The sequence below is a fragment of the Koromonas soli genome, from assembly GCF_059726265.1.
Window position 1 is genome coordinate 57,672 of the sequence record NZ_AP040872.1, and the last position, 115,343, is coordinate 173,014.

At 55.6% G+C, this 115,343-nt stretch carries 102 protein-coding genes (2 of these 102 cut by a window edge); 51 read left to right on the plus strand and 51 right to left on the minus strand.

Annotation, left to right across the window (positions count from 1 at the left end):
- On the plus strand, positions 1-983 hold the 3' portion of the coding sequence (locus tag AC6IY8_RS00235) for an RNB domain-containing ribonuclease (RefSeq protein WP_497776554.1). The gene continues 484 nt to the left of window position 1, outside the view; only the last 983 of its 1,467 coding nucleotides appear in the window; its start codon lies beyond the left edge, outside the window; the stop codon is at positions 981-983.
- 218 nt (positions 984-1,201) lie between these two features.
- Here AC6IY8_RS00235 and AC6IY8_RS00240 read toward each other — a convergent pair whose 3' ends face one another.
- Complete coding sequence (locus tag AC6IY8_RS00240; protein WP_497776555.1) at positions 1,202-1,570, minus strand: VOC family protein; 369 nt, start codon at positions 1,568-1,570, stop codon at positions 1,202-1,204.
- Positions 1,571-1,879: 309 nt separating this feature from the next.
- On the opposite strand from AC6IY8_RS00240, the gene AC6IY8_RS00245 reads away from it, so the two are divergent.
- From AC6IY8_RS00245 to AC6IY8_RS00265, 5 genes are all read left to right on the plus strand, one after another.
- The gene (locus tag AC6IY8_RS00245) at positions 1,880-2,044 is read left to right on the plus strand and encodes a hypothetical protein (RefSeq protein WP_497776556.1); all 165 of its coding nucleotides are present in this window, start codon (positions 1,880-1,882) and stop codon (positions 2,042-2,044) included.
- 181 nt (positions 2,045-2,225) lie between these two features.
- The gene (locus tag AC6IY8_RS00250; protein WP_497776557.1) at positions 2,226-2,612 is read left to right on the plus strand and encodes a hypothetical protein; all 387 of its coding nucleotides are present in this window, start codon (positions 2,226-2,228) and stop codon (positions 2,610-2,612) included.
- Between the two features lie 254 nt (positions 2,613-2,866).
- On the plus strand, positions 2,867-3,181 hold the full coding sequence (locus AC6IY8_RS00255) for a YbjQ family protein (RefSeq protein ID WP_497776558.1): 315 nt from the start codon (positions 2,867-2,869) through the stop codon (positions 3,179-3,181).
- 779 nt (positions 3,182-3,960) lie between these two features.
- On the plus strand, positions 3,961-4,302 hold the full coding sequence (locus tag AC6IY8_RS00260; RefSeq protein WP_497778651.1) for a protein kinase domain-containing protein: 342 nt from the start codon (positions 3,961-3,963) through the stop codon (positions 4,300-4,302).
- Positions 4,205-4,687: an IS110 family RNA-guided transposase gene (locus tag AC6IY8_RS00265; protein WP_497778652.1), complete on the plus strand. Its 483-nt coding sequence runs from the start codon at positions 4,205-4,207 to the stop codon at positions 4,685-4,687. The genes AC6IY8_RS00260 and AC6IY8_RS00265 overlap by 98 nt, the downstream gene beginning before the upstream one ends.
- A 410-nt stretch (positions 4,688-5,097) precedes the next feature.
- Here AC6IY8_RS00265 and AC6IY8_RS00270 read toward each other — a convergent pair whose 3' ends face one another.
- Both AC6IY8_RS00270 and AC6IY8_RS00275 read right to left on the minus strand, forming a co-directional pair.
- Positions 5,098-5,313, minus strand: a complete 216-nt coding sequence (locus AC6IY8_RS00270) for an EthD domain-containing protein (RefSeq protein WP_497776559.1) — start codon at positions 5,311-5,313, stop codon at positions 5,098-5,100.
- Positions 5,314-5,836: 523 nt separating this feature from the next.
- Positions 5,837-6,427 (minus strand): cupin domain-containing protein, encoded by a 591-nt coding sequence (locus tag AC6IY8_RS00275; protein ID WP_497776560.1) that lies wholly within the window; start codon positions 6,425-6,427, stop codon positions 5,837-5,839.
- A 397-nt stretch (positions 6,428-6,824) separates the two neighbouring features.
- On the opposite strand from AC6IY8_RS00275, the gene AC6IY8_RS00280 reads away from it, so the two are divergent.
- Positions 6,825-7,088 carry a c-type cytochrome gene (locus tag AC6IY8_RS00280; protein WP_497776561.1) on the plus strand — a complete coding sequence of 88 codons (264 nt, stop codon included), beginning with the start codon at positions 6,825-6,827 and terminating at the stop codon, positions 7,086-7,088.
- Between the two features lie 131 nt (positions 7,089-7,219).
- On the opposite strand, the gene AC6IY8_RS00285 is transcribed toward AC6IY8_RS00280, so the two are convergent.
- From AC6IY8_RS00285 to AC6IY8_RS00295, 3 genes are read right to left on the minus strand one after another with little or no spacing between them, the layout of a single operon-like run.
- Positions 7,220-8,839 carry a DHA2 family efflux MFS transporter permease subunit gene (locus AC6IY8_RS00285; RefSeq protein ID WP_497776562.1) on the minus strand — a complete coding sequence of 540 codons (1,620 nt, stop codon included), beginning with the start codon at positions 8,837-8,839 and terminating at the stop codon, positions 7,220-7,222.
- 30 nt (positions 8,840-8,869) lie between these two features.
- The gene (locus tag AC6IY8_RS00290) at positions 8,870-10,099 is read right to left on the minus strand and encodes an HlyD family secretion protein (RefSeq protein WP_497776564.1); all 1,230 of its coding nucleotides are present in this window, start codon (positions 10,097-10,099) and stop codon (positions 8,870-8,872) included.
- A 35-nt stretch (positions 10,100-10,134) separates the two neighbouring features.
- Positions 10,135-11,622 (minus strand): TolC family protein, encoded by a 1,488-nt coding sequence (locus AC6IY8_RS00295; protein ID WP_497776565.1) that lies wholly within the window; start codon positions 11,620-11,622, stop codon positions 10,135-10,137.
- A gap of 138 nt (positions 11,623-11,760) precedes the next feature.
- Here AC6IY8_RS00295 and AC6IY8_RS00300 point away from each other — a divergent pair, with 138 nt between their 5' ends.
- Entirely contained in the window at positions 11,761-12,357 is a 597-nt protein-coding gene (locus AC6IY8_RS00300) for a TetR/AcrR family transcriptional regulator (RefSeq protein ID WP_497776566.1), read from the plus strand.
- 128 nt (positions 12,358-12,485) lie between these two features.
- Here AC6IY8_RS00300 and AC6IY8_RS00305 read toward each other — a convergent pair whose 3' ends face one another.
- The 4 genes from AC6IY8_RS00305 to AC6IY8_RS00320 form a co-directional block, all read right to left on the minus strand.
- Positions 12,486-14,390 (minus strand): methyl-accepting chemotaxis protein, encoded by a 1,905-nt coding sequence (locus AC6IY8_RS00305; RefSeq protein ID WP_497776567.1) that lies wholly within the window; start codon positions 14,388-14,390, stop codon positions 12,486-12,488.
- Positions 14,391-14,401: 11 nt separating this feature from the next.
- Positions 14,402-15,037 (minus strand): TOL_0243 family YfiR-like periplasmic protein, encoded by a 636-nt coding sequence (locus AC6IY8_RS00310; protein WP_497778653.1) that lies wholly within the window; start codon positions 15,035-15,037, stop codon positions 14,402-14,404.
- Complete coding sequence (locus AC6IY8_RS00315) at positions 15,037-17,019, minus strand: TonB-dependent receptor plug domain-containing protein (RefSeq protein ID WP_497776568.1); 1,983 nt, start codon at positions 17,017-17,019, stop codon at positions 15,037-15,039. Before AC6IY8_RS00315 ends, AC6IY8_RS00310 begins: the two co-directional genes overlap by 1 nt.
- Before the next feature lie 770 nt (positions 17,020-17,789).
- Positions 17,790-19,907 carry a protein kinase domain-containing protein gene (locus AC6IY8_RS00320; RefSeq protein WP_497778654.1) on the minus strand — a complete coding sequence of 706 codons (2,118 nt, stop codon included), beginning with the start codon at positions 19,905-19,907 and terminating at the stop codon, positions 17,790-17,792.
- Positions 19,908-20,431: 524 nt separating this feature from the next.
- Between AC6IY8_RS00320 and AC6IY8_RS00325 the strand changes: the two genes are divergently transcribed.
- Complete coding sequence (locus tag AC6IY8_RS00325) at positions 20,432-21,001, plus strand: TetR/AcrR family transcriptional regulator (RefSeq protein ID WP_497776569.1); 570 nt, start codon at positions 20,432-20,434, stop codon at positions 20,999-21,001.
- A 134-nt stretch (positions 21,002-21,135) separates the two neighbouring features.
- On the opposite strand, the gene AC6IY8_RS00330 is transcribed toward AC6IY8_RS00325, so the two are convergent.
- From AC6IY8_RS00330 to AC6IY8_RS00340, 3 genes are all read right to left on the minus strand, one after another.
- Positions 21,136-22,089, minus strand: coding sequence for an SLAC1 anion channel family protein (locus tag AC6IY8_RS00330; protein WP_497776570.1), 954 nt, complete (start codon positions 22,087-22,089; stop codon positions 21,136-21,138).
- Between the two features lie 85 nt (positions 22,090-22,174).
- A complete protein-coding gene (locus AC6IY8_RS00335; RefSeq protein WP_497776571.1) occupies positions 22,175-23,224 on the minus strand; it encodes a DUF4331 family protein in 1,050 nt (349 codons plus the stop codon).
- A gap of 143 nt (positions 23,225-23,367) precedes the next feature.
- Positions 23,368-23,799 (minus strand): DUF4437 domain-containing protein, encoded by a 432-nt coding sequence (locus AC6IY8_RS00340; protein ID WP_497776572.1) that lies wholly within the window; start codon positions 23,797-23,799, stop codon positions 23,368-23,370.
- Between the two features lie 1,032 nt (positions 23,800-24,831).
- Between AC6IY8_RS00340 and AC6IY8_RS00345 the strand changes: the two genes are divergently transcribed.
- The 5 genes from AC6IY8_RS00345 to kdpC all read left to right on the plus strand — a co-directional run bounded on the left by AC6IY8_RS00345 (position 24,832) and on the right by kdpC (position 29,830).
- Complete coding sequence (locus AC6IY8_RS00345; RefSeq protein ID WP_497776573.1) at positions 24,832-24,987, plus strand: hypothetical protein; 156 nt, start codon at positions 24,832-24,834, stop codon at positions 24,985-24,987.
- A 253-nt stretch (positions 24,988-25,240) separates the two neighbouring features.
- Positions 25,241-25,330, plus strand: a complete 90-nt coding sequence (kdpF, locus tag AC6IY8_RS00350; RefSeq protein ID WP_497776575.1) for a K(+)-transporting ATPase subunit F — start codon at positions 25,241-25,243, stop codon at positions 25,328-25,330.
- A 1-nt stretch (position 25,331) separates the two neighbouring features.
- Positions 25,332-27,128 (plus strand): potassium-transporting ATPase subunit KdpA, encoded by a 1,797-nt coding sequence (kdpA, locus tag AC6IY8_RS00355; protein ID WP_497776576.1) that lies wholly within the window; start codon positions 25,332-25,334, stop codon positions 27,126-27,128.
- 8 nt (positions 27,129-27,136) lie between these two features.
- Complete coding sequence (kdpB, locus tag AC6IY8_RS00360) at positions 27,137-29,239, plus strand: potassium-transporting ATPase subunit KdpB (RefSeq protein ID WP_497776577.1); 2,103 nt, start codon at positions 27,137-27,139, stop codon at positions 29,237-29,239.
- Between the two features lie 12 nt (positions 29,240-29,251).
- Complete coding sequence (gene kdpC / locus AC6IY8_RS00365; RefSeq protein ID WP_497776579.1) at positions 29,252-29,830, plus strand: potassium-transporting ATPase subunit KdpC; 579 nt, start codon at positions 29,252-29,254, stop codon at positions 29,828-29,830.
- A 169-nt stretch (positions 29,831-29,999) separates the two neighbouring features.
- Here kdpC and AC6IY8_RS00370 read toward each other — a convergent pair whose 3' ends face one another.
- The gene (locus AC6IY8_RS00370) at positions 30,000-30,722 is read right to left on the minus strand and encodes a response regulator transcription factor (protein WP_497776580.1); all 723 of its coding nucleotides are present in this window, start codon (positions 30,720-30,722) and stop codon (positions 30,000-30,002) included.
- Positions 30,719-31,840 carry a histidine kinase gene (locus tag AC6IY8_RS00375; RefSeq protein ID WP_497776581.1) on the minus strand — a complete coding sequence of 374 codons (1,122 nt, stop codon included), beginning with the start codon at positions 31,838-31,840 and terminating at the stop codon, positions 30,719-30,721. The genes AC6IY8_RS00370 and AC6IY8_RS00375 overlap by 4 nt, the downstream gene beginning before the upstream one ends.
- A gap of 70 nt (positions 31,841-31,910) precedes the next feature.
- On the opposite strand from AC6IY8_RS00375, the gene AC6IY8_RS00380 reads away from it, so the two are divergent.
- From AC6IY8_RS00380 to AC6IY8_RS00405, 6 genes are all read left to right on the plus strand, one after another.
- Positions 31,911-33,368 (plus strand): sensor histidine kinase, encoded by a 1,458-nt coding sequence (locus AC6IY8_RS00380; RefSeq protein WP_497776582.1) that lies wholly within the window; start codon positions 31,911-31,913, stop codon positions 33,366-33,368.
- Between the two features lie 726 nt (positions 33,369-34,094).
- Positions 34,095-34,652 carry a hypothetical protein gene (locus AC6IY8_RS00385; protein WP_497776583.1) on the plus strand — a complete coding sequence of 186 codons (558 nt, stop codon included), beginning with the start codon at positions 34,095-34,097 and terminating at the stop codon, positions 34,650-34,652.
- Positions 34,653-34,718: 66 nt separating this feature from the next.
- Positions 34,719-35,759 (plus strand): glycosyltransferase family 4 protein, encoded by a 1,041-nt coding sequence (locus tag AC6IY8_RS00390; protein ID WP_497776584.1) that lies wholly within the window; start codon positions 34,719-34,721, stop codon positions 35,757-35,759.
- A 174-nt stretch (positions 35,760-35,933) separates the two neighbouring features.
- Positions 35,934-38,267 carry a glycoside hydrolase family 65 protein gene (locus AC6IY8_RS00395; RefSeq protein ID WP_497776585.1) on the plus strand — a complete coding sequence of 778 codons (2,334 nt, stop codon included), beginning with the start codon at positions 35,934-35,936 and terminating at the stop codon, positions 38,265-38,267.
- Between the two features lie 55 nt (positions 38,268-38,322).
- Positions 38,323-39,228, plus strand: a complete 906-nt coding sequence (locus AC6IY8_RS00400) for a universal stress protein (protein WP_497776586.1) — start codon at positions 38,323-38,325, stop codon at positions 39,226-39,228.
- A gap of 12 nt (positions 39,229-39,240) precedes the next feature.
- Positions 39,241-40,023: an HAD family hydrolase gene (locus AC6IY8_RS00405; RefSeq protein WP_497778655.1), complete on the plus strand. Its 783-nt coding sequence runs from the start codon at positions 39,241-39,243 to the stop codon at positions 40,021-40,023.
- Positions 40,024-40,098: 75 nt separating this feature from the next.
- On the opposite strand, the gene AC6IY8_RS00410 is transcribed toward AC6IY8_RS00405, so the two are convergent.
- The gene (locus AC6IY8_RS00410) at positions 40,099-41,733 is read right to left on the minus strand and encodes a hypothetical protein (RefSeq protein WP_497776587.1); all 1,635 of its coding nucleotides are present in this window, start codon (positions 41,731-41,733) and stop codon (positions 40,099-40,101) included.
- 167 nt (positions 41,734-41,900) lie between these two features.
- Between AC6IY8_RS00410 and AC6IY8_RS00415 the strand changes: the two genes are divergently transcribed.
- From AC6IY8_RS00415 to AC6IY8_RS00430, 4 genes are read left to right on the plus strand one after another with little or no spacing between them, the layout of a single operon-like run.
- Positions 41,901-42,353: a MarR family winged helix-turn-helix transcriptional regulator gene (locus AC6IY8_RS00415; RefSeq protein WP_497776589.1), complete on the plus strand. Its 453-nt coding sequence runs from the start codon at positions 41,901-41,903 to the stop codon at positions 42,351-42,353.
- Between the two features lie 57 nt (positions 42,354-42,410).
- Positions 42,411-42,980 (plus strand): cysteine hydrolase family protein, encoded by a 570-nt coding sequence (locus tag AC6IY8_RS00420; protein ID WP_497776590.1) that lies wholly within the window; start codon positions 42,411-42,413, stop codon positions 42,978-42,980.
- Complete coding sequence (locus AC6IY8_RS00425; protein WP_497776591.1) at positions 42,977-43,306, plus strand: hypothetical protein; 330 nt, start codon at positions 42,977-42,979, stop codon at positions 43,304-43,306. Before AC6IY8_RS00420 ends, AC6IY8_RS00425 begins: the two co-directional genes overlap by 4 nt.
- A complete protein-coding gene (locus AC6IY8_RS00430) occupies positions 43,303-44,574 on the plus strand; it encodes an MFS transporter (RefSeq protein ID WP_497776592.1) in 1,272 nt (423 codons plus the stop codon). Before AC6IY8_RS00425 ends, AC6IY8_RS00430 begins: the two co-directional genes overlap by 4 nt.
- 82 nt (positions 44,575-44,656) lie before the next feature.
- On the opposite strand, the gene katG is transcribed toward AC6IY8_RS00430, so the two are convergent.
- Complete coding sequence (gene katG, locus AC6IY8_RS00435) at positions 44,657-46,858, minus strand: catalase/peroxidase HPI (protein ID WP_497776594.1); 2,202 nt, start codon at positions 46,856-46,858, stop codon at positions 44,657-44,659.
- 132 nt (positions 46,859-46,990) lie between these two features.
- Here katG and AC6IY8_RS00440 point away from each other — a divergent pair, with 132 nt between their 5' ends.
- Positions 46,991-47,866 carry a LysR family transcriptional regulator gene (locus AC6IY8_RS00440; RefSeq protein WP_497776595.1) on the plus strand — a complete coding sequence of 292 codons (876 nt, stop codon included), beginning with the start codon at positions 46,991-46,993 and terminating at the stop codon, positions 47,864-47,866.
- Positions 47,867-47,953: 87 nt separating this feature from the next.
- Here AC6IY8_RS00440 and AC6IY8_RS00445 read toward each other — a convergent pair whose 3' ends face one another.
- Positions 47,954-48,403: a group II truncated hemoglobin gene (locus AC6IY8_RS00445; RefSeq protein WP_497776597.1), complete on the minus strand. Its 450-nt coding sequence runs from the start codon at positions 48,401-48,403 to the stop codon at positions 47,954-47,956.
- Positions 48,404-48,679: 276 nt separating this feature from the next.
- On the opposite strand from AC6IY8_RS00445, the gene AC6IY8_RS00450 reads away from it, so the two are divergent.
- Positions 48,680-49,600, plus strand: coding sequence for an alpha/beta fold hydrolase (locus AC6IY8_RS00450; RefSeq protein WP_497776599.1), 921 nt, complete (start codon positions 48,680-48,682; stop codon positions 49,598-49,600).
- A 65-nt stretch (positions 49,601-49,665) separates the two neighbouring features.
- On the opposite strand, the gene AC6IY8_RS00455 is transcribed toward AC6IY8_RS00450, so the two are convergent.
- Positions 49,666-50,190: a DUF8737 domain-containing protein gene (locus tag AC6IY8_RS00455; RefSeq protein WP_497776602.1), complete on the minus strand. Its 525-nt coding sequence runs from the start codon at positions 50,188-50,190 to the stop codon at positions 49,666-49,668.
- Positions 50,191-50,312: 122 nt separating this feature from the next.
- Between AC6IY8_RS00455 and AC6IY8_RS00460 the strand changes: the two genes are divergently transcribed.
- Entirely contained in the window at positions 50,313-50,900 is a 588-nt protein-coding gene (locus AC6IY8_RS00460; protein ID WP_497776603.1) for a TetR/AcrR family transcriptional regulator, read from the plus strand.
- A 73-nt stretch (positions 50,901-50,973) separates the two neighbouring features.
- On the opposite strand, the gene AC6IY8_RS00465 is transcribed toward AC6IY8_RS00460, so the two are convergent.
- Together AC6IY8_RS00465 and AC6IY8_RS00470 are read right to left on the minus strand one after the other, a co-directional pair.
- Complete coding sequence (locus AC6IY8_RS00465) at positions 50,974-51,567, minus strand: hypothetical protein (protein ID WP_497776604.1); 594 nt, start codon at positions 51,565-51,567, stop codon at positions 50,974-50,976.
- A 296-nt stretch (positions 51,568-51,863) separates the two neighbouring features.
- A complete protein-coding gene (locus AC6IY8_RS00470; RefSeq protein ID WP_497776605.1) occupies positions 51,864-52,562 on the minus strand; it encodes a lipid-binding SYLF domain-containing protein in 699 nt (232 codons plus the stop codon).
- A gap of 287 nt (positions 52,563-52,849) precedes the next feature.
- Between AC6IY8_RS00470 and AC6IY8_RS00475 the strand changes: the two genes are divergently transcribed.
- The 6 genes from AC6IY8_RS00475 (at position 52,850) to AC6IY8_RS00500 (ending at position 56,652) form a co-directional block, all read left to right on the plus strand.
- Positions 52,850-53,590 (plus strand): Crp/Fnr family transcriptional regulator, encoded by a 741-nt coding sequence (locus AC6IY8_RS00475; protein ID WP_497776606.1) that lies wholly within the window; start codon positions 52,850-52,852, stop codon positions 53,588-53,590.
- Between the two features lie 173 nt (positions 53,591-53,763).
- Positions 53,764-54,396: a response regulator gene (locus AC6IY8_RS00480; RefSeq protein WP_497776608.1), complete on the plus strand. Its 633-nt coding sequence runs from the start codon at positions 53,764-53,766 to the stop codon at positions 54,394-54,396.
- Between the two features lie 176 nt (positions 54,397-54,572).
- Entirely contained in the window at positions 54,573-55,214 is a 642-nt protein-coding gene (locus AC6IY8_RS00485) for a Crp/Fnr family transcriptional regulator (protein WP_497776610.1), read from the plus strand.
- A 281-nt stretch (positions 55,215-55,495) separates the two neighbouring features.
- Complete coding sequence (locus AC6IY8_RS00490) at positions 55,496-55,765, plus strand: helix-turn-helix domain-containing protein (protein WP_497776611.1); 270 nt, start codon at positions 55,496-55,498, stop codon at positions 55,763-55,765.
- Positions 55,766-55,857: 92 nt separating this feature from the next.
- Positions 55,858-56,193 (plus strand): RNA-binding regulator, encoded by a 336-nt coding sequence (gene rbp, locus AC6IY8_RS00495; protein ID WP_497776613.1) that lies wholly within the window; start codon positions 55,858-55,860, stop codon positions 56,191-56,193.
- 36 nt (positions 56,194-56,229) lie between these two features.
- Complete coding sequence (locus AC6IY8_RS00500) at positions 56,230-56,652, plus strand: hypothetical protein (RefSeq protein WP_497776614.1); 423 nt, start codon at positions 56,230-56,232, stop codon at positions 56,650-56,652.
- A 65-nt stretch (positions 56,653-56,717) separates the two neighbouring features.
- On the opposite strand, the gene AC6IY8_RS00505 is transcribed toward AC6IY8_RS00500, so the two are convergent.
- Positions 56,718-56,927 (minus strand): dodecin family protein, encoded by a 210-nt coding sequence (locus AC6IY8_RS00505; RefSeq protein WP_497776615.1) that lies wholly within the window; start codon positions 56,925-56,927, stop codon positions 56,718-56,720.
- A 576-nt stretch (positions 56,928-57,503) separates the two neighbouring features.
- Between AC6IY8_RS00505 and AC6IY8_RS00510 the strand changes: the two genes are divergently transcribed.
- Both AC6IY8_RS00510 and AC6IY8_RS00515 read left to right on the plus strand, forming a co-directional pair.
- A complete protein-coding gene (locus AC6IY8_RS00510; RefSeq protein WP_497776617.1) occupies positions 57,504-59,462 on the plus strand; it encodes a methyl-accepting chemotaxis protein in 1,959 nt (652 codons plus the stop codon).
- Positions 59,463-59,805: 343 nt separating this feature from the next.
- Positions 59,806-60,402, plus strand: a complete 597-nt coding sequence (locus tag AC6IY8_RS00515; protein ID WP_497776618.1) for a DNA-3-methyladenine glycosylase I — start codon at positions 59,806-59,808, stop codon at positions 60,400-60,402.
- Between the two features lie 44 nt (positions 60,403-60,446).
- On the opposite strand, the gene AC6IY8_RS00520 is transcribed toward AC6IY8_RS00515, so the two are convergent.
- From AC6IY8_RS00520 to AC6IY8_RS00530, 3 genes are all read right to left on the minus strand, one after another.
- Positions 60,447-62,804 (minus strand): GH92 family glycosyl hydrolase, encoded by a 2,358-nt coding sequence (locus AC6IY8_RS00520; RefSeq protein WP_497776619.1) that lies wholly within the window; start codon positions 62,802-62,804, stop codon positions 60,447-60,449.
- A gap of 78 nt (positions 62,805-62,882) precedes the next feature.
- A complete protein-coding gene (locus AC6IY8_RS00525) occupies positions 62,883-63,500 on the minus strand; it encodes a response regulator (RefSeq protein WP_497776620.1) in 618 nt (205 codons plus the stop codon).
- A gap of 193 nt (positions 63,501-63,693) precedes the next feature.
- Entirely contained in the window at positions 63,694-64,590 is an 897-nt protein-coding gene (locus AC6IY8_RS00530; RefSeq protein ID WP_497776622.1) for an HpcH/HpaI aldolase/citrate lyase family protein, read from the minus strand.
- Positions 64,591-64,762: 172 nt separating this feature from the next.
- Here AC6IY8_RS00530 and AC6IY8_RS00535 point away from each other — a divergent pair, with 172 nt between their 5' ends.
- From AC6IY8_RS00535 to AC6IY8_RS00550, 4 genes are all read left to right on the plus strand, one after another.
- Positions 64,763-67,339: a cache domain-containing protein gene (locus AC6IY8_RS00535; protein WP_497776624.1), complete on the plus strand. Its 2,577-nt coding sequence runs from the start codon at positions 64,763-64,765 to the stop codon at positions 67,337-67,339.
- Positions 67,336-68,046, plus strand: coding sequence for a two-component system response regulator BtsR (gene btsR / locus AC6IY8_RS00540; RefSeq protein ID WP_497776625.1), 711 nt, complete (start codon positions 67,336-67,338; stop codon positions 68,044-68,046). The genes AC6IY8_RS00535 and btsR overlap by 4 nt, the downstream gene beginning before the upstream one ends.
- A gap of 279 nt (positions 68,047-68,325) precedes the next feature.
- On the plus strand, positions 68,326-69,648 hold the full coding sequence (locus AC6IY8_RS00545; protein WP_497776626.1) for a malic enzyme-like NAD(P)-binding protein: 1,323 nt from the start codon (positions 68,326-68,328) through the stop codon (positions 69,646-69,648).
- Between the two features lie 44 nt (positions 69,649-69,692).
- Complete coding sequence (locus AC6IY8_RS00550) at positions 69,693-71,090, plus strand: MFS transporter (RefSeq protein WP_497776628.1); 1,398 nt, start codon at positions 69,693-69,695, stop codon at positions 71,088-71,090.
- A gap of 90 nt (positions 71,091-71,180) precedes the next feature.
- Here the strand turns inward: AC6IY8_RS00550 and AC6IY8_RS00555 are convergent, their stop codons facing one another.
- On the minus strand, positions 71,181-71,678 hold the full coding sequence (locus AC6IY8_RS00555) for an ester cyclase (protein WP_497776629.1): 498 nt from the start codon (positions 71,676-71,678) through the stop codon (positions 71,181-71,183).
- A gap of 179 nt (positions 71,679-71,857) precedes the next feature.
- Between AC6IY8_RS00555 and AC6IY8_RS00560 the strand changes: the two genes are divergently transcribed.
- The gene (locus AC6IY8_RS00560) at positions 71,858-72,253 is read left to right on the plus strand and encodes a YybH family protein (RefSeq protein WP_497776631.1); all 396 of its coding nucleotides are present in this window, start codon (positions 71,858-71,860) and stop codon (positions 72,251-72,253) included.
- Positions 72,254-72,437: 184 nt separating this feature from the next.
- Here the strand turns inward: AC6IY8_RS00560 and AC6IY8_RS00565 are convergent, their stop codons facing one another.
- From AC6IY8_RS00565 to AC6IY8_RS00640, 16 genes are all read right to left on the minus strand, one after another.
- Positions 72,438-72,863: a TOBE domain-containing protein gene (locus AC6IY8_RS00565; protein ID WP_497776632.1), complete on the minus strand. Its 426-nt coding sequence runs from the start codon at positions 72,861-72,863 to the stop codon at positions 72,438-72,440.
- Entirely contained in the window at positions 72,860-74,086 is a 1,227-nt protein-coding gene (locus AC6IY8_RS00570; protein WP_497776634.1) for a molybdopterin molybdotransferase MoeA, read from the minus strand. Before AC6IY8_RS00570 ends, AC6IY8_RS00565 begins: the two co-directional genes overlap by 4 nt.
- Positions 74,073-74,792, minus strand: a complete 720-nt coding sequence (locus tag AC6IY8_RS00575) for an energy-coupling factor ABC transporter ATP-binding protein (protein ID WP_497776635.1) — start codon at positions 74,790-74,792, stop codon at positions 74,073-74,075. Before AC6IY8_RS00575 ends, AC6IY8_RS00570 begins: the two co-directional genes overlap by 14 nt.
- A complete protein-coding gene (locus tag AC6IY8_RS00580; protein ID WP_497776637.1) occupies positions 74,789-75,487 on the minus strand; it encodes an ABC transporter permease in 699 nt (232 codons plus the stop codon). The genes AC6IY8_RS00575 and AC6IY8_RS00580 overlap by 4 nt, the downstream gene beginning before the upstream one ends.
- A 3-nt stretch (positions 75,488-75,490) precedes the next feature.
- A complete protein-coding gene (locus AC6IY8_RS00585; RefSeq protein ID WP_497776639.1) occupies positions 75,491-76,363 on the minus strand; it encodes an ABC transporter substrate-binding protein in 873 nt (290 codons plus the stop codon).
- A 26-nt stretch (positions 76,364-76,389) separates the two neighbouring features.
- Positions 76,390-77,415, minus strand: coding sequence for a ThiF family adenylyltransferase (locus tag AC6IY8_RS00590; RefSeq protein ID WP_497776640.1), 1,026 nt, complete (start codon positions 77,413-77,415; stop codon positions 76,390-76,392).
- Positions 77,416-77,441: 26 nt separating this feature from the next.
- Entirely contained in the window at positions 77,442-78,518 is a 1,077-nt protein-coding gene (locus tag AC6IY8_RS00595) for a hydrogenase large subunit (RefSeq protein WP_497776641.1), read from the minus strand.
- Positions 78,515-78,922, minus strand: coding sequence for an NADH-quinone oxidoreductase subunit C (locus AC6IY8_RS00600; protein ID WP_497776642.1), 408 nt, complete (start codon positions 78,920-78,922; stop codon positions 78,515-78,517). Before AC6IY8_RS00600 ends, AC6IY8_RS00595 begins: the two co-directional genes overlap by 4 nt.
- Positions 78,922-79,443 (minus strand): 4Fe-4S dicluster domain-containing protein, encoded by a 522-nt coding sequence (locus AC6IY8_RS00605; protein WP_497776643.1) that lies wholly within the window; start codon positions 79,441-79,443, stop codon positions 78,922-78,924. The genes AC6IY8_RS00600 and AC6IY8_RS00605 overlap by 1 nt, the downstream gene beginning before the upstream one ends.
- A 1-nt stretch (position 79,444) precedes the next feature.
- Positions 79,445-80,365, minus strand: coding sequence for a respiratory chain complex I subunit 1 family protein (locus tag AC6IY8_RS00610; protein ID WP_497776645.1), 921 nt, complete (start codon positions 80,363-80,365; stop codon positions 79,445-79,447).
- Positions 80,362-80,838 (minus strand): NADH-quinone oxidoreductase subunit B family protein, encoded by a 477-nt coding sequence (locus tag AC6IY8_RS00615; RefSeq protein ID WP_497776647.1) that lies wholly within the window; start codon positions 80,836-80,838, stop codon positions 80,362-80,364. Before AC6IY8_RS00615 ends, AC6IY8_RS00610 begins: the two co-directional genes overlap by 4 nt.
- The gene (locus AC6IY8_RS00620; RefSeq protein WP_497776649.1) at positions 80,835-83,834 is read right to left on the minus strand and encodes a proton-conducting transporter transmembrane domain-containing protein; all 3,000 of its coding nucleotides are present in this window, start codon (positions 83,832-83,834) and stop codon (positions 80,835-80,837) included. Before AC6IY8_RS00620 ends, AC6IY8_RS00615 begins: the two co-directional genes overlap by 4 nt.
- Positions 83,835-83,861: 27 nt before the next feature.
- Positions 83,862-84,134, minus strand: coding sequence for a MoaD family protein (locus AC6IY8_RS00625; RefSeq protein WP_497776650.1), 273 nt, complete (start codon positions 84,132-84,134; stop codon positions 83,862-83,864).
- A gap of 17 nt (positions 84,135-84,151) precedes the next feature.
- A complete protein-coding gene (locus tag AC6IY8_RS00630; protein ID WP_497776651.1) occupies positions 84,152-85,945 on the minus strand; it encodes an aldehyde ferredoxin oxidoreductase family protein in 1,794 nt (597 codons plus the stop codon).
- 14 nt (positions 85,946-85,959) lie between these two features.
- On the minus strand, positions 85,960-86,436 hold the full coding sequence (locus tag AC6IY8_RS00635) for a 4Fe-4S dicluster domain-containing protein (RefSeq protein WP_497776652.1): 477 nt from the start codon (positions 86,434-86,436) through the stop codon (positions 85,960-85,962).
- A gap of 136 nt (positions 86,437-86,572) precedes the next feature.
- Positions 86,573-87,514, minus strand: a complete 942-nt coding sequence (locus AC6IY8_RS00640; protein WP_497776654.1) for a hypothetical protein — start codon at positions 87,512-87,514, stop codon at positions 86,573-86,575.
- A 541-nt stretch (positions 87,515-88,055) separates the two neighbouring features.
- On the opposite strand from AC6IY8_RS00640, the gene moaA reads away from it, so the two are divergent.
- From moaA to AC6IY8_RS00660, 4 genes are read left to right on the plus strand one after another with little or no spacing between them, the layout of a single operon-like run.
- Positions 88,056-89,033, plus strand: coding sequence for a GTP 3',8-cyclase MoaA (gene moaA, locus AC6IY8_RS00645; protein ID WP_497776656.1), 978 nt, complete (start codon positions 88,056-88,058; stop codon positions 89,031-89,033).
- A 28-nt stretch (positions 89,034-89,061) separates the two neighbouring features.
- Positions 89,062-90,279, plus strand: coding sequence for a molybdopterin-binding protein (locus AC6IY8_RS00650; protein ID WP_497776658.1), 1,218 nt, complete (start codon positions 89,062-89,064; stop codon positions 90,277-90,279).
- On the plus strand, positions 90,276-92,249 hold the full coding sequence (locus tag AC6IY8_RS00655) for a molybdopterin biosynthesis protein (protein WP_497776659.1): 1,974 nt from the start codon (positions 90,276-90,278) through the stop codon (positions 92,247-92,249). The genes AC6IY8_RS00650 and AC6IY8_RS00655 overlap by 4 nt, the downstream gene beginning before the upstream one ends.
- Positions 92,246-92,674 carry a hypothetical protein gene (locus AC6IY8_RS00660; RefSeq protein ID WP_497776661.1) on the plus strand — a complete coding sequence of 143 codons (429 nt, stop codon included), beginning with the start codon at positions 92,246-92,248 and terminating at the stop codon, positions 92,672-92,674. Before AC6IY8_RS00655 ends, AC6IY8_RS00660 begins: the two co-directional genes overlap by 4 nt.
- Before the next feature lie 8 nt (positions 92,675-92,682).
- Here the strand turns inward: AC6IY8_RS00660 and AC6IY8_RS00665 are convergent, their stop codons facing one another.
- Positions 92,683-94,674 (minus strand): sigma-54-dependent Fis family transcriptional regulator, encoded by a 1,992-nt coding sequence (locus AC6IY8_RS00665; RefSeq protein ID WP_497776663.1) that lies wholly within the window; start codon positions 94,672-94,674, stop codon positions 92,683-92,685.
- A 468-nt stretch (positions 94,675-95,142) separates the two neighbouring features.
- Between AC6IY8_RS00665 and AC6IY8_RS00670 the strand changes: the two genes are divergently transcribed.
- The 3 genes from AC6IY8_RS00670 to AC6IY8_RS00680 all read left to right on the plus strand — a co-directional run bounded on the left by AC6IY8_RS00670 (position 95,143) and on the right by AC6IY8_RS00680 (position 99,901).
- Entirely contained in the window at positions 95,143-97,698 is a 2,556-nt protein-coding gene (locus AC6IY8_RS00670) for a TonB-dependent receptor domain-containing protein (protein ID WP_497776664.1), read from the plus strand.
- Between the two features lie 122 nt (positions 97,699-97,820).
- Entirely contained in the window at positions 97,821-98,891 is a 1,071-nt protein-coding gene (locus tag AC6IY8_RS00675; protein WP_497776665.1) for an extracellular solute-binding protein, read from the plus strand.
- A 92-nt stretch (positions 98,892-98,983) separates the two neighbouring features.
- Positions 98,984-99,901, plus strand: coding sequence for a hypothetical protein (locus AC6IY8_RS00680; protein WP_497776666.1), 918 nt, complete (start codon positions 98,984-98,986; stop codon positions 99,899-99,901).
- A gap of 554 nt (positions 99,902-100,455) precedes the next feature.
- Here the strand turns inward: AC6IY8_RS00680 and AC6IY8_RS00685 are convergent.
- The 8 genes from AC6IY8_RS00685 to AC6IY8_RS00720 form a co-directional block, all read right to left on the minus strand.
- Positions 100,456-101,481, minus strand: a complete 1,026-nt coding sequence (locus tag AC6IY8_RS00685; RefSeq protein ID WP_497776668.1) for a protein-glutamate methylesterase/protein-glutamine glutaminase — start codon at positions 101,479-101,481, stop codon at positions 100,456-100,458.
- Between the two features lie 17 nt (positions 101,482-101,498).
- Positions 101,499-102,383, minus strand: a complete 885-nt coding sequence (locus AC6IY8_RS00690) for a CheR family methyltransferase (RefSeq protein WP_497776669.1) — start codon at positions 102,381-102,383, stop codon at positions 101,499-101,501.
- The gene (locus AC6IY8_RS00695; protein WP_497776670.1) at positions 102,380-102,922 is read right to left on the minus strand and encodes a chemotaxis protein CheW; all 543 of its coding nucleotides are present in this window, start codon (positions 102,920-102,922) and stop codon (positions 102,380-102,382) included. The genes AC6IY8_RS00690 and AC6IY8_RS00695 overlap by 4 nt, the downstream gene beginning before the upstream one ends.
- An 11-nt stretch (positions 102,923-102,933) precedes the next feature.
- Complete coding sequence (locus tag AC6IY8_RS00700; RefSeq protein ID WP_497776671.1) at positions 102,934-104,598, minus strand: methyl-accepting chemotaxis protein; 1,665 nt, start codon at positions 104,596-104,598, stop codon at positions 102,934-102,936.
- 7 nt (positions 104,599-104,605) lie between these two features.
- A complete protein-coding gene (locus AC6IY8_RS00705; RefSeq protein ID WP_497776673.1) occupies positions 104,606-106,276 on the minus strand; it encodes a chemotaxis protein CheA in 1,671 nt (556 codons plus the stop codon).
- Positions 106,266-106,703 carry a chemotaxis protein CheD gene (locus AC6IY8_RS00710; protein ID WP_497776675.1) on the minus strand — a complete coding sequence of 146 codons (438 nt, stop codon included), beginning with the start codon at positions 106,701-106,703 and terminating at the stop codon, positions 106,266-106,268. The genes AC6IY8_RS00705 and AC6IY8_RS00710 overlap by 11 nt, the downstream gene beginning before the upstream one ends.
- Positions 106,704-106,919: 216 nt before the next feature.
- Positions 106,920-107,291: a response regulator gene (locus AC6IY8_RS00715; RefSeq protein WP_497776677.1), complete on the minus strand. Its 372-nt coding sequence runs from the start codon at positions 107,289-107,291 to the stop codon at positions 106,920-106,922.
- A gap of 254 nt (positions 107,292-107,545) precedes the next feature.
- Positions 107,546-109,963, minus strand: a complete 2,418-nt coding sequence (locus AC6IY8_RS00720; RefSeq protein WP_497776679.1) for a PAS domain S-box protein — start codon at positions 109,961-109,963, stop codon at positions 107,546-107,548.
- Between the two features lie 470 nt (positions 109,964-110,433).
- Between AC6IY8_RS00720 and AC6IY8_RS00725 the strand changes: the two genes are divergently transcribed.
- The 4 genes from AC6IY8_RS00725 to AC6IY8_RS00740 form a co-directional block, all read left to right on the plus strand.
- Positions 110,434-111,237 (plus strand): IclR family transcriptional regulator, encoded by an 804-nt coding sequence (locus tag AC6IY8_RS00725; protein ID WP_497776680.1) that lies wholly within the window; start codon positions 110,434-110,436, stop codon positions 111,235-111,237.
- 299 nt (positions 111,238-111,536) lie between these two features.
- Positions 111,537-112,997 carry a hypothetical protein gene (locus AC6IY8_RS00730; protein WP_497776682.1) on the plus strand — a complete coding sequence of 487 codons (1,461 nt, stop codon included), beginning with the start codon at positions 111,537-111,539 and terminating at the stop codon, positions 112,995-112,997.
- Positions 112,998-113,009: 12 nt separating this feature from the next.
- The gene (gene gabD, locus AC6IY8_RS00735; protein WP_497776683.1) at positions 113,010-114,494 is read left to right on the plus strand and encodes an NADP-dependent succinate-semialdehyde dehydrogenase; all 1,485 of its coding nucleotides are present in this window, start codon (positions 113,010-113,012) and stop codon (positions 114,492-114,494) included.
- Positions 114,495-114,547: 53 nt separating this feature from the next.
- Positions 114,548-115,343 carry the 5' portion of a zinc-dependent alcohol dehydrogenase family protein gene (locus AC6IY8_RS00740; protein WP_497776684.1) on the plus strand. Its footprint extends 329 nt past the window's final position, so 796 of the gene's 1,125 nt are visible here — the first part of the coding sequence; its start codon is at positions 114,548-114,550; the stop codon falls past the right edge of the window.

The following is a 115,343-nucleotide window of genomic DNA, read 5'->3' on the forward strand; positions in this document are numbered from 1 at the left end:
TATACCGCGCAGTAGTCAGCAATAAGGCACAACTCGCCTACGACGCCGTTGGCGCTTGGCTCGAGGGTAATGGTGACGCTCCAGAGAAGGTTGCAAAGTCAACTGAACTGCAATCACAACTTCGACTGCAGGATGAGATCGCTCAGGTTCTAAGGAAAGAGCGGTATCGGCACGGCGCGCTGAACATCGAGACCACTGAGGTTCGTCCGGTAATACTCAATAAGCAGGTTGTGGGCGTGTCGAAGCAGCAGAAGAACCGCGCCACAGAACTTATCGAAGACTTCATGATTGCGGCGAACGAGGTGGTCGCCCGTATGTTACTGCAGGTTTCTTCCATCCGCCGTGTGGTGAGAACACCCGAACGCTGGAGCCGAATCGTGGAGCTTGCAAGCCAACAAGGCGAGCAACTGCCGGCCCAGCCTGATTCTAAGGCACTGAATGACTTTCTGATGAAGCGCAAGGCTGCTGATCCGGACCACTTCGCCGATCTTTCATTGGCGGTGATCAAGCTGATGGGGCCCGGCGAATATGTTCTCGAGCGTCCCGGGGATCCCGAGCAAGGGCACTTCGGCCTCGCCGTTCAGGACTACACACACTCCACGGCTCCCAACCGGCGCTTCGCTGATCTCGTTACCCAGCGGCTGATCAAAGCTGTGCTTGCGAATCAATCGGCCCCTTACTCAGACGATGACTTGGCCGCAATTGCCGCCCACTGTACTTCGAAAGAAGATGCGGCGCGGAAGGTGGAGCGAACAATGTCGAAGCGCATCGCAGCAGTCGCGATGTCCAGCAGAATTGGCGAACTCTTTGATGCGATCGTTACGGGAGTGACCCCAAAGGGAACCTTTGTTCGCGTGTTGCAGCCGCATGTGGAGGGATTATTGACGCGCGGTCAACAGGGAGTGGATGTGGGGGACAAACTGCGAGTGAAATTGGTGAGCACCGACCCCCAGCGTGGATATATAGACTTCGAGAGAGCATGAGAACAACTGCCGTCCAAAAGGGAGCTTTATCGCACTTTGGAGCATGGGCCGAATAGGCGAGTTTTGGGGATTGTGTCTTTCTGAGGCGCTGGAAAGCCTGCGAGTTGAATGCAGGTACCCCTTTCCCGGCTATTCGGCAGACTCTTCCTTCGATACTAAAATGCTTCACCCGGGCGTGGTCATCGACTACGCCCGGTTTCGCACTTCCGGCCATGGCGTTACATCGTCTTCGTCTGCCAAAGTCCCAGAATCGCTCCTGTGGGGTCGCGTATGAAGCTGAACCATCCCATGCCCTGTACCTCGGTCACGTCCACCATGACTTGACCTCCCAGTGACAGTGCCTTCTTTGTGGAAGCATGAACATCATCTACTGCAACGTAGGCCAGCCATCCCGCAGGGCCGCCCGGAACCTGCTTCATAATTCCGCCGCCTGTCCCTTCTCCCACCTTAATCAGCGTGTATGAGTTATCAGGCACAGCGGAATTGGGCATTTCTTCCAATTTCCAGTCAAACAGCTTCGAATAGAAGTCCTTCGCCTTTACCGGGTCGGGGCTGTTGAGTTCCACATGCACAAATGGATTTCCCATGGGGTTCCTCGAGTATAGAGATACCAGAACTGATGCACTGAATCTCTCAGGTGATGGACCGGCTACATGTCGCTCTGACGAGCAGGGTTTTAATAGGCTTTGCAAAAAGAAACAAGACGCCGTCCTTCCGGCGAGTTAAGACTCTGGGTTCAGAGACAACGGTGCGGGCTCCGACGATAACGTCGTCCCGCTGACGAGGGCATGTACCTGGGAGGTCTTGGAAGCGAGACTTCGCAGATGTCTTGCCATTTGAAGAGCCGACAGGAGACCGGCGAAATTGGAGCGCGGTAAGCTCTCGAAAACGTATAAATGTCGGTATGCCAAGGCAAGATAGGCCCGGCCATTGCTGGCAAGGACGTGACCGCTGTTCTGACCAATGGCGGCAAGAGCAAAGCACCCCACACCGCGAGGTTTGCGGGATACAGCGACGCCCAAATCAAGACAGTTGCAGCATATGTGAAGGGCTTGAAGTAAATCTCATTGCTGTCGCGAGAGATACAGAGGCGTTCTATGTTCGGGACGCCCTTTTTGATTGCAGTAAGTCGCATCGCCAGTACATCTGTTTCAGCTTCTATGACCGTGTAAAGAACCGTATCGTCAGAGAACTTCCTGTGGGGTGCGTGTTTCTATCATTACAGCGTTGAGGGCTGGCGACATGATGAAGAAAGTGGCACTAGCGTTATTCGGTCTGGTAGTTGCATTTGCTCTGGGTGCACCACAAAAGGCCAACGCACAGGTGAGCGTCGGAATCGGTGTAGGCCTTCCCGGATACGGCTACGCCGTAGTCGAGCATCGCCCCTACTATTCCGCCCCAGCGTACTACGGAGACTACGCGTACGCTGCCCCAGTCTATGGTGGCGGATGGTATGGTGACCGCGGTGGATATCGTCATGAAGGCTGGCGCAATGACCGCCGCTATGACCGCTACCGCTATGAAGGTCGATATGAAGACCGCCGACATGACGGCTACAGAGATGAGGCACGCCGTGGAGGCGACCGTGGTGACCGTCATGACAACGGATGGCGCGACGGGCGTAGGTAGCTCCCATCAGTCATTTCATCCCCTTCGACCACAAGGTTGAGGGGGTTTTCTTTGCAGTGATAAGCGGAATAGAACTCCTCGTGCTCTGCACTGCTCACCAGACTGGGCGGAGACTCGCATCAGATTGCTCCCCCGCCTCAGATGAATAGCAGTTACATCTGGACATTGCGAGAACCTGCGACGTAGCATGCCGAGAGATACTCAAAAGGTTCCGCTAGTGCAGGACTGAAGGTGGCAAGCGGAATGGAGGCAAAATGCTAGTCACGACGGGCAACGACGTTACTGGCCGCACGATTTCGAAATACATCGGTGTAGTACGGGGAATTGTCGTTCGCTCTCCCAACCTCGCTCAAGGAGTGATGGGTGGATTCAAGCAAATGGTGGGCGGCAACATTGAGCCTTATGCCAATGTTTGCGAGAAGGCACGGGAGGAAGCCTTCGAGCGAATGGTCAAGCACGCAGAGGATGCGAATGCCGATGCAGTTATTGCGTTCAGATATGACGCCGCTGATTTTGCGCCCGGCGTAACGGAAGTGTTGGCCTACGGTACGGCAGTCAAATTAGGCTAGCGCCTTGGGCAGCTAGCCTTTGAATTCAAGTGAGGGTGTGTTGAATCCGACCATCTAAACAGAGGTTAATCGCGCTGCGTGGCTCCGTTTATTCGCACAGCCGCTTGGTCTGAGGTGTCACGTCTCTGGGCAAGAACCCTCTTGGGGTGGGGCTTTAGTTGCTTCCACTCTTCGCGCTTTCCAGAATCCTTACTTCACGTTGCCCGCTCCCAAGTCCTGAAGCATGGCAGTCGCTATCAATGTGCACGCCTTGTTCTCAGTTCGTGTGCGCGCTTTGCAACCGAGCGAATCGTAGCGGAAGCCCCTAGCTCCGTCTTCGCTTGCAGGAAACATTGTGTATCGCGGGATGTTTCTGAATTTGTGTTACTGGTTATAGATTTTGCATGTTGGTTCATGCCATCGCGCCAGAGTTGCAGGGTTTGGGCTTTCATAGTGATGGAACTAGGTTCAATATCCTTCTTGTTCTCCGGCATGCATTCTGCGATTGTTATGGGAGTTGCAGAACTTGCTTGATTATCGGAGCTAATTCGAGTAGATGCTATTGTACCTGTAAAGAGATGTAAATTGTTTTTTATTCAACCTTTCGAACAGACTTCGAGATTAATAACGCCCAGTACGCGGATGTTGCTTCGTCCCCAGAGAGCAGTGCATGCCTTAGCGCCGGCAAACAGAGGAATTGAGTCTGTTTGAACATCGCGTGAACGCGATATAGATGCAATCGCCATTTGGAGACGCTCTTGAGCGTCTCTTGTGCTGCAGCCAGTCAAAAACCGCTCGCGATGGGCATCATTGGTTATATGTCTCCTGAGCAGGTACTAGGCAGGGATCTGGACGCGCGCACGGACATTTTCTCATTCGGCATTGTTCTCTATGAAATGGCGGCTGGAGTTCCGCCGTTCCGCGGCGCATCCTGCGGCGCCGTGTTCGATGCTATCCTGCACGCTTCCCCCACTCCGGTGTTGATTGTCAATTCTGAAACTCCCGTGGCCTTGCAGGAAATCCTCCGAAAAGCGCTCGAAAAGGATCGGCAATTCGAGGCGCAGGCGCATGCTGCTCGACCGGCTCTGGGTAGAGTGGCGCCAACTCGATTACGACATCGCAACCGCCAGCGAAGACATTGAGCGCATCACCAGCGAGGACGAAGCATGCAAATGGTTGCGCCAGATCCCCGGCGTCGGCCCACTGGTTTCGACTGCCACTGTGGCCGCGATCGGCAACGGAGCCGCGTTCCGCAAAGGACGTACGTTCGCAGCCTTTCTCGTCCTGGTGCCGCGACAACACTCGACTGGCGGCAAGGCGACGTTGCGCGGCATTAGCAAGCGAGGCAGTCGCTATCTCAGGCTGTTTTACATTCACGGCGCTAGAGCAGTGCTGATGCGGGCGAGGTGCGATAACGGCAGCTTCGGGCAGTGGGTGCGCCAGTTGGAAGCGCGAGCGCCGCGCAACAAGGTGATTGTTGCTGTCGCGAACAAGCTGGCTCGGGTCGCCTGGGCCGTGCTGTTTTAAAGAAGCAGCTTACGGCTACGAGGCGGTTTGCGCGCAACCGTAACCCGGTCGTGGAAAAGACGTTGCGCTTGGAAAGCGCAACTAACGCGCTTCCCACTTTCCCCCCGCCGTGACGGCAGGCTTAAAGAACTCACCAAGTCTGCTAAGGAGAGAAACGGACGAAAGAACAGTCAAACGGCGCGCCAAACAACCTTGGGATACTTGAGCGTCATCATTGACCGTAGGGCTAATCAGGATCAGCACGCGCGAATCATCATCGTGAGCCCGGAGAAAGCTGAGTCGTGTGGGTTTTGCTCGGCTCTATCCAAAGATAGCGTGCTCTTCGGACACCAAGTACGCAACGTGGCTGTGGTCGATGAAGTTCGCCTCATCTTCAGTGGACAATTTCCATTCAGGCGATTGGCGAGCCGCTAACAAGCCTCCACATCGTCAAACCAAAGCTCCGCCACGCCGTCGAAATCGGGCAAACGTCTGTCTGTAGGGAGGTTCAGGCTGTGACTCTGTACTAACCTGCGAAGTTTCGGAATCCGAGCGCCGATAGGGCCGTGGACATTCCTCCAATAATGAAAGAATTCTTCATCGGTCAACCCCGCCTTCTTAGTAATGCAATAAATCACTTTTACCATAATCGTCTCCTAGTGCAATCATCGCGTCCCGCCGAATAGAACGACTCTGCGATTCTCGAATGTTCCGTACTCAAGGTAAACGATGTTCGGAGGATGCGGGGACGCCGCCGCGTACGCTTTCTGCCAGGCAAGGGAGGCCGCAACCGCAGGTCAGTTATCAGTTCATGAATCGAGTTCGCTGACCTGCACAGCGCCGATATTGGCTAACCGAGTGATGGATTTGCAGTTGTAAGCGCAATGAGGCGTTCTCGGCATGACTTAACCACGTACTCATCAACAAACAGCAGAGCAGGCATGAAATGGCGGGATGCAGTAGGGTAATAGGATGTTCACTCCACTTTCGTAGTGCTCGTAGTACTCAGGTCAGTGCTGCGGCACTTGCTATTGGGGCACCGAGTCCCATGAGCCACAGCGTCCGGGTTGCGTTCACGCTCCGGGCTGGAACAACTCTTCGCGTCGTCACCCACTGGCTCCAGTTGCGCTCTCCAAATAAGTGGTCTCGCGGTGGCCGACGTGGCTGTCACTATGCTGCGCAGCCAAAGCTCTCGTCAGTGATGGGGTACTTTCGTTCCCCTGTGCGCATGAGTCCGTAATGTTCGCGCAGTGAAGCCATCTTTTTCGACATTGCCGTCATGTCCACGCAGGGCTTTGCAGAAGAAGAGGCGACAGGGACGGCTACAGAAAGGAAGTAGTTTTCCAGACCAGCAGGGGTAAAGATATTTAACAATCGCCCACGTCCGATGCCGACGTTTGTCCAGCGATGTGGCACGTTGCGGGGGCCGTACGCATAGGTTCCCGGACCGCCTGTTAGGGTTTTGTCACTAACTGAGATTTCGAACTCACCGTCGATGACATAGAAGCTCTCGTCCTCTTTCAGATGCTTGTGAAACGGAACACCTTCCCTCGGTGCATTCTCTACAAGCATCCACATGCAGGTTCCTCCGGTGTCTTTCCCTGTTGCTTTGATGGCCAGTGAGTGCCCCGGATACCAGTACCATTGCTCCTGCTGTGACGGGTTTGCTGCCGCCGCAAGCGTTGGGTTGAACCAATCGACAGCTAGTACAGGACTCGCAACCATCCCCATTTTCAGCACCGCTCGACGCGACGAGTTCAAGAGCATACCTCCTGACCATTTCCGAACCGCTAACAATTGCCGGAGAACTCTACTCCATCGTTCTCGTCTCAGGCAATGTGTGCCGAACTATTCTGCGAACTCAATGGCGGCGACGCATCAGCAGGGAGATTCCGAGAACTCCGATGACACGGTCTCGCACTCTTGGGGCAACTCCACCTCGCCCAGAGTCTCAACTTGTAAGTAGAAAACGCATGTAAATCGAATTTCCGTACTCTGCGGCTGTAGAATAGTTAGGATTTCCATCTGCCCCCACCGCTCAGAAAACTTGTAGTGCACATCATCGAAGCGTTCAGCTCAGAAAGAACTGTTCTAATCCCGCAACTCTCGTTTGGCGCCAGTGTTTATGTTGTACGTACGGCAGGAGAGGAGCTCAAATATGAAACGCATTATGACGATTTTCGCAATGCTGGCGTTGAGCACGGGAATGATGATGGCTGAAGACGGTGAGACCCTGTTCAACAAGTGCACCACGTGCCACGGTGCCACGGGGCAAGGTAAGATGGCTCCGGCAATCAAGGGCAAGGACGTGACGAACGTTCTGATGAACGGTGGAAAGAAATCGCCCCACATTGCCAAGTATGCCGGGCTGAACGATGAGCAAATCAAGGCGGTCGCAGCATATGTGAAGGGACTCAAGTAAGCATTCACAATTAGCGCAGGCCACAAAGGGCGTCCTCTTCAATGGACGCCTTTCCTGATTACACGCATCGCGCCGATTTCTGGATCCGCCGAGGTCTTACCTGGAACGTTCTCTCCGCCGAGCCGGAGGGCCTAATGACCCGTAGGAGTTTCTCCCCCGACCTTGAACTTGCGCAGGATGAGGACTAACGGGATCATGGCCAACGTGAGCCATCCGATCACACGAAAACAATCCATGAAAGCCAGGAAAGTACTCTGCCTGATCAGTTGCTGGTGCAACAGTTGGAGCGCGGCAGGTCCGGCATCGGCAGAGGTGAATCCATGTTCCACCAGTCGTCCCATCATAGATTGAGCACTCTGCTGAAGACCTTGTGAACTGGAACCGAGGTGGGAGCCGAGGTTCATCTGATGGAGATTTTCGCGCCGCTCGACTGCCGTCGTGATGAACGCAATCCCGAAACTTCCTCCCCAGTTGCGGAAGAGATTGGTCAGGCTCGAAGCCTTGTTATTCTGGTCCGGACGCAACTGTGAATAGGCGATGATGTTAACCGGAACGAGGAACAGACCGTATCCCACACCTTGGAGCGCGCGCTCCCATGCATAGTGGCCGCCATTGGTGTCGAGGTTCATATTGCTGTACACGAACATGGATAAGCCAATAAACGAGAGACTTAGTAGGATCAACACCTTCGCAGAGACGAGGTGCCTTTGCAATAGTTGAGCAGACACCGGCGCGAGCAACGTGATGACCAGCGCGCCTGGTCCCAGGACAAGGCCCGCATCGATGGCCCGATAGCCATAGAGCGTTTGCAGCATCTGCGGAATCAGTGTTGTGGTGCCGAAGAGACCGATTCCAAATACGAAGAACAATACGCTGGCGATTGCGAAGTTACGATTGCTCAAGAGGCGGAAATCAATGATCGGCTCCCGAACATGGAGCTCCCACAGCACGGTACCGATCCACCCAACTACGGCAACGACGAACATCACCACGATGAAATTGCTGGCAAACCAATCTTCGATCTGACCGCGGTCGAGCGAGACTTCAAGGGTGGCAGAAGCAAGAGTTATCAGCACGACTCCAGCGCCATCGACAGACATTCTCCCCTGCTTGTGAGCAAGTTTGCGCTCAACGGTGAATGCGTGTGGATCGTGGATCAGTTTGTTCGATAAGTAGAAAGCGAGCAGACCAACCGGGACATTGATAAAGAAGATCCAACGCCAGCTGTAATTGTCCGTTATCCAACCGCCTAGCACTGGACCGATGGCGGGTGCTGTAACGATGACTACGGTAAAGAGTGCAAAAGCGGCGGCACGCTTCGCAGGAGGGAACGTATCGACCAAGATTGCCTGGGCAACTGGTGCGAGTCCTCCTCCGCCGATTCCCTGCAGGACACGAAAGAGCAGCATGAGTCCGAGCGAAGGCGCCAGCCCACATAAGAACGACGACACGGAAAAGAGCATTACGCATAGCAGGTAGTAAGTTTTGCGTCCCATAAGCCGACTAAGCCAGGCGGTCATCGGCAGCACGACAGCATTGGCTACCAGATAGGTCGTAAGTATCCATGTGACTTCATCGTAACTGCGCCCCAGTCCGCCCCCAATGTGTGGTAACGCAACGTTTGCAATGGAAGTGTCGAGCAGTTCCATGAAGGCGGCAATCGTCACCGTGATAGCAATGAACCACGGATTAACTCGAGGCGTTGCGCCAGATGGGATTAGAGTTAGGTTTGATGGCATCTGCTCGGACATATTCTGCTCCTCCATCTGAATCGACCAGCCTTAGCGCACGCGAACCGTGGCTTCCACTGACATGCCTGGACGGAGTTGATGCCCGGGATCTTGATTGCTATCGATCCGAATCCGAACCGGGAATCGCTGCACGATCTTTACGTAATTGCCGCTCGCGTTTTCAGGGGGAAACAAGCTGAAGAGGGGGCCGGCCGCTCCGGCCATGTCTTCTACCGTTCCCTGGTAGTCGCGGCCAAAGGTATCGACGTGAAGTGTGACCGATTGCCCTGGGTGCATCAGCCGCAATTGTGTTTCCTTGAAGTTTGCTGTTACCCAGATGTCATCTACCGGTACCACGGTCAGCAAAGATTGCCCTGGTTGCACGCGGTGTCCAACTTCAACTGTCTTATGACCCATAACTCCGCTTACGGGCGCGAAGATCTTTGTATAGCTGAGGTTGAGTTCAGCCGTGTGCATATCGGCTTGTGCCTGAGCCAATTCACCTTGTGTCGAGGATGCCTGCGCCCGTGCATTGAGCGCCTGCTGGGGCGCAGTGCGAGCGGCGGCAATCTGCGCCTCCCTCTGCCGCACCAAGCTGCGCATCTGCGCGACCTTCTGCTCTGCCGCCACCAAGGCCGACTGATCGGCTTCAAGTGTCTGGAGGCTTGCTGCCGCCTCAGTTTCTCGCGCGTCGTAGAAGGACCGCGAAATTTCCCTTTTTTCTACGAGCGTTTGGTAGCGCACGCGATCACGCTCGGCGCGAGACGCCACGAATTGGTCAAGTTGCACACGATGCTGCGCGGAACTCAGCTCGGCTTGCGTTGCGGCGAGGCTTTCAATTGCTTCCTGTCGGGCTGCTTCAGCAAGATGCAGTTGACTGTAGGCAGACGCATCTGTAATAGATATCTGCAACCGAGAAACACGAACTGCGGCCTTCTTGGACTCCAGTGTCGCCCTCGCGTGCTCTAGCGCCGCCTCATAGTCGCGTGGATCGAGTTCAAGCAGTAGCGTGCCTGCGGCCACGCTATGGTTGTTCTCCACAGCGGGATTTACATACGTAACAGTGCCGTCGATCCGCGTACTGAGAGCGGCGAAATGCCCATCGACCTGCGCGTCATCCGTAGTTTCAAAGTGACGAGCGTGTAACCAATAAAGCAAGCCTCCAGCTATGCTGAGAGCGAGAAGACCTGCAAGTATGAGCTTTCTTGAGCTCTTCTTGCTGGCGGAGACGTCAGGGGACAGCGTGTCGTGACGTTCATCTATGTTCGTGGCAGTAGCCATAAAACTCCTTTGTTTTCTGGGTTGCTTGTTGCTGGTTACCGAACGCCGAAGAGTGTTGAAATGCGCGTCTCCGCGGAACCTAGTGCGCGGGAAAGCGAAATCTTCGCCACGTTGAACGAGAACAGGCTGGCAATGTAGTTCTCGTTAGCCACGACAACTGCTTCCTGTGCCTGTACAACTTCCAGGTAGTTTGTAACTCCATTGCTGTAGCGATCCTGAGATTGCTTCAGTGCCCGTTGGGCGAGCCTGTTGTTTTCGGCAGCCACTTTCACAGAGGACGCTGAGGCCTCTGCGTCCAATCTCGCAACGCGTATGTCATAGGCAACTCTGCCTCCAAGGTCGCGGTATTCGGCACGATGCTGCACCAACGCAGCCTCAGCCGAGTGAACCTCTGAACGGATGCGGCCACTGGTAAAGATGGGAATTGAGACCGCGCCGGTTACTGAGTACACCTGGTTGTAATTTGCCGGGTTGAGTCCGGCGCCGCCGTAGTCCGCCGCCAGGGATATCGAGGGCAGCCTCTGGGCTCGGGCTGCCTTTACGTCGAGTTCGGCAGCGGCGACGGTCTGTTTCAAACTGGCCACGTCGGCGCGCGTCTCAAGCGCGTGTGCAGCTTCATCGTTCACATCTGGCAGCGGTGTGTAATCGTAGTTGCCGGACGGCACCCAAGCTTGTTCCAGCGGGATGCCCGTGATGCGATCAAGCGTCAGCTTGTCCTTTTCGAGATTGTTGGCCGCATCAGCCACCCGCTGCTCGGCAGTGTGTAACTCTACCCGTGCCCGCAGCGCGTCTATCTCAGGTGCTAATTCAGATTTGTACTGATTGGCGATCTGTGCCTCAAGTTCGCGTGCTGAGGCGAGCACAGCATTGGCTGTCTCAAGGCGCGCCTGACTTGCGACAACTTGGAAATAAGCAGCTCCGACCGCGAAGACTACCACGTCTCGGGCGTCTTTCTCGCTCAAAGCCGAGGCCAATTCAACCGCCTTTTGCGATCTGTATTTGTTGAGGAGTTCAACGTTGAGCACGGCAGAGTGCGCGACAATACGCACATCGGAGTACCCGAATCCGCCGCTCGTTGGGGGCAGCCGCAATCCACTCTGGGGCGGGAGTTTAATGCCCAATTCCTTGAAGCTCAGCTGCTGATAGACCTGGCGCGTATCGGCCGAGACCTGCGGCAGAAGGGCAGCTAGAGCTCTGTCGCGCTGCGCGCGCACAGTCGCATTCGTTTGGTGAGTTTCGATCAACCCAAGGTTGAACCGGAGCCCCCGAGTCAGCACATCCTCGAGACTTAGCTTGAGTTCACCCTCTACGACGGAATTGTCCGGGACGCTTCCGAGATAGGGATTCAGTGTTTGAGTCGCGCGAGCACTGGGATTAGTGGTGCCAGTCGCCGGATTGATGGGGCGAGGGGTTGTGATGGAGGCGGGTGCAATGTTCGTTTCCATCGACTGGGACGCAGCGGAGAGGGAGAAGAGCCCCGACAGCAGTACCAGAACCGAGATTCGAATAGTGAACTTCCCCATAGCGGGATCTCCTGGAGAACCGGTTGCCGAAACGCGGCCTGCTCGGTTGTATTGAGTTAAGATGATAGGCGTCATGAATAAGATTCGAAATCATGTCGATGATCATCTAAAAATATGTATGCACCCAGGAGGCTTGTCGTGAAAGTGAGCAAAGAGAAGATGGCGGAGCATCGGGAGGCAATCATTTCTTCCGCTGCAAAGCGCTTTCGGGAGCGCGGCTTTGAAGGGATCAGCGTGGCGGACCTGATGAAAGAGGCAGAGCTGACGCATGGCGGCTTCTACGGCCACTTCGAATCCAAAGACGAATTGATTGCGCTCGCTGCGGAGCGAGCGCAACGCGACTCAATCGCAAAATGGGAGCAGATTATGGAAGGTGCGAAGAGCAATCCTCTACAAGCACTCGGCCATACCTATCTATCTCAGCGACACTGCGATAATCCAGGGACGGGTTGCCTCTTCCCCGCGCTCGGGAGCGAAATAGCACGTCAGCCAGAGTCCGTGCGGAATGTTGTCACTCAAGGTCTACAGCGATTTATCGGATTACTCGGACGAACCATTAAGGGCAAGTCGCCCGTTATTCGCCGACGGAAAGCGATCACAGCGTGTGCATCAATGGTTGGAGGCATGCTGCTTGCGCGCAGCACAGCTGATCCCGCGTTGCGCAGGGAGATATTGCAGGCGGTATTGGAGTCACTGCCGTCTGACTCGCCGTCTCCCAGCCTTGCGCCGAAATGAGCGCGGATTCTGGATTTGCACCTGGGACGGCGTCTATGACGCAGCGGTCAAGTTTCTGAGTAGCGTCATGAGTTGCAGAGGCGGCGAGCCGTTTACCTTGTTCGACGACCCCCTAATGGTTTAGCAAGTTAATCAGCGATATGGGAGCTTTGGTGAAGCGCTCCGGCCAATGCGAATTGCGATTCGCCAAGACGTCGTGGTTCTCCGGCATGATCGTCGAGGGTAAAGCGGTCCATTGACTCTAGTAGCTGTCTAGCCATCTTGGACATCTGTTCGGCAGAGGCGGCCAGCTCAGTGTAACTTGAAGCGGACTGTTGCACCATTTCCCGCATGCGTTCCATCGCGCGGTCAACCGCCTGTGCTCCGCCGGCTTGCTCTTCCACAGAAGACGTGATCTCGTGAGTGATCTCGTTGAGACGCACTGTGGCCTTTGCAATCTGCGTAGAGCCATGCGACTGCTGATTCGTGGCTGCGCCGATCTCCTGGGAGAATTTGAACACTTCGCTAACGACATTGGAGATCTTGCGCAGGGCAACACTCAGGTCGTTGCCCAGAACCAGACCTTCGTTGACAATTAGCGTACTCTTCTCCATGTTGTCCACGGCCTTGCGCGCCTCGTGCTGAATGCCGCTGATCAGTTCGCTGATCTCATGGGTGGAGGCGGCGGATTTCTCCGCGAGTTTGCGGACTTCATCAGCCACTACGGCGAATCCGAGACCATGTTCACCCGCGCGTGCAGCTTCAATCGCGGCATTGAGCGCTAGCAGATTCGTTTGCTCGGAGATGTCGTCGATCACTTCAACGATCTTGCCGATGTTTACTACGCGCTCGCCGAGACTGCTGATGATAGTGGCAGAAGATCCGATGGAGCCGTTAATGCGGTTAAGCCCTTCAGTGGTTTTCTGCATCGTGGAGATACCACTCTGTACCTCGTCTCGTGAACGGCTTGAGATGTCCAGCAGCACTTTAGCTGTATCAGCAACTCGCCTAATACTCACCACCATTTCGTCGATAGAGGCCGAGGTCTCACTCACGCTCGAAGCCTGCACGCGCGTGTTCTTCACCATGTTCTGCACGTTGATGCTAATCTCGTGCATTGTGCTGGTGACTTCATCAATGGCCGAAGATGTATGTATGCTGAGCTTCGCGGAACCCTCGGATGCATCCGCAACCTGATTGGATCCGGCTGCGACCTGAGTTGCACTGTCTCGCACGTTGCGAACCAAGACCCCTAAACCGTCCTTCATCCGAGCAAAAGCGTGGCCCAGTACATCGCGCTCGGAACGCGGAGCGACATCGCAAGAAAGATCGCCACCAGCGATGTCTTCAGAAACAGCCGCCATCTCTTTTAGATAGCCGATCATGTTATTAAAGGAACGCGCCAAGTCTCCGAGTTCGTCCTTGCGCTCTATATCTATCTGATGCTCTAAGTCTCCACAATCACTGATCGCCCTTGCTACCGTAATCAGTTCGTTCAGTGGGTCGGTGATCGTCCTCCGCATACGGGACACAGCCAAGAAAGCCGCAAGCCAGGACAACATCATGACGACTGTCACGATGACGGCATAACTCCGATATCGTTGTGTTGCCTCAGTCGTGTCGGACTCAATACAGACGGAACCAATCTCTTCGCCGCCGACCCCCATCGGCATATATTGCACCAGGCGATTAGGTTCGGAGTAAGTCCCCGTTCTTCTGAATGGTGGCACATATGAAGAGCTGGCGTCTTTGCGCACGTATGAAGCGAAGGGCTTCCCCTGCTTGTCGTAGATACAAGCGGCGGTGATGTGAGGCTCCGCCTTAAGCGTGGCGAGCACCTCGCCGGCAGCCGCCTGATCGGAAAAGCTTAGGGCGGCCTTGCCGTTATCAGCGATGATCTGAACCAGATTCGAAAGGTGTTCGACGGTGGCTCTCTTCGATGTGATGACGTCATATCCTAATAGCACGGCGCACACCAGCAGAAGCGCCGCGCTGCTTGCCGCCATCATCATAACCATCAGCTTACGGCCCACAGACCAGTTGCTAAACATCATGGCGACCTTCCTTAATTGCCATCCGACACGATCGTTGCCATTGAGAGCAGCCTAGAACTTATCTGCAAATGCGCTCGCTCAGCGGCATGGGGATTCACCTCGAATCGGATCCGGCCTTCTTGGAGCAACAAATTGACCATTCCTCCACGCTGCCCGAATCCGTCGGACTCTCCAACCGTGAGCACATTGGTGCCGCGAAGGCGCTCCAGCACTGACGCGGTGTTCTTGCGCTCGGCAGCACCCACAAAGATGATCTGGCACGACTTGAGATCGCCATCGTGGCTTAACCGGCGAACGACGATTCCCCGGCCTTCAACAGATTTCCCGGCGGCCAACCGTTGTAACGCATCGCCGGTCGCATCGGCCCCGATAACACCGACCACCAGATTGCGTGGACCGGCATCGCTCGGCCACTTGATAAAGTTCACAAGCTTGAGGACGAAAGCAGCTTTGACATCGTGCTCTTCCAGAGACTGGGCTTGCACGACAGTACCGGCCCCAATCGCCGAGATCAAAGCTATAACAACCAAACCTGCAAGCAATCCGCCGATGCAGGCGGCCGCCCGCTCTTTCCACCTCGCGCGCGTGTTCGAGAAGGTGACTCTATTCAATTGCTTCCCTGAGAATGTGTCGCCTCGCATGATCATCACCGGTCACCTGCCTGATGCGGGCCATCCTTATCCTTACTCTTGCCGCTGGATTCGCCGGAGGTCCAAGTCAGCTTTAGCCGGAAGGTTCGCCGGTCGTCGGGCAACAACGAAGTCGAGTCCACGATGTGGGTCTGCTCAAAATATCCGATCGTCCTGGGGCTCATGCTTCGGCCGACCAAGTTGTAGGCGCCTCCGGAAACAGAGAAGCCTCCCCAGAGCGGACGGCTTGATACGCTGGCATTCACCAGAACAGGTGGTGCCGAATTGCCAATCGACGGCCATATTGTTGAGCTTCTGCTCATAAATTGAGCCTCAACCGCGGGGGTCAGTCTGGCACGGAGCAGAGGAGCCGCAATATGTAGTTTCAACAAATGCTTAGGGGAGTCGGGCAATGAAGCGCCTGATAGCTCGTTACGGGCATCCTGATATGTGTAGCTCAGGCTGCCCTCGATCTCCGACGGCAGCCTGCCTTTAAGTTCCAACTCAGCCCCCTTGGCGGTCGCTTTGGAATTTACGTATGTGGTCTGGTCCATGTTATGGACCAGCACGATTTGCTGCTCTATGTAGCTCCCAATGTTGTTGTAGAACCCGGTTGCGCTGAGGGTAACGCGTTTGCCAATTTGCTGTTCCCAATTGCCCTCGAAGGTGCGAGTGTTCTCCGGATGCAATTGAGGAGCAGGAACGCTCGCCATTCCCTGATAGTAAAGTTCCGAGAAACTGGGTGCGCGAAATGCAGTTCCATACAATAACTTCAAAGTAGTGGTTTTTCGCGGGCTGTAGATGAGTGCGGCGCGTGGACTGGTCTTGCTTCCAAACAGGTAGTTATAACGGTCATTGCGCACGCCTGCATTGAGGATGAGTTTGGGGTGAAGGTGAATCTCGCCTGCCGCATACAATCCCCAGATAGCCGAGGTTCGGTCGTAGTTCACGAATGTTCTGGATGTGGGGGGAATGTTGTAGATTATGTGATTATTCTGCGCCTGACGGAAGTTGTCGCGATATTCAGCGCCGACCGTAATGCGGTGCTTGTCCAGAAATACCCTGCTCAGCTTTAGTTCCCCGCCAACCCGGTCACCGTGCGCGGAATCGTAGTCGTAAAGCGAGCCGTGGCACTTCGCCTCGCTGCAATTGCGAAGGTCGTTGATTGAAGAATGGGACTCGTAGGTGTCGTAGTAGGCGCGCGCCGTCAGTTGCGTGCTTTTAAAGACACGGTGCTCGTACTGCAGATCGGCATATCCGTGTAAATTGGTCGTGTGAGTATCGGTTTGATGGCAACTGCCGCACCACTGCGCCGAGGAAGGCACCTTCTCCACCGCGCTCGACACGGCAGACTGTAGGGTGAATCCGTGGCTTGAAATCAGAGCGAAGGCCCGACGAGTCTGGTCATGGCTGCTGTTCGGTCCTATCGGATCTTGTATGGTGTCCATGTGACCGGGTGCGGCTGTTTCCCAGTAGCTCGCCGAGAAGAGGGCTTGCGTGCCGTTCCGGTCAAGGCCATAACTGGCTGTTGTTTTGTATGTACCCAGGCTACCCGCTTCGGCGGATATCTGCTCTCCCTTGTTCTTTCCTGTCCGAGTGATGACATTCACGACACCCATAAAGGCGTCTGCGCCATACAGCGACGAACTTGGGCCGCGCACGACCTCGATTCGCTCGACCAGATCCATATCCAGAGGGAAGTTATTCTTGAGGGGAGCTGAATCGTCGACATTGTTGTTGATAGCGTGACCGTTCACCAGAACGAGAATGCGGCCGTTTGAATCTCCCGGCGGCGCGAAACCGCGCGCTCCAAGGGTGCCGTAGCTGCCGTGATTCTTTGTGTAGAGACCTGTCACACTGCTCAAGGCTTCTTGCAAGGTTCGATAGCCCCACTTCCGAATATCGTCCGCAGTGATCACACTGATCGAGGAGGGGGCTTCCGCCTCCTTCTGCTGGTATTTTGAGGCGCTGTAGACCTTCACATTCAGCAGATCTTCCATGCTTAGTGCTTCAGGATCAGCAGATGCTTGAGCGAAAAGGGGGCATGTGGTTGTGAGGATGATTAGTAACACAGCCAAAAGAGACCAAAAAGGTCGAGACGCAATGTCACAGCTGGAGCAGCGCATCGATTTCGCCTGTTCCGACCGGCCTTGGGGAGACCAGAGAAATGGAATTTGGAATTGAAAGCGCATCCAGAGTACGTTTCACGAAATGCAACTGACAAGTTATTTCTTTGAGTCTCTGGAAACTTTGGACTAAGCACAAAAGACAATTGTCTGGACAGAGAAAGCTAAGATGTGAATTTCAACCCACATTCAGCAGCAACCACTCAGTTGCATCAATGCCGGAAATATTCGTCATTTTCTGTCCGGGCAGGACGGTGCCGCCGACAGAACTCTAATGTGAGTCTCTTCTCGACTCACAATATTGGAGTGTCCTGCCATGTGAGGATTGGACAACGTGTGTGGCGAGAATGAGTAAATTACAGCAATCAATCTCGATCGGTTCGATTCCGAAACCACGTTTGCCAGGAACACGAGCGCCTGGCTTTGCCGCGGCTTAACTGGCGACCCGCCAAACTCCGGCAGTTACTGGTCGGCTCGAACATGGGCCAACCCTGCTTCCCGAGTATGAAATCTACAGCCATTTGCGAATGGAGGCGTGTGGTGTCGAACACGGGCATAGCGAAATCCCGCTGTTTGATGATGAGGGGAAATTCAGTACAGGCCAAGACTCTCCAATGCTGTGCGTTCACTCATGAGTGCGAATGTCAGCGAGGCTGGAGACCAACGCGTTTAAGCAGTTCAGTGAACCGTGGCTCCGACCGCACGCTATCCCAAAGGGGCTCGACGTTTAGCTCGACAATCCAAAGAGCTCGATCGTTTGCCGCTGTCTCTAGTGACTGAAGTGCGCGATTCGTGTCACCAAGACCAACGTAGATCCTTGCGATGTTGGTTGCGGGCACATATCGCGTCCTCCCAATTGAGAGGATGCGATCCAAAATCACATTAGCGGCGCGGCGATTGCCGCTCCTTCCGTAGGTGAAGCCAACAGTGCACTCAGCCTCGGTTGTAAACTCCCCGGCTTGCTTCAGTTCGCGCTCCGCCTCTGCATAACGTCCCTCGATGGCGTAAGTCTTGCCGAGGAACAAATGAGCGATCCAGAGATTAGGCGTTGATTGCAAGATCGATTGAAGCTGCTTCTCAGCGGAATCCAGTTTCCTGGCCTGGTAGTACACCTTTGCCAGTACGAAGTTTGCGGGGGGAAGGAGAGGATCCAACGCGACTGCCCTTTGGGCCTGTTGAATTGCTTCAGCGTGGCGACCCATCTGGGAAAGGAACATGGCGTAGAAATAGTGCGCAGGCGCGTAGTTAGGGTTCAACTGGATGGCACGCCCAAACTCGGCCTCCGCCGCGGCGTAGTTCCATTCATAGGTCGATTCGACTTCCGCAAGCGCGGTATGTGCTTCCGCCAGATCGTTGTCAATCTCGAGGGCCTTGAGGGCAGCCGCCTTTGCTTTTGGCTTTACGAAGCTTGGCTGCCCATCCCCATTGGGCTCCAGTACGGTAAAAGCGTCAGCAAGTCCTGCGTACGCCAGCCCGTAGCTCGGGTCCATATCGATCGCCTGTTGAAAATAGATGATGGCCTGTTGCAGCGCATCCGGTGTTCGCTTGTTCCAGTAGTAGCGTCCCTTGAGATAGAGTTGATAAGCCTCAGTGTTTTCGGTGGAGAGGAGGGCAAGGCGGCGCTGCTCTTCTCCGCTAAGCCGGACCCCAAGTTTCCGCAAGACCTCGCGTGAGATGTCCTGATTTACGCGGACAAGATTATCCATGGTGGTGTTGTACTGCTCACCCCAAACATGATTATCGTTGCGTGCATCTACCAGTTCCATGTTGATTACCAGGTCATTGCCGTGCTTCATAAGAGTTCCCATCAGCACGGCTTGCACTCCCAACTCGCGGGCGAGCAATTTGGGATCAACTTGCTTGCCCTTGTAGCGGAAAACAGAACTGTGCGATTTCACGGATAGCTTGGGAAGTTGTGACAGGCGATCGATGAGAGTGTCGGTAAGTCCGTCGCTTAGATATTCGATATCGCGATCAGAGCTGGCATTCACAAACGGCAGAACGGCCAATGAGCTAATGCCAAATGGTCGACGAGTGAGCACCAGCAGCAATGTCACAGCAATGAGAATCACGGCAGTGGCTGCAATAAAGGACTTCCGGCCTATGAGAGATGGCCTGTGAGGGGCGGGAGACGAGTCCTGAATAATGGGAGTGGTACCCATCGCGACGTCGACCGACAAGCGCTTGAGGTCGGCCGCCATTTGCTCGGCTGATTGATAACGCGAGGCAGGTTCTTTCTCAAGTGCCTTGTAGACTATGGCTTGTAGGGCCGGAGAAATATGAGGATTGCTGTGATGGATCGGCAGCGGTGTGCCATGTAGTATCCCATCAAACACTAGTGCGGAGGTGGCGCCGGAAAATGCGCTCTGCCCTGTCGCCATTTCGTAGAGCACTGCTCCGAATGAAAAGAGGTCGCTACGGGGATCGATGGGGTCCCCACGAGCCTGTTCGGGAGACATGTAGGCAAATGAACCGATCGCCTGATCCGGCATTGTTAGAGCAGTTGCATTTTGGTCTGAAGCCTTGGTTTCGCCCTCAGCACACATAAGCTTGGCCACGCCAAAATCCAACAGCTTCGCATGGCCATCCTGGGTGAGGAAGATGTTTGCAGGTTTTACGTCGCGGTGGACGATGCCATGGGCGTGCGCAGCGGCAAGTGCTTCAGCGATCTCGAGTCCGATCTTCCAACAGAGTTCATCGGGCAATGGTCCACGTGCGAGCCGACGGTCGAGAGGTTCGCCATGGAGTAGCTCCATCGCGATGAATGGCCTGCCATCTGATTGATTTCTTTCCTATTTCGTAAATTGTGCAGATGTTGGGATGGTTCAGCGCCGAGGCAGATCGGGCTTCCAGGCGAAATCGTTCAACTGAAGGAGAACAAAAAGAGAGTTGCTCTGGCAAGAATTTCAGCGCTACGTGTCGTCCGAGTTCGAGATCCTCTGCCTCATAAACGACGCCCATGCCACCAACACCTAGCCTCTTCACAATTCGGTAGTGGGTGATGGTTGTGCCGAGCATGGGATGATCCGCAAGAGACTCTATTGTACGCAGGTCGAGGGTTGCTGATTGGGGGGATTGCTCGCAGTAGTCCAGGTATGACCCTGGTGACACAGCTGCCCCAAGTCCGCCACAAATGTCTAGTTCAGTAACGACCAAAGTGCACTGAACTTTGCACCCTTTCACAGCAGCTTTCCAGAAGTCTGATCAGACATCATGCATCTCAAACGGAGATACGCTATCGTAAGTAATATGATCCAGACTCATAACGTACGAAAGGGAAGGTGACATGCCGCCGGCTTTGGATGCAAAGGAGAAAGCCGAAATCGTCGACCGCCTCTTTGTTGTGTTTCGAGACCGGGGATATGAGGGTGCATCCCTCTTCGACCTGTCCCGCGCAACCGGACTGGGAAAATCCAGCCTTTATCACCACTTCCCCGGTGGCAAAGAGCAGATGGCCGAGGCGGTACTGGAAAAAGGTAAGGCTTTCATCCAGAGCGCTGTTGCTGATGTAGCAAGGTCATCTGAACCACTCAAAGGGCGCATTCGCAAGATTATTGCGGCTCTCGATGAACTCTATGCAAGTGGTCGAAATCCATGTTTACTGGGCGGCCTCGCGACGTCTCAGATTGGTCCCGGCGGCCGACAACTGGTGCGCGAAATATTCGCGATCTGGACCGAAGGGATCGCTGCACTTGCTCGCGAAAGTGGTATGTCCCCGATTAGGTCGCGTCATTTCGCCGAAGACTGGATCGCTCAGATACAAGGATCCCTCATTTTGTACGCTTCGAATGGTGACTGCGGTCCTTTTGAGCGAGCCATGATTCCGCTCCTAGACCTTGCGAAGGAGAAGCCCTAATCGATGAGCTCGGACTAAGAACCCATCGGTAAGTGGCCGCTGCACTCTGACATACAGCGCAAGGAGGTCAATACCAGCTGCCCGGTCCCGCGGTGTAGCTTAGGATCCACTAGATCGTCGAAATTGAGTTTGCGTCAGGTGCTCAGGGTCCGCAGTTCTCCTTTGCCTATTCCGAACAAGGTCCGAACGAGCAGCGCCGCAATGATCAACGTCGACAAAGCGAGCAGGATAATGGCGATTGTGTCCGTGATGATGCCGGGTCTGGCCGCGGCAAAGCGAAGAGCGGTAACACTGCACGCCGCGAGCGGAAAGCTCAACGCCCACCATGCGACACGGAATGGACAGCAACGCGGAAGATTACGTAATTGACCAAGCAACACGGCGAGTACGAACAGGGTCAACGCGTACAGCGCGTCCGCGAAAAGGTCGGTCTGCCCAGCCGTGACGGTGTAAGTGGAATATCCCACTGCAAAGGGTGCAACAAGGATCAGCAACGACGGTTTAAGCGCATCCGGCAATGGCGGCTCAAAAAGCAAGCGCGAGAAAATTAGGGTAAAGAGCGGCACGGCAAAGAACAGGCCGATCGCGAGCGCGGCAACCATCAATCCGTGCATGGGTGGGAGACCGAGAGCAGGTAACGCAAGCGGCACGTTCAGCAATCCTACGACGGGTATGATCCAAGCGGGCGTGGCATAGGTTACCTGCTGCCGGTCTGTCATCCAGCGGCTGACGATGAGCCAGGCAAAAGAAACCATACCAGCAGCGCCGACGCCCCACATGATTCGAGCGACGGGAAGCGCAAAGGGCGCCAGCACGATGGGCAACTGCAGAATGCTGATCAGGATCGTGCCGAACAGGTTGCCGGCTATAGCATGGTGAAACTCTTGCCTGACGGCGCCGAACGCGGTCACTAGCTTAATGCTATAGCCTGCCACCATCAGAACGAAGGCGACCAGGGCTACAGCGGCGAGCGCGAGCGCGATCCCCTCTGGAGCCCCATAACGCACGTGTGCCAGCCGCCAGGCCACAGACAGACCCGTCACACCCATCACAGAGCCGAACATGCCGACTGGCAGATAGTCGAGCATAGGACGTCCTGGCGCAACGAGAGCGAGCGTCTCGCTCAACGCGGCTGGAGAAGGTGTGGTCAAAGCGTTAGCAGTGGAGGACTCGTTATTCATTGTGTTTGCTGTGGCTGAGGGCCGGTTGATTCGGGCGTGCCGCGAAAGCAGTATGAGGCGGCCCAAGATACGGAAATTCGACGAGCAGATCTTCGTGATGCGCCAGCCCGTGCGTCGTAACCTTTCCATTGGTGATGATCGCCAGGAATGGACTCATAATGTCGTCAGTGAGCGTGCGCCCATTGCGAGGATGTGAAGCCGCCTGGGTGGGATCGAAGCGCATAACGTCCGGCAGCAAGGTTGTGGCAATCCGCTTCGCCTCTTCGTGTCCATAGCCGCCGAGGTGCTCCAACGAGTGCGCAAAGACAGGGATGAAACTGGCGTCGTCAACAGGCTCGCTTATCAAGTAGGCATCCCTTTGATCGTTCGTCAGAAACACGGATTGGGCCGCTAAGGCGCCTCGATCCGCCTGCACCCAGCTGCCGCTCGCTTTATATGCCGTCCGTGCCCAGAGAGCGACCTTGCCGGAGCCAAGAACAGAATTTGGAATTTCTAGAACGATGCTGCACACGTCCTTGTCAGCGAAGAAATCCTTGCTAGCGCTGAAGTCGAACCCGTTGAAGGCGCTGGGAGGGTCGAAGAAAAATGGATCGCTCCTCCAGCCGACGAAGAGGCGATGGCCTGTGCCTTCCGAGACCGATGGCTTGGTATCCAGAGAGACCACGGCCCCCTCAATCAACACCCCTTCGTCGTCCGAAATTTTGGCGAGTGGCCCCTCGATTAGGCGAAGGGTTGCTGTCTGGCCTTCTGAGGTGAAGGGCGAGAAAACCACGCGGTAAGTCACATCCTCCACGTTGTCTCCATTGGTGTCGATCTTCAACTCGTAAATCGCGTCGGATGCAAAGGGGACCGAAGTCGTGAGTTCGGTTGGGGCTGCGTTGGGCGAGCGATCCACGCTCACGCTGGATGACGGGTGCACGTTGATGACCAGGATCGACTTGCTGGGGTCGTCCGGCTTGGTGAACGCGTAGAGATCGCAGAAATCGAGTCGGGGGTCACCGCAAGGAAAGCCGAGCTGGGGTCCTGAATAGTGGTGCGACATGTGATCTACTCCTTGATTAAAAGATGTACGTCAGGCACGTTGGACAGCGTACCTTCTACTCATCGTCGGTGCGCGCTTCTCTGGTGTAGACGAGCATTAACTTGACTGGAGGAAGGATTATCTCGTCGGTTGGGGACACGGCTTTACTTCTTGTCGTCGTCCTCAATGAGGTAATCAAATTTTCCAGGCTGAACAATGAAGAAGAGACAATCTGTCTCTGAAAGACACTCAGTGACGTGCGCTTCTTCACCACGTTGATACCAGTACGACCCAGTTGGCAGCGGTACTGCTTCACCATCGACAGGGTGGTTCGACCCAACTCCTTCAACAACGACGGCGAAGTAGTCCTCAGTGTGGGTGTGTACTAGGCTCTTGAATCCTGCCGGCATACGTACGAACGTTCCATGGCGGCCATTCTGAAAATCGCCATAGGCGGCACCCGCGCGTAGCTCACCCTTCTCGGTTTTCACGCCCGTGTCAATGAACTTGATTTCGCTGGCTGGAGTGCTGACGGAGGAACTCTCGTGCATAATCTGCTTGTTTGGGGATACTGACGTCGATTCTGGCTTACTCATTTTGCTCCTCCTGGTGACTGCTATTTTGAGATCGGCGGAGGTTCGCCGGCGCTTATCGGCCCTAGCAGCTCTATTCGGCTCCCACGCCTATCTGTTGTGGATAGATTACCGAACGTTCGGTACAGATTCAGCTTTTACATCCCAACATTTCATTTCGGGTTTTGGCAGTACCGCACATCTTAACTGTCACTCGTTTCGACGTAAGCCTCGGCGGATTCCTGCTCAGCCGAAACTTGACCCAAAATGCGGAATGGCTGTGCAATGTCGGTTTCATAGGAATTGTCTCCTTGGTAATTTGTCTCTTTGGGGGAAATGCAAGCTATCTTTCTACTTCGTCGACCGTCATCACGGAGTCCTCTTTTCTTAAGATGTAGGCACTCTCTCGCGAGAAGCGTACTGGGAATGCTCCTCGCTGCCGTGCTCGATGTTGTTGCCGTAGGTATCCTCGCCATCGTCTGAGTCGGGACCTAGCGAATAAGACCCAGGGCAAACATTGCCATAGCCAGAAAAAATGTGCCCACGGGTGTGGTTCCGAGTGCCCGCTTTGCTATCCGGAGCTGAACTTGAATATGACCAGTCGGTGCAGACCCGCAGTATGAAAGTGCTGCACGTCTTTCAATAAATTCGCACAAGAAACTCGCACCGGCAGGTCGTTTGGTGAACTACATAGACCTTGCTCGTTATTGCTTGGCCACCGGGAGAATGTTGCCGTGAAGTGGGATGACAAGTGGCGCAAGGCGTGGCGTCGTGCCATGTCGGACAAAAAGTGAATCGAACGTCGAATCCTTGCGGTTCGCCCTGCCTGCGAGCTCGGGTTACGGGCGTTAGTCCCCCGTGCCTTCCGCCATTGCATTTTATCCTCTGAACAAAAGCGCCGACGACAAGTAAGGTGAACGGCGCGTGGACGGGACATTCCGCTCGTTAATGGACCTTTTACGAACCGTTACGACGATCTCAAGGCGCTTGATTCTCTAATCGGGTGTGACGGAGCGCGACACGAGGTTCGCGTCGGCAGCTTCGAGGAGGGTCGTTATGACGGCACGTACTCTGTTTCTGATGATCTGTGGCTCCGGCGTCACATTCCTGCTGGTGTTCCTGATCGCCCTATGCCGTGAATGCGGACGCAAAACGTCCGGCGTAATCGTCACCACCGTTGACGTTTGCGCAACCGACAGTAAGCACCGATGAATCAACGCCACAACTGCTGGGTGTACAAAAGTCCTTCGTATTGCTTAGCTCATGGCGTGCGACGTTAACGGACTTTTTATGATTCGTTTAGGCGGGCTTAAGTCCGTTCTTTATCAAATGTAATTGAGTGGCGAGATTGGACGCCGTCTAGAAGGTGATGCTATGGACGCTATTTATATCGGAGTTACCTTACTGTTCTTCGTCCTGTCTTTTGGCTATGTCCATTTCTGTGATCACTTGCAGTGAGGAACGTATGAATTCCGAATCCTTCATCATGCTGGCTGTAACTGTACTGACCATAGGCTACCTGTTTTACGCCTTGCTGCGTCCGGAGAAATTCTGAAATGACCGCGAATGGCTGGCTTCAAATCGCGCTGTTCTTGCTGCTGATTCTTGCCGTGACCAAGCCGCTAGGCGTCTTCATGGCTCGCGTGTTCAGCCGCGAGCGTACATCCCTTGATCCGGTTCTCCGTCCCTTGGAGCGACTGATCTATCGACTCACGGGAGTGGATGAAGACCATGATATGCGATGGACGGAGTATGCCGGTGCGATGCTCCTGTTCAGCATCGTCTCCATGCTGGTGTTGTATCTCATGCAGCGTGTGCAGGGGGATCTGCCTTTCAATCCCCAGAATTTCGGGGCAGTAAGTCCCGCTCATCTCGCCTTCAACACGGCTGCTTCGTTCACGACGAACACAAACTGGCAGGCGTACTCGGGCGAGACAACAATGAGTTACTTCACCCAGATGGCGGGGCTTGCCTATCACAACTTCGCATCGGCTGCGACCGGCATCGCGCTTGCCATCGCGTTCATCCGCGGCATTGCACGCCGTCAGAGCAAAGGAATCGGCAACTTCTGGGTAGACTTCACTCGAGCGAATCTATGGGTGCTGTTGCCGGCAGCTATCATTGGCGCTCTGCTGCTTGTGTCACAAGGTGTCGTTCAGAATCTACGCCCATACGACAAGGCCAAGCTCATCGAGCCTCAGCAAATCCCGAAGGTGGATAGTAGCGGAAAGCCTGTCCTCGATTCCGACGGTAAGCAGGCGGTGGAGACGGTGACGCAACAGACCATCGCGCAAGGACCGGTCGCTTCGCAGGAGATCATCAAGGAGTGGGGCACGAACGGCGGAGGCTTCTTCAACGCGAACAGTTCGCACCCGTTTGAAAATCCTACGCCTCTCTCGAATCTCATTGAATTGTTCTCGATTTTCGCCGTTTCTGCTGGACTGACCTACACGCTGGGCCGCATGACCGGTTCTCCGCGGCACGGCTGGGCTGTTTGGACGGCAATGGTCGTATTGTTCCTCGCAGGTGTGACAACCGCGTACTGGGCAGAGGCACGCGGCAACCCGCTGCTCGGTGTCAGTCAGCAAGCAACTGTGCTTCAGCCGGGCGGAAACATGGAAGGCAAAGAGGTTCGCTTCGGAATCGCGAACTCGGCGCTCTTCGCGACTGTAACAACCGATGCGAGTTGCGGTGCGATCAACTCCTGGCACGAATCGTTTACGCCGCTCGGCGGAATGGTTCCACTTGTCAACATCATGTTGAGCGAGGTGATCTTCGGTGGTGTTGGCGCCGGCATGTACGGGATCCTGATCTATATTGTGTTGGCGGTCTTTATCGCGGGACTGATGGTTGGTCGCACACCGGAGTATCTGGGCAAGAAGATCGAAGCTTACGACGTAAAGATGGCAATGCTCGTGGCTCTGATCTTTCCGCTCCTAATCCTGACCTTTACGGCAATCTCGGTCCTGCACGGGTTTGGTACTTCCAGCATCGCCAATGCCGGGCCGCACGGCTTTACCGAGGTGCTGTATGCATTCTCCTCGGGCGCGGCAAACAATGGCTCAGCTTTTGGTGGTCTGGGCGCAAACACTGCCTGGTACAACACAACCCTCGGCATCACGATGCTGGCGGGGCGGTTTCTGATGATCATCCCGATGTTGGCCATTGCCGGAAACCTCGCACAGAAAAAGTACGTACCTGCTTCCCTTGGCACCTTCCCGGTAACGACACCGCTGTTCACGGCATTGCTGATCGGAGTAATTGTCATCGTCGGCGCGCTAACGTTCTTCCCGGCCTTGAGCCTGGGGCCAATTCTGGAACACCTGCTGATGGGAGCGGGTAAGACATTCTGAGGTATTCGATGGCAACGACACTGAGAAATACACGTCCCGCAACGTTGGTCAGCGACAAGGCTCCGAAACCGGATATTCCATTCGGGCGCGACAAATCGAAAGCAGTTTGGGAGTGGTCCATCGTTCGCCGTGCCATGCTTGAGTCGATCCTCAAGCTGAATCCTCGTCACATGCTGAAGAACCCGGTGATGTTCGTCGTGGAGATCGGCAGCGTGATTACGACGATACTGCTTTGCAACGGAGGAGCGGGATTCGCGTTCAATCTGCAGATCACGTTGTGGCTCTGGTTCACCGTGATGTTCGCGAATTTTGCGGAAGCGATGGCGGAGGGGCGCGGTAAGGCTCAGGCGGACTCCCTACGGAGAGCGCGCGCCGAAACCATGGCCAGTCGTCTGCTTCCCGATGGACGAGTTGAGACGGTGGCAGGCTCCAAGCTGAAGACGGGCGATTTAGTGCTCGTGAATGCCGGTGAATTCATCCCCGGTGATGGTGAAGTCGTCGAAGGCATTGCGTCGGTCGATGAATCGGCAATCACTGGCGAGTCGGCTCCCGTCATTCGGGAATCGGGCGGCGACCGGTCGGCGGTCACGGGCGGTACCCGTGTTCTCTCGGATCAGATCAGGGTCCGAATTACCTCCAACCCCGGCGAAACTTTCCTCGATCGCATGATTGCCCTCGTAGAAGGAGCTGAGCGGCAGAAGACTCCAAACGAGATTGCGCTAAACATTCTTCTCGCGGGGCTCACAATCATCTTCCTGCTGGCCGTAGTGACGTTGCAGCCATTCGCAATGTACGCGGGAGCGCCGCAGACGGTTTTCGTCCTGGTTTCGTTGCTGGTGTGCTTGATCCCGACCACCATTGGAGGACTACTCTCGGCGATCGGCATCGCAGGAATGGACCGTCTTATTCAGCACAACGTGCTCGCCATGTCAGGGCGTGCCGTGGAAGCGGCGGGGGATGTGAACACTTTGTTGCTCGACAAAACCGGCACGATCACTGTCGGCAATCGTCAGGCCACGACATTCTTCCCGGCTCCTGGAGTGAGCGAGGAGGAGATGGCGAACGCTGCCCAACTTTCATCTTTGGCCGACGAAACTCCCGAAGGTCGTTCGATCGTCATACTTGCCAAGGAGAAATACGGCTTGCGAGGGCGTGATCTCGCTGTGCATGAAGTTGTGTTTGTGCCGTTCAGTGCCCAGACCCGTATGTCTGGCATGAACCTTAACGGTTTTCAGATTCGGAAAGGCGCTGCAGACGCCATCGCCAGCTACCTCAAAAGCAACGGGCACGCTTTCCCGGAGGCGGTCCAACATGATGTCGCGGCGATCGCACACGCCGGCGGCACTCCCCTGGTGGTAGCCGAACGTACCCGTGGCGCGCTCGGTGTGATCGAGTTGAAGGACATCGTCAAAGGTGGCATCCGAGATCGGTTCGCGCAACTTCGTGCAATGGGCATCAAGACCATCATGATCACTGGCGACAATCCGCTTACGGCTGCGGCAATCGCCCGCGAAGCAGGAGTTGATGATTTTCTCGCTCAGGCGACGCCGAAAGACAAGATGGACCTGATTCGCCGCGAGCAGGCCGACGGAAAGCTCGTGGCGATGACCGGAGACGGCACTAACGACGCGCCTGCACTGGCTCAGGCCGATGTCGGTGTTGCCATGAACACCGGCACGCAGGCGGCCAAAGAGGCCGGCAACATGGTCGACCTCGATTCGAACCCGACCAAGCTGATTGAAGTCGTCGAGATCGGAAAGCAGTTGCTGATGACGCGCGGTGCTCTGACAACGTTCTCCATTGCCAACGATGTGGCCAAGTACTTCGCCATCATTCCAGCGATGTTTGCCGCGACGTTTCCTGTGTTGAATGCGTTGAACATCATGCGGTTGAAGACGCCCGAATCGGCAATTCTATCGGCAGTGATTTTCAACGCTCTGATCATCGTCGTGCTCATCCCGTTGGCGCTGCGCGGGATCAAGTATCGTCCGATGGGGGCAGCCGCCATTCTGCGGCGCAATCTGATGGTCTACGGGGTCGGTGGAATCGTCGTGCCATTCATCGGGATCAAGTTGATCGACATGCTGATCACCAGCATTGGCCTGGCTTAGCGGAGAGGGCACATGAAGAAAAATCTCATCATCGCGTTCCTGATGACAGTTGTTACCACGGTGATCCTTGGCCTCATTTACCCGTTGGTTGTCACCGTGCTGGCACAAACAATTTTCCAAGACAAGGCTAACGGCCAATTGATCTCACGCGGCGGCAAGGTGATCGGTTCACGGATCCTTGCACAGCCCTTTAGCGGAGCCGGCTACTTCCATCCACGCCCATCCGCAGCGGGCATGAACGGTTACGACGCCGCAAATTCCGGCGGCACGAACTACGGTCCTGCCAACCAAAAACTAATTGATCGCGTAAGGCAGGACGTTGCAACTGCTGAATTGGAAAATCCGAACCGACCTGTGCCGATTGATATGGTTACGACCTCGGCATCGGGACTCGACCCCCATATCAGTCCAGCCAATGCAGAATTCCAGATCCCACGCATCGCGCGTGCTCGGCACACGTCGGAAGCTGACATTCGTACTCTCGTCCAACGCCACACAGAAGGGAGGCAATTCGGAATCCTCGGTGAGCCGCGGATCAACGTACTTGAACTCAACTTGGAATTAGGTCGAGTCCAGCCGCTATCGCGGTAAGAAAGCAAGATAAGCAGTGATTAAGACCGACGGCGGCGGCGCCAATGTGTGGGCGTTCTTTCAGCCGCAATTTCGCCGCCGCAGCACATCGAGCAGGAGGCCAGTTCGGGTTCCAGCAACCACTGAACATACGTGTGACTCTTGCGCCATGTGCACTGATGAGACGTTGCTAGCGATCTTCACCGGGTTCGAAGCGGTACCCCACCCATGGCTCTGTCACAATGTAGCGAACAGAACCGTCCTCCGGCTCCAACTTCTTTCTAAGATGATTGACGAAGACTCGCAGATGGTCGGTTTGAGCGGTTGGGGTGTCGGCCCACACGGCAGCGAGTAAAGCGCGATGAGTGATGACCTTGTTCGGGTGCAAGGCACAATAATTCAGTAGGTCGAACTCTTTTGGACTGAGGTGTACCTCGCGCTCGCGAACCGTTACGCGCCGGGCTTCCAAGTCAATCGCGAAGTCGCCGATCTCGATCTTCTTGACCTCTCTTGATACAGGAGGCATGCCGGCGCGCCGGAGGATGGCTCGCACTCGAGCCAGCAGTTCGTTGGGGGCGAATGGTTTGGTGACGTAATCGTCCGCTCCGGCATCGAGGGCCTCGATCTTCGATTTCTCCTCTCCTCGTACCGAAAGGACAATAATTGGAATCGTCGATTTGGCCCTAATGCGACGGCACAGCTCGGTGCCGCCCATGTTGGGCATCGCCAAGTCGGTGATGATCAGATCAGGGACCCACTCGCGCATGATCTCCAGCGCTTCATCCCCGTCGCTTGCGGTGTGAATGCCATATCCGTGACTGGACAAGGTTGTGCGAAGCACACGGGTAATCTGGGCTTCGTCGTCGACCACCATGATCCGCCGTTGCTGGCCCTCGGAGGAAACTTTCGTCATCTCGCCTCCTGGGTCACGATGTGCACATCTACAGCCGGCGCATCGCGCAGAAATTTGTGAATGGCAGAAAGGTACAAATACTTCCTCCAACCTTTTAGGGCAGAGCGGCCCAAGATGACCTGAGTGACATGTTTCTCCCGGACGATTCTTGCCATCTCCTCTGCAATGTTCTTGCCCTTCACGCGAACGATGTTGGCTCCCAGGTTTTCTGCAAATCGGATGTTCTCAGCAAGAGATCGCCGGTTCTCAGGAGTTTCGTCTGCTCCAACATCAATATAGATCACAAAAAAATCCGCCTTGATGCTCTCGGCCATACGCGCTCCCCGCGCAATCAAGTACTGAGCTGCGGGATTGGAACTAACGCCGACGGCAATGCGCTCGGCAATGGGAGTGCGTTGCTCAATGTGCTCCTTTTCGAGATAGGCTTCCAAGCTCCGGTCGACAACGCTTCCCACCTGTCGCACCGCAAGCTCTCTAAGCGCAATCAGGTTACCCGGTCGGAAGAAATTAATTAGAGCACGCTCGGCTCGCTCCACGGGATAGATGTCGCCGCGACGCATTCGACTGCGTAGAGCTTCCGGTGTGAGGTCAGCCAGTACGATCTCGTTGACCCGTTGCATGACGAGGTCAGGAACCGTTTCGCGGACGACCACCCCCGTGATGCGCTGTACCACTGGACTGAGGCTCTCAATGTGTTGGACGTTCATTGTCGAGATTACGTCAATGTTGGCGGCGAGCAACTCCATCACATCCTGATAGCGCTTTTCATTCCGACTCCCGCCAATGTTGGTGTGCGCGAGTTCGTCGACTAGGACCACGGCAGGATGACGTGCCAGGATGGCATCAACGTCCATCTCCTCGAAGACGGTGCCTTTGTAGGTGAGCGGTTTGCGCGGGACGGTTTCCAAACGCGCCGCGAGTTCAGCGACTCCTGCCCGGCCATGGGTTTCAACTATGCCAACGACAACTTCCTCTCCGCGGCTGTGGCGACGGATACCCTCACTCAGCATGTTGTAGGTCTTTCCCACACCGGGAGCATATCCCAGAAACAGCTTCAGCGTTCCGGCTGTTTTGAGGGGCGCAGTCTCTTCGAGCCATTGTTCGGGAGTCTTCATCATTGCGAGGATATTCTCGTTCAAGCCTTCGGGCATTGTCGAATCGGATACAATCTCGCGAGTGAATAATTCGGTGCGTGTCCAGATAGGTCATTTCGCAAGCGCTGCACTCATCGTTGCCGCGATTGCCCTACTCTACCTACAGTTGATACATGTAAATCCAACCACGGTTGGCTTTACTCTTCTGTTGTCCGTGTTGGTGGTAGCGACCATGTGGGAGCTGGCGTGCTCCGTGTTCATGGCCTTCTTTGCGGCGGTGATCTACAACTTCTTCTTTCTTCCCCCAGTTGGAACCTTCACGATCTCAGACCCGCAGAACTGGGTGGCGCTCGTCGCATTTCTGATCACCGGGGTTATCGCAAGCCATTTATCCAATCGTGCGCGCGAAGAGGCACTCAAGGCGGATCAGCGTCGTCGTGACGTTGAGCAACTCTACTCCCTCAGCCAGCAATTGCTGGCAACCAATAACATCCTCGAATTATTGAACGGGATACCGCGACAGATTGTCGACGCCTTCGCCGTGACTTCGGCCGGGATATTGCTCAGCAAGAGCAATCGCGCGTATTACTCGGATCTCGGAGCACAAACTAGGATCAGCAGCGAATCGCTCCGCGCGACGGCCGCTCGCAACGAGCCGAGGCTCGATGAACACAAAATGGTCAGCCTGGTTCCACTCCGGATTGGAATCCGCTCCGTGGGAGCGTTGGGAGTGCTCGATGGCACGCTGTCTCCTGAAACTCTGGACGCAATCGGCAGTCTCGTCGCGATCGCGGTCGAGCGTGCCGATGCTATTGAGCAACTGAGCCACGCGGAAGCCGCCCGCGAAAACGAGAAGTTGAGAAGCGTCCTGCTCGACTCCATCACCCACGAGTTCCGGACCCCACTCACCTCATTGCTTGCGTCGGCAAAGGCTCTGTTGTGGGATGACAAATTGGATGAATCGGCGAGGAGAGAACTGCTGGAGATTATCAATGAAGACGGGGAACGCCTGAATCGGTTAGTTGGCGAGGCGGCGGAGATGGCCCAGTTCGACGCGCAGCAAGTCGAGTTGGAGATGGAGCCACACGACATCCGCGACGCCATCGAGAGCGCGGTCGAACAGTCACCACACGTGTCGAAGTTGCATCCCATCCACGTTTCTATACCCGAGGGGCTTCCAATGATCCGCATGGATCTGAAAAGAATCGCGGAAGTGGTCGCCCATTTTCTCGACAACGCAGGTAAGTACGCATCCGCAGGGACTCCAATCTATATCACTGCGGAACTCGATGGTCGGGACGTCACGACCAGTGTCGCCGACCACGGCCCTGGCATTGATGAATTTGAGCAGAGCTTGATCTTCGAGAAGTTCTATCGGGGCAGGGGACAGCGCTCAACTGTGCATGGAACCGGCATGGGACTTGCCATCGTCAAAGCGATCGTTGAGGCACACAGCGGAAGGGTGGGCTTGACCAGTCAACTCGGGCATGGTTCCGTGTTCCACTTCTCGTTACCAGCGGCAACCGAGGGCGTCACCGCTGGAATGCACTAGGCAACTTGCCACGGTGTTCGCAGGAGTGGTGCAAACTCGTCAGCGGTGACGGACAATGTGGGGCACCGTAAGGCGCTCCAAGTTCTCACAGCATTCTCATGCTCGGGGCTATCCGCACTCACCTCCATAACGGGGATCCCTTCATTGAAGCCCTTCACCTTTTTATCCTGCTTGTCTCAATCATTGTGATTCATCGGCATCGAGGCAAACCGCGGGTCACGAGAGCAGGGAACTGCCGCCGCAAAGTAACTCTTGTTTGTCAACAGAGCCGTCGGGGAGTGCGGTAGGATCCCGCGCCCAACTTTGTCATGACCGTTGACAAAGTTTAGGGATCAAGGTTCCCAGTGTTCAAAGCCGGTTTGGAAACTTCTTTCGTGAAGCGGGTAACGCAGGAGTGTGTCTGGTGCCACAGGAACTTTCGGTGCTATGAGATCCATTGTCCGGACGTCAACCTGGCCTGAATTGGACCGTGCAACGTGCTCTATACGCACTCCGCATTGCCAACTAACCATGCCGATGGTTCAGACTTCGGCAGACCTGAATATATACAGCTCAAGCGGTCTCGGAATACGGTTCGTTATCCCCGTTGGGCGGAGCCAGACGAACGAGGAGCATTCCATTCAGCAGGGGCTTGATGCAGTGGTGTTTTCTAAGTCGGGCACCATGGCGACACTCACAATATCCCGCAGATATCTTGAATTGAAGGCTGACACTTTCTTGAGCAGCATGGAAGACAGTCTGAAGAGGCTTGTGGACTATCGCCGTCTCTCAATCGCGAGCGTTGTGCGTGACGGAATCGAGGGAAAACGGATTGCTTACAATGCAGAAGCTCGGGGAGTGGAGTGGTACGGCTTTATTGAGGTGTTCACAGTGGGCGATCAACACTATGCTTTCTTCGGCCAATCACCCAGAGAATCGTATTCTAACTATGCCGCCGAATTCGACAAGGCTCTTCGCTCGATCTCAATTTTGAAGCATCACGTTTCAAGCAGCGATTTACAGGTGAGTACCCATAATAACGGATTCCAAACTTCTCTCCGAAATGGGTTTCTTCTTTGCTGCGTCCTCTGCGATCAACCGCGTCAAAAAGTGGCTGTTTTCCGCGCTTTAGGAAAATATTACGCGTTGACTCTCTCTCCAAAACATCTAGGCCCTGTCGCACAACCAATATCACATTTAACGCATTTTCATTCGAAGGCGATGGCGAGCCAGTATGGACTGTGGTTTGGTGGAGCTCTAGGCTTCCGTAACCAGCGGCGTATCGGGCGTACGCGGCCCTCGTGAAGTCTTTCGCTTCAAGAACAAGAATAGCGGCGGTCAATCATATAAACCGCCCATTGAGAGGGTCCTTTGCGAGTAGGCCTGGTTGCTCCACCTTTCATTCCCGTACCTCCGGTCGAATATGGCGGCACCGAGCTGTTCATCGCTCATCTCGCGCGTGGCTTACAGAATATAGGCGTGAATGTCACTGTTTACACGAACGGCGAGGCAACAGTGAATGTGGAGAAGCGATGGCTGTTTCGCGAATCGCAGTGGCCCTTGAAGGGTGACGATTACGCCCAGGTGAAGGACGTCGAGCACACTGCGTGGGCGTTGAGGGATGCCGCCGGATACTGCGACGTCATCCACCTCAATACTGCAGCCGGGTTGGCCTGCACCCGTCTGAGTCCGCTGCCGTGCTTATATACGCTGCACCATCCCACTGACAAACAACTCAGCGCAGTTTACTCCCGACTCCCTGAGGTGGATTACGTTTGCATAAGCAACGATCAGCGCGAGCGCGAGAAGATGCCGAAGCTCCACACAATTCACCACGGAATAGATCTTTCGCAGTACCGTCTTCAGGTGAAAAAGCAGGAGCACCTCAGCTTCATTGGACGCATCGCTCCAATAAAAGGCACACATCTGGCGATTGAGATTGCGAAGCGATCCGGCATTCCGCTGAAGATCGCTGGTGAAATACAACCTATGTACCGCGACTATTTCGAGGCGAAGGTGAAGCCGCACGTCGACGGTAAGTTCGTCGAATATATTGGGATCGCTGATCTCGCTACGAAGAACCAACTTCTGGGAGATTCAATGGCGATGCTCTTTCCTATCAGATGGGACGAACCGTTTGGTCTAGTCATGGTTGAGGCTATGGCTTGCGGCACGCCGGTGCTGGCGCTCAGAGCTGGATCCGTCCCCGAGATCGTCAAGGATGGTTTGTCCGGCTATGTATCGCGAAACATAGACGGTCTAGTTCGACGAGTGCGCGATCTCCGAATTCCACCCGCTGAGATTCGTCGTTACGTTGAGGAGAACTTCTCGCAAGAGCGCATGGCCCGCGATTATTGTGTGCTGTACACCAGAGCTCTTGAGTCTCGACGCTCTCGAAACAATGCGGCGTAAGTACCTCGGTGCTATCCCCTGCCAAGAGCTTGACATCGAATCAAATGCACATTGAAACGGTAGAGGGTTGCAAGAATGGTATCGGTTCGCAGCATCAGCTCCAGAGAGTTCTCAGCTCATTCATCTCACCTAAGGATGGAAGGCACAAAGGAGCGGGAACACTACGGAGGAGGAGTGGCTCTTACTGAGTTGATCATCGACCCTGCATGGGTTCTGGTCGAAGATGGATTCACGCTAGCGCGTGAGCATGAAGTGGAATCGCTGTTCGCGATTTCCAATGGTTACGTGGGCAATCGTGGATCGTTGGCCGAGGGTAGCCCTCTTTCCGCGCCTGCGACCTTTGTCGCCGGAGTCTTCGAAGTCACTCGGCCAGGCGCCATCCCCGGGTTGCTAGTGCTGCCAGACTGGACCGGGGTTCGCGCGTGGATAGAGGGACATCCGCTCAGCTTGGCGCACGGAAAAATACTCGAACATCGACGAATGTTGGACATGCGTCGCGCCTTGCTCTGGCGTGAGTGGGAGCATAGCGATATCGATGGGCGCGTGAGCCGCATATCCAGTATGCGGCTCGCATCCCTTGCGGATCGTCATCTTCTGGTGCATTCAATTGTTTTCACGCCAGAGAATTACAGCGGCTCAGTGCAACTCGAAACGTCCATTGAACTGGAACCGAACGTCAATGCGTCGCCTATTCCTGAGGAGTGGGTGACTCGGCGCAGCGCTACGCGGCCCAACATCCTCCCGCTTGCACTGCGTTCACCTGGTACAGACATTACGGTTGCAATCGCGGCCATCAGCCAACTGCGTCTTCATGACCATGACGCAGGCCGACGCGAGATCGACATCACGGAGCGTCGCGTTACCGAACGTTTCAGCCTGGATGTTGAGATCGGGGTCGAGTACCGCCTCGACCGCCTCGTCTGCGTCTATTCATCACGGGAGAGTGCCCGGCCTTCAAAAGATGCTATTTCGCATGCCAATCGTGCGATGTCCGCGGGAATCCGTAACGCTGTTGCCGACCACATTCGAAGTTGGGCCAATCGGTGGCGTGCCGCGGACGTAAAACTGAAAGGTGATGAGTTCCTGCAAAAGGCTTTGCGCTTCGCGGCATATCACCTAATCAGCGCCGCCAATCCTGAAGACGAGCGAGTGTCTATTGGCGCTCGTGCGCTTACCGGCGAGGCGTACAAAGGGCACGTTTTCTGGGATACAGAGATCTACATGCTGCCCTTCTACTGTTTCACTCATCCGGCCTCCGCCCGGTCCTTACTGATGTATCGCTATCACACCCTGCCCGCCGCGCGAGAGAAGGCTCGTGGTGCCGGTTATCTCGGTGCGATGTATCCATGGGAGTCGGCTGATACCGGAGAGGAAACGACGCCGCCCTATGCCGTCGGGGCCGATGGCAACATCATTCCGGTGCACAACGGCAGAATCGAGATTCATATCACTGCAGACGTCGCCTATGCCGTCTGGCAGTACTGGCGGATCACTGCCGATGATGAGTTCTTCAGCAGCGCTGGCGCTGAAATCCTCATTGAGACAGCTCGCATGTGGGCGTCGCGCGGGAAGATCGAAAGCGATGGGTACTACCACATAAAACATGTAATTGGGCCAGACGAACATCATGAAGACGTGGACGACAACGCCTATACCAACTTGATGGCGCAGTGGAATCTGCGTCGTGGCGCGCAGGTTGCGAGAATTGTCTCGGAACAGTGGCCTCAACGGTGGCAGCGACTTGCTTCGCGGGTGGGAGTAACGAGTGAAGAGGTTCAGTCGTGGTCCCATCTTGCAGACATCATGTTCATCGCTTTCGACCCCGAAACAAAGCTATTCGAGCAATTCAGAGGTTATTACCAGAAGGATCCCATTGACCTCCAGGCATACGAGCCACGCAATACCGCAATGGACATGATCCTGGGGCATGAGCGCATTCAGCAGACGAACGTCATCAAGCAGGCGGACGTAGTTATGGCTCTCTTTCTGTTGTGGGATGAAATTCCGGCAGATGTTCGCGAAGCAAATTTCCTCTACTACGAACCGCGCACCGGACATGGTAGTTCCTTGAGTCCTTCGATGCATTCGCTAATGGCTGCCCGCCTTGGTCATCTGGAAACCGCGTCGAACTACCTTGAGCAAGCAGCCGAGATAGATTTAGCGAACAACATGGGCAATGCCGCCGGAGGCGTGCACGCCGCTGCCATTGGTGGCCTGTGGCAAGCGATTGTGTTTGGATTCGGAGGCGTTCACCTTCGAGAGAACGGGCTGGCTTTCGATCCGCATCCTCTGCCAAATTGGAGTCGCCTATCGTTTCCCTTGCGGTACCGCGGGGCGAGTTTGGCCGTGGCGATCGACAACAATCTTTTGAGCGTGACGGTGGAAACCGATAGTGAACCGATCGATATCGAAGTAGCAGGGAATCGAGTTTTGACAAATATCGCTGGCGAATACAAAAGTCATCGGACGAATGGAGTGTGGCAACACTGGCAGGTGCCGAAGCCATAATCGCGAGCATCCGTCATTGCGGCTGAGCTGCAGTTGAAGAAACGTGGGGTGGGTCATGACAGCAGCAATGCGGGACTGGCAAGGGGCCGTGCGGGAATCCTCAAGCGCCAGCAAGGTGGTGGAGAATATCATCGTGCCGCTGGATAGCAGTGCCACAGCCAAGTTGGCCCTTCCGGTTGCGAAGACTCTCGCCCGGCTGCAAGATTCGACGCTGCACATTGTTTATGTCGGGGATGAGCCTGGAACGCCGAGGCAGACATTGCAAGAACTTGGCCTAGATGTAAACGATTTGCGCGGAGCTGTAATTGACTACGCGACTGGTGTTCCTGCAGAGACAATTCTCCGGATGGCGATGGAGTTGCCGAATTCATTAATCGCGATGTGCACACATAGCATGGGGCCGCACAAGACGTCGTTAGGATCAGTGTCGGAAGCGTTGCTCGCTGCGGCGCCGCCGCGACTGCTACTCATGACGCCGGATGCCAGCCGTGAGTTGTGGTGTCCGCATCGGGTTCTGCTGGCGCACGACGGTTCGCCCAGCGCAGCCTCTGCCATCCTGCCCGCTGCTGAAGTCGCAAAGCTCAGCGGTGCCGAGGTGCTCATCCTTCATGTTGCCGCGCCCAATGCGGAGCAGCCCGAGGAGCCCGGCAGCTTGCCTGCTCCGCGCTATGTTGATCAGCCACAACATGAGTGGCAGTCGTGGGCAGGTGAGTTTGTAGAGCGCATGATGGCCCTCGGTGGTACAACAGCTGGAATTACCTTCAAACTACTGGTCACAGGAGGTGGGCACCCTGGATCGGAAATCGCTCAGTTTGCGCGCGATAACAATTCTGACCTCGTAATCCTTCCGTGGCATGGTAAGTGGCATAAACAAAAGGGAGGCGCGGTCGAAGCGATCGTCCGCCGTTCTTCGTGCCCGGTATTACTGATCTGTACTGCGAACGTAGAAAATCGCCCCTGAAGGACATTGGCCATGACACATTGTGAGGGGGTCGACGCAGCCGTGTTCGATCTGGACGGGGTTATTACTTTCACAGCCAGTGTTCACGCAGCAGCATGGAAACAATTGTTCGATGACTACATGCGCCAGCGGGAAAAACGTTATGGCGAACCTTTCCTCCCATTCGATCTCCAAATCGATTACCGAGCACACGTGGACGGAAAACCTAGATATGACGGCGTCGCTGCATTTCTCATATCTCGCGGCATCCATCTCGAACGCGGCACACCCGCCGACTCACCAGACAAGGAGACAGTCTGCGGTCTCGGCAATCGCAAGAACTTATTGTTTGGCTCTAGATTAAAGGAGATCGGGGTCGAGGTAGACCAGGACGCTGTGCGCTTTGTTCACGAACTGCGCGACTGCGGTGTACGTGTCGGCCTGGCCTCCTCCAGCAAGAATGCTGCGCCAATCTTGCAAAGCGTAGGACTGTTTGATTTATTTGACGCGATTGTGGACGGCGTACACAGCGAACAACTTGGACTGCGCGGCAAACCTCAACCAGATATCTTCCTGGCCTGCCTTCGCCAGATGGGCGACTCGTTGGATGAGAAGCGAGCGATGGTGGTGGAGGATGCTGTCTCCGGGGTTCAAGCAGGAGCCGCTGGCGGCTTCGGCTTGGTGCTTGGCGTCGACCGAGGTAACAACACAGTAGAGCTGCTTCAGCATGGCGCCAATTGGGTGATTCGCAGCTTCCGTGAGATCGACGCGGAGAAGCTCACCAATTACTTTCGCACCCGAAGCCGCGTGGCCTGACACTGGTACAGCGGTCTCCCGAAACATCGCTGATAGCTTCCCGAAACAGGCGCTACCTTGTTGCTGCCATACAAATCATCGTTGCGCTTCGAACGTTAAGTATCGTTGCGCCTGCTTCAGTTCCTCCCGATCCGTGTCGCCACGCGCGCCCAACTCGGCCAGCTTGCGATACATCTCTGCCGCCATTTTGTGATCGCCGTTCATCTCGGCCGCCCTCGCAGCTCCATACACAGCTGCGAACCGATTCGGCTCGGCATTCAACAATTTGCCATATTCATCCTGCGCTTCTGCTGGCCGTTTCGACTCGAGCAACATGTCTCCCAGCAGCGCGCGCATCGGCACCACCGAGCCCGGCGTCACTGGATGCTTCTCCGTCGCGTCGTCCAAGCTGACGGCCGATCGCATCTCCGCCAGCCCCTGTTCACGTTTCCCGGCGGCAAAATGTAACCATGCCTCTGCGGCACGTCTTTGAATTTCTACTTGCGAAGCCCAGTAGTCCTCATGATGGGTGTCCAGGAGCGCCTTCTTGTCTGCCGCGATTTTCTCCACGTCAGCCCGCGCCTGATCCAGTTGATTGCTTCGCGCCGCACCCAGCGCACGCGCGAAGTAGACGGTCGCATCTGCCCACGCATACCGTCCTCCTGGCAATCCATTCACCGGCAGAGCAGCTGCCTGAGTCCATTGCCTCCGTTCTATAACGTATCTCACCGGGACTGCGACCCAAGCGTAAATACCCGCAAAGCGTGCTGCGTCAGTCGTTGCGGGCTGCTGAATCTGGCGCTTTGTTTCTTCTGCACGCTTGTCCTGACCAGTCTGCAAATACGCGAATTCCAGGTAGTCCAACGCGTGCAGTTCATCTCCCACCAGTCCGTTCTTTCGTGCTGCTGCCGCCGACGCAAGGTTAGATTCGATCGAGTCCTGCCACAGGCCCAATCGAGTGAAGATGTGCGATGGCATGTGTAGAGCATGGGGAGCGTCGGGGGCGATCTTCGCGTATTGCCGAGCCGCAGCCAGAGCCTGTGGCGCGAGCGCGGGATAGTCATAAGCGTGAATGATGTAATGCGCGATTCCCGGATGATTCGGCTCTTGGCTTACCAATGGTTCCAACAGCGCCCCAGCCTTGCGCTGCCGAGCATAAGTCTTGTCCGGTGGCGACGAACTCGCGGACGCCAGTAAAGACAAAGCGTAGAAGATCGTCGTTTCGTGATCGCTTGAGAACTGCGAGTGCAAGTCGTTCATCGCCTGCTCATAGGCGAGCACACGCTCGAGATGTGGTGTCTTCTCGGCATTTGCGTAGAAGTTGTTCAGTGCGGCGATGAAGTGTTTCTCCCTCTCAGAGCGAGCCCCTGCTGACCGAGCTTTCTGAATCGCCTCTTGTCCAAGCTTCAACTTGTCAGGGTTAGGTCCGTTCGGCTCCCACAACGGATGCCAAGCCGACATTGCTACTCCCCACCATGCCATTCCGCACGCCGGGTCCTTCTCGGCTACCTTCCGAAATTGCCGTTCCGCCTCGTCGTACCAGAAGGAGTGGAGCAATGCAACGGAGCGCATGAACATGTCCTGCACTTCAGGCGCGCAACTGTTCTGAAAGTGGACAGACCCCAGCTCCAGGGGTGCAGCTCCCTGTTGGTGATGTTCGTGCTGCGCGACCACAGACAGGCAAAGAGCGAACTCAAGAACAAGCGTTGTCGCAAAACCAATCTTTGACATGCAGAACTCCCCACGGCATTGCGCAAGATTGTACTGCGACGAGTTCAAATTGCGCGACCTCAACTTCTTTCGTCCGCGTCCGCATCGGGTGGTATGTTTCTGATGTACACAGCAAAGCTATGAAGCCTATCTGTACAGGTAAACTGAAGATATGGTAGGCTCCATACATGAGCAATCGATCCGGTCGGTCCCAAGCTGACCGCGCCTCAGCATTGGCGCTGAAAATACGAACCATCATTGGCAAATTGAAACGGAAGCTGCGGGACCAGGCCGGCCACGAGGATTTTTCTTCATCACAAGTGTCGGTACTGCTTCGTCTTGAAAAAGAGGGGCCAGCTACGGCATCGAATCTCGCCAGGGCAGAAGCAATGCGCCCGCAGTCGATGAGCGCGGTAATCGCTCCGTTAGAAGCTGCGGGCCTTGTGAGTGGCACTGCCGATCCGAGTGATGGACGACAGACCCTTCTATCGCTTACTCCAAAATGTCGGGAAATTATCCAGGAGCGCAGAGCGGCGAAGCAGGACTGGTTGACCAAAACGATCTTGGCCAAACTCTCTACTCACGAACAGGAGCGTCTTGCAGACGCTCTCGAAATTCTCGCTAGGCTTGTCGAGGACTGACTCGCCGTCGTTGGGGAGGCAGTCAACATCGGAAACGGTTTTCAGGAAGACAGTTCAATGTCCATCACAGCACTCGACCCACGAACCGCGCTGATCGTCGTTGACCTTCAGCAGGGCCTCATCGGCTCTCAATTCATTGACCCTATAGCTGAAGTGATCAAGCAAAACCGCTCTCTTCTCGAAGCGTTTCGGCGGAATGAACTGCCCGTCGTTCTCGTTAACGTTGCAGGTGGAGCGCCAGGGCGAACGGAACATCAAAGACGTCAGCAACCATGTCCTGACGGATGGAGTGACCTGATTCCAGAACTCCAGCCAACGCCCAGTGACATACTCGTAACCAAGCGGACATGGGGCGCATTTGCGAACACCGATCTTGAGGCTCGCTTGAAACAAATGAGCGTTACCCAAGTTGTTGTCACAGGAGTGTCGACAGCCACGGGTGTTGAGTCAACGGCGCGACAAGCCTACGAACGGGGGTTCAATGTGACCCTCGCGATCGATGCCATGACGGATGTGCGGCCTGAAGCGCATGACTATTCCCTCAGGCACGTCTTTCCCCGGCTGGGAGAGACAGGTACAACACAGCAAATTATCGATCTGCTGGCCGCCAGGAGCATCTCGAAATGAATTGGCTCTATCTTCTCTCCTACTTTTTCGGAGGCGCTTTCTTTGCCAATGCCGTTCCACATTTCGTCAGCGGCACAATGGGACGCCCATTCCAAACCCCTTTTGCAAAGCCTTCGGGTCAAGGGCTGTCCTCGTCAACGGTGAACGTATGTTGGGGCACCTTCAATGCACTGGTCGGTTATTTATTGCTGTTCAGAGTGGACAACTTCGACTTGAGATCGACGCTTGATGTTGCTGTCAGCGGACTCGGCGCATTTCTGATCAGCCTTCATGCTGCCCGGCATTTCGGTCGCTTCCATGGAGGAAATGTCCCGGAGCGCTCATGAAGAACCCAACCGCAGCCCCTTTCCGCGCGCTGCGAAATTTCAATTTCCGGGTCTGGTCGATCGGTGCGCTCGTTTCCAACATTGGCACCTGGATGCAGCGAGTTGCCCAGGATTGGCTCGTGCTCACTCAGCTCACGCAGCACGATGCCTCTGCCCTTGGCATCGTCATGGGGCTTCAGTTTGCGCCTCAGCTACTGCTGCTTCCATGGACTGGCTTTGCAGCCGATCACTTCAATCAGCGCAAGCTACTGATGATCACACAGGCAGCAATGGGTGGGCTGGCGTTGGCGTTAGGAGCGCTTACAGTGCTCGGCGCAATTCAACTCTGGCACGTCTACGTGTTCGCGTTTGTGTTCGGCTCGGCTGCGGCGCTAGATGCGCCTGTGCGCCAGACCTTTGTTTCAGAACTGGTTGGCGACGAGGATTTGTCGAGCGCGGTTTCTCTTAACTCGATCTCTTTCAATGCGGCGAGGATGGTGGGGCCGGCCGTCGCTGGCCTCGTCATCGCAAAGATCGGCACGGGCTGGGCTTTCTTGTTGAACGGCATCTCATTCGCCGCAGTCCTGATCTCGCTGACATTGTTCCACGCCAACGAAATGCGTATCAACGCAAGGGCTTCCCGTGCGGCTAGCGGATTCAAGGCTGGCCTTCATTATGCATGGGGCCGGCCGGATCTCCGCGGCATTCTGATCATGTTGTTTTTGGTCGGAACATTCGGGCTGAATTTTCCAATCTTCACTTCCACCATGGCCATCAACGTCTTCCACGCGGACGCACGCGGGTTTGGCCTGCTGTCATCGATTATGGCTGTTGGTACTATTTCGGGAGCGTTGCTCGCTGGTGCTACGCGTCCGCAATTCGGGTCACTGCTGTTTGGTGCCGGCATCTTTGGAATCGGATGCACTCTGGGTGCAATCGCGCCAAGCTACTGGTGGTTTGCAGGCGCACTCGTTGTTATCGGAGTTGCTGCGCTGACGCTCACCAACAACACCAACAGCATCATGCAACTCTCGACCGAACCCGCGATGCGCGGACGCGTGATGGCGCTTCGTTTGGCTGTCGCCTTGGGAGCGACGCCGATTGGGGCTCCAATCGTGGGCTGGGTTGCGGACCGCTTCGGTCCACGCTGGGCGCTTGGAATTGGCGCTGCCTCAGGTTTCGCCGCTGCCATCGTAGCGCTAAGCACAATGAGGCGGCGAGTTGACCTGGGTGGAGAGCAGAGTGAACTTGGAGATAGTTCACGCGCACACAACGCGCAATCAGCTTAGAGGAATAGCCACTATTGCCAACTCCAGCCTGTCCGAAGATGCCGGAAATCAGGCCGGAGTTGAGCACCAGAAGCTTTGCTTATCAGTTACGACACGCCGAAAGGTCAAAGCGGTCAAGGTTCATAACTTTGTTCCAAACGCCAGCGAAATCGTGAACGAACTTCTCGTGCGCGTCTGCGCTTCCGTAAACCTCGGCCAATGCTCGAAGTTGAGCATTGGAACCGAAGATCAGATCGGCACGCGTAGCTGTCCACTTAACTTCTCCGGTCTTGCGGTCGCGACCTTCGAAGACGTCCTGTGCGTCTGACTCTGCCTTCCACACCGTCCTCATATCCAGCAGATTGATGAAGAAATCATTGGTCAGAGCCTCTGGCCTATTCGTGAAAACACCATAGTTGGATTGTTCGAAGTTTGTGCCCAATACGCGCATACCGCCGATCAGCACCGTCATCTCAGGAGCATTCAAAGTGAGCAACTGCGCCTTATCCAGCAGAAGTGCCTCGACCGGAGCACTCTCCTTGCCACTGTTATAGGATCGGAATCCGTCCGCGGTTGGCTCAAGTACCGCGAATGATTGCGTATCGGTCTGCTCCTGCGTAGTATCGGTGCGACCCGGTGAGAATGGTACCTTCACATTGATTCCGGCATTTCTCGCTGCCTGCTCAACGCCTGAGCAACCGGCAAGAACGATAAGATCGGCCAGTGAAACCTTCTTGCCCCCAGGCTGTGAATTGTTGAAGTTCTGCTGAATATTCTCGAGCTTCGAGAGGACCTTCTGCAGTTGCTCCGGCCGATTAACCTCCCAATCCTTTTGCGGGGCAAGACGGATACGTGCGCCGTTTGCTCCGCCACGCTTGTCGGAGCCGCGGAAGGTCGATGCAGAGGCCCACGCGGTCGAAACCAGTTCCGACACTGTAAGCCCCGACGCCAGAATCTTCTCTTTCAGTGACGCCGCGTCTTGTTCATCTATTAGCACGTGGTCTACTGCGGGCACAGGATCCTGCCAGAGGAGTTCCTCTGCGGGAACCTCAGGGCCGAGATAACGTGACCGCGGTCCCATGTCGCGATGCGTCAACTTGAACCATGCACGCGCAAAAGCATCCGCAAACGCACCAGGGTTTTCGTAAAAGCGGCGTGAAATCTTTTCGTATGTGGGATCGAATCGCAAAGCGAGATCGGTCGTCAACATGCCTGGCTGGTGATGTTTTGACGGGTCATGAGCATCCGGGACCGTACCCGCGCCTGCGTCACCCTTCGGCTTCCACTGGTGTGCACCGCCCGGGCTCTTCGTAAGCTCCCACTCGTATTTGAAAAGGTGATCAAAGAAGCTGTTGCTCCACTTGGTAGGCGTGCGGGTCCACGTCACTTCCAGGCCGCTGGTGATAGCATCCCCCGCAATGCCAGTCAGGTAGGCACTGGACCAACCAAGACCTTGCTCCGTGATCTCGGTGCCCTCCGGCTCTCGCGCAACGTGACTGGCGGGACCAGCTCCGTGCGTCTTGCCGAAAGTGTGACCGCCTGCGATCAACGCTACGGTCTCTTCGTCATTCATGGCCATGCGAGCAAAGGTCTCGCGAATGTCTTTGGCAGCCGCAAGTGGGTCTGGATTGCCGTTGGGGCCTTCCGGATTGACATAGATCAATCCCATGGTCGTTGCGCCGAAAGGGCGGGCTAGCTCGCGTTCATCCCCGGCGGCATAGCGCTTGTCCACTCCCAACCAGGTCTCTTCAGCCCCCCAGTTGACGTCCATATCCGGTTCCCACACATCCGCTCGTCCACCCGCAAATCCAAACGTCTTAAACCCCATCGATTCCAGAGCAACGTTCCCGGCCAAAATCATCAAATCGGCCCACGAGATCTTCTTGCCATATTTCTGCTTAATCGGCCAAAGCAACCGGCGAGCTTTGTCGAGGTTCACGTTGTCGGGCCAGCTATTGAGAGGCGCGAAACGTTGTTGACCTCTTCCTCCGCCACCGCGACCGTCCGTGATCCGGTACGTACCTGCACTATGCCATGCCATGCGAATAAACAGGCCGCCGTAATGGCCGAAGTCAGCGGGCCACCAGTCCTGGGAGTCGGTCATCAGCGCTGTAAGGTCCTTCTTCAGTGCGGCATAGTCGAGACTCCCGAACTCTTCCGCATAATTGAACTCCTCGCCCATGGGGTTGGACAATGATGAGTGCTGGTGCAGCACATTCAAATTCAGCTGGTTCGGCCACCAGTCAGCATTCGTTCTGGGTCTGCTAGTTTCGTGGGGAAATGGGCATTTGGCTTCAGCGGACATCCACTCTCCTTCTGGTCGATCCTGATCAGCGGATACTCTCCAGAAAATCAGTCTTCATCGACTCGCCAATCTATCATCGTATGTACGTATAGTGCCAATACATACTTCCCATCTGATGTATAGTTTTTACCTATGGAATTGCAGCAGTTGCGCTATGTGCGTGCCATCGCGGATACGGGCAGCTTCAGTCGCGCCGCCGAGCGTTGCCAAGTCGCCCAACCATCTCTCTCGCAGCAAGTTCTCAAGCTCGAAGAAGAACTGGGCGCGAAACTTTTCGAACGTCTTGGACGCAGCACGCGCCTGACCGACGCAGGTCGTGCATTGATTCCGCACGCCCGCACGATTCTTGACGAAGTGGATGCGGCTCGATTGAGCGTCGCAAGTAACGACGCGAGCATGAAGAGGCCTGTGGTGATCGGCGTGATCCCAACCATCGCGCCCTATCTCATGCCGCGCTGCACTGCCGCATTTACGAAGAAATATCCAGACGTGAAGCTGCGCATCGTGGAAGAAACGACGCCAATTCTGGTGGAAGGCTTGCGGGACTTGTCGCTCGATTTTGCGATTCTGGCGCTGCCTCTGCGTCACAAAGACCTGGAGTTATTTACTATCCGCACGGAGCCACTATTCGCGGTGCTTCCCAAAAATCATCCACGCGCCGGTGCAGGGTCGCTCGCCCTCAAGGACCTCCGCAAAGAACCCTTTGTCCTGCTTCGCGATGGACATTGCTTTCGCGACCTTAGTCTGGCCATGTGCAAACGGGTTCGCATCAACCCGCAAATAGCATTCGAAAGCGGGCAGTTCAGTAGCCTCTTGGGAATGGTTGCGGCCGGCGTTGGCGTCTCGCTTGTTCCTGAAATGGCGATTGATCGGAATCCCGATTGCAAATACGTGCGCCTCAGCGATCCGAATGCCCGTCGTACATTGGTTGCCGCTGTCCTTCGCGGACGAACTCTGAACCGCATTCAGCAGGCGTTTTTGTCAGGGACACGCATCTGCGCACAATAGAAATTCCGGAGTCCCTGAGTGTGCCACAGCGCTGTCGTGATTGCGTGCCATGCAAGCGCCCGGTTCATCAATCTTTACTGGTGGAAGTTATTCCTTGAGTCCGTCCCATGACCAGCGGGGGATCTTGAGACCATTTGGAACATCATCGGCGGATTCGTGGTAACGCGACATTGTCGTCGTGGTTGCCCAGGCGAAATAGTCGTGCAGCACTTGTCGCAAAAGTTGGTTGTTGCCTAATCCGACGTCGTCCAGAGCCGAGTCGAAGCAGGCGATCGCACGGCGATTCATCTCGTCATGTTCGCCGTTCCCGCTATGCATCTTGACGACGGCGGTTTCGTCACCATAGCAATCGGAGTACGTGGTCGGGCCGCCGAGTGCCTCGGCCCAATACGCTGCGAGTCGCTCCACATGCTGAGGGTGGAACCCGTGGCTAAATGCATGGGCGACGACGTCATCGAGCATCACGCGTTTATGCCAGGCATTAGCCAGACGACGTAGACCCTCGATGCCACCCGCTTCCTCAAAGACAGTTTGCATCCAGTCATCATGAAACCCCCTGCGTCGCTTCGCAAGGGGTTGAGTGACCGATCCTTTCCTGATTGACTACCATTTCAGGCACACATGTTCAGAGTTACAGGACTTAGCCAGTGAATATTCGTCCATCAGCACTCGTGAACGACCTCCACTCGTCCATGCCGCGACGCGAGCTGAGAATCCTGCAAATTAGCCTATGCTGGGCAAATGAACTATTATGTTCCCCCACGGTGCAAACCGAATTCGCTCTGAACCTGAGTGCTTGGTTCTGGAGGGTTCATGATTCGAAGTTTCGCGGCTCTCGTGCTTTTTGTTATCTGCACGACCATCTGCCACGCCCAACCTTCTTTGCCCTCCAGTTTTGAAGCCAAGACCGTCCACAGCCCGGAAGCAGCCGACATCTTCGTGCGTTGGGGAGGCAAGGGGCCCGTAGTCGTGCTCATTCACGGCTACGCAGAGAACAGTGACTCGTGGGCTCCTCTGGCTGCAGATCTCATGAAGGACCACACCGTTGTGGTGCCGGATCTTCGCGGGATTGGGAAGTCGTCGAAGCCCGAGAGTGGATACGACAAAAAGACACAGGCCAAAGACATCCGCGCAGTCGTGACCGCGCTGGGATTTGACAAGACGTTCGTAGTCGCACATGACATCGGCAACATGGTGGCTTATGCCTACGCTGCAACCTATCCGGACAAGGTTGAACGCTTGGTGGTGATGGATGCTCCAATTCCGGGGATCGAGCCTTGGAAGGAAATTCTCCTGAACCCCGGAGTCTGGCACTTCAATTTCCATGGCCCCGACGCGGAACGGCTCGTAGCTGGGCGCGAACGCATCTACTTTGATCGAATTTGGAATGATTTCACGGCAGACCCCTCTAAACCCGACGATGCGACCCGAAACTTCTTCGCCGCTACTTATGCGCAACCAGGCGGGATGAGGGCTGGATTTGCCCAGTTCACGGCTTTCTCTCAGGACGCTAAAGACAACGAAGTTTTCGAGCGGGTGAAGCTGACAATGCCTGTTCTCGCCGTTGGCGGAGAGAAATCGTTCGGGCCGCTACAAGCGGTCATCATGCGGCACGTTGCGACCAATGTTCAAGAGGCGGTCGTATCTGGATCCGGTCATTGGTTGATGGAAGAGAAGCCAGCCGAAACAGTCACGCTCATCCGCAACTTTCTCAGCCCTGGCAAGTCGCTATGAGTAGGGCAGGCGCCACCTCGAACTTATTCGACGACATGCGCCCTGCCCGCAGATAAGAATCTGGCTTAAGATGCGACGACCTCGCGAGTGTGCGCCCGAGCAGTCTTGGGCAAGAGGCGCACGAGCAAATAGAACGCAACGACGTGCGTGATCATCAGCAAGGGTACATAGATGATCGGTATCGCATATGTTGCTCCTAACTCCCCTGATAGCTCGGGCAGACCGACCTTTATTCCGTGGTAATAATCGACCAGAATGTCGACTACCCCTACGAGATTGAAGGTGACCACCAACGGCCAGAAGAGCGGACGTATCCTCACCGTGAGAAGTGCTAATAGGGCCAGAACTCCTGTCGCTAAGTCGCCGTAGGCGGCGAAAGTAGCGAATCCCGCGGGTAGTTTGTGGCCTACAACGCCCGGAAGAATGAAGACGAGCCCGAAAAATCGAAAGCTGTGCAGGGTAGCGATGGTGCGTTGCGCAGCGACCGTATCCATTTCCTTGAGCCTGGGAAACACGTAAGCACCGAAGCAGAGCAGCCACGCGACGTAGCCAAGGACGAGATGCAGTTGGAAGATGATGGTGGGCGACATTCTGGCCTCCTGTCCCCGGATAAGATTATATTCATCATCCTATGGGTGCGAAATTTTCTTGACTCACCGGAAAGTTGAACTGCATAGAACGTGGGATGATCGCCAGCATCCTATAATGAGCTATGCGATACCAGCCCGAGCACAAAGCTGAAGTACATAAAAAGATTGTGATAGACGCCTCACGTCGCTTTCGAGCCAAGGGTTTAGCAACGGGCGGGGTGTCAGCAGTGATGCAAGATGTAGGTCTGACCCACGGAGGCTTTTATAAGCACTTCGGAAGCAAGGACGATCTGCTTATGGAATCGTTGAGTGAGGCTTTCCGAGAAATATCAGACCGGCTGTGTCAGGTTGGAGAACAGGTTGGAGAAGAGGCTCCACCGGGGACGGCGTGGAAGGCGATTGTAAACGCCTACCTGAGTTCGGAACACTGTGATCATGCAGATCGCGGATGTCCGTTGGCGGCGCTTGCGCCCGAGTTGGCACGTGCCGATAAAGTGATGAAGTCACGGATTCTAGGCGATCTGGTGAACTATAAGAGCCGAATCGTACGGTTTATGCCGGGCCGGCGAGCTGCTGAGAAGGAGCGTGCTTTCTTTGCCATTTTCTCAACCATGATTGGAGCGGTAGAAATCGCACGCATGCTGCCCGACCCTGCAATGCGCGAGAAAGTACTGAACAGTGCGAGAGACCTCCTTTTTCGCAGCTATTGAAAATGCGGGATTCGGACCTGCTTGTGGGTCGGAGGCAGCACAGCCGACTTTGGTTTATGCGATGACGTCGCTGCTATTGGGGCGAAGGGGGTAGGTAATCAGCAGATCGGATATCAAGGCCGGTTAACGTATATTGGCCTAAGAAGCGGACTGTCGCGATGGCGTCAATGGAAACGAGTACCCACGTTCCTTCCAGCTCCGCACATTGCAAAGTTATATGGATGTTCTTCAGCCAAAACGAGGGGCTCTTAGCGGGCACTCCTTCAATTCGACGAATATGGAATGTGCTCTCGTCTACCCAAATCTGCCCCAGCAAAAGATGTTTTTCTTTTCGCTTAGGAAAAATTCCCAGGACGTACTCAGGAGCTCCGTAGAAGTCTTGTCTCCGAAGAAACACGAAGTCATAGTTCTTGCGACTGATCTCTGCACCTTGCACCTTCTTGTCTGCCTCGGTTTCGCGATCTAAGATTTCGCGAACCATCTTTTCTCCGGATGATTGACCTTTCGCCTGAATGATTTTGTATGTTTTAAGGTCGGGCCGGACGAAATCAATCTGCGCCATAACTTCAGAAGTAGGTTCCTTCTCGTAGCCACGAAACACTTTGTATTGTCGCGTCACCTCGAACGGTCTGAAATTCGCAGAGCTCTGGTGCTCGACGTCTTCCATGCGTTGCAGAATCAGTTCCAGATCTAGAGGCTTGTTTTCATTGGTGGGCGGTTTCTGTGACCATGCGGTCAAGGAAGTCAGTAGCACTAGAGCCGATAGCCATAACTTTGATGTCCCTGTCCTCGGTGTCATTGCTTTGTGCTCTGAACGTGACATAGCGCAATTATTGTCCGGCAGTCTTTAATTCTTGAGAAGTAAAATTCCGCAGGATTGTCACTACCACAAGGTGGCATGGTTGCCGAAAGCAACCGCCACCCTCTGATCATCTGCCCATTCGTCACCGTTTTTAATTCAGATTATTCTTTTTTCGATTGTGCTATGGCCTGTGCTTTCGCTCCTCTCACTGCGTTCAGGAAGTTTGTGGCTGAAGCAGGTGACACCACTTTGCCCAGCAGTACGGCACGAGTCGTGACATTGCGCCCGTAGATGGCCCGCATGGAATCGTCATCCCGACGTATCGAGGCGCCGTTCAACGTCAGCCCTGCAAACGCACCCTTAGCACGAGAGTAGGTAAGGATCTCGGTCTCCAGCTTCCAATTGGTTTCGGCTGAAGCATGGCGTCCTACTGGTCCTGCTGCCGCTGAAGCATCGGCCCCAAGTTGGAATTTGCTCGCCAGCAGCTGCTGCATCCCTTTTTCATTCTGGATGATCATGACCAGGTCGACGCCTTCCAGACCGATTTGCAATCCCCAACTTCCCCCTGTGATAGAGAAGAATGCTGGTGCACTCCAGCCTTTGGCAGTTCGACATGTGGCCACACCCCTGCCGTTCTGTGCGCCAAACACGAAGCCGCCTTTGATCATGTGCGGTACCACGGCGACGCACTTCGCGTTCTCGAGCACCTCTTCTGGGATACCTTTGTCCGGTGCGCCCATGATTTCGTTCAACACTCTTCCCGCATTATCCATACGATCGGTCGAGGATTCGCGGTTCGTGTCTGCGAAGACCGGGCTCGCCAGACTAACAAGGGCAACTAACAACAAAAGATTCTTCAATGTTTGACCTCTTCTCCCCCCGCAGCATCTCTGTCGTGCATTTGCGGCGCGAGGTACTTTCTAAATTAGCCGGGCGGGAGCGTCCCGTCTGAGCAATAACGCTCACCAGTGGCGACCGACCCGTCTTGGAGCGCGCTGCAGAACAGTAGCCGCGAGATGTGTGTCAGCATTTCTCCATGCATCCAAACCCTAAGCGATAACAGTGAGGATTGGTTCACGCGCTCGATGGACAGAGTCCACTCAGCTTCTGTGGTGATCAAAGCCAGTTCTCAAGTTGGGAGATTCGTATGGCCACGAAAAGGCCCGTTGCCCTCAAACCCGGTATAGCCATGGCCGCAAGGAAAGATCCTGTTCAGCAGATCGCCTCTTCGCCTCCGACTGGAGGTGGTGACGGAATCGAGGTGTATGTTTTTCTTACAAAACTCTCTGCTGGAAAGACGAGGCGGGAATACGAAGCTGATGAAAACGTGTTTTCACAAGGCGACCCCGCAGATGCAGTGTTCTACATCCAGAGCGGCAAGGTGAAACTAACTGTTGTATCCCAGAGGGGCAAGGAAGCCGTGGTTGCCATCCTGCCGGAAGCGAGCTTCTTTGGAGAGGGTTGTTTAGCCGGCCAACCGCTAAGGATGGCGACAGCCAAGGCCGTGCAGAGTACAAGCGTCGTTCGGGTGACAAAGCAGGCAATGGTCACGCTCCTTCATCACGAACCGGAATTTGCGGAACGCTTTCTCGCCTACTTGCTTTCCCGGAACATTCGTATGGAGGCGGATCTGGTCGATCACCTCTTCAATTCCAGCGAAAAGCGTCTTGCGCGACTTCTCCTGCTCATGGCGAACTTTGGCCAGGAGTCAAAGCCAATACCGCTCATTGCAAAGATGAGTCAAGAAACCCTTGCTGAGATGATTGGTACCACTCGATCGCGAGTTAGTTTCTTCTTAAATCGCTTCAGGGAAATGGGCTTTATCGAGTACAACAGCGGCGGCATGCACGTTCACAGCTCACTCGTAAGCGTCGTGCTCCACGACTAGGTGGCCGGCACTCGCTGCGCCGCGCATGAATTGAACTATAGAAGGAAGCCCGTCTTTGGAGTAGGCTTATTGCAAAAGTGTGCAATAGTGCACAGTCGTCGAATTTGGTAGATGTCATTCTTTACAGGCTAGATCTCTCCTTTGTACGACCAGCGCGAGGAGGCGCATCGGCCATGACCAACGCCTCTAAATATCGAATTCTCGTTGTGGATGATGAACCCGGTATACGCAATAGCACAGCAACATTGCTCAAAGCGGCGGGATACGACGTCAGCACTGCGGAGCACGGCTTCGATGCTCTTTTGCAGCTCAGAGTGACTACCCCCGACATCATCATCTCCGATCTCAACATGCCGCAGATGTCAGGCTTCGAATTCCTCTCTGTGGTGCGCCGCCGCTTTCCCGCTATTCCAGTAATTGCGGTGAGCGGTGCGTACGACTCCGGCGATCTCGTCCCCGGCGGAGTGATCGCGGACGCATTCTATGCAAAAGGGCAGCACCATCCCGCCGATCTCCTGCGTACTGTCGCAGAATTGATTGAAACCTCTGCAGAGCGGGCGATGAACCATCACCGGCAATCGGCGCCAGTCTGGATACCGCGAAACGGAAAGGATTCCATGGGAGTGCCTTTCATCGTGCTGACCTGCACGGAATGTTTGCGATCCTTTCCGTTGAGCGTGCTGCACGAAGACGTGCAGGAGATTCAGCAAACGCCTTGTCTCTTCTGCAGCACCCCAGTCAGATATATCATCGATTTCTCTCGTTCTGTTTCTTCACCGAGGCACGTCGCAACGTCTGACGCATAACGATCAATTGCAGGCGAAGCCTTAATGAGAGACCTGGTTTGATTCTGCTCGATCGGTTCGCATTCAGGTCAATTTCTTCGGGGCAGTTTCAGCTTGGCAGCGCCCATCGTTTTCTGTTGTGAGCGAGATTGACCAGCGAGGTAAGCCTTCAGCGCGTAAGTTTGGTTAGAGTTCATATGTCTAACCGAACATCACGTGCGTTGTTTAGAAGCGTTGGTACGAAAGCGCCCGCTCAGGACTACCTGGCCCGACAGGATGTCTTTGCACAGGGCGATGAAGCTGACGCAATGTTCTACATTCAAACAGGCAACGTGAAACTTACAGTCGCCTCCAACAGTGGAAAGAAAGCTGTTATCGCCATCCTTCGGCGCGGCGACTTCTTTGGCGAGAACTGCTTAACGAGAAAATCTCTCAGGACATCCACCGCCACTGTGATTCACCCCTCCACCATCGCTCGTGTCAAGAGGATGACCATGGTTCGCCTCCTTCGGCAAGATCCCGCCGTTGCGGAGCTCTTCATTGCAAATCTCATGGCTCATATCGACCGGGTTGAAGAGGCGTTTGTGGACCAGATCTTCAGTTCGAGCGAAAGGCGCTTGGCCAGGGTCCTTTTGTTGCTGGCGGACTTTGGTCCGCAAACCACCTCGGAACTTCCTCTGTTGAAGGTGAGCCAGGAAACGCTGTCGGAAATGGTTGGCACCACGCGATCACGGGTAAGCCACTTCATGAACCGATTCCGGAGAATGGGGTTAATCGACTACAACGGTAGTGACCTCCGGGTGCGAAGATCGCTCGTCCACTTTCTTTCCAAGAATTAACAAAGCAGGTCACTTCCACCACAGCCAAATGGCGGAGAAGTGAAACGCCTCGGTGCGATGCGACCGATTGCTCGATTGCATGTGAGCTTTATTGCTCAGAACTCTTAAGTTGGAGTTGGTACCTTCATTGTAGAAAGAAGGGGTCATCAAGGTGAACCCCGTCCCATATATGAGGAATCCGCTCCGAACCCTACTTTACGAACTCTTTTTGCTGCCGCCTTTGAGGTTGTTGCAAAAAGCCTCGGATATACGCGAACGCTACACGAGTTTCTGGTCTACACGTGAGCAAGCGAAAGCAAACAGCCCGTTACTACGAAATGAAAGGTAGGCATGTCATGCAAAGCTATTGGGAAAAGGTGGGTGTGCTCGGTCCTATCTACGGATTGGTCGCTCAGGGGCTGAGTGACAGCGAAATAGCCAACAAGCTGAACTTTCGCGAAGTCACGGTTCATGGTTGCACTTCCTGGCTGTTGCACTTTCTTAACTGCGACACCCGGATGGACCTGGCTCTTTATGCGGCACCAGGTACATGGGGTTTAATTGCAGCATAAGGGAGACATTACGACAGCTATAACCTCGATCTCTGAACGGTGAGAACAGCACAGTTCGGGAACGGTGTCCGACCACTGGGGCCAGGAAAATCATGAAAAACATCTTCGTCGGCAATCTCGATTTCGGAACGACGGAGGATGAGGTGCGCACGCTATTCGAGCGTTACGGAACTGTCGAGACTGTCACCGTAGTCAAAGATCGCGACACCGGCCACTCACGACGTTTTGCATTTGTCGAGATGACAAGCGACAGCGACGCCGAAACCGCAATCAAGACTTTGAACGGAGCCCTGCTAGGCGGGCGGAAGTTAGATGTAAATGAAGCTCGCCCCAAGGGCAATCGAGATGATGGGAGTCGAGCACTTGAGCAGCGGCATCACGGTCGCGAGCCACTCGAGACACGAAAGCACCGGAAGCATCGATACTAACCAATGTGCTTCGGTAGAGTCAGGAAGGTGAAAAGCATGAAATCCATACGAGTTCCGCCGAAAGCCGGCAGCATGATGCTCAGTGAAAGCCTGTTGCTGCCAAAGCTGTTGGGGATGGAAACCGATTCCTACACGCCGCGGTGGAGGTCCGTTCAAGACCTCGACAGCTTCAGCCTGGGCCATAAGCTTACAACCATTGGATTGCACCTCTTCTTTGTGGTCGGCCAAGTCACAAGCGTCGCCTTCGGCTTTGGTGGAGAGAAGTCCCTACATAAAGCTGTGCAGCGAATCGGAACGAAAGTGACGGCGCTCGGCCTTAACTGCCTGGAATTGACAGGGGTTCGCAAGAAGGATTTTCTAGGCATTCCGTACTTCGCGATATCCGCGCACACATACCACATCCAGCACGGATATCAGCTGCATACTTTAGGAGAACGCCTCGCGCTTGCAGCCAAATAAGGTATGCCCTGGACGCCCCCATGTGTATCGAGCATCTTTCCGATTAGATCAACCTGCGTGAGCCGCTACACCTCGCCCTCCAAGACAAACGTAACTAACATATTTACTTTGTAGCCGACGATCTTGCCATTCTGCACCTGAACTTCCTGCTCTTTTATCCAGGCGCTCCTGAGTTCACGAAGGGTTTTCGATGCGCGTGCGATACCTTCTGAGACCGCATCCTCGAAGCTTTTCGTAGAAGTCGAGCTAATTTCAATTACGCGTGCTACAGACATAAGCCCCCCGTTGCTGTTCGCGTGTGAACGCTCTGTAAGCCGAACTTACGACAGGCCTCGCCCCAACGACGATGGAACGACTACTGCAAAGTGGCGGGGTTGCCGTTTTGACACCGACATAGGATGCAACCAAAGAGCGTTCGGGTGACCGCGATTTATGCGTTGGCGCACAACGCTGCCTGAAAGCTCCAATGCAACAGACCTCTGCTGGACTGCAACTATCGTTAGTGCATTGTCCATCTCGTTACGTAGGTAATTGGTTGTAGCGGCGATTCCTGTGTACTCTGAATCAATCCCAACCAGATATTTCACGGCACAGTATCTGCTAGTGCTTGCCCATGGGCGTGCAGGAGGATTCCACGTTTTCGGAAGCGAGATTTATTGAAGTCCAAAGATTTCTGCCCAGCACAGCTTGGCCATTAAGGATGATCAACGCAGACCACACCAAAAGTCCCAGTGCCAAAGCTTGATATCTTAGGTTCAACTCTCACTCAAGACAACTGCGAACAACGAGATTGCACGCGAGACTTTCTGTCTGCAACCGGACTAATTTATCGATGCCATCGGAGGCTATTCATGCGAGCTAAGCTGCTTGTGAAATTCATGTTACCAATGGTGGCAATTGTGGCCGTCGTCATGATCGTGGTGGGCAGCATCACGGATCACGTTTTGGGGGCGCAGGTTCGAGAGCGGGCTAATAATGAAGCTGTGGCCCAAGAAGATCAGCTTCTTGATACGCTCACTACAATTGACGCACTTAGCTCAGAGAATGTTCGCTCCTCAGTCAAGGTCCTGCTGCGGGAGGCTCAGCATTCGGGCGCGCCTGAGATCAAGGGAGCTGCCACAATCGACGGGCAAGCCGTGCCTGATCTGCGATTCGGCGACACCTCACAAATCGGCAACTATGCACTTGTGGATAAGATCAAGGAGCTTACCGGAAACACTGCGACTCTCTTCGTGCGGCGCGGGGAAGACTACGTTCGCGTTTCCACAAATGTGCTCAAGGGAGATGGATCGAGAGCCGTTGGCACGGTGCTTGATAGGCAGGGACATGCCTACGCCGCCCTCCAACAGCAGCGGCCGTTCTATGGTGTGGTCGATATTCTGGGTACGCCCTACATGACTGCATATGAACCTATGCGTGACAAATCCGGCCAGATCGTTGGCATCTGGTACGTCGGCGCTCCGCTCGGTACTATCGCAGACTTGGGCAAACATATAAGCTCGGCGAAGATACTGCAGCGTGGATATCTGGCGCTTGTGCATGAAAACGGAAAGGTGATTTTCAAGCCGGAGCAAGTGAGGGAAGAAGACGTACATGCCCGATTGAAAGCGGGCTCGGCTCTTGGGTGGACCGTGGTTTCGAAGCCATTCGAGAAATGGGGCTACACGTTGGTAGCCGCGTATCCGGAGTCGGACATACGCAGCCAGCTTCAGCAGTTGCGGTTGATGGTGGCATCCTGCGCGCTTGTGCTGGCGGGGCTAATTATTGCTGCTCTCTATTATTTGCTGAGCCATCTGGTTCTTGCGCCGCTCGCGCATGTTGTGAGCGTTTCTGAGAACATTGCCAGTGGTGATCTGCGCGACGAAGTCATCGTGCGCTCGGACGATGAGATGGGCCAGTTACAGACGTCCATGAAGAAGATGTCCGAGTCGCTCGCGCAGATGATCACTGAGGTCCGCATGGGAGCATCCGCATTGTCCTCGGCGTCCTCTCAAGTGTCTTCGTCAGCACAATCTATCTCGCAGGGGACGAGTGAGCAGGCTGCTTCCGTCGAAGAGACTACCGCTAGCCTTGAGCAGATGGGGGTGTCCATAAACCAAACCGCTGAGAACAGCCGCCGGATGGAGCAGATGGCTGTGAAAGGCGCGAAAGATGCCGAAGAGAGCAGCGGCGCTGTGCGCGAGACGGTTAGCGCAATGAAGACCATCGCTCAGAAAACCTCGGTTATCGAAGAGATCGCATACCAAACGAATCTCCTTGCGTTGAATGCAGCGATCGAAGCCGCTCGCGGAGGTGAACACGGCAAGGGCTTTGCGGTGGTTGCCAATGAAGTACGCAAGCTGGCGGAACGCAGTAAAGTATCGGCAAAAGAGATCAGCGAACTAGCAGAGTCCAGCGTGCGCGTGGCCGAGCAATCAGGCACGCTGCTGTCGGAACTAGTTCCTTCCATTCAGAAGACGGCAGAGCTTGTCCAGGAGGTTGCGGCGGCATCCCGCGAGCAGTCTGTAGGCGTTTCGCAGATCAACAAGGCGATGGGCCAGGTTGATCACGTTACACAACGAAACTCCTCAGCTTCAGAAGAACTTGCAGGAACTGCTGAGGAACTCGCTGCTCAGGCCGAAGCATTGCAGCAGATGATGGAAACCTTCAAGCTGAATGCATTCCAAGAACATTCGAACCCGAAGCACAAGAGCGCGACCGGTGACATAACGAGCAACTGGAAAAATGTGGTTTCGCCGCGCTCGGTGTTTATTTCTTCCACCCTTCGTTCAGCGGGAATTGAGCCAGGCGTCGTAAGCTCTCGCGATTAGCATCAAACTAGACAGACATGAAAGCTCAAAAGAACCGCCGCAAGAAAAGTAAGTCGCTGCCGTTGCTGATGACTGATCTCACGCTGGCCTCTTGGGAGGCTATCGCGCGTAGGATGCTCTTGATTTCCCAGAACAGATGCTCTCCCGCTGAATACCAACGCATGTTTAGCGAGAAAGCGTCGGCCGCGATGTCCTCTAGTTTCACAATGATGTCCAGTTTCGGTCAGGCATCGATAGCCTCTCTGATGGCTCCTTGGCTCAGCCGTGCAACCGCCAATGCCAAGCGGTTGCGAAAGAGGAAGTGATCGCGCGGGTCGCTGCAACCATACAGCATTGGAGAAGAATGAAAGAGAACAGTGCAAAAGTGCGTTGCTCGTGGGCTGACAGCGATTCACTATTGCGCGACTACCACGATAAGGAATGGGGCGTTCCCGAGTACGACAGTCGAGCACTCTGGGAACTGCTTATGCTCGAGTCTTTTCAGGCTGGCCTCTCCTGGCTCATCGTTCTGAAGAAGCGTGAGGCTCTTCGAACAGCATTCCGACATTTTGATCCAGTAAAGATCAATCGTTTTGGCGACGATGAGATTCAAAAGCTCTTGGACGATCCAGGCATAATTCGCTCCCGTGCGAAAATCTTGGCGACGATCAAGGGAGCACAGATATTTCTGGAGATGCAGAGGTCTGGCGAAGAGTTCGCGACCGTCATCTGGGAGATGGCGGGAGGCAAGCCGATACAGAATTCATCGCCGATGCCCACCCACCCTGTAGCCGAGTTGATGTCTAAGGAACTAAAGAGACGCGGATTCAAATTCGTTGGTCCGGTTATCGTCTATGCCTTCATGCAGGCGGCAGGAATCGTGAATGATCACAGCCACACCTGCTTCCGCTACAGCGAAGTGATGCGTTTGAAACACGGGAAACTGCATCCCTCCAAATGAGCGCAAGCCCGGCGAGTGCCCCTTCTGAGATCTTCCTGCCAAGATCAACGCTGCGCTTTCGACATGGAAAACGGGCGATCCTCCACTCCTGTGGCCCACGTCCTATTTGGGGTGTTCCTCATCACAAACCGCAATTCACCACCGGCCATGATCTCCTCATGCCGTATAAAGCTTCGGCGCAGCGGCCTACCATTGAGAGAGACGGCATCGATATAGACGTTGTGGTTGCTCAAATTCTCCGCCACAACTCTGAATTGCTTTCCGTTCGGCAACCGGAGTGTTGCTTGATCCACGAACGGACGTCCGATCACATATTCATTTGAGCCGGGTGAAACCGGGTAGAAGCCCAGGGATGTGAATAGCAGCCATGCTGACATCTGTCCCAGATCATCATTCCCAGCCAATCCATCCGGGCCCGGTCTGTATTGAGTCTCTACGATCTGTTTGAGTCGTTCCTGTGTTCTCCATGGCTGCCCAGCGAAGTCGTACAGATAGGCAAGGTGATGACTCGGTTCGTTCCCGTGAACATACTGACCGATCATCCCAGCAATGTCCTCGACCTCTGCGTACTGACGAGGATCGACCTTTGCGTCAAACATGGCGTCTAACTTCGCCACGAGCTGCTGGTCACCGCCGAGAAGTTGTATCAGCCCCAGTTGGTCCTGCGGCTCAAACCAGGAATACTGCCACGCATTGCCTTCGGTGAACCCGCTATCAACGCCGGCCCGAGCAGGATCAAATGGCTCGCGGAATGAACCGTCCGCTTTCCTGGGACGCACGAAGCCAGAGTTCGCATCGAAAACGTTTTTCCAATTCGACGCACGTTTCTCGAACACGTCGGCTATGTCGTTCCGTCCCATTTCCCGTGCCATGCGTGCGATCGTCCAATCGTCAAACGCATATTCGACGGTCTTGGATGCGGCCTCGCTGTCGATTTCGATGGGAACAAATCCTAGCTTCATGTATTCGCGCAGATGGCCATATTCAGGGTACGTAGCGCTGGCGACCATCGCACGGAGTGCCTGATCTGCGTCGAATCCGCGAATCCCTTTCATATATGCATCCGCTATCTCGGGCACTGCGTGATAGCCGATCATGCACCACGTCTCCTGCCCTTGAAATTGCCAAACGGGAAGAATGCCGAAAGGACTTTCCTTCTGTGAGTCCAGCAATGAGCGAACAATATCGACTGTTCTGCTTTCCGGCTGGAGCAGCGTTAGCAATGGCTGTTCCGCACGAAATGTGTCCCAGAGCGAAAAGGTGGAGACGAAGTCGAACCCTGCAGCCTTGTGAACCTGATTGTCCGGGCCGCGATAACTGCCATCAACATCCATCGAGAGACTTGGAGCCATCAGCGCGTGATACAGAGCGGTGTAGAGATTCTTTCTTGTCACCGCATCGGCCCGTATGTCCACCACATTGAGTGCCTGCTGCCATGCATCGCGAGCACGCTCGCGCACCGCATCGAAGTCGAAATCTGGAACCTCGGCGTTCAGGTTAGCGATGGCGTTTTCTTCGCTTACGGGAGAGATCGCAACCTTCACAACAAGTGGAGTATCGATCGCGCCAAACTGGAATACCCCTATCAGCCCTCGGCCTGCGATCGCCCCGGCATCGCTGGGCGATGTCGCCGGAGGTTTGAAGCCCTTGTACTCCACTGGTTCGGGTTCCCGATTGTAGAACTGGTGTCCCGTGAGTGGACGTGAAAATCTCATCGCGAAGTACAACTGTCGCGCTGGTACCCATCCGCGAGTCTGCCGCATTCCGGTGATGGTGCCATCTTCGCGGATGCGAAGGCTCGCCCACATCACTTTGCCCGAATAGTTGTAAATGGATGAGCGGAGGTCGATCAGCAGGGAAGTAGGAGCATTCGCGGGAAACGTATAACGATGAACGCCCGCACGCGGAGTCGCTGTGAGTTCTGCCCGCACGCTGTAGTCGTCAAGCGTTACTGCGTAGTAGCCAGGCTCAGCCTTTTCCGTCTCGTGACGAAAACGCGCTCGGTATCCCGACAAGGGAACGTTGATTTCTCCAGGCTCCAAGCGCACTTGCCCAGAGATCGGCTGCACCAGAAAGTCTCCGAGATCGGAATGTCCAGTGCCGGAGAAATGCGTGTGCGAAAAGCCGAGTATGGTCGTGTCCTCGTATCGGTATCCCGCCGCCCACTTATAACTCTGCTTGAATGGCAGAATCTGTGTATCCGGGCTGAGCTGTACCATCCCGAAGGGAACCACCGCTCCGGGAAATGTGTGGCCATCCGGACCAGTGCCAATAAGGGGATCGACAGCATCGAAGCCGCTTGTAGGCGCCGCTGCTTGCGCCATTACGAGTGATGAAAGTCCAGTGATGAAAAGAGTCGAAAAAATAATGAATGCCACACCACGAAGACGTGCAATTCGCAAGTGTCCTCTCCTCTTCCGCGTACGTCGAAGCCAAGATAAGTCGATCCATCTGACGCTCTTCATTCGTTTCCGAAGAGATCATTTTTCCGGGAGCCTATTTTTCTTCTGTTCCAGCATCTTCAGAACGGCGGAGTCCACCAGGTACTCAACATGCATTCCGCACGATGGACATTCCGCATGATGAACTTCCGTTCCCGTAGAGCTATCATCGACGGGGAATGAGCGGAGACAATCGGGACAAACTGCCACAACGTAGCCAGCATCCCGGCGAGGAATCCAGAGCGGGGCTTTGTCGCATTTCGGCGCGTGAGGTCGAATCGGAGAGTCGGCAATGAGTCGGTGCATTGTCTCGAAGAGTTGCTGCGGCGTGTAGCCGCCTTTCTGGAAAAATACGTCCATCAACAAACCCGGCGGCATCCCCGCCGTGACGTACTCTCCACTTATGGCAATGATCGGGATGTGCGGGAACCTTCTCCGAACAACGGACAGAAACTCGAATCCAGACATATTGGGCATGCGCAGGTCGGAGATGATGATGTCCGGCGGCGTCTGTCGAAGCGCCACGAGTGCAGCGAATCCGTCCTGAGCGGTACGCACAGCGAAGCCCTCCCCTTCAAGGATGGCGGACATCGTTGTAAGGATGATAGGTTCGTCGTCCACTACGAGAACCCGCGTCTGGAAGTCTCGACCGTCCATTGTTCCCCCATGCCACAGCAATATCGAACACCCAATCTTATGCGCCACCCACTAGAACCACCAACATTACATCTCAAAGCAGACGCCGCGAAGGCGGAGTGAACACCACAAGCCAGCGCGCAATTAGTCGGAATAAGCCCTCAAGTGCTGGCGACTCAACCCCAGCTAGCGTGACGACTGATTCTGTGTGAGGCTATCTTGCCTGCGAAGCCGTCTCAAGGTCATTGATTGCATCAGCCAGGGCAACCAGCCGCCTTGCACCTTCGACGTGGAGGTTCTCTATAAGCCTGCCATCCACAAGAACGACTCCTTTGCCGGTCAGCGAGGCGTCAGCGTGGGCTGCTATTACCTTGCGCGACCAAGCAACGTCTTCCGGCGAAGGGGCGAAGGCCTCGTTTGCTGTTGCGATTGTCTTCGGGTGGATAAGCGTCTTGCCGTCGAAGCCGAGTTCCTTGCCCTGCGCACACGAATATCCAAAACCTTCATCATCCGCGAGGTTGAGATGCACGCCGTCGATGATCGCGAGCCCAAAGGCTCGTGCGGCAAGCAGGCAGAGTTCGAGGCTCATCATCATTGGTAAGCGCTCGCGCGTGTGTGCAGCGTGAAGGTCGTTGGTGAGATCGGACGTACCCATCACCAGACACGCAACATGTGCGGAGCTTGCTGCAATCTCTTCAGCGTGGAGAATGCCGAGCGGAGTTTCCATCATGCACCAGATGGACAGCGACGCGGGCGTGGCAGCAAGAAGTTCTTCGACCTCCCTCACCATCTTTGCACTTTCAACTTTTGGGATGAGGATCGCGTCTGCTGCAGACTCGGACACCATCTTGAGATCTTCGACGCCCCATGGTGTATCGAGCCCGTTGATGCGCACGATCAGCTCGCGTCTCCCATATCCACCCTGCTTCATGGCCGCAGCCACCTGTTCGCGCCCCGCCACCTTTTCCTTCGGCGCTACCGCGTCTTCAAGATCAAAGATTAAGCCGTCGGCAGCTAAAGCGCGGGCTTTTTCCAGAGCCCGGGCGTTCGATCCGGGGATGTAAAGCACGCTGCGACGTGGCCGCACAGTAGTTCTCAAGTTCTTGTGCATAGTGCTCTCCATTATTCGCCATTCGCGGGTTTTTGTCGGCCTCTGAATGAGAAGGCGAAAGACCTCTGCGGGCCACGGCAGAAAATCTGCTCTTCAGTGAGCAGTCTCACAAATAGTACAAAGCATTGGCGTCTATGATGAATTTCAGGGTACCCGCCTGCAGGGGATTATCGTGTTGAAGTGGAAAACATCAGTGCGCCTTGGGGCCAAGGCAACGGCCGTGCTAACGGCTATGGTCTCGATCGTGCTCTTCGTCGCCAGCTTCTTTCTGTTGCACTACCAGGAGGAGTCGCTCAAGCGCACGATATTGGAAGGGCTGGACGGACAGGCAAAAATCGCCGCGCAGGGAATTGAGACGTTCATTGATGAAGGACTCCGGGGATCGCATGTAATTTCGGCTACGTTACCCGTTGAGGGTCTTCGCACGGGACGCGGTGCTGTAGCCCAGTCTCATCTGAAGAAGATGTTTGAGGCCTTTCCGCGTTTTCAGGAAGGGTTGTTCATTCTAGACACTCAGGGAAAGTTGTTGGCCGAGTATCTGCCTCGCCCTGATCTCAGAGAAAAATCCTTTGCCGCTTCCGAGTATTTTCAGCAGACGATTCGCGATGGAAAAGAGGTAGTCAGCCGCCCCTATCGATCCTCGCAAACCGGATCGCCCGTACTTACCTTCACTGCACCGGTGCGCGATACAAATGGGAGACTCATCGCGGTCCTCGGCTGCAACGCAGCCATTCTTACCGATAAAGCGCTGGGAGGCTATCGCAACCAGAAGTTCGGCAAGACCGGCTACCTGTACGCATTCGATCGTTCGCGTCTGCTTGTACTACACCCCGATAACCGAAGATTTCTGACCGACGTTGAAGCCGGGAAGAACAGGATATTGGAAGCGGCATTACAGGGGTTTGAAGGCGGCGGAGAAACGATCAACTCCGTTAACGTTCCGATGCTCCTTTCCGTGCGGCGCGTTCCAAATGTTGACTGGATCGTGGCTGTGCAGATGACGCAGCAGGAGGCCTATGCGCCGGTTGCGGAGGCTCGGCGAATTCTCATCGGCATTTCGGGTGTCGCCCTGATCCTGGCCATTGCTCTCGGCGCACTCAGCATTCGCTACATTACCGATCCGCTCCAGCGATTGGAATCTGTCGCTTTGCAAATCAGTTCCGAGCTCGAACAGCCTGAGACTAAGGGCGAGTATGTGCTGGATAAGTCCGTGCTCGCCGATCTTCGGCGAATCCGTTCGCGGGATGAGATCGGCCGACTTGCTTCATCATTTCTGCGCCTCGCCACGAAGCTGCACTTGGCCTTCGGATCACTGCAGCGCTCTGCTGGCGATTGGAATAGAACATTCAACGGCGTCAATGAAGCTATCGTGATTCTTGATGACCAGGAACGCATCGTACGGCTGAATCGAACAGCGGAAGAGTGGTTCGGTACGTCAGTCGCGGCGAGTCAGGGGAAGTCGGGACTCACCGTTGTATTCGGGAAGACGGCTCCATTGCGCTGGCCTGAAATTTCGTTGCTGAAAGAGCATGAGCAGGTTCGTTGGTCTCAATCGCTCGAGAATCCACCGGGCATCTTCGAATTTACTGTCACTCCGGTCACAAGCTCTGAAGGCGCGACAGGCGCAGTTGTCGTGATCGACAACATCACAGAAAGAGCTCAGTCCGAAATGCATTTCCGCGGCATTGCGCGCGCATTTCAGATCGCTTCAAAGACGCTTGCTGTGTTGGTCAACGGGCTTACAGAAGAGAGCTATGCGGAGGTGGCGCGAATCATCCACGAAGAGACTGGCGTTGGCGCCGTAGCAATCACGGATACGGAAAAGGTCCGCGCCTTTGTTGGTACCGGTTCAGATCATCACCTTCCTGGACGCTGGATTTCTTCCGACCTCACCCGCAAGGCAATTGCGACAAATCAAGTGATCTTTGCTGATGGCGTAAGCGAACACTATCGTTGCGCTGTCTCCGAGGACTGCAAATTGGGCTCCGTCTTGGTCGTCCCGCTCTGCGTGGACAAAGATGTGATTGGGGCCATCAAGCTGTACGAGGTGAAGGACAACTTCTTCCTCAACATGAACAAGAGCCTCGGAGAGGGAATCACACGGCTGCTATCCAGTCAGCTCCTTCTCTCTCGTTATGAGCAGCAGAAGAACATGCTTCTGCGATCGGAACTGAAGCTGATCCAGGCTCAGATCAACCCACACTTCCTTTTCAACACACTGAACACAATCATCGCCATCATCCGCAACGATGCAAGCCGCGCTCGCGAACTGATGATCGATCTCTCAACCTTCTTCCGCAAGAACCTGAAACGCAGCGGCGATGTATCAACGCTGGAAGAAGAGCTGGAACACGTAAATTCCTATCTGAGGATCGAAAAGGCGCGTTTTGAGAACAGGCTCAGCGTTGAGGTTTCGGTCGAGCCGTCGCTGCTCGCAATGAAGATCCCAACGTTCACATTGCAGCCCCTCATCGAGAATGCAATCAAGCATGGAATCTCGCAGATGCTGAGCCAAGGCGTGGTGAAGCTCCGGGCCGCCAGAGAAGACGGTTTCGTTATCATTGAAATAGAAGACAATGCCGGAACCTTTGACATGAACAAGGTGGGTGGCGATGGTCTTGGTATGCGATTGGTGGATCGGCGCATTAAGAACTTTGCCGGGGGTGAGTACGGTATCAGCGTCCAATGCCAGAGTGACGAAATGACAAGGGTGCAAATCCGTATGCCCCTACAGGAAGTAATCGCATGATCCGTGCGTTGATCGTAGATGATGAGGTGCATGCAAGGGAGGAACTGCGCTCGTTGCTCGATGAAACGGGCGAGTTTGAAATTGTTGGCACCTGCTCCAATGCTCTCGAAGCGCTACGTGCGATACGACAGAAGACTCCCGAAGTAGTCTTTCTGGACGTGCAGATGCCTGCGGTCAGCGGCTTCGAGCTGTTGAGCATGATTGACAAAGAAACAATGCCGAGCATTGTCTTCGTCACCGCGTTCGACGAGTTTGCCGTCCAAGCGTTCGAAGAAGATGCGCTTGACTATCTCGTGAAACCCATTGAAAAAGATCGCCTGGCGAAGACCATCCGCAAGTTAAAAGAGAATGTCACCGACTCGACACCGGCGGTCTATACCACTCCAGAGATACGCAATATCCCATGCGTTCTGACCAATCGCATAAAACTCATCGGAATCTCCGACGTTGATTTTGTGCGCTCTGATCTTGCAGGCGTTTACATTGCTTCAGGCAAGGATGAATATTTCACCGAACTCACGCTGAAGGTGCTGGAAGAGAAGACAAACCTGGTGCGGTGCCACAGGCAATATCTAGTGAATCTGGATCGAGTCAATGAAATCGTGCTGCAGGAAAACCTTGCCGCCGAAATCAATATGAAATCGGGAGTGACCATCCCTGTCAGCCGCCGATTCCTGAAGAAGCTCAAAGAAACCCTCGGAATATAAAGTCCTCAATCGTGCGCGCGAAGGCAGGTTGACTTATGCGGCGTCAATTCCGCTGACCGCTCCGTGCAAAAAGACATTGGGAATGTTCCGTACAATGCCGCCCAACTCTTTCCCGATACCGCCCAGCTTTCCAGTTGACCGCTTGTAACGCCATGCGACCGCTCACCAACTCTGGTCTTACATCCATCCCTTCAGTCGAAGTATAAGTAACGCACTCTAAATGCCTTAGCTCCGAAAGCCGCCCCCGGCCAGGAGAGATTGCATACACGGATGGCATGTATGGACCTGAAATTGGAAGCTCTCGAGTACCATTCTTTCGGACGCCCTGGAAAAATTGAGGTACTTCCCTCCAAGCTTTGCGCCACCCAGCGAGATCTGTCGTTGGCCTATAGCCCCGGAGTCGCCGAACCTTGTCTGCAAATCGCGGAGAATCCGCAGGACGCGTTTCGTTACACCTCGCGCGGCAATCTCGTTGCGGTGGTTAGCAATGGCACGGCCGTCCTTGGGTTAGGTAACTTGGGCGCTTTGGCCAGCAAGCCCGTGATGGAGGGCAAGGGCATCCTCTTCAAGAGATTTGCCGACATCGACGTGTTCGACATTGAACTCGACACCGAGAAGGTCGAAGAGATTATCCGCACGTGCCAGTTGCTCGAACCTACATTCGGCGGCATCAACCTTGAGGACATTAAGGCCCCTGAATGCTTCGAGATCGAACGCCGTCTCAAAGAGACCATGAACATCCCGGTGTTCCATGATGATCAGCATGGAACTGCCATCATCTCCGCTGCAGCGCTCATCAACGCAATGGAGGTCGTGGGCAAGCCGCTCGACAAGATCAAGGTGGTCTTCAACGGAGCGGGTGGCTCGGCACTTGCCTGCGCAGCTCTGTACATCCGGATGGGTGTCAGTCCTGAAAACGTTCTTGTTTGTGATAGCAAAGGTGTGCTTTACCGCGGCCGCAAGGAAGGCATGAACAAGTACAAGGAGCCTTTTGCGCGCGAGACCACCGCGCGCACTCTGGCCGATGCTATGCGCAACGCGGATGTATTCGTCGGACTTTCCCAGGGCAACTGCGTGAGCCGCGAACTGGTTCAGTCGATGGCCAAAGCGCCTGCGGTCTTCGCAATGGCCAATCCTGATCCGGAGATTACACCGGAAGACGTTTACAGCGTTCGCCCCGATGCGCTAACGGCCACGGGACGTTCTGATTATCCAAATCAGGTGAACAACGTGCTCGGATTCCCGTTCATCTTCCGCGGTGCGCTCGATGTTCGCGCGACGAAGATCAACGAGGAAATGAAGATGGCGGCGGTTAAGGCACTCGCCGCACTCGCAAAAGAGCCAGTTCCGGACTATGTCCTTCGCGCTTACGGCCTTAAGCACCTGGAGTTCGGCCCCAACTACATCATTCCAACGCCCTTTGACGAGCGCTTGATGCCATGGGTTTCAGTGGCTGTGGCCAAAGCAGCCATGGAAACGGGAGTGGCGCGCGAAATCCTCGATCTTGAACTTTACCGTCATCAACTCGCTTCGCGTCTTGACCGAATTGTTCAGATGCAGCCCCCAAGCGAGGTCGCAACTGCTCAACTGGCGTGCGACTAAATCGCGATCCACTTTTTGCAATAGAAGAAACGGGTGAGGTAACCATGCAACTCTCAAAGCAAACGAAGATGGCATTGTTGTCGCAATTTCTGGGCTTCATGCTTGATGCCTACGACATGGCGATGGTGCTGGTGATGGCGCCAATCTTGGTGAAAGTATTCTCGTCACCCACAGGCAATGCTGTTTGGCAGTACATGACCATCGTTTTTACTTATTCCATCACGATGGCCTCCCGACCTCTGGGCTCCGCCTTCTTCGGACACTACGCTGACAAGCTTGGCAGACGGCTGTTACTGATGATCACGATGGGCGGCGTGGGAGTGATGTCGCTGATCGCAGGCCTGCTGCCTACTTATGCCCAGGTCGGTATCTGGTCGTATGTGTTGTTCTGCGTAGTGCGGTTCGTGATGGGACTGTTCTTCGGTGGCGAGTATGCCGTAGGACACACATTTGCCATCGAGCACGCTCCACAGAAGAGTCGCGGCACAATCAGCGGCTTCATCCAGTCCGGATTCCCATTGGGCTACGTATTTGCCTCACTTGTCTTTGCCGCCATCTCCAAACTCTGCGGAACTGACGGCTTGGTCAATTATGGCTGGCGTTTGGCGTTCTTCACCGGAGTCATCCCTGTGTTTCTAGCCGTGTGGATCTTGCGAACCCTGCATGAGTCCCCAGAATTCCACAAAGCGAAGCAATCGGGAGCCGTTGAGAAGTCGCCCTTCCTCAACCTATTCAAGCCGCCTCAATTGTGGGATTTTCTGCAGGTCTTCGTCTTCATGACTGGTCTGTTTCTTACTGACTACTCTGTGTACGGTTTTCTGCCCAACATCCTGACGCTGAAGGGCCGCGGTTTCGACACAACGACCTACAGCCTCATCTACGGATTCGCACTGTTCATGGCCTTCCTCGGCTACAACTTTTACGGTTGGTTATCGGATCGTATGGGCAGGAAGATTCTCACACTGTGGTATTGCGTATTCCTCGTTGTATTCGGAATCCCTGTTTTCTACGTGCTTTATCATGCCGCGCTGTCACATAACATAGCGATGGCGATCTTGGGTACTTGTATGGCTGGCATGTTGAAGTTGGCATGGGGAGTAGTGCCCGCTTATCTCTGCGAGCGTTTCCCAACCAGTCGCCGCGCTACCGGCGTTGGCTTCGGATATTCCTCTGGCGCGATTATCGGTGCATGGTTCGGAGTTTACGTGTGGTGGGCTCACAAAATTCCGGTTATTGCGCGCATTGAGAAGCAGGACATTTGGCTCTCTCCTGCCGTGATTCTTACCATCGGTGCAGCCATGACCTTTGGAAGCCTTCTGCTCTCTGCTGAGACAAAAGATCTCAAACTGGAAGAAGTGGGAGTATCCGACAAGCCAGTCGAAGCAATAACTGAATCTGTTGAAGCCGCCGAATCGCTGGAATTGGTGGGGTCCGTAAGCTAACTCTCTCTGAACTGCTCAAACTTTACGGGAAAGCTGCCATGGCTTTCCCGTATTTTATTGTTTCTGCGGGAACCATAGTAAGGGCCTTGTTCATCTACCCAACAATTTACGAGCGACAGCGCGAAGAATTGTGATGGGGTGAGTTGCGAGAATAGCCATTTGTCCGACCATACTCTGGGGTTCATGAAAAACTCCCAACTGCCGCAGAACTGTGCCTCGGTCGTAATAGATTCTTTCTCCGGCAAGGCGGTCGTCGCCGTCAAACGTATACACGCCGCAAAGAGGAAACTCGACTCTGCGCCCTGTAGCCGGAAGCCCACGCCAGCAGGCGAGGTGTGTACCGCGGATGACAACCTCGAGGAGGATGGCGTCGTCCGTTACATGTCGACGTTGTACTTCGATCTCCAAGTCGGGAAGCGCATTCATCAACTGCTCGTAGAACTGGCAGACCCCATCCAGTCCCTTGTAATGTTCGTTCCACGGCTCATCATCATATTGCGCGGTTACGCCAAAGGTGCGGAGTACGCCTTCGAGGTCATGCTCGTTTTCAAGCCGAACATGCTGCTCAACAATAGCGATGCGAGCCAAGCGTCTGTCTCTTGAAAGGGGCGCTGTTGCCACAGGAACCTCCGGTAGCGGATGCCGGGCGTTGACTGCGAGTTTCAGGTGGTCTCGACAGTTAGCTGTGTAACGGTCGCCCGCGATTCGCGATCTGGTGCGCCAGTTGTGTATCGTGTGCGGTTTTGAGTTACATTAATTCGAATCCTATGACTACTGACGAGCAAGCTATCCGTTGCATGATCGAGAAATGGGTGCAAGCCTCCGCCGAGTCCGACGTTGACACCATGATGACAATGCTTGCTGACGACATGGTGTTCATAGTCCCCGGCCAGCCGCCATTCGGCAAACGAGAATTCAGGATAGCGTGGGACGGTCCAATGAAGGGCGCAAAGGTCATTGCGGATGCCAATGTGGAAGAGGTGCTGATTAGCGGCGACTTTGCTGTGACGCGTACTCGACTGGCGGTTCGCATTACGACTCGTGACGGCAAGAGTTCTTCTGCGAAGGGGTACACGATGACGCTCTTCCGCAAACAGGCCGATGGTCTCTGGCTGTTTGCCCGTGATGCCAATCTGCTCACGCCAGATGTGGAGCAGGGATAATTTCAGCTATTCACGATTGCTCACCGATGGACATTGATCTCAAGTGGACGGTTCACAACGGCCTCTCTACCTGACAATGGACGTCGGTCTTTTCTGGCAAAAGTACTGCCTCGGCTTCCGCATGAGTTACGAGCAACTCATGCCGAGCGAGGCAGTATGGGTGTCGAGATTGGATGCGACTGCGCTACTCGACTGCGATGATGACGCTCGACGCTTTGAACGCGGCGGAAACTTTTTCGCCATCGGCGAGTTGCAGGTTCTTCACGCTATCGTTGGTGATGATAGCGGTGAGGATGCTGCCCTTGGCAAGCTTCACTTCGACCTCGGAGTTCACCGCCCCCGGAACTACCTTGGTTATCGTTCCGCTCAGGACGTTGCGTGTGCTGAGTTTTGCCGATTCAAGCCCCTTGCCGAGGATGATCCAACTGGCTTTTATCAGTGCGAGCGCGGCCGAACCCTGCTTCAGTCCGAGCGTGTCCACGCTGGTGTTCGTGATGCTGGCGACTATCTCGTCGCCGCCCTGCAGTGAAAGGTGTACCTCGGCATTCACAGCGCCCTTGGCAACTTTGGTTACGGTTCCGGGAAAGATGTTTCTCGTGCTGACTTTCATAACTCCTCCTCCGTTTTCATGAGTGCGTTGCTGGACAGCGGATGTACTTCGACTTCTTCGCCTTCGAAGAAGTTGCTGCGCTCGGCCGGTAGGACGGCAATCGCGTCGGCCCTGAGCAGAGTTTTCATTATGCCGGTGGATTGATCGCCCGAACTGAACGCCAGAAGTTTCTTGCCGCGGGATTCGAGCCGGACTCTGAGGAACTTTGTCTTGCCGCCCCGTTTGGAAACATTCTCCTTCAGTATGGCCGACACCGAGTTCTGGAACATTCGATGATATCCAAGCGCCTTCAGGATTGCAGGTTTCACAAACTCCTCGAAAATGATCATCGAAGCGACCGGGTTGCCGGGAAGACAAAATACGAGGCAGCCTCCTTTCACGCCGAACGTTGTGGGGCCTCCGGGGCGAACATCGATGGAGTGAAATACCTGTTCCATGCCGAGTTGCGCAAGGACGCGGCGAACCAAGTCGCGTTCTCCCGCCGAGACCCCGGCAGAGGTGATGAAGATATCGGCCTTCAGCCCGGCAGTCATCTTTTCGACATGGCTTGCTTCAGAATCCTTTGCAATGCCGAGCCGCGCCACCACAGCGCCACACTGCGCAGCGAGCACAGCGAGCGCGACGCTGTTGCTGTCAACGACCTTGCCTGCAGAAGTGGGCTCGCCGACTTCCAGCAGTTCATCCCCCGTGGAGAGGATCGCAACGCGAGGCCTCCGGAAAACCTGCACGTGAGTCTTGCCGAAGGACGCGAGCATGCTGATCTCGGCTGCGCGAATTACCGTGCCCGCGTGGATAGCGATGTCATTGCGACGGAGGTCGGAAGCAGCGAAGCGAATGTGCTGCGACGGCTCGGGCTGAATCTTGAAGCTGACCGTGTCGCCCTCCTCCGGGTTAGCGTGTTCAAAAGGAACTACGGCATCGGCGCCCGGAGGAATTCTTCCACCGGTCATGATTTTTACCGCGCATCCGGCATTCACCGGGATCATCGCGTCCGAGCCCGCGGTGATCGTTCCCGTGATTTTCAGCTTCGCTGACGGATTGCAGTCTGTGACGCGAACGGCATACCCATCCATCGCAGAGTTGTCGCACAACGGAATATCGAAGGGCGCACGAACGTCTTCGGCAACCACTAGATTCAAGGCGTTAATCAACTCGACGGACTCGGTGCCGACGGTGCGAGTGTTGCTGAGAATCAAATGCCGCGCTTCCTCAACTGTTGGCATCGTGTTCCTTTGTGCATGACTTGTGTTCCAGGGATGCAAGCTCTTTGGCTGTTCCCGCAAGCTGTCCATCCTCGATCGAAATGATGCCTGCTCCAAGTCGCTGCCCGAGCCGCTCATCATGGCTTGAAAGCACAACCGTCATGCCGCTGGCTGCGAGCGAGACGACAAGCGATTCGAGCAATGCGGCACTGGCTCGATCTACGTGTGCGATGGGCTCATCGAGCAGCAGAACTTCGGGTTGGCAGGCCAGGGCACGGGCGAGCGCGACGCGTCGGCTCTCCCCGCCCGAGAGCTTTCTTGCATTGCGAGGTTCGAATCCGGCTAGGCCGACCTTCTCCAGGGATTCGCGTACAGCTTGCTGTGCTGAATTCTTGTCGGCGTTTCGCACCATCAGGCCGAAAGCCACGTTGCTGGCGACAGTGCCAGAGAACAGGTATGGCTGCTGGTGCAACAGGGTGACGCGTTTGCGAAGATCCGCATTTTCCTTGCCTGTCCAGTTCACCTGAGCGCCATCGAAGCAAATTGTTCCTTGCTCGGGCTGCTTGAGAAATGCGAGCACGTTCAGCAGAGTGCTTTTGCCGGAACCGTTCGGTCCAAGAAGCACATACAGATTTCCCGGTTGAATAATAAGTTCGTCAACCGCGACTCCGAGCGTCTTGCCGTAGCAGACTCGGACATGCGAAAGCTGGTACTTGGGAATGCTCATGCGCGGCTGCTGCCTTCCTGTGCCACGGTGAGCAGGATGTTGATGAGCAGGGAAACGAGCATAAGAATAACGCCGAGGGCGAGCGCAAAGGAGAAATCTCCTTTGCTCGTCTCGAGCGCAATGGCCGTCGTCATGGTGCGCGTGTACAGGCGAATGTTGCCGCCCAGCATCATAGCAACGCCGACTTCGGAGACCACGCGCCCGAAGCCCGCGACAATCGCAGCCACCAGTCCGAAGCGAACCTCTCGCGCCAGTTGCACCATACATTGCAGATTGCTTGCGCCAAGCGTGCGGGCCGTGGGAAGAATTGCCTGATCGGAGCCGTGGATGGCGCTGAGGGTGTAATTTGCAATCACAGGAACTGCGAGTATCGCCTGACCAATGATGACGGCCTTCGGCGTAAACAGCAGGCCCATGGAGCCCAAAGGACCTTGTCTGCTTATGAAGCCATACACGACCAGACCGATCACCACCGTTGGCATCGCCATCATGCTGTTGAGTGCCAAGCGCACAACACTCTTCAGGGGAAACTTTCCGAGTGCAACGGCGATGCCGATGGGCATTCCCACGAGGGTAGCGAAGACAATCGACCAGAGTGCAACATCGAGTGAGGTGAGCACGGCGGAAAAGACTTCCTGATCACCCGAGAAGATGAGGGCGATCGCCATGCGCAACGACTCTGAGATGAAGCCCACAGGCTATTTCCCCTTGTAGGTGAAGAAGACCGGGTCGCTCTGCACCTGATAGTTGGCGATAACGCGCTGGCCTTCGGGTCCGGTAATGTAGTCGATGAACTTCATCGCCAGATCGTACCGAACATGAGGAAAGCGTTTGGGATTTACAGCGATCACGCCGTAAGGATTAAACAATCCGTTGGCCCCGGTCAAGGCTGCAACCTGCTCGACGGTCAGCCGGGGAGCAGGTCTTCCTGGCTTGGAGTATGTGCGGCTGGCATCATAAAGGATCACAAGGTCGGTGGAACCATGCCGCATTGCGTTGTAGGTGCCGCGATCTGCCAGCGTGTAGGCTCGCAACTGTGTCGCCATGTTGATGACTTCGCCCATGCCTTGTCCTGCGGAACGATACCAGGAACCAGCGGGATTGATGCCGGTGGCGGACCAAATTTCTTTCTCTTTCTGATGTGTTCCGGAATCGTCGCCACGTGAGATGAACAGGGAACGCCGCGTGGCAAGCCTTCTGAAAGCGTCAACTGCGCTGCTCGCGTGCCTGAGGTCCGCCGGATCGTTGGCTGGGCCGACGATGATGAAATCGTTGTACATCACATCGCGACGGTTTACGCCAAAGCCTTGCGCCATGAATTGGTTCTCAAGAGCTCGCGCATGGACCAGCACCACGTCAACGTCGCCTCTTTCCCCAAGTTTCAGGGCCTTTCCCGTCCCTACCGCGATGACGTCAACCCGGCACCTGCAATGATTTTCGAAAGGAGGGAGCAGCACCTTCAGCAAGCCAGAGCTTTCTGTCGAGGTGGTGGTGGACATGCGCAGCCGGTCTTCGGCTGTGGCCATCGTGCAGAGCAATGTCAGCACGCCACAGATGAGAGCAGCTCTCAATCTTCTTGCGTTGATCAAAGCAGTCCTTAGCTGCCAACGTACTTGGCGTAAAGGCTGCGCGCAATCCCCACGTCGGTGGTGCCCTTCAGGATCGCGCGGCCATCGGGAAACACTGTCATATCGATATTTTCGATCTGCGCGCGCAGCGCAAAATCATTGACCTTCACGGGGCCAAGCGGGCGAAGCCTGTTGGCCAATTCCTGCAAATTAAGCTGGCGTTGGCGATCGTGAATCTGTACGGCGTTGCGTCCGCAAAGGCTGATAGGCTTCCGGTGTCCACCCGAAAGATAACTGAACTCCCGCTTGCCGCAGGCAGGGCATTCCGCGTCTGCTTTTGGCTGCGGAAGTTGCATGATGTCTCCAGCCCACACGTCTACAATCGTAATCTTCTTCGCTACCTCCTCTGAGTGTCCGCTGAGGATCATCAACGCATCCGCTACTTGGAGAGACGCGATGGTCGCGGTGATAGGAGCCAGAACACCGGATGTTTCGCATGTCTCTTGCGTTCCACCCGGGGGCGCGGCAAGCATGCATTGCAGGCAGCAGGTTTGTCCAGGAATGATCGGCATCTTCAGACCGTAGCTACCAACTGCGGCGCCGTAGATCCATGGCAACTCATGCTTGATAGAGTAATCGTTGATTAGATAGCGCGTTTCGAAATTGTCAGTTCCATCCATGATGAGGTGCATGTCTTCCAGCAGATCATCAATTGTTGCGGGCGTAAGATCGCTGATCGCCGGCTCAACCTCGATGGAAGAGTTAACGGCTTTCAGACGGTTCGCGGCCGCTGCGGCCTTGGGCAAAGCGCTTTCCGCATCTTTCTCGTCATAGAGACTCTGGCGCTGCAGATTGCTCCACTCGATGTAGTCGCGATCGATGAGCCGCAGAAAACCCACGCCCGCGCGACCCAGCAGCTCTGCTTGCGCGCTGCCGAGGGCGCCGCATCCGACGATGGCAACGCGCGATTGCGAGATGCGTCGCTGTCCTTCTTCACCAATTCGATGAAACCGGATTTGGCGTGAGTAGCGGTCGTGATCTGTGGAAACGGTCATAGAAATGATCTCCAGCGTCTTGAAAGCTAGCGGTCCGTGCAGGAATAGCAAGGATCGACAGCAGCCTGAATCAGCGGAACGTCGGCAAGATTGTTGCCTTGCACCATGGCAGCCACCGCCGGGATGTTGGCAAAGCTGGGTGTACGAACCTTAACCCGAGCCGCCGTATCAGTGCCATTCGAAGCAATATAGTAGAACACCTCCCCGCGGGGTGCCTCAATGCGCACTACTGCTTCGCCGCTGTTGACTGAGTAGATATCGCCTGCGTGGATTGGTCCGGTGGGCATGCGGTCGAGGACCTGCTCGATGATCTTGCAGCTTTCGATAATCTCGAGAGCGCGAACCACCACGCGAGCCATTACGTCTCCGTCAGGCTGAACCGGTACGGCAAACTCCACCTTGTCATAGGCCAGATAAGGACAGTCGCGGCGCAAGTCGGTGTCAACACCAGAGGCACGCGCCACGGGGCCTACGGCTCCGAAGGCGATTGCATCCGACTTGGTCAGAATACCCACGCCTTTGCAGCGAGCGATGATGGACTTGTCGGTTGTGAGCAGAGGAATCAGTGCGCTTTCGGTCACTGAGCGAATGTCACGGGCAACTTCGAGTATCTTGGCAAAGTCCTGAATGTCGCGGTTCACGCCGCCGATGCGGTTCATCGAGTAATTGACGCGATTGCCGGAAATGGATTCGAGCGTGTCCATCACGGATTCACGGAGGCGGAAGATCTGCATGAAGAGCGTCTCGAAACCGATAAGTTCAGCAGCGACTCCGGCCCAGAGCAGGTGCGAGTGCAAGCGCTCCAACTCGGCCATGATCATGCGGATGTGCTGGCCGCGCTCAGGTACTTCGATGTTGCCGATGCGCTCCAAGGTCATGCAGAAGCTCATGGAGTGCACGTTGGAGCAGATGCCGCAAACACGTTCCAGCAGCGCGATTGATTGCGTAATGTTCTTGCGCTGTGCGAGCCACTCGATACCGCGGAAGTTGAAGCCGACCTTGAGAGACGAGCCGACAACGGTTTCCGCTTCGCAATCGACTTCAATCTTGTAAGGCTCTTCGAGAGCGATGTGATAAGGCCCAATCGGAATACGGTAGCTCATAATTTCTCTCCACTCTTGCGCAGTAGAACGCCCGGCTTGTCGCCCTCGCGAAGCATGAGGGTCGGTGTGTCGGAGCGGCCATCAAAGGTGACCGCGTAGTAGTCGCGCATTTCCCGCTCGGCCCAATCGGCGCCGGGATAGATATCGACAATGCTGGGAACGGATTCAGACTTGGGCAGCGCAGACTGCACACTGAGCAGTACGCCGCGGCTGTCCCAATGCCACGAGATTCGAAGGGTGTCCTCGTCGGCAGGCATGGCGACAATGGTTGCAAAGCGAGCTTCGCAGTCGAGCATGACGCGGGAGATGTCACGCAGTGACGCGGCGGGGACGGTGAGCCACCAACCGTCGGCGCGCTGCTCCCACGCTCCGCCAACCTGGTTTCTGGTTTTTTCGGCGTTCATTACATCTTCTCCTTGTCCCCGAAAGCGGGTGCGAACATCTTGCGCTGCAATTGACGACGGCGGCAGCGTTCGCACAGATGCACCAGTTCCCGCGTCTGGTCCGTGATGTGTTCGAATGCCTGTTCGAGGAGGTGCTCGACTGGCTGGCGAACGGGGTTGCCGCAGTTGGGGCAGGGATCGAATTCCACCAGCTTACTTACACCGCGCTCTCCGGGCTGCTCGTATGGCTCGACCGGGACGGGATCCATGCTGAGCGCCTTGCCGGGACAGCGCTCGAGGCAGCGTGCACAGAACGTGCAGCGGCCGGGCTCATAGGCCCACGCGTAGGCGTTGCCTTTGTCTGTGCCTGTGATCGCATTGCTGACGCACACATAGGCGCACATCCCGCAACCGATGCACTTGGTGTAGTCAAATACGACCCCGCCGCGAAACAGGGCGGGTGTTGGAACGCTTCCGGGCAGAGCCACCGTGGCAGGTTCGGATGTCACGTTGCCAGCAATGATTTTCAAAATTTTCAGCATCTCAGTGAGCTCCGTTTCGGATGAGGAATGCGGCCGCAAGAGCCAGCGCGGCAACAGCGCCGCCCCACTTCCAGGTCAGGCTGGTGGCCTGCGCGAGCTTCAGGCGCGCGGTGGATGAGGCCAGCAAAGTGAGCAGAGGCACCAGCACGAACGACAGCACGACGAAGGCGATGGCGTTCACCAGCCCATGTTCACTGCGGTATGGGATCGCGAATGTAACCACGAATCCGATCAGAGCCACCCACTCGACTGCGTGTGCGAGTTCCCATAACGCGAGCCGCGGGCCATCGAATTCCGTGAGCGGACCAGCCAGCAGTTCCTGCTCGGCATTCGCCAGCGAGAAAGGATTGAGCCGCAGCTTCACTGGGAGGCAGAACAGGATCGCGAGCAGAGCAGGAACACGAACGGCCAACGGCGTCGCGGCCACAATCTGCGAGCTGTGCATGGAGCCCGCGGAGGCAGCCATAGCGATCAGGGCGGCAAGGAATGGAACGTTCGAGGCAATGCTGACGACCGCTTCACGCGTGGCGCCTACTTCGCCATAAATGGAACGCGATGCGTAACCCGCAAGGATGAAGCAGAGCGGCGGCATTTCAAGCAAGCCAACGAGCAGGATGATGTCGCCTACGAAGCCGGTTTCACCCCGGAAGATGGGAAGCAGGGCAATGGCTCCGATCGTGCTGCCGATGGCCAGCAAAGGCAGTCCGATGAACAGTGGCACGTCGGATGCGACGCGGCTGACCGGCATCTTGGAAAACAGCTTTACCGTATCGTAGAAGGGCTGCGTAACCGGCGGCCCGAAACGGCCCTGGAAACGAGCCTTCAGCTTCCGCACGATGCCCAACATGAGCCAGCCTGCCGGGAGTGCAAACAGGAAACCTGGAAAAACGAGCAGCGCTAGAAATGCACGGAATGTATTCATTTGCCACCTACCGCTGCTGTCGATTTGCGCAGCGCCAACTTTTCAACGGCGCGCCCGATTCCGTCGATGATGGCGTGCGGACGAGGAGGACAGCCGGGGACGTAGATATCGACCGGGATGATTTTGTTCACCGGGCCATCGATCACTGGGCTTCCGGCAAAAACGTTGCAGGTAGCCGGGCAGGAGCCGATGGCGACTACCACCTTGGGGTCCGGCATCTGCGCGTAGATTGTTTCGAGCGATTCGCGCGTGGTGCGAGTTACAGGGCCGGAGACGCAGAGGACATCGGCGTGGCGTGGGCTGCCCTCGAGGCGGATACCAGCCTGTTCCACGTCGTAGCGAGGTGTAAGGCAGGTGACCAACTCGATGTCGCAGCCGTTGCAGGCACCGGCATTGAAGTGATACAGCCAGACGGAACGCCGGCGCGCACGTTCTACGAGACGAAAGATCAGGCCATTTTCAGTTCCGCTCATGCTACACCTCCGAGCAACCGTGGCCAGACGCCAGCGGCGAGCAGGGTAATGGCCAGCAAGACGACGGCAACAGCCATCAGGATTCTGTTGTATCGGACTGGTTGTTCCGGAGACGTGTCAGGACCCCACCAGAACAATGCGATGGCGCGGGCGTAAACCGCTACGGAGAGCATCGCAGCTCCGCACAACACAGCGAGCAATGGACGGTCTCCGGCGACTGCGGTGAAGATCCGCCAGTGAGCTGCGTATCCAAGGGTGGGGGGGACACCCAAGACCGCCAGCGCACCAACAGCAAAGCCAGCCGCGCCGAGCGGATGCCGTGTAGCCAGACCTCGCGCATCGGTCAGCGCCGCACCTTCGGCTTCAGGGCCGGAGACGCTGGCAAAGAGCAACGCCTTGGCCAGTGCGTGGACGGTGGCACCGAGGAGTGCGCCAGTGATTCCGAGCTCACCACCGAATGCAACCGCCACTACCAGAAGGCCGATGTCTTCGACGGTGGAGAATGCGAGCAGGCGCTTGATATTGCGCTGCGCCAATGCAAACAGCGCGCCAAGAACAGCCGATGCGACGCCAAGCACAAGCCAGGGAAGGGCGGGAGTAAACAGCCAAGGCTCCGAGGTGCGCAGGGTGAGAACTTCGGCGAAAGCAGCAACGTCCACGACGCCGATTACAAGTCCTGCAAGCACTGCGGGAGTAGATTCGGCGACCAATGGCAGCCACAACCACAGCGGCACCAGTCCCAGCTTCACGGCGACCGCAGGCAGTAGCAGGGCAAGGGCGAGATGCGCGTTGCCATGCTCGGCGGCCATCGCTCCTCCAACCATGCCGATTGCCGATACTGCGATGGCAACCAGATAGCCGTAGCGAGCAGCGGATTTAGCAGCGGTCTTCCAGAGGACGAGCAGCGCGATAACGGCGGCGCCTTCCAGAAGGGCGGTGCGTACGAGTGCGCCGGGGGCAATGATTCCAGCAATGGCAAGTATGCCCGCAACAGCCAGCGGAAGAACTAAGCGACGCCATGCCTGGGCTGCAGCCGATGCGAACAGAAGACCCACGAGCGATACTCCGACGCCGATTGCAAGCACCAGAGTTTGCGGTACTGCGATCGGAGTTGCATTGACAGCACCGGCTTGCGCCACAGGAGCAAACCATCCGTAAGCGCCGATGGCAACGGCGATGACAGGAAGCAAAGCCCACGCGTATTGCTCTGCCGCAGCGAACGGCTTTGCGATGGCCGCGGCGATTGTGCCAAGCAGACGCCAAATCTTGAGCCATGCTACATCGACATCAAATACACGATAGAACGGAGCAAGGGAGTGCTTTACTGCGTCTGAGAAATCGCTGGCACCGAGATGTCCGCGAGAGGAGAGCAATTCTCCACCGGTGAAGACCGAAGGCGCGCCTCCGGCGGTGGCTGTACCCCGAACGACGGTTGGAATCCAGACGAAGAGTGCACCGAAGAGCAGTGCCACTACGCCGAGCATCAATCCGCCAGACGCTAGCCAGAGGCCTTGCCCAGCGGTGAGCCCAAACCAGCTCACTCCGGCGAGAGGCGTGCTGCCGACTGCGGGCAGCAACGGGTTCAGCAGATAGTTGACGGCGAGTTGCGGTGCGACGCCGAGGAGGATGCATCCAGCGGCGAGAATGCTGCCGCCAGCGACCATCGATGGTGAGACTTCATGTGCGTGCTCGGTGGCAGAGCCTTCGCTGCCGAGGAAGACGCCGCTGGTCGCTTTAAGGAAGGAGAATACCGTGAGAATACTGCCGACCCACGGTATCAGCGCGAGTATCGGCTGGTGGACTTCCAAGGCCGCGTTGTAGAGCATCCACTTGCTGACAAAACCATTGAGCAGCGGTACACCGGCGATTCCAGCCGAGCAGATGAGCCAGATCTGCATGGTGCGCGGCATCTTGCGGCCGAGGCCGCCGAGGTGATCCATGTCGCGAGTTCCGCAGGCGTGTTGGACGGCACCGGCGCAGAGGAAGAGTCCGCCTTTGAAGAGTCCGTGATTGAGGCAGTGGAACAGTCCGGCGGCGATGCCGAGCGGTGTGCCCAGGCCGAGTCCAAGCATCATGTAACCGATCTGGCTTACGGTGTGGTAGGCGAGCAGACGCTTCAGGTCGTGCTGTGCCATGGCAAACAGAACGCCGACCAGCAAGGTTGCGGCACCCAACCATGAAACGGTAAGTCCCCATGACGCGGGCCATGGTCCGAGGGAATGCAAGCGCGCTACGAGGTAAACACCTGCCTTCACATAACAGGCAGCGTGCAGCAGAGCGCTGACCGGAGTTGGTGCGGCCATCGCGCTGGCAATCCACGTATGCAACGGAAACTGAACGGACTTTGCGACCGCGGCGACCAGGATCAAGAGGAAGATTCCGGTAGTGAATGCGCCTTGCACTCGCGGGTCGGTCCAGAGCGTGGAACCCGTACGGAAGTAAAGCAGTGCCACGGCGGCGAAGAATCCGTAGCCGGCCAGATGGGTCATGGTCAGCACTTTGCGTGCGCCGAATGCGGCTTCACGATCCTTGTACCAGAAGCTGACCAGGAAGAAGGAGCAAAGGCCCACCAGTTCCCAGCTCAAGTACATGAGAAAGAGATCGGAGGTGTAAACCAGATGAATTAGTCCGGCGATGAAGGTCAGGACGAGTGAATAGAATCTGGTTGTGCCTTTCTCGTGCTCCATGTAGCCGACGGAATAGAGCAGCACTGCCGAGCCGATTCCTGCGGCCATCAAAGCAAACAGGAATCCGAGTCCGTCAATGCGGTAGGCAAGCTGAATAGGACCATCCCAGTGTCCGAAGGTGATGTCCAATGCTTTTCCGGCGAGGATGGTCGGCCAGATCGCTACAACACCGGCCAGAGATCCAACGCCGGATAAGAACGCAAGCCAGCCCTTCGCTTTTGCCGTAAGCACACCCGCCAGGATGGCTTGCAACAAGATGCCTGCGAAGAGCACGGCCAGCGGGATGAGTGCGGCATTACTTGCAGTCACAAATTGCCTCCTTCCGCCGATCGCGTGTTAACCACCCGCCACCATTGGGAAGATCGCCACAACATCGTCGCCCGTCAGAGGGGATTCGATCCCCTTCAGGTGGACGACATCGCGGCCGTTTACGAAAATGATGATCGTGCTGTTGAGTTGATCGCCTTCGAAAACCCGCTTGCCGAAGGCGGTGCCGTACTGTGCAGCTAGCCCCTTTAGGAGCGAGCGCAGGTCTGGCACCACCTTCGTCCACGTTTCTTCTCCGCGACCCGTCAAGTCTCGAATGTCAGCAAAGTATCGAATGGTCACGGTACGAATCTCCCAAGCTAAGCAAGCTGCAGGTCGTGCAAACGCTCCTTGGTGGGGACGCCAGCTTTGTCCCAGCCACGCAGTTTGTAATACTCGGGAAGCATTTCCGGCACATGGCTAACCTCGCCCTTCGACGGACCAGTCTTGATGGGGAGCTTGGTCATGCGTTCCGGCAGAGCATCGTCTTTGCTTGTCAATCCGGCTTCGAGGTTAAACAAGCGCTCGAGATTCCAGATTCGCTCTCCGGCTTTGAGATATTCCTCAGGTGTGTATGGCGTTCCGGTCAGAGCAGAGAGCATCGCTGCATAGTTGTCTCCACCCATGCCGAAGGTTCCGAAGATGCAGCCTCCGGAGGCATCGATGGCAGCCGTGAGGTCCTGGAACAATTTCACCCAGAATGGCTTGTCGGTCGTAACGTGAGGATCGAGCTTGGCGCCGCAGCCCAGTACTTCGACCGCGATCGTGTAGCCCTTGACGTGACAACCGCCGCGGTTGCAGGTTGCGTATTCAAGACCGATGCCCTGAACTCCGCGTGGATCGTAAGCAGGAATTTCCTGCTTCTTCACGGTCATCGAGAGTTCGGGATGTCCGTAGGAGTTGGCAAGGCGATAGGAGCCAAGAGCGAGCTTGTTGCCGATGCCTTCACGCAGGCCGGTCTTGCGCGTCATCTCTACCATGGCATCGACGTTGCCGAAGCTGAGATCCGTACCATCCGTGTCTTTCAGGGTGATCAAGCCAGCTTCGAACAATTCCATGGCGCAGGCCAGCGTGGAGCCGAAGGAAATTGGGTCCATGCCGAGTTCGTTGCAAAGATGGTTGCTGTGCGTGACCGCGTCCAGATTGTCGATACCGCAGTCAGGACCCATCGACCATGCTGCTTCGTACTCTGGACCTTCGCCCTCGCCCGCGTACTTGGGGTTCTTGACCTTGCTGACGCGACCGCAGCTAATCACGCAGGAGAAGCAGCCCTTCGGACGTACGAGCTGATTGGCCGCGAGTGATTCGCCACCAACTTTGTCTGCAGCGGGGAAGTATCCATCCTGGAAATTGTTGGTGGGCAGCGAGCCTACCTGGTTCAGGATGTTGACCAGAACGTCGGTGCCGTAAGCCTTCAGTCCCGCGCCGCCTACCGGATGCTCCTTAATGCCCTTGCGACCTGCAAGCACCGCTTCCTTGAACGCCTTGGGATCGGCAACCTTGAGTCCCTTTGTTCCAACAACTGCGATGGCCTTCAGGTTCTTGGAGCCCATCACTGCACCAACGCCGCCACGTCCGGCTGCGCGGTGCATTTCGTTCATGATTGCTGCAAACAGAACCTGCTTTTCTCCAGCCGGTCCAATGCAGGCGACCTTGGCTTCAGGGTCAGTCTCGTCTCGAATCGAGTCGGTGGTGTCGGGCACCAGCTTGCCCCAGATGTGAGAGGCTTTGCGGATCTCAACGGTGTCGTCCTTGATCCAGAGATAGACAGGCTCGGTGGACTTTCCCTCGATGACGAGAGCGTCGTAACCGGCATAGTGCAGTTCGGGTCCCCAGGATCCGCCCGAGTTCGCACCAGCGATCGCGTCGGTCAAAGGTCCCTTCGTGACCACGTGATAGCGGCCGCCGGACGGGGCAAAGGTTCCGGTGAACGGCCCGGGCGCAAACACCATCTTGTTATCTGGCGAGAGGGGATCGACCTTGGGATCGACCTCATCGATGTAGATTTTGTCGGCGAGTCCGCGTGCTCCGATGTAGAGAGCAGCGTCTTTCAGATTCGTGGCCTGCCTTGAAACGGCCCCGGTCGTTAAGTTGACGCGAAGAATAGTTCCCATATAGCCGCTCATGGTTATGCCCCCTCGAAAGCAGACTTGAACTTGCCTGCAAACTCTCTTTTCCGAGAGCGTGTAGAAATGCTGTCATCAACGTATTCCAGTGCCTGGCTGGGGCAGAACTGCACGCATGCAGGATCGCCACCGCAGGTATCGCATTTCAGAATGGACTCGGTCACGCTGTCATAAACCGCATTGCCGAATGGGCAAGCGATGGTGCACATGCGGCAGCCAATGCATTTTTCGCGGGAGTATTCGACCAGCGTAGTCCCTTTTGTCCGGTGCAGTGCGCCGGTTGGACACACCTTCATGCACGAAGCGGAATCACATTGCTGGCACATCATTGGGACCGAGAAACCTTCTCGCTCCCAGCTATACACATGCACCCGAGTGCCTGTTGGCCGGAACTGGTTCTCGTGGCTGAAACTACAGGCCAGCTCGCAGTTCTGGCATCCAGTGCAGCGGTCTGGATGAATCATTAAGACTTTTGGCATAAGTTCTCCAATTCAGACTGGCGATCACGCAGCTCACTGCTTCATTCCGACTGCCGAGGGCCAGTGTGCCCGCCAGCCGGATTTGGCTGAGTGCCTCAATTTTTTGGAATGCGACACTCAGCCGGAGAGGGAAGAACTAGAACCCGTAGGACATCTGCGCGCCGAACTGGTGCCGCGCCTTGAGGTTGACTCCCGGTGCGATGTTTCCGGCAACCTGCGCAATTCCCACATCGAAGTTCAACTTGTGCCGCGATGTCGGGACGACGCGTGCGCAGTAGGTAAGAGTGGTCGGAATGTTCAGCTTTACGCCGCCAGTGTCGCTGGCGCTGGTGAAGCCAAGCGGATGGTGCGGCTGCTGCGAAGCTTCAGTGCCGAAGATGATGGTGCTCTTATCGGGGCCCTTGAAGACGAATGCCAATGCGCCAAAGCTGCGTGCCTGCCAATCCGGAGCGTTACCGCCCATGCCCCAGAGTTCGGCGTTGGTGCCGCGGACACCGGCATTCAGAACAAACGCACTGAACGCGCCAGCGTGCTTAACCGGAACGACCTTCGAAGCCACGACATAGAGATCCTGGTTGTGCTTGCCGTTGTTGGTGTTCGGGCTCCAGGCCAGATAGTTGCCAACGTTGCGCACTCCGGTGCGTGCAATGATACCTGCCGAAACCGCTGGCACCCAGTTGTGCTTCTTGTAGTTTTCGGAAAGAACCATGTACTTGGCGTTGAAAATGTCGAAGCCGTTCTGCCATAGCGGACTCAGAGCTTTGTCGCCGCCGAAGTTATGAAATTCGCGGGTGTAGCCAAACTCAAAACGCTTGCCGACGCCCATTTCGACGGAAGCTTCATGGAAGTCACCAATCACGGGACCGGCATTGAAGTAGTGATAGGAGACTACCGGGTGAAATTTCTGATTTTCCGCTGAAGCGGTGTAGGCCAGAGGAGTGACGAAGACACCGGTTTCGCCCTCCCATCCCAGTGCCTGGGCATTCGCATTTGCCGACAAACCTAATGTCAGCGCGAGCCCTCCAAAGGCCGCCAGCACAAGGCGCCCAATGCGATACTTACGATTCGAAGAGTTCATCGAATTCATTCCCCCTCGCAAACTTATTGAAATAGATACAGAGCACGAGCTACGAAGCCTTTCTGAGCGATCCGGTGCGTAATTCGAGCAGCACAATTCAAGATCGAATCTTATGAAGCTTTTCGGAGCGGGCCGAACCTACTAAGGGCACGTGTTATGCCAAATTGCTAAGTTGTGCGGAATCGGTGCAGGAGAGGAGGGCTGGAGCCTTCTGTTTACTTAGGATTGCGGCCAGTATCGTTTTCTTGAGTCGATGCGTGGGACCCTCTACTGCCCATGAAACAGAAGTGAGATGGTTCGGCCGGAGTGTCACGTTTTGAAGTAACGATATCGAACAACTGTCACAAAATGTGACGGCGTAGCAGGCTCGCGTGGGTGCTGGGGTGATCGCTACGGGTTGGTACGGCAAGTATTTCGCTGATGCGAGGCTTGTAAGTGCAGCTATGCCCCACGCGGCTGTGTTGAACAAACAGTCCGAGGTCTTAAACGTCTATGGCATGCAAATTGCCAGCATAAAATGTAGACTCACAGGAAATAACCCATGGCCCCAATGGACTTCTATGGCCGACGCATCAACTATCTCCGCTTATCGGTGACAGACCGCTGTAACTTGCGATGCCGTTATTGCATGCCAGCCGAAGGCGTACCGAAACTCTCGCACAACGAGATTCTAAGTTTCGAGGAGATGTATCGCATCGCGCGGCTGGCAGTTTCTCTGGGAATAGAGAAGATCCGTGTAACTGGCGGAGAGCCGCTGGTGCGAAAGAACCTGATCGAGTTTCTCGGAGACCTATCGGCTCTTGAGGGACTGAAGGAACTTGTTCTTACTACGAATGGCATGTTGTTAAACGACTGTGCGAAGCAGTTGCGTTCTGCCGGAGTGCAACGGTTGAATGTCAGTTTGGATTCGCTGAAGCCTGACACGTTCGCGGCAATGACACGCGGAGGAGATGTCCGGCGAGTCCTAGAGGGCGTTGCTGCAGCAGAGGCCGTGGGCTTTCCTCCGGTAAAGATCAATGTTGTCGTAGTTCGTGGCATGAACGAGGATGAATTGCTGGACTTCGCTGCTATGACACTGAAGACCGCACGCCAGGTTCGCTTTATCGAGTACATGCCGACAAGTGTTGCGCCTGAGTGGGCTTTCGCGTTTGTTTCAGGGAAAGAAATATTGCAGCGGTTGAGCTCGGTTTACAAGATTGCGTCGCTGCCGCCTGACCGGATTGCCGGTCCGGCAACGATGTACAAAATCCCCGGAGCGTTGGGAAAGATCGGTATCATTACTCCGATCTCAAATCATTTCTGCGAGTCGTGTAACCGTCTTCGTCTTACGGCCTCGGGTGTTGTGAAGGGCTGCTTGTTTGACAGCAAAGGCATGAGCCTCAAGCCCTATCTGGATGGCAGTGATGATCAGTTGCGTTCTGCGCTGGCCAGTGTGCTGATGAACAAACCGGAGCGGCATCACCTGCTGGAGCGCGATTTGCAAACGAGTGCATTCGCGATGTCGGAAATCGGCGGCTGAGGTAGTTTCGCCGTCAGGATGGAATTTGATGTTGAAGGACACGCAGCTCAGAGGCAGAGACATACGGGAACAGGGATTTTCTGATCGCGTTTCTTTCGACGAGGCGCTGCAGTGGGTCGATCAATATTCAAGGACCTGTGACGAAGAAGAAGTAGCTCTGGAGGAGGCAGCCGGGCGCATTCTTTGCCATCCGTTCGTTGCCCCTTTCGATAATCCTTCCACGGACATCGCTGCCAGCGATGGATATGCGCTGAAATCAGGAGAGACCATCGGCGCGGGCAGCTATAACCCCCTGGTATTTACTCTTCAAGATGAAAGAAAACTGCTTGGGTCCATGTCTGCAGTCATGGTGAGTGCCGGGGAGCCGCTTCCGCAGGGCGCTGACTGCGTTGCCCCGTTTGAAATTGCTCATCGATCGAAGAAGACCCTCACCGTGATCGAATCAATTGCTCAGGGAGAGCGGGTCGTGAAACGTGCGCAGGACGCGCAGCAAGGCACAGTGCTAATTGAAAGCACTCGTCCACTGCGTTCCTCCGACCTCGGATGCATTGCCTCGTTTGGAGTCGAGCGCATCGTCGTTACGCGCCGTCCGCGAGTGCGAGTCGTTGTTGCGGGCACAAAGTCATCTGACAGCACGAAGCAGGTCGATGCAAATGGTCTCATGCTTCGCGCAATGATCGTGCGCGATGGTGGGTTGGTTGAAAGCTGCACCCAGGCTGTCGCGGATCGCGCGGAACTTGCAAGGAGTTTGTCCCTGCCGCGCGCGGATTTGTTTCTGGTGTGCGGGCGGACGGGCGCGGGCTCCGATGACATGGCGCCGTTGGCTTTGCAGGATGCTGGAGCACTTTCCATCCACGGCATTGCGGTGCGCCCCGGAGAATCCACCGGGATGGGATCCGTCGCGGAAGTTCCGGTTGTGTTGCTTCCGGGCACTCCACTGGATTGTTTGTGTGCGTATGAGCTCTTTGCCGGAAGGCTGATTCGCCGTCTCGCTGGCCGCAGTCCGGCGTTCCCATATCGCGTGCAGCAGGCACGCCTGGGACGCAAGATCGTCTCCGCCATTGGGACAGTGGAACTGTGTCGCGTGCGCCTCGTCAATGGAGAAGCTGTGCCGCTGGGCGGTGCCGAGTTTGGTGGCCTCGCTTCAGTAGCTCGTGCCGATGGGTTCATAATGATTTCCGCTTCGCTGGAAGGTTATGCCGCAGGTGACTGCGTCGAGGTTTTTACTTATGAAGGAGCGGAATGAGCGCGCAGAATAACAACGCGACGTTGCTTAGTGCCGCACGACAACAGCAGTTCCTCAATGTGATTGGTAGGGACGAGGCGGAAGCACGGTTCCGCGCGCATTTGAATCTTGCGCCGCTCGGGGAAGTCGAAGTCGCGCTGCAAGACGCGCTCGGGCGAGTGCTGTCGCGCAATGTGGTTTCCGCCGTGGACGTGCCGGGATTTGACCGCTCGCGCGTAGATGGATTTGCGGTGCGCTCGGTAGACATTGCCAGCGCAAGCGACGATCATCCGTGCACGCTCATGCTCAACTCGGAAATACTTACCCCGGGCGTTGTTCCTGTCGTGGACGTCACGGCAGGCACTGCGACGATCATTGCTACCGGGGGCATGATTCCGCGCGGAGCTGACGCGGTTGTCATGGTGGAGCAGACCGATGCAGCGGAACGCGACGGGCGGGTTGTGGTGGATGTGCGTCGTCCGGTCGCGCCAGGTGCTTACATTGCGGCGTCCGGAAGCGACATAGCGCAAGGTGAAACGGTGTTGCGCGCAGGGCAGACGTTGACATCGCGTGAGATCGGTTGCCTCGCGGCGATTGGGCTCGCGAAGGTCAACGTGTGGCGTCGGCCGAAGGTGGCCATCTTCTCCACGGGAGATGAGCTGGTGCCTCCCGGTGAATCGCGGTCACTTGGGCAGGTCTATGACTCAAACAGTTCGATTTTCGCCGCAGCCGTGAGAGAAGCGGGAGGCGAGCCTGTTCTACTTGGGATCGCCCGCGACAACGAATCGGAAATCGATTCCACGCTGCGACGCGCTCTGGAGTGCAATATCGTCCTGCTCTCCGGCGGAACATCGAAGGGTGCGGGCGATCTTGCCTATCGCGCTGTGAGTAAGCTGAACGATCCGGGCATTGTTGTGCATGGCGTGGCGCTGAAGCCGGGCAAGCCATTGTGTCTCGCTGTGAGCGATGACAAGCCTGTCGTTATTCTTCCGGGATTTCCGACCTCTGCTATTTTCACCTTCCATGAGTTTGTGGCGCCGGTCATTCGAGCTTTTGCCGGACTTCCTCCGGAACGTCCTGAGACGGTTCGTGCCACGGTCCCGGCGCGCCTCAGTTCAGACCGCGGGCGCACGGAATATGTGATGGTGTCGCTGGTCCGTGACAGGGAAGGGAAACTCGCCGCTTATCCCACCAGCAAAGGTTCTGGATCGGTTACAGCCTTTGGACAGGCTGACGGATTTTTCACCGTTGCTGCGCAGACGGAAACGGTAGCCGCGGGCACAGAAGTCGAAGTTACGCTAATTGGCGCACATCACTCCATTGCTGACCTTGTCATGATCGGAAGCCACTGCGTGGGACTGGATCTGCTGATTGACCATGTCATCGCGGCAGGATTTTCAGTAAGAGCGCTCAACGTGGGAAGTAATGGCGGGCTGATTGCCGCAAAGCGTGGCGAGTGCGATGTTGCAGGAATTCATCTGATGGACGCCGCGACAGGCGATTACAACCGTCCCTTTCTGAGCGAGGGTTTGACGCTTGCCACCGGATACACACGGCTTCAGGGCATTCTGTTCCGCCCCGGGGATTCGCGCTTCGAGGGACGCAGCGCACTGGAGGCGGCCAAAGTGGCGAGTGCCGATGAGTCCTGTCTTTTCATCAACCGCAATGCTGGGAGCGGCACGCGGATTCTAATCGATCAAGTTCTTGAGGGACGCCAGCCGCAGGGATACACGAACCAGGCAAAGACGCACAACGCAGTCGCTGCCGCCATCGCGCAGGGACGCGCCGATTGGGGATTCGCCATTCAGACGGTCGCCCGGCAATACGGTCTGGGATTCCTTCCGCTACAGGCGGAGCACTACGATTTTGTGATACCCAGCAATCGGTTGGAGCGCGCGCCGGTGCAGCGGTTCCTCGCTATGCTGCGCGATCCAAACGTGAGGTGGCAATTGGAGCAGCTAGGTTTTGAACTCGAGGCTGTAAGCGTATGAGGTCTGCTAATGATGCTTCGCAGAAACTACCGGCAGCCGCAAGCGCCAGCCCGGGGCGGGCAATTCCATATGCGCGAGCATGGAGCATTCTTTTTCGCACGGTGCATCTGGTTTCCATCAGCATTCTGGTGGGCGGCCACGCGTTCAATGCTCCCGCTTCACGGCTGCTTCCGATGCTCTATGCGGCCATTGTGAGTGGAATCTTCATGGCGATCATCGAGGCCTATCCTTCGTTCCGCGCACTGTTTCAGGGGTGGGGACTTCTGGTGATGCTCAAGCTGGCATTACTCTGCGTAATTCCGTTTGCGTGGGAACATCGGCTGGCTATCCTGATTGTTGTGCTGATTATCGCCTCAGTGGGATCGCATATGACCAAGCGCCTGAGACATTGGTCGCCACTGTTTGGGGATGACACGGAAAGATAGCGCGAAACTCAGTTCGAGTGTTGCGCAAAATCGATTGCGGAGTCGGTGCCGCCGGCCTCGAACTCCTTCATCTTGCGGTAGAGCGTGTTGCGGCTGATTCCGAGTGATGTTGCAGCTTTCTGGATGTTGCCTTTGTGGAAGGCAAGCGTCCGGAAGATCATTTCCTTCTCCATTTCCACGAGGCTGCGCAGCGGCATTGCTTCCATGCTGGTACCAGCGGACAGCTCGGGCACCTGATTCAGCAATTCGAAATGGTCAACGGTGAGCACCGGCTCATCGCCTGCCAGATTCATTGCGCGCTCGATTGCGTTTTCGAGTTCGCGCACGTTGCCGGGCCAGGAATAGGACTTAAGCTTTTCGAGCAGTCCTTCATCGAACACCTTGGGTTCAATCTTCATCTTGGCGGCGATGCGGACAGAAAGAGATTGCGCCAGCACCGGAATGTCTTCAGCGCGTTCACGTAACGGCGGGATGCGAAGATTGAGAACGTTCAGGCGATAATACAAATCCTGGCGGAAACGTCCGTCCTTCACCTCCTGCTTCAAATCTTTCAATGTTGCGGCGATGATCCTGATGTCGATTTCACGATCAACCCAGGAACCGATGCGCGACACCTTTCTTTCCTGAATTACGCGGAGCAGCTTCATTTGCGCACTGATCGGCATGTCGCCGATCTCATCGAGGAACAAGGTTCCACCGTTTGCCATCTCGAACTTTCCGGCTCGCCCGCCCTTCTTGGCTCCGGTAAAGGAACCTTCTTCGTAGCCGAAGAGTTCACTCTCGACGAGTGACTCCGGCAGAGCGGCGCAGTTGACAGCGATAAAGGGGCCTCGATGGCGCGATCCGCTCTGATGGATCGCCTTTGCAACCAGCTCTTTGCCGGTTCCGCTTTCGCCCTCGATCAACACCGTCGAGATGCTGGCGGCGGCCATCCTTGTGCGCAGCTTCAACTCGTTGATGCCGTGACTGCTGCCAACAATGCTTTGGATGGAAGACGTCTGCGGCGCTGGCAGGCAGTATTGGCGGGCCGCAGCGCGCCAGTTGGAAACTTCACGGAAGGTAGCGATGGCTCCAATAATGTTGCCGTGCTCGTCACGCAACAGCGAGGCGGAACTGCGCAGCTTTTTACCACCTTTGCCGCAGACAACCTCATCGTCACAGTGCTCGCCCTCATTGAGAACCTTGAGCAGCGGCAGTTGGCAGTCGGTAAGCTGTGAGACGTGGTGGCCCTTGATATCTCGCGATGTTACCCCAAGGATGTGTGCGGCTCTGGAATTGAGCTCGGTAATGAGTCCGCGGTTATCCACGGAAATAAGACCGTCGGACATGTTGTCGAGCAAGATGTTGGAATATCGGTAGGCGGTGTAGAGCTTTTCGGTTGCGCGCTGCAGGCGTAACTGGTTTTCAATGGCGCCGACGGCGGCTACAACCATGCCAAGGGTGTGGACGTTTGAGTTGCGATAATCGCCGCTAAGATCGAGTACTCCGACCATCTTTCCGTCCACATCAAAGATTGGCGCGGCCGAACAAACCAGAAAATGATTGGGCCGGCAGTAATGCTCGGCGGCAAAAACCTGGACGGGCTTGCGTTCGAAGATGGCGGTTCCAATCGCATTGGTCCCTTTGGATGCTTCGCTCCAGTTCCCACCCGGGCACAACTCGACGCGTTGTGTTCGCCTGGTGATGTCGGGATCGCCAATCACATCCAGCAGCAGGCCGGTTTCATCGCTGAGCACCACCTGGAACCCGGTGTTGCGCACGAAGTCATAGAGCCGCTCCATCACCGGGCGCACTATCTTTATTAGGTAATCATTCAGATGGAGGCGTTCTCTAAGTTGAGGGAGGTCGATGTCGTGGGGCTCGGGGCTGTGAGGGTCAACGCTCAGGTTGTGACATCGTTGCCATGAACTGGCAATCTCGGGACTCAGGCTGCGAACATCGAGCGACAGCCCTCCCGTGTATCGGTGCCACGCGTTTTGAATGACAATATTGTCAGACATCAATCCTCACAAATGGGAGCGCGTAGATTATCCTTCGGGAAAAAACTAAGTCACAGTGATTGCCGTCACATTGGACCTGTTTACGCTGAGGGGTGGATACAGGAACGGTGTCCTATTTTGTGACAACTGCGCCAGTTTGTGTTCCAAATGGAGAAAAAAGCAATAGGTATTTACGTCTCCCAAAGATTCTTGCGTGCAATTTTCCGATTGCCGGAAGGCATTTGATCACGTTCCCAGCTAAAGAGAACTGCTTTGAATTCAGGTTGTTCACCCGGCAGGGTTGTACGCACATAGCGGAAAGGCCGAGGGTGATCTCCTGAAATCCTCACTCTATGGATCAACAATTGGCAGCAAAGATGCCAGTCAGTTGTATGCTCGCAGCGGATGACTTACAGCTAAAGTGCCGGAACCCGGTTGCGACGTGTTCACCGAATGTTACCTTTTTCCGATTTCCAGGATTGATTGAATATGAAGAAACCCATATTGCTCCTGCTGTCGCTTCTTCTAGTCGCCTCGCTCTGCTGTTTTGCTCAGGACACTTCGAGCACGGGTTCCATCACCGGAGTTCTGAAGGACCCACACCAGGCGGTGATGGCCAATACGCCGGTTGTGTTGACGAACACGACCACTAAAGCCAAGCTGACCACCACGACCAACCAACAAGGCGTGTTTACGTTTGCTCACGTCGTGCCGGGCAGCTATACGGTTTCGACTGAGGCTAAAGGCTTCAGGCCCACGATGGTCAACGATCTGAAACTGAGTGCAGGGCAGACGCTGCAGTGCGATCTTGCCCTGGCGCTGGCCACCGACACGGAGATCGTCAACGTATTGGCCGGAACGGTCGAGAACGCATATCGCGTGGATACCGTGAAACCCGGCGGACCGCTAGGTTCTATTCCCATCCTCGACATCCCTTACTCGGTCAACGTAATCTCGCGTCAACTGATTGACGACACCCAGTCGAGAAATTTCAAGGAAGCTGCAAAGTACCTGCCCATCGTGTTCTTCCAGGAAATGCAGGGCCCCGAAGTGCTGCGCCCCGAGACCCGTGGCATGCAGGGCAGTAACATGCAGAACGATCGCAAGGACGGAATGGGTATCGCCGTTACAACTCCATCGGCACTTGAAGAGTACGAACAACTGGAGGTCGTGGATGGCTTGGCCGGTCCGATGTATGGGCCTGCGAATCCGTCAGGGATTTTCAATTTCATCACCAAGCGCCCGACAAACGAACCGCTGCGCGAAATCGAGCTTGGCTATGAAGGTGATTCCGTTGCCACTGTGCATACCGATCTTGGTGGTCGCTTTGGTGCGCGGAAGATGTTCGGATACCGCACCAACCTCGTGCTGGCCGATGGCAATGGGTACGTGAGCGATAGCCAGCTCCGGCGTCAGCTTGCAGCCGTTGCCCTAAACATTAAACCCTCTGCACACACGCTGATTGAAGGAAATTTCAGTTACTACAATCTGTTCCAGCACGGATACCCAGGCTGGTTCGCTTACTCACCTACGACTACTCCGCTGACGGTCGCAGGCTCAAAGAGCATTCTGCTGCCGGTTAACGCTCCCGACCCAACACGCCGGGGCTATGGACAATCCTTCTCGGGCGTGGACCTCACGAATCAGATCAGTGAAGTGCGGGTGCAGCACCAACTCAACTCGGACTGGCATTTCATGGCCGGAGTTCTGAACCAGGTTGCTGATCGCAACATCAACACGGCGGTCAACCAGCTCATCGACAATAAAGGTAACTATAAGTCTTATCTCGCCAATAGCTTCTCTTCACTCGCGCCGCGGTTCCATGTAAGCAGTGATCTTGGTTATCTAACGGGCAAGGTCATGACCGGCAAGATTCACCACGATCTCGCGATTGGAAGCACTGGCTATCGTTTCGCGTCGTACTCTCCAGTAACCAGTCCGACGAAGGTAGCTCTTTGCACCGCCAACAATGTTTGCCAGGCGAACATCGACAATCCCCAAGTTGACGTGACCCCGGCGAGCGGACTCTATTCCTATACCAAGACCAGCGCCTCGAATGGAATCTTCGAATCGAGCATCATCCACCAGCAGGGCTTCAACGTTAGCGATACCATCACGCTTACGCGTCACCTGCTGCTTAAGGTTGCCGCCAGCCAGGACTGGACGTGGACGAATAACTACGCGGACAGCAAGAGCACTGGCTATCAACGCGTATCCTCGACTGGCAACTACATGACGCAGGGTGTGAGTCCCACGGCGAGCATCATGTTCAAGCCGCGCGAGAACATGACGTTCTATGGAACATTCGCCAGCAGCATTCAGGCGCCGGATGTAGCCGCAGCCGCAGCCGCTCCGGCAGTCACCGTGAATGCGAACCAGCCCTTTCCTCCATATCGCAGCAAGGAGGGAGAGATTGGTTACAAGCTGGTGTTGCGCAAGGTGAACTTCTCGACCGCGCTCTTCCGCGTGGAGCGTCCGTTTGCCACGTATGTTAGCGGCGTAGTCAGCACCTCGTGCGGTACGCAGTCCGGAACCGTCAATTGCGAGCAGTTCAAAATTGTGGGAGACCAGGTGAACTACGGTGCTCAGGCGGTGATGTCCGGCAGGATCATCGAAAGCCTGATGTTAACCGGAGGCATCACGGTGCTTGACCCGAAGCTCACCAATACTGGCGTTGCAGCGACCAACAACAATAACTTTGTGGGAATGCCCGACTACAAGTCCAACATCCTTGCCGAGTATCACGTGCCCAAGCTGACCGGAGTTTTCTTCAACTTCGATTGGCAGCATGTGGGACGCCGCCCGATGGATGACATCAACAGCACTTATACACCGCAGTACAACACCTTTGATCTAGGCGTTCGGTACACGGCCAAGTTGATTGGCAAGGTGACCACCTGGCGTGTTACGGCCAATAACGTGTCCAATGTGCATTATTGGTCCACGCTCGGTCCGGGCAGCATCACTGGGCAAAGCTCGGGCAGCTATCTTGGACACCTAGGGGAGCCGCGTCTGATTACGGCCTCCATGCGTTTCGACTTTTAACTAGAAAAGGCGGGATGCTCCTGGCATAGCATCTGGTCTTTTCACACGCAGCCAGTCGGGAGAGTTTGCGATGAGCGGAACTCTCCCGATGGATTTCCACCCTTTGAACGGAAGAGAACCGCATGCTAGCAAATATCTCTTTACGCAGACCTGTGCTTGTTGTGCTGTTGATGACTCCTTTGGCTATCCCCGCCTTTTCGCAAAATCAGAGTTGCGTTGCTCCATCAGGACAGAAGCTGATCATCTATCGCGCAGGCAGTCTCACGCGAGCGTTCAAGCCACTGGAAGCCGCGTTCACCTGCCAGACCGGCATTGAGATCAAGGACGTTGCCATGGGAAGCCTCGACGCGGCGCGGCAGATCACGGCCGGCGGTCAGGTGTGCGATCTGTTCGCGCCTGCCGACCACGCCGACATCGACTTGTTTTTGAAGCCAGCGGGCTATTCGGATTTCGATATTGTTTTCGCCAAGGGAAGGATGGTGCTGGCCTACTCGGCATCCAGCGTGGCTGAGAAACAACTGCCTCCAATCGCACAGCCCGGCGTTTCCTTTCACCCGCCCGAGTCCATTCCCAAAGCTTCCGCGAACTGGTACGAAATCCTGACCAAGCCCGGCGTACAAATCGGAGGAGGGAATCCGTTCCTCGATCCCGGCGCGTACCGGGCCAACATGATTTTTCAGTTGGCCGAGGCATATTACAATGTTCCTAATCTCTACAACAATCTGCTGGAACACGTGGTGATCCCCGGTGCGAATCAATCCGGTCCGGCGTTGGGCAAGAAATTTGATTATCAAATCATCTATGAGCACAGCGCGCAACTCATGGCCAGCACCAATCCGGACTTCCGGTATGTAAGCCTTCCTGATGAGGTCAATCTCTCCGATGCGTCACGGAATGCCAACTACCGACAAGCCGTAGTGGTTCTGCCAGGTCTCGGTACTGCGCGAAGCGCAAAGAACATAGCCGTTGCTGCAACGCGCGTTGCCTGGGGCATCACACTGGTGAAATCAGCGCCGAACCGTGAAAACGCGATCAAGTTTCTGCAACTGCTACTTAGCCCAACGGGAACAGCCGCGCTAAGGGAAAATGGGCCCGAACCAATTTCTCCCGCAGTGGTGGATCAATCGGAAATCCGCAATCTGCCCGCTTCGCTGCGCCCTCTGGTGAAGGCCGCGGCCAAGGGTAGTTACTGATGGCTGTACGATAATCGCGAATTCGATTGAAGCAGCGTCGAGGTCGAACGTAGAATCGGACGTTCTGAACTGATAGAGTTGGTGCTCGACACATGCTGATTCGTAAAGGGCTTCATCGTTCCTGCCAGATTCTCCTGCTTTCCGGCGCGTTGCTTGCGCCGAGCCAATGGCTGCGTGCGCAATCTGCCGGCAGCATTCCGTCAGAACCGTCGCAATCTGTGCAGACCAATTCGGGCGCGTCGGTGGGGGTTGCCGACGTTGTTCGAGCGATAGAAAGGGAAGGCCGCAGCACATCGATCGCCAGCTACATTGCGGAAGGCGTCGGCATCAAGACAACTCAGACGGATTCGTCGCCTGTGCAGGCTCATGCACTAAATGATGGCCAGAGGGAACTCTGTGTTGTAGATGACACAGGGGATCTGCTGTTCATGATCAAGAACGGCGACACTACCACGGTGTATTTAGCCAACCATGCTGGCACGCTCCGCTTGGCCGGATACTTTCATCCAGGCCGCTTCCATTCGGAAGACTTTAAGAGCGTTTCAAAGGATAAGGCCGCCGCTGGATTTGCTGCCGAAAAGGAATTTTGGACGAAGAAAACCTTGTCTTCGAACCACGGTGATGGCGGCCGTCCCGCGGAGCCCGCCAGCACACCTGAGGTCGCCAAATCTGCGACAGTTGCCAAGCCGAAAAAGGAGACTAAGAAACAAGCCGTAAGTGAATCTTCCTCCGCCAAAAGCGCCGTCACTGCCCCGGCCAAAACCGCAGCTACCGCTCCCGCCAAAACCGCCGGTGCGGCTGTCGCGGAAAATCGGAGTCTCAGCGAGATGACGCCCGAGGAGAAGATCAAGTATCTGGATCAGCAGATCCGCGAGGCAAAGGAGCAGGAGAAGCTGGAAAAGAAGGAAAAGGCGAGAGCCAAGAAGGGCGCAGATAAGAATGCCCAGGCTGCTCCTGCCAACACAGATGGCGATGCCCCTGCTCCGAAGAAGAAGACTTCATGGTTTTAAAGTCCAGGAATCAGCAACAACTCAGCTAATCGTGAACAGAACTCAGTCGCCTTCCCCGCGCCGTCAAGGGTGCATGTAAGTGATATTCCCGGGGAATGTTTCATTCTTCAACAAAGGCGATTCATGAAAGTTTTGGATGGCCTGCATAGGGATTTCGCATGCGACCGCGCCCGGAGATCCTCATCTAATTCTGTATGGCTAAGAGGGCAATCAGTTCTGATTTTGAAGTTTTAACGGGCAAGGTTCAAGTGAAGTGCGATTTATGCGCACATCAGGATGTGCGTTCGGAGAACGATCTCCTTTGTGCAGGCTGTGCTGAGATGATCGAGCGACTCTTGGTCGTGAAGCAGAGTATGGAATCGTTGCAGCCCGCAAATAGCCCCACGGAGCTGTACTCCGTGAAGCTGGGGGCTTGGATAGATTGAAGAAGGTCCAGTGATCATCAAGAGAGTTCGTCGAGGATCGCAGGGCACCATCAGCGCACTACCTACAAGTAAGAAAGGTAGAGTTTGAAGCTGATGCTGTCCTGCGACTCTCGTATTCGGCGTCTGCGATCACTTTGATGCTGCGCGAAGAATGGCGGCGGGGATCGCCTCGAGCGGAAGAATGTTGCAGCTCTGCACAGCACCGCGCGAGATTGCTTCTTTTGCCATGCCAAACGCTACGCTACTTTCTTCGTCCTGAGCGTATGTCTGCGCACCTTTGAGTCTCATCTCCAGCAATCCTTCGGCACCGTCCTCGCCCATCCCGGTGAGGATCACTCCAATGGCGTTCGAGCCAGCGGCGGTTGCGGCTGACTGGAACAGAACATCCACGCTGGGGCGATGACGATGCACGGGAACTCCATCACTAACCTCGACTACATAATGGGCGCCGCTTCTCCGCACCATAGTGTGGAGATTTCCGGGGGCGATCAATGCACGGCCGCCGATGATGCGATCTCCATCAACTGCCTCTTTTACGTTGATGCGGCAGGCATCGTTCAACTGCGAGGCAAAAGCGGAAGTGAAGGCCTGCGGCATGTGATGCACTATGACGATGCCGGGAGCCGTAGCCGGCATAACCTGCAGCAACGAGCGAATCGCATCAGTACCTCCGATGGATGCACCGATGACAATCACCTTATCCGTTGTCTGGTTGAAGGGGAGAGTGGCGTAGCCAGCGAGTGCAGCCGCTGATGCTGTGCGCCTGGGACGCGCATGAGCCGCTTCCTTCACGGTCTCTATCAAAGTCGCCGCCGAGTTCTCCAAAAAGTCCTTTACTCCAAGTTTGGGCTTTTCGATTACGGCGACTGCACCCTCGCGCATGGCGGTGATGGCTACCTCAGTTTCTCTACCGGCGAGACTTGAGCAGATCACCACAGGAATAGGATCTTTTGCCATTTGAGTGCGCAGGAAGGTGATCCCGTCCATACGCGGCATTTCCACGTCGAGCACGATGACGTCTGGACGCATGTTCTCCATCTTCGACATCGCAAACAGCGGGTCGGGTGCGACCACAACTTCCATTCCGGCCTGCGTAAGTAGAGCGGTCATTATCTGTCGTACAACGGCTGAATCATCTACAACTAAAACCCGCACTAATGAACTCCTATGAATTACTTGTTGCCGGCCTCTGCCGGCGAGCATTTATAAACGTTTGGAATAGGACAAGTAGAACGAACATTGACCGAGTGAAGAGTTTCTGCATGGCCCAGGAAGAGATGCCCTCCGGGACGCAACTTCTGAAGTAGGCGGCTCAATACCGCTTCTTTGGTGTCCAGTTGAAAGTAGATAAGAACGTTTCTACAGAAAATAATGTCGAAGGTGCCCGGCACATCCGAAAGATCTCCGATAAGGTTGACGCGCCTGAATTCAACATGCGCAGCAAGTTCCGGCCGCACCTTCATCCAGCCTTCGCTTTCGCCACGCCCTTTCAGCATAAAGGACTTGCGATATGACGGGGGGATTTCATCCGCCTTCTGAATGGCGTAGTGTCCCCGGGTGGCATGATCCAGCACGCGAGTCGATATATCGGAAGCGAATACCTCGAACGAACACTCCGGCGACTGCTGGAGGGCATCAGTCGCCGCCATCGCTATCGAGTAGGGCTCTTCTCCCGTGGAACAGGCGGCGCTCCAGATACGAAGCTGCCGACCTGCGCCTTTTTCGGAGTTGATCCATGACGGGATGAGCGAATTTCGCAGATACTCGAACTGCATCGCCTCGCGAAAGAAATGCGTCTCGTTGGTGCTCACGCAATTCAGCAGCAAGCGAAGTTCGTGCTCGCCTTCTTGATGGACGTAGTCGTAGTACTTGGAAAACGAACTCAAACCAAGCTCACGCAATCTCTTCGATAGCCGCCCGACAAGCAATGCCCGTTTGATATCTGAAAGAAATATGCCTGCCTGGCTTCTGATCAAGGATTGAAAGCGGCGGAATTCAGCATCCGTAATCGGCTTGATTTCCGCATATGCCAAAGTTCCCACCGCTGTCACCCTCATTCCTGGCTGGCCAAGGCGGCAGCATCTTCCGCCGTCGCCGTGGAATCGTCGCGATTCTCAACGGCAGCAACCTGCTCCAACTCTTCCAGGGAGAGAATGCTGTCAACATCGAGAATCAAGGCAAACTTCTTGCCGAGTTTCGCCATGCCCGACAGGTAATCGGTGTTGACCTGAGTGCCAAAAGACGGGACCTTCTCGATATCTGTTGGCGCAAGATCAACGACCTGGCTTACTGCGTCGGCGATCACACCCATCACAGTCGCATCTCCGTCGGTCGCGAGTTCCAGAACTACGATGCAGGTTGACTTTGTTACCGCACTCTCTGGCGAGCCAAACTTCACAGCCAAATCGATCACGGGTACGACGGCTCCACGGAGATTGATCACGCCGCGGATGAATGCTGGGGTCTTGGGTACGCGCGTTACGGTGTCGTATTCAATAATTTCGCGAACACGCAAGATTCCGATTGCGTACTCCTCGCCCCCGATGTGGAAAGTGAGGAATTGCTGCACGTTGTTAGTCAAATCTTGAGCTCCCATGGCAGACTCCGTTAAAAGCTCGTGAAATTGCCGTCTTGTGCGGTTACGCCCGTTTTCTGGGAGCCCGCGCCTGCGGCGGCTGCCTTCGCCTGCAAGGGAAGCTTCGCAGGTGAATATTGGACGCTACCGGCGGTGAACTGCGGAGTGGTGCGGGCACGATGAGTGTGGGTACCCATGGAAACCTCATCGCCGGTTCTGAAGAATGTCATGAGCTGTTGCAGGCTCTCTGCTTGCGACGACATCTCTTCAGCAGTTGAGGCGAGTTCTTCGGCTGCGGAGGCGTTGCGTTGAGTGATCTGGTCAACCTGCGACATGGCTCGATTGATCTGCGCCACGCCGGTTGACTGCTCATTCGATGCGGCAGCGACTTCCTGTACCAGTTCGGCGGTCTTGCGGATGGAAGGCACAAGTTCCTTCAGCAAATCGCCCGAGCGCTCGGCGACGCGAACACTGGAACCAGCGATTTCGCTGATCTCCTTGGCCGCAGCCTGACTCCGCTCTGCAAGTTTGCGAACTTCCGTGGCGACCACGGCGAAGCCTTTGCCATGCTCTCCGGCGCGGGCGGCTTCGATGGCTGCATTCAAGGCGAGCAGGTTTGTCTGGTAGGCAATCTCTTCTATGATTGAGATCTTGCCCGCAATCGTCTTCATCACCTCGACTGTTTCGCTGACGGCGGTTCCGGTCTCCTCGGCATTTTTTGCGCCAGCGGTCGCCATCCTCTCAGTCTGGCGGCTGTTTTCGGCATTCTGCTGAATGGAGGCGTTCATCTCTTCAAGGCTCGCCGTTGTTTCCTCGACAGATGCAGCCTGCTCACTTGTGCCCTGTGAAAGCATCTGCGATGCTCCGGAAACCTGTGTGGCGGCGGAGCTAAGCGCATCGGCACCAGAACGCACTTGCCCAATAGTTTGCGCGAGCTTTTCGCTCATCTCGCGCATGGCGTGTTGCAGTTTTCCGACTTCGTCCTGCATCGTGATTTCGACGCGGTCGCGCAGGTCGCCTTCTGCAATGCGTTCTGCTGCTCTAACGACGAGTGTTATTGGCGCTGTGATGCTCTTGGTAATGAACAGCCCGAGTCCGATGGCAGCGATGATCGCCAGTCCTGCGATCAAGAGCATCAGATTCCGTGCTGTCACGTAGGTAGCTTCGCTGGATTTGAGTGCTTCATTTGCGAGTTCGGTCTCAAGATCACAAAACTCTGTCCAGGCCTTCCTATATTCGGTGTAGTTAGGCACGAGCGAATCGTTGAATCTGTCCAGAGCCTCCTGACGCTTTCCGGCTTTGATCAGCGCAATCACTTCTGTGCGCGATTGGATGTATGGCGTGCGCAACGTTGTGAGCTTCTTCATCGCATCTTTTGCCCGCGAGTTCGTTACGTTCTCGTCGAGCAACTTCAGAGACTTCGTCATCTGCTCGGTCTGAGACTGCATCTCAGACTCTATGGCCGTTGAGATCTTTTCCTCCGCGACTGATTGCGAAATGAGTCGTAGATTGTCTGAGGAGAGAACCAGTGCTGTGGCCGCTGTGCTGCTGTTCGTCATCTGCTTTGCCACGACTTCTTCGAAGTCGGCGTAGAGCACACCCATTCTGTCCAGTGCTATCCAGGCGACTGCGACCAGCAATGCAACTACGATAGTGAATCCAATGCCCAACCTTACGCCAATTGGTAACTTCTTCATGCTTCTCCTATACCGCTCCTGATCTAGTCAACAGAACTGCATCATTCATTAGCGTTGGCACGTCCAGCACAAGCGCGACCCTGCCATTGCCCAATATTGTGGAACCTGAAACTCCATAAGAGGTGCGCATCAGGCGACCAAGCGACTTGATGACAACCTGCTGCTGCCCATAGAACTCGTCCACCACAAGACCGGCATGGCCATCATGGTTGCGAATAATCAGCACCTTCTCCCGAGTGCTGGGCATTCCATCGACATTGAAGATGTTGCGCAATCTCAATACCGGCAGCGGGTGCCCGCGGAAGTCGATGACGGACGAACCATTCGGTCCAGCAACGCGCTCTGCGGGGAGGTCCAGGCATTCGACCGCATTCTCGAGAGGAGTGACATAGGTTTCCTCGCCGACTCCAACAAGAAAGCCATCCATAATGGCGACAGTCAGAGGTAGATTCAGCGCGATCACGGTGCCGGCGCCCGGTTCGGTAGTGATTCGTACACTGCCGCGCAAAGCCTCGATGTTGCGCCGGACTACCTCGAGTCCAACTCCTCGCCCGGAGAGGTCGGTGACCTGTTTCGCCGTTGAAAAACCGGAGCGGAAGATGAGGCGATGCAGATCGCTCTGCGTGACGCGCTCCCCTTCAGCAAGCAATCCTTCGGCAACTGCTTTTTTGCGCACGGCCTCAATGTCGATTCCGCCACCGTCATCTCGAAGCTTTATGACAACGTTGCCGCCCTGGTGTTCAGCGGAAAGTTCGAGCAACCCGCGAGGATGTTTGCCCGCCGCGCGGCGCTCGTCCGGAGACTCGATGCCGTGATCGAGAGAATTCCGAATCAAGTGGAGGAGCGGATCGCGAATTGACTCTATGACGCTCGTGTCCACTTCTACGCTTTCGCCAGAAATGATCAGCTCGGCCTGCTTGCCGAGTCGTGCAGCAAGATCGCGGACCCAGCGCGAACACTGCCGAAACAGCGGACCAATGGGCACCATGCGTGCGCGCATGATGGTTTCCTGTAATTCGAGAAAAAGCCGATCGATATCACTATGGGCCTGAATGATTGGAGCAAGTTGATCTGCGCCGGGGCCGGAACAACGTTGCAACAGTTGCTGCGCTCGTCCCCGGGCGATGCTGATTTCGCCGGTAAGGTTCAGCAGACGATCGAGTTTTTCGATCGGCACGCGAAGGCTCCGAACCTTTGTTAAGGGCGCTGGCGCCTGCGCTTGCGCTTGCGTGGTGTGCACTTCATCGGAAGTTTCCGCTGAAGCTGCCGCCTCAGTATTGTTAGAGGTGCCATTCTGAGATAGCTCAGCTAACTGAAGCTCGATATGTTTGTAGGCAGGCAGCGGGTTCGGAGCATCATTGACGCATGCGGAAACGGCCGCGCGCATTACGTCAACGCAATTGAGCAACAGAGAGGTTATCTCACGTGTAAGCTTCAGTCGCTTGGAGCGAAGACGGTCGAGAACATCCTCGACATGATGGGCGAAAGCCGAAACATGGTCGAAACCAAGAGAGAGTGCGTTTCCCTTGAGTGTGTGTACAGCACGGAAGATAGCCTGAACCGGTTCCTGCTGATCCGGATTAGCTTCCAACTCGAGCAGCATGGCTTCAATAAGTGCAAAGCCTTCCTCACTCTCCACCGCAAAGCTCTGGACGATCAGATTGCGATCAAGCTTCATCGCCACCTCCCAGATGCTTTACGGTGGCAATCCCCGTCTCAGTATCAAACATGACCTTGCGAGTGGTTTCGCCAAGAGTGTCGGATTCCACGACTACGATTCCTTTCTCCCTCAGTGCATCATGCGCGAACTGTGCGTTTTTGCTGCCGAGGTGAGTGCTCCCTTGCCGCCGGAATGCATGGAGTACGCAGGCTCCTCCAAAAACGCGCGCCTGCATCGACCGTGTGCGACAGTTCATGCGTTCCATGCCATCGCAAAGAGCGGAAATTGCAACGTCGCCATATCGCGGGGAGGGGGCTCCACAATTCGGGTCCCAGCTAGGAAGAAGAAAGTGCACCATCCCGCCGACGCGCCGCACCGTATCCCAAAGGCAGACGGCCACGCATGAGCCCAGGATCGTCATCATTGTTTTAGGTTCGGCAGACACAGCTAGCTGCCCTGGGTGCAAGTAGGTGAAATCCGGGGCCTTTTGAACTCTCAAGTGCAGTGTTGAATACCCGTTATCTAATTCCAATTTGCAACCTCATTAGCACGGCACAGTCTTCTTTGCCTCCAGATGTGAGTACGGAGAGTGAAGCTTGCAGCAAGGCGGCAGCGATGCGAACCCGCAGCACTGGCCGGGCTTACACTCATCGGCGGAGTGTCAACCGCCAATGTAGGCCCCCATCAACTGAATCAATTCATCACCGTTTACCGGCTTGGTCAGGTACTCGGTGCAGCCAGACACAAACCCGGTCTCTACGCACTCGGCTTCTCCCCGCGTTGTCAGCAGGATGACTGGGATTTTCGCTGTGGCAGGATTTGCCCGAAGCTGCTCGCAGGCGTCGAAGCCGTTTGTCTTTGGCATCACCACATCCATCAGGATCAGATCCGGTTGGTCTGAAACGGCGCGCACGATCGCTTCTGCTCCATCGGACGCGGTGATTACCTTGTAATTGGTGCGCTCTGCCAAGATCGCCTCGGTCAACATCAGCGCAGTTGGCGAGTCGTCCACGAGAAGAACTGTTTTGGCCATGCACTCCTATTCAGTGCACATCGGCTATTCGCAGTTGAGCTCAGCAAATTAAGAACGCCTGAGCTGCTCAGAGGCGAACAACACCTCGAGCGCGCAGGGGCTGATCCACTTGCGGTCGAACCGAAGTGCTTGGTTATAAGGACTTACTTCAGAGAAGTAGGTTTAATTTATATGAATTCCTGAATCTATGCCATGCGTTGAGATGTTACGGAAGTTTTCTTTTTCGGTTGCCAAAATTTTTGACCGAGAGTGTTTCATTCGGAAGTGGTCTTTATCAAGACTAGGGCGCAATCGTCGAGCTGTGGTTCGCCGGCGGCAAAGTCGCGAGCGGCGTGGTAGATTCCATCGACAATTTGATCTGCAGCATCCTCGCAGTGGTCACGCAAATATTCCAATGCGTTATCGATACCGAACTCGAGCTCCTCAGAGTTGATCATTTCTGCCACGCCATCTGTCATGATCAGCAGCATCTGAGATGTCGAGAGCGGCATCTCTCGCGACGAGTACTCACATTCGTTGAACATTCCAAGTGGGCAACCGGTGCTTTCGAGCAAGTGTTCGACTTCGCCACGACAGTTCAGCAGCAGCGCTGTGTGGCCCGCACCCGCGTAGGTGAACGAATCGCGTGAGGGCGATATTCGGATGAGCATGAGAGTTACAAACCGACCTTGCTCGAGATCTGCCCTCAACATGCGGTTCACTCGAGCCAGTATCTCGCCCACATTCAGTTGCAATTCAGCGAAGGAGCGTACATACGCACGGGTGAGCGCCATCACCAGCGCAGAACCTATTCCGTGTCCGCTAACGTCGCCCACAGCGATGTAAATGGAGTGGTCGCCCGCGATAATGAAGTCGTAATAATCGCCTCCAGTTTCATCTGCGGGGTATGCAACAGCGGCGAGTTGCAGGCCCGGAGCGCGGATTGCAGGCTTGTAGAATCGCTGCTGCACTTCACGCGCGAGTCGAAGTTGCAGTTCGTGTTCCTGCCGCATGCGTGAATCGGTGATGTCTTTTACGACGGACACGTAATGAGTGATATTCCCCTGGTCGTCGTTAATTGGGGTGATGCTTTGTTCGGTCCAATAGAACTGTCCATTCTTCTTGCGGTTCACCATTGTTCCGCGAAACGGCTCGCCTTCAGAGATGCATTTCCAAAGATTGCGGTAGAAGTCCGTATCTTGCTGGCCTGACTTAACGATTCGCGGAGTCTTACCCATGACTTCTTCCTGAGTGAAGCCGGTCATCGTCTCGAACGCGTTATTCACGTACTGGATTACCCCTGCCTTGTCGGTGATCAACACGCTATCTGCTGTCTGCTGTACCGCTCGTGAGAGCAGGGTGATCGTTTCTGTCGCGCTGCGACGCTCTTTTTCATTCTGCTTTTCGCTGCTCAGATCGCTGAACCATTTAACTGCACCTTCGAACTTGCCATTTTGATCGAAGATGGGAGCGGTAGAAACTCGCACCAACAACTCCGAACCATCCTTCCTGCGATATCGGCTCTCATATTGTTGGGTTACGCTGCGCGAGGCGAGGCGCTGCGCAAGTGCGATCTTTTTTGCTTCGAGGTCTTCTAGAAATACAAAATCGAAGAGTGATTTTCCGATTATCTCTTCCACGCTCGATCCCAATAACTCCGCCAACCGCCGATTCACAAAGCGCGTGTTGAGCTGTGCGTCGAGCATCCAGATGCCTTCTGCGGCGGACTCGAAAATACCGTCGTAACTTTTCTGACTCTGCTGAAGCGTTTCTCTCGCGGATAGTTCACGAGCCAACTGAGCGCGTTCTGTGATTAGTGCGGCAACACTCAGACCAAGGATGACGAGCAAGCTTAGGAATAGGCCCAAGAGTACCGCGCCGCGTACTGCGCTGTTCATCACGAATGGACCAAGCCCCTGTGTTGTTTCCCAAACTGCCATACAGGCGATCAGAAAGTTAACGCTTGCAGCACCAGCGGCCGCAAACCGCACCGCACCCCAAAGCACAAACGGCACAAGAACGAGTACGAGTACGTCTCCGCCGATCCGGGGAACCAGGCGGGTATCGAAAATAAGCACGCATGCGATCAGGGTGCCCCAGAAAAGGCTGGAGAGTTCCAGGGTATGACGTTCTCTGCATGCGTCAACCAGTCCAGGACAAGACAGCGCCAGAGGCGCGACGAGCAAAATACCTGTTGCATCCCCGAGCCACCACATCAACCATGCCACTATGAAATGTGACCAGGGCTTCATGCCGAAGAAAAACAATGACGTCGCGCCGACTGTCGCGCTTATGGCTGGGCCACACACACCGGCGAACAAAAACAGGTGAACTACGTCCCGGACGCGAGCAAAGGATGTGTCAAAGTTGCGGATGTTGCGCAGCAACCACGCGGCAGTGAATGGCCCCAACGTGTTTCCCACGGAGATTGCGACACTCACCTTGTACGGAATCCCCGTCGAATAGTTGAGCAGGAAGGCGGCGATTACGATTGCTGGCCATAGACGATAGTTTAGCAAGAGCGCGGCTACAGCGATGCCCGCAGCAGGCCATAGCGCCGAGATGTTTCCGCTGGTGAACGGGACCGCCAATCCCAACCGACCCGCGACAAAGTATGCTGCACTGACGACAGCCAACTCGAGAAGGTATTTAGCTACGGTCCGTGGCTTCCATCTCCCAGCAAGTGATCTCACTGAGCTACTTATGCCGCCCAACCGCCTTCGAAACAATGAGGTGGTGTAGTCTTCGTTGCTGAACGCGGCATCATCAGAAGTGAACCGACGCAAGCCCACCACAGCACTCCCCCAAAGGTTTACAGTTTCGAGACTCTTCAACTATGGACGAAGTAGCGCGCGTGCAGATAAACCTCGCCATAGTACAGTCTCCACTGAAGCTGACTGTTTGACATCTCCTAAATGAATGAAAGCCAGGAAAATCGAGAGCTGCACAAGACGTGTAACTCTCGTGGGAGGGCATTGTAAGTTGGCGAGTAAAGAACGACACTAGCCCAAAGTCGCTTGGAGGCGCGACCCGAGCGACCCAGCAACCAGCTGCCACTCGGAACGCGCCTCGCCTCACGTGCATCCGGGCGGGGGATGTGTGCGTTCAGCATCTGGAACGCCGTGCTATGCTGGTGGTGGGATTGGCAGGAAGCAAGCGGCGCATGAAGAACAAGAGTTCTAAAGACAGATCGAACGGGAACGGTTCGCTGAATGGTGGTGTTCCGGCGGTGATTAAAGCTGTACGTCTGCTTGACACGCTGGCTGCAGCGAAGGAGCCGCTTTCGCTCGCCTCGCTGACCACCGAATTGGAATTACCAAAGAGCACAATTCATGCGCTCTGCGCCACATTGGTGCAGGCCGGACTGGTCCGTCGATATGAAAACGGATCGTATCACCTCGGCTCCCACGTGCTCGACCTGAGCCAAGCATTTCTCGCACGTACGGATATCACAGCCGAATTCTCGTCGCTGGAAGCTTCGCCTTTGCTGCGCGAGGAGACCATTATTCTGTCCGTGCTCGATAGATTCGACGTCGTGTACGTTGCATGCCGCAACGGTTCGAGGCCGCTTGGCTTGAATTTCCGCATCGGCATGCGACTACCCGCCAACTGTACTGCCAGCGGAATGGCTCAACTCGCCACGCTGCCGCAGGAGCGCGTTGCGGAACTTGTGCGAGCGCACGGGCTACAGGGCTTGACGAAGAAGAGCCTCACCGACTTTTCTCTTCTCCTGAAGCATTTGGCCCAGACGCGCAAGCGCGGCTACGCGATAGATGATGAAGGAACACGCGAAGGCATGATCTGCCTTGGAGCCCCGATCTTCGACTCGCGGAGCAGCCAGGCAATCGCGGGCGTGGGGGTGAGCCTGCTCAAGGCAGAAACCGACACGCGCCAGCGAAACGTAGCGATTGAGCAGATTCAGCGCATCGCCGCCGACCTTTCCAGCCGCATGGGTGCCCGAGTCTAGTTCGTTACTTCTCCAGTAAGCCTCGTATTCATGCGATCCGCGCGATGACCCCGCGCGCGTTCGTGACAAATCTCGCAACACTGTTGTGATGTTTGTCCTCTTCATTCGTGTTCTGTTCTCGCGCGGAAAATTGTTTGACAGTCCAGACCTCCCGTCATATGATTCCTCCACCTTGGGGTGACGTTCCATATACTGAACAGGCTTCAAATAGCAGAACGCGAGAGGATGGGCATTCTCCTTCGCTGTGGGGCAGCACTCATTTTTGGTTTTGAGCTTCTTATTCAGAGGAGAGCCTGTATATGTTAGGACCTGTGTTTAAGCGGGGCTACGGCCAAGTTCAACCATATTGGCCGCTCGGTCCATTCCAAGTGCGACTGCCTTTCATCCACTATCGTTTCGAACCCGCAGACTACATTCAGGGGCTCATGATGTGCGCCGTTTGTCTCGGCATCATCCCCATTCTGCAGGAGTACCTTGGCATGCCGTTCGAGGTCGCCATCACGGTGGTGATCCTCAACGGCTTCCTATATTTGTGGCATGCCCATCTTGGCGATCCTGTAGTGCCAGGATGGATCACACCCGCCATCCCTCTGCTTCTGCTATGGCTCAAGTCATTTCCTGAAGGCGTGCCGCGTCTTCACGCTCTCATCGCTTTCGAGTTTGAGTTGGGCGTGATCGCGCTATTCTTTGGAGCCACCGGGTTAGCGAAGAAGTTCGTCGAACTGGTGCCGGATGGATTGAAGGCGGGAATTCTGCTCGGGGCCGGGATTGCTGCTGTCCGGCTCGTATTTGAACCCAACGGAAAATACTTCGCGAAGTATCCATGGACGATCAGCATCGCTATCGGATTCGCTTTCTATCTTCTGTTCTCCAATCATTTCAAGGTTCTTCGCAACCGCAACTTCTTCCTGAAGCAGCTTGCGAATCTCGGCTTACTGCCCGCGCTGGTGCTCGCTGTGTTTGTCGCACCGTTGGTGAAGGAGCTTCCGTGGCCGCACCTGCAATGGGGATTTACGGTTCCGCAGCTTGCCACGCTATGGAACCAGTGGACGCCATTCTCTCCGCGTGTTGGCTTCCCGGCAATGTCGCTTTACTTGCAGGCAGCTCCTCTTGTGGCTGCCGTGTACGTGGTGCTGTTTGGTGAGTTGATTCAGGCCGAGGCTCTAGTGGACGAAGCTCGCGAGTTCCGTCATGGGGACGAAGATGTTCATTACAACGCGAACCGCAACAATATCATCTGCGGTATGCGTAACATCACCATGTCGATGGCCGGCCCTGATGCTTCGATGTGCGGACCGATGTGGGCGGCGATGCAAGTCGTCACCTGCGAGCGTTATAAGCATGGCTCGGAAGCGATGGACAGCCTCTACGGTGGACTGGGTTCGTTCCGGTTGGGCACCTTTACCGGATACTTCCTCTCACCCATTGTCACTCTCGTTCGGCCTATTCTGCCCATCGCGCTCTCGCTTACCATGCTGGTGCAAGGCTTTGTGGCCGTGCGTGTCGGGGTGTTGAAGGCAAGAACGTTCAACGACCTTGGCGTTGCTGGAATCGTCGCGGCAGTGCTGATCTCTCGCGGTGCCGGGTACGCATTCGGTGTTGGAATCGTGCTGTCGATTCTCATTTACGGCAAGGACTTCTTCCGCAACTGGGCCGCATACGACAAGTCGAAAGATCCCGTATTCAACTCACAGGTAGCGGCTGCGCAACCTGCGACGCCGGTTGTCGCGGTACCCGAACTTGAACCACAGGAATCCTAGCGAAAGGTGATTATGTCTGGACACACACTCGAACAGATTGAAAGCGTTGCGTTGGCCGACTCGAAGCTGATGCGGCAGCAGTGTTATATCGATGGCAAGTGGCTCGATGCCGATGGTGGTGCAACCATCAAGGTCACGAATCCGGCGAACCAAGCGCTGCTTGGAGCGGTGCCGAAGATGGGAACGGCGGAGACGCGTCGCGCAATCGAAGCCGCAAATTCGGCATGGCCTGCCTGGCGTGCTCGTACTGCCAAGGAGCGCTCTGCGATTCTGCGCAAGTGGTTTGAACTGGTGATGGCGAACCAGGAGGACCTTGCCAAATTGATGACGGCCGAGCAAGGCAAGCCTCTGGCCGAAGCACGAGGCGAGATAGCGTACGGTGCGTCGTTCATCGAGTGGTTTGCAGAAGAGGCGAAGCGCGTTTATGGCGATACGATTCCGCAGCCGCAGAATGACAAGCGGCTGGTCGTCATCAAGGAACCGATTGGCGTATGTGCCGCAATTACGCCATGGAATTTCCCGATAGCGATGATTACGAGAAAATGCGCTCCAGCGCTGGCCGCCGGATGCACGGTGGTAGTGAAGCCAGCAGGGCTCACACCGTTCTCTGCATTAGCTCTCGCAGAGTTGGCGGATCGAGCAGGCGTGCCGAAAGGCGTGTTCAACGTAATCACCGGAGATACTAAGGCGATTGGCGGGGAGCTCACGTCGAACCCGCTGGTGCGCAAGGTGACGTTTACCGGCTCGACTGCGGTCGGCTCGCTGTTGATGAAGCAGAGCGCGGAGACAATCAAGAAGGTGTCGCTAGAACTTGGCGGGAATGCGCCCTTCATTGTTTTCAATGATGCCGATCTCGACAAAGCGGTTGAGGGTGCAATTGCTTCGAAATACCGCAATACAGGACAGACATGCGTGTGCACGAATCGCGTCCTGGTGCAGGACGAGGTGTACGAGGCGTTCTCCGCGAAGCTGGTCGAAAAGGTACGGCAACTGAAGGTGGGCAACGGTATGGAGGCGGGTGTTACGCAGGGTCCTCTGATTGATGCCGCTGCGGTGACAAAGGTGGAAGAGCACATCGCCGATGCTGTTGCCAAGGGCGCGCAGATTGTGACTGGAGGCAAGCGCCACTCGCTCGGAGGCACGTTCTTCGAACCTACGGTACTGGTGAACGTGACACCGCAGATGGCAGTGGCACGCGATGAGACGTTCGGACCCGTTGCTCCTCTGTTCCGCTTCAAGACTGAGGAAGAAGCCATCCACATGGCGAACGATACGGAGTTCGGCCTGGCGGCGTACTTCTACTCGCGCGACTTAGGGCGAGTGTGGCGCGTTTCGGAAGCTCTCGAGTACGGCATGGTGGGCATTAACACCGGACTGATCTCAAACGAGGTAGCTCCGTTTGGTGGAGTGAAACAGTCTGGCATTGGACGCGAAGGTTCGAAGTACGGCATAGAAGAATTCCTGGTTGTTAAGTACCTGTGTATGGGGATTGAGTAACGTGAGCGGCCGCTCACAACGGCCGCAGATTTCCTTTTATCACCGAGGATATTATGAAGATTCGGGCTGCAGTACTAAATCAAACAGGCGCAAAACCGCCCTTCGCATCCACCAAACCACTCTCTATCGAGGAAGTCGAACTTGATCCTCCCGGCTATGGAGAGGTCCTTGTAAGAATGGGCGCCGCAGGCCTTTGCCATTCGGATCTCTCCACCATCAACGGAGTTCGTCCTCGCCCAACACCCATGGCAATGGGGCACGAGGCAGCGGGCACGGTGGAAGAGATCGGCCCCGGTGTTGGCGATCTGAAGAAGGGCGACCATGTTGTGTTGTTGTTCGTCCCGAGCTGCGGGCATTGTCTTCCATGTTCCGAAGGACGGCCTGCGTTGTGCGAACCAGGCGCGGCGGCCAACGGCGCGGGCACGCTGTTGTCGGGCGAGCGTCGTCTGCATCGTAATGGAACCCAAATTCATCACCATCTCGGGTGTTCGGCGTTTGCCGAGTATGCGGTCGTGTCGCGCCGCTCATTGGTGAAGATAGATCCTGATCTCGCCTTTGAAGAAGCAGCGCTGTTCGGGTGCGCTGTGCTTACGGGCGTGGGCGCGGTGTTGAACACAGCGAAGGTACAACCGGGCGCAACCGTTGCCGTAGTCGGATTGGGCGGAGTTGGACTCTGCTCGGTGTTGGGCGCCATGGTGGCGGGGGCCTCAAAAGTGATCGCCGTCGATCTCTCCGATGACAAGCTCAATTTCGCGCGCAACCTGGGAGCAACGGATACGTTCAACGCTGCTGATCCGGACTGCATTCAGAAACTACGTGAGGCGTCAAAAGGCGGTGTCGAGTATGCAT

What these genes read in the sequence shown, in the direction of transcription:
- gabD (WP_497776683.1), top strand. Translation starts at nt 113,010, where the DNA reads ATGTCTGGACACACACTCGAACAGATTGAAAGCGTTGCGTTGGCCGAC.
- AC6IY8_RS00340 (WP_497776572.1), bottom strand. Translation starts at nt 23,799, where the DNA reads ATGAGTAAGCCAGAATCGACGTCAGTATCCCCAAACAAGCAGATTATG.
- kdpA (WP_497776576.1), top strand. Translation starts at nt 25,332, where the DNA reads ATGACCGCGAATGGCTGGCTTCAAATCGCGCTGTTCTTGCTGCTGATT.
- AC6IY8_RS00505 (WP_497776615.1), bottom strand. Translation starts at nt 56,927, where the DNA reads ATGTCTGTAGCACGCGTAATTGAAATTAGCTCGACTTCTACGAAAAGC.
- btsR (WP_497776625.1), top strand. Translation starts at nt 67,336, where the DNA reads ATGATCCGTGCGTTGATCGTAGATGATGAGGTGCATGCAAGGGAGGAA.
- AC6IY8_RS00665 (WP_497776663.1), bottom strand. Translation starts at nt 94,674, where the DNA reads ATGTCTGACAATATTGTCATTCAAAACGCGTGGCACCGATACACGGGA.
- AC6IY8_RS00290 (WP_497776564.1), bottom strand. Translation starts at nt 10,099, where the DNA reads ATGGCTACTGCCACGAACATAGATGAACGTCACGACACGCTGTCCCCT.
- AC6IY8_RS00280 (WP_497776561.1), top strand. Translation starts at nt 6,825, where the DNA reads ATGAAACGCATTATGACGATTTTCGCAATGCTGGCGTTGAGCACGGGA.
- kdpB (WP_497776577.1), top strand. Translation starts at nt 27,137, where the DNA reads ATGGCAACGACACTGAGAAATACACGTCCCGCAACGTTGGTCAGCGAC.
- AC6IY8_RS00335 (WP_497776571.1), bottom strand. Translation starts at nt 23,224, where the DNA reads ATGTCGCACCACTATTCAGGACCCCAGCTCGGCTTTCCTTGCGGTGAC.
- AC6IY8_RS00245 (WP_497776556.1), top strand. Translation starts at nt 1,880, where the DNA reads ATGTCGGTATGCCAAGGCAAGATAGGCCCGGCCATTGCTGGCAAGGAC.
- kdpC (WP_497776579.1), top strand. Translation starts at nt 29,252, where the DNA reads ATGAAGAAAAATCTCATCATCGCGTTCCTGATGACAGTTGTTACCACG.
- AC6IY8_RS00475 (WP_497776606.1), top strand. Translation starts at nt 52,850, where the DNA reads ATGGCCACGAAAAGGCCCGTTGCCCTCAAACCCGGTATAGCCATGGCC.
- AC6IY8_RS00250 (WP_497776557.1), top strand. Translation starts at nt 2,226, where the DNA reads ATGATGAAGAAAGTGGCACTAGCGTTATTCGGTCTGGTAGTTGCATTT.
- AC6IY8_RS00515 (WP_497776618.1), top strand. Translation starts at nt 59,806, where the DNA reads ATGAAAGAGAACAGTGCAAAAGTGCGTTGCTCGTGGGCTGACAGCGAT.
- AC6IY8_RS00405 (WP_497778655.1), top strand. Translation starts at nt 39,241, where the DNA reads ATGACACATTGTGAGGGGGTCGACGCAGCCGTGTTCGATCTGGACGGG.
- AC6IY8_RS00525 (WP_497776620.1), bottom strand. Translation starts at nt 63,500, where the DNA reads ATGGACGGTCGAGACTTCCAGACGCGGGTTCTCGTAGTGGACGACGAA.
- AC6IY8_RS00305 (WP_497776567.1), bottom strand. Translation starts at nt 14,390, where the DNA reads ATGATGTTTAGCAACTGGTCTGTGGGCCGTAAGCTGATGGTTATGATG.
- AC6IY8_RS00310 (WP_497778653.1), bottom strand. Translation starts at nt 15,037, where the DNA reads ATGATCATGCGAGGCGACACATTCTCAGGGAAGCAATTGAATAGAGTC.
- AC6IY8_RS00385 (WP_497776583.1), top strand. Translation starts at nt 34,095, where the DNA reads ATGGAAGACAGTCTGAAGAGGCTTGTGGACTATCGCCGTCTCTCAATC.
- AC6IY8_RS00375 (WP_497776581.1), bottom strand. Translation starts at nt 31,840, where the DNA reads ATGATGAAGACTCCCGAACAATGGCTCGAAGAGACTGCGCCCCTCAAA.
- AC6IY8_RS00240 (WP_497776555.1), bottom strand. Translation starts at nt 1,570, where the DNA reads ATGGGAAATCCATTTGTGCATGTGGAACTCAACAGCCCCGACCCGGTA.
- kdpF (WP_497776575.1), top strand. Translation starts at nt 25,241, where the DNA reads ATGAATTCCGAATCCTTCATCATGCTGGCTGTAACTGTACTGACCATA.
- AC6IY8_RS00700 (WP_497776671.1), bottom strand. Translation starts at nt 104,598, where the DNA reads ATGAAGAAGTTACCAATTGGCGTAAGGTTGGGCATTGGATTCACTATC.
- AC6IY8_RS00260 (WP_497778651.1), top strand. Translation starts at nt 3,961, where the DNA reads ATGGGCATCATTGGTTATATGTCTCCTGAGCAGGTACTAGGCAGGGAT.
- AC6IY8_RS00450 (WP_497776599.1), top strand. Translation starts at nt 48,680, where the DNA reads ATGATTCGAAGTTTCGCGGCTCTCGTGCTTTTTGTTATCTGCACGACC.
- katG (WP_497776594.1), bottom strand. Translation starts at nt 46,858, where the DNA reads ATGTCCGCTGAAGCCAAATGCCCATTTCCCCACGAAACTAGCAGACCC.
- AC6IY8_RS00285 (WP_497776562.1), bottom strand. Translation starts at nt 8,839, where the DNA reads ATGTCCGAGCAGATGCCATCAAACCTAACTCTAATCCCATCTGGCGCA.
- AC6IY8_RS00545 (WP_497776626.1), top strand. Translation starts at nt 68,326, where the DNA reads ATGGACCTGAAATTGGAAGCTCTCGAGTACCATTCTTTCGGACGCCCT.
- AC6IY8_RS00640 (WP_497776654.1), bottom strand. Translation starts at nt 87,514, where the DNA reads ATGAACTCTTCGAATCGTAAGTATCGCATTGGGCGCCTTGTGCTGGCG.
- AC6IY8_RS00680 (WP_497776666.1), top strand. Translation starts at nt 98,984, where the DNA reads ATGCTGATTCGTAAAGGGCTTCATCGTTCCTGCCAGATTCTCCTGCTT.
- AC6IY8_RS00605 (WP_497776643.1), bottom strand. Translation starts at nt 79,443, where the DNA reads ATGCTGAAAATTTTGAAAATCATTGCTGGCAACGTGACATCCGAACCT.
- AC6IY8_RS00420 (WP_497776590.1), top strand. Translation starts at nt 42,411, where the DNA reads ATGTCCATCACAGCACTCGACCCACGAACCGCGCTGATCGTCGTTGAC.
- AC6IY8_RS00610 (WP_497776645.1), bottom strand. Translation starts at nt 80,365, where the DNA reads ATGAATACATTCCGTGCATTTCTAGCGCTGCTCGTTTTTCCAGGTTTC.
- AC6IY8_RS00460 (WP_497776603.1), top strand. Translation starts at nt 50,313, where the DNA reads ATGCGATACCAGCCCGAGCACAAAGCTGAAGTACATAAAAAGATTGTG.
- AC6IY8_RS00690 (WP_497776669.1), bottom strand. Translation starts at nt 102,383, where the DNA reads ATGAGGGTGACAGCGGTGGGAACTTTGGCATATGCGGAAATCAAGCCG.
- AC6IY8_RS00330 (WP_497776570.1), bottom strand. Translation starts at nt 22,089, where the DNA reads ATGCTCGACTATCTGCCAGTCGGCATGTTCGGCTCTGTGATGGGTGTG.
- rbp (WP_497776613.1), top strand. Translation starts at nt 55,858, where the DNA reads ATGAAAAACATCTTCGTCGGCAATCTCGATTTCGGAACGACGGAGGAT.
- AC6IY8_RS00705 (WP_497776673.1), bottom strand. Translation starts at nt 106,276, where the DNA reads ATGAAGCTTGATCGCAATCTGATCGTCCAGAGCTTTGCGGTGGAGAGT.
- AC6IY8_RS00630 (WP_497776651.1), bottom strand. Translation starts at nt 85,945, where the DNA reads ATGGGAACTATTCTTCGCGTCAACTTAACGACCGGGGCCGTTTCAAGG.
- AC6IY8_RS00430 (WP_497776592.1), top strand. Translation starts at nt 43,303, where the DNA reads ATGAAGAACCCAACCGCAGCCCCTTTCCGCGCGCTGCGAAATTTCAAT.
- moaA (WP_497776656.1), top strand. Translation starts at nt 88,056, where the DNA reads ATGGCCCCAATGGACTTCTATGGCCGACGCATCAACTATCTCCGCTTA.
- AC6IY8_RS00510 (WP_497776617.1), top strand. Translation starts at nt 57,504, where the DNA reads ATGCGAGCTAAGCTGCTTGTGAAATTCATGTTACCAATGGTGGCAATT.
- AC6IY8_RS00345 (WP_497776573.1), top strand. Translation starts at nt 24,832, where the DNA reads ATGACGGCACGTACTCTGTTTCTGATGATCTGTGGCTCCGGCGTCACA.
- AC6IY8_RS00655 (WP_497776659.1), top strand. Translation starts at nt 90,276, where the DNA reads ATGAGCGCGCAGAATAACAACGCGACGTTGCTTAGTGCCGCACGACAA.
- AC6IY8_RS00670 (WP_497776664.1), top strand. Translation starts at nt 95,143, where the DNA reads ATGAAGAAACCCATATTGCTCCTGCTGTCGCTTCTTCTAGTCGCCTCG.
- AC6IY8_RS00635 (WP_497776652.1), bottom strand. Translation starts at nt 86,436, where the DNA reads ATGCCAAAAGTCTTAATGATTCATCCAGACCGCTGCACTGGATGCCAG.
- AC6IY8_RS00425 (WP_497776591.1), top strand. Translation starts at nt 42,977, where the DNA reads ATGAATTGGCTCTATCTTCTCTCCTACTTTTTCGGAGGCGCTTTCTTT.
- AC6IY8_RS00650 (WP_497776658.1), top strand. Translation starts at nt 89,062, where the DNA reads ATGTTGAAGGACACGCAGCTCAGAGGCAGAGACATACGGGAACAGGGA.
- AC6IY8_RS00570 (WP_497776634.1), bottom strand. Translation starts at nt 74,086, where the DNA reads ATGCCAACAGTTGAGGAAGCGCGGCATTTGATTCTCAGCAACACTCGC.
- AC6IY8_RS00370 (WP_497776580.1), bottom strand. Translation starts at nt 30,722, where the DNA reads ATGACGAAAGTTTCCTCCGAGGGCCAGCAACGGCGGATCATGGTGGTC.
- AC6IY8_RS00565 (WP_497776632.1), bottom strand. Translation starts at nt 72,863, where the DNA reads ATGAAAGTCAGCACGAGAAACATCTTTCCCGGAACCGTAACCAAAGTT.
- AC6IY8_RS00590 (WP_497776640.1), bottom strand. Translation starts at nt 77,415, where the DNA reads ATGACCGTTTCCACAGATCACGACCGCTACTCACGCCAAATCCGGTTT.
- AC6IY8_RS00660 (WP_497776661.1), top strand. Translation starts at nt 92,246, where the DNA reads ATGAGGTCTGCTAATGATGCTTCGCAGAAACTACCGGCAGCCGCAAGC.
- AC6IY8_RS00615 (WP_497776647.1), bottom strand. Translation starts at nt 80,838, where the DNA reads ATGAGCGGAACTGAAAATGGCCTGATCTTTCGTCTCGTAGAACGTGCG.
- AC6IY8_RS00600 (WP_497776642.1), bottom strand. Translation starts at nt 78,922, where the DNA reads ATGAACGCCGAAAAAACCAGAAACCAGGTTGGCGGAGCGTGGGAGCAG.
- AC6IY8_RS00575 (WP_497776635.1), bottom strand. Translation starts at nt 74,792, where the DNA reads ATGAGCATTCCCAAGTACCAGCTTTCGCATGTCCGAGTCTGCTACGGC.
- AC6IY8_RS00485 (WP_497776610.1), top strand. Translation starts at nt 54,573, where the DNA reads ATGTCTAACCGAACATCACGTGCGTTGTTTAGAAGCGTTGGTACGAAA.
- AC6IY8_RS00550 (WP_497776628.1), top strand. Translation starts at nt 69,693, where the DNA reads ATGCAACTCTCAAAGCAAACGAAGATGGCATTGTTGTCGCAATTTCTG.
- AC6IY8_RS00455 (WP_497776602.1), bottom strand. Translation starts at nt 50,190, where the DNA reads ATGTCGCCCACCATCATCTTCCAACTGCATCTCGTCCTTGGCTACGTC.
- AC6IY8_RS00295 (WP_497776565.1), bottom strand. Translation starts at nt 11,622, where the DNA reads ATGGGGAAGTTCACTATTCGAATCTCGGTTCTGGTACTGCTGTCGGGG.
- AC6IY8_RS00445 (WP_497776597.1), bottom strand. Translation starts at nt 48,403, where the DNA reads ATGCAAACTGTCTTTGAGGAAGCGGGTGGCATCGAGGGTCTACGTCGT.
- AC6IY8_RS00400 (WP_497776586.1), top strand. Translation starts at nt 38,323, where the DNA reads ATGACAGCAGCAATGCGGGACTGGCAAGGGGCCGTGCGGGAATCCTCA.
- AC6IY8_RS00270 (WP_497776559.1), bottom strand. Translation starts at nt 5,313, where the DNA reads ATGGTAAAAGTGATTTATTGCATTACTAAGAAGGCGGGGTTGACCGAT.
- AC6IY8_RS00255 (WP_497776558.1), top strand. Translation starts at nt 2,867, where the DNA reads ATGCTAGTCACGACGGGCAACGACGTTACTGGCCGCACGATTTCGAAA.
- AC6IY8_RS00315 (WP_497776568.1), bottom strand. Translation starts at nt 17,019, where the DNA reads ATGGAAGATCTGCTGAATGTGAAGGTCTACAGCGCCTCAAAATACCAG.
- AC6IY8_RS00595 (WP_497776641.1), bottom strand. Translation starts at nt 78,518, where the DNA reads ATGAGCTACCGTATTCCGATTGGGCCTTATCACATCGCTCTCGAAGAG.
- AC6IY8_RS00410 (WP_497776587.1), bottom strand. Translation starts at nt 41,733, where the DNA reads ATGTCAAAGATTGGTTTTGCGACAACGCTTGTTCTTGAGTTCGCTCTT.
- AC6IY8_RS00695 (WP_497776670.1), bottom strand. Translation starts at nt 102,922, where the DNA reads ATGGGAGCTCAAGATTTGACTAACAACGTGCAGCAATTCCTCACTTTC.
- AC6IY8_RS00730 (WP_497776682.1), top strand. Translation starts at nt 111,537, where the DNA reads ATGTTAGGACCTGTGTTTAAGCGGGGCTACGGCCAAGTTCAACCATAT.
- AC6IY8_RS00675 (WP_497776665.1), top strand. Translation starts at nt 97,821, where the DNA reads ATGCTAGCAAATATCTCTTTACGCAGACCTGTGCTTGTTGTGCTGTTG.
- AC6IY8_RS00465 (WP_497776604.1), bottom strand. Translation starts at nt 51,567, where the DNA reads ATGGAAGACGTCGAGCACCAGAGCTCTGCGAATTTCAGACCGTTCGAG.
- AC6IY8_RS00715 (WP_497776677.1), bottom strand. Translation starts at nt 107,291, where the DNA reads ATGGCCAAAACAGTTCTTCTCGTGGACGACTCGCCAACTGCGCTGATG.
- AC6IY8_RS00500 (WP_497776614.1), top strand. Translation starts at nt 56,230, where the DNA reads ATGAAATCCATACGAGTTCCGCCGAAAGCCGGCAGCATGATGCTCAGT.
- AC6IY8_RS00725 (WP_497776680.1), top strand. Translation starts at nt 110,434, where the DNA reads ATGAAGAACAAGAGTTCTAAAGACAGATCGAACGGGAACGGTTCGCTG.
- AC6IY8_RS00530 (WP_497776622.1), bottom strand. Translation starts at nt 64,590, where the DNA reads ATGCACAAGAACTTGAGAACTACTGTGCGGCCACGTCGCAGCGTGCTT.
- AC6IY8_RS00480 (WP_497776608.1), top strand. Translation starts at nt 53,764, where the DNA reads ATGACCAACGCCTCTAAATATCGAATTCTCGTTGTGGATGATGAACCC.
- AC6IY8_RS00440 (WP_497776595.1), top strand. Translation starts at nt 46,991, where the DNA reads ATGGAATTGCAGCAGTTGCGCTATGTGCGTGCCATCGCGGATACGGGC.
- AC6IY8_RS00415 (WP_497776589.1), top strand. Translation starts at nt 41,901, where the DNA reads ATGAGCAATCGATCCGGTCGGTCCCAAGCTGACCGCGCCTCAGCATTG.
- AC6IY8_RS00325 (WP_497776569.1), top strand. Translation starts at nt 20,432, where the DNA reads ATGCCGCCGGCTTTGGATGCAAAGGAGAAAGCCGAAATCGTCGACCGC.
- AC6IY8_RS00560 (WP_497776631.1), top strand. Translation starts at nt 71,858, where the DNA reads ATGACTACTGACGAGCAAGCTATCCGTTGCATGATCGAGAAATGGGTG.